Source organism: Bacteroides faecalis, assembly GCF_003865075.1.
GTDB classification, from domain to species: Bacteria; Bacteroidota; Bacteroidia; order Bacteroidales; family Bacteroidaceae; genus Bacteroides; species Bacteroides faecalis.
Window position 1 is genome coordinate 57,672 of record NZ_BHWB01000007.1, and the last position, 115,343, is coordinate 173,014.

Annotated in this window: 81 protein-coding genes, 1 tRNA gene, 2 pseudogenes and 1 riboswitch (2 of these 85 cut by a window edge); of the genes and pseudogenes, 36 read left to right on the top strand and 48 right to left on the bottom strand. The window is 37.9% G+C overall.

Annotated elements, in window-relative coordinates; translation table 11 throughout:
- The 9 genes from EJF25_RS25705 to EJF25_RS13040 all read right to left on the bottom strand — a co-directional run.
- Window positions 1-225, bottom strand: the 5' end (the start) of a protein-coding gene (locus EJF25_RS25705; RefSeq protein WP_235016810.1) for a hypothetical protein. Its footprint begins 336 nt before the window's first position; the window shows 225 of its 561 coding nt (coding positions 1-225); it begins with the start codon at window positions 223-225; its stop codon lies beyond the left edge, outside the window.
- Window positions 171-2,780 carry an Ig-like domain-containing protein gene (locus tag EJF25_RS25710; protein WP_235016811.1) on the bottom strand — a complete coding sequence of 870 codons (2,610 nt, stop codon included), beginning with the start codon at window positions 2,778-2,780 and terminating at the stop codon, window positions 171-173. Before EJF25_RS25710 ends, EJF25_RS25705 begins: the two co-directional genes overlap by 55 nt.
- Window positions 2,781-2,792: 12 nt before the next feature.
- Window positions 2,793-3,488 (bottom strand): hypothetical protein, encoded by a 696-nt coding sequence (locus EJF25_RS13010; protein ID WP_125041511.1) that lies wholly within the window; start codon window positions 3,486-3,488, stop codon window positions 2,793-2,795.
- Entirely contained in the window at window positions 3,485-3,805 is a 321-nt protein-coding gene (locus EJF25_RS13015; protein WP_125041512.1) for a hypothetical protein, read from the bottom strand. The genes EJF25_RS13010 and EJF25_RS13015 overlap by 4 nt, the downstream gene beginning before the upstream one ends.
- 691 nt (window positions 3,806-4,496) lie before the next feature.
- Window positions 4,497-6,989, bottom strand: coding sequence for a glycosyl hydrolase family 95 catalytic domain-containing protein (locus EJF25_RS13020; protein WP_125041513.1), 2,493 nt, complete (start codon window positions 6,987-6,989; stop codon window positions 4,497-4,499).
- 340 nt (window positions 6,990-7,329) lie between these two features.
- Window positions 7,330-8,181 carry a sugar phosphate isomerase/epimerase family protein gene (locus EJF25_RS13025; protein ID WP_125041514.1) on the bottom strand — a complete coding sequence of 284 codons (852 nt, stop codon included), beginning with the start codon at window positions 8,179-8,181 and terminating at the stop codon, window positions 7,330-7,332.
- A gap of 454 nt (window positions 8,182-8,635) precedes the next feature.
- Window positions 8,636-9,265 carry a thiamine diphosphokinase gene (locus EJF25_RS13030; protein WP_125041655.1) on the bottom strand — a complete coding sequence of 210 codons (630 nt, stop codon included), beginning with the start codon at window positions 9,263-9,265 and terminating at the stop codon, window positions 8,636-8,638.
- Window positions 9,262-9,855: a nicotinamide riboside transporter PnuC gene (gene pnuC, locus EJF25_RS13035; protein ID WP_125041515.1), complete on the bottom strand. Its 594-nt coding sequence runs from the start codon at window positions 9,853-9,855 to the stop codon at window positions 9,262-9,264. The genes EJF25_RS13030 and pnuC overlap by 4 nt, the downstream gene beginning before the upstream one ends.
- A gap of 9 nt (window positions 9,856-9,864) precedes the next feature.
- Window positions 9,865-12,102, bottom strand: coding sequence for a TonB-dependent receptor (locus EJF25_RS13040; protein WP_125041516.1), 2,238 nt, complete (start codon window positions 12,100-12,102; stop codon window positions 9,865-9,867).
- A riboswitch (TPP riboswitch) is annotated at window positions 12,103-12,199 on the bottom strand.
- Window positions 12,200-12,329: 130 nt separating this feature from the next.
- Between EJF25_RS13040 and EJF25_RS13045 the strand changes: the two genes are divergently transcribed.
- Window positions 12,330-13,232: a mechanosensitive ion channel family protein gene (locus tag EJF25_RS13045; protein WP_125041517.1), complete on the top strand. Its 903-nt coding sequence runs from the start codon at window positions 12,330-12,332 to the stop codon at window positions 13,230-13,232.
- A gap of 184 nt (window positions 13,233-13,416) precedes the next feature.
- On the opposite strand, the gene EJF25_RS13050 is transcribed toward EJF25_RS13045, so the two are convergent.
- The gene (locus EJF25_RS13050) at window positions 13,417-13,656 is read right to left on the bottom strand and encodes a hypothetical protein (RefSeq protein ID WP_125041518.1); all 240 of its coding nucleotides are present in this window, start codon (window positions 13,654-13,656) and stop codon (window positions 13,417-13,419) included.
- A 123-nt stretch (window positions 13,657-13,779) separates the two neighbouring features.
- Here EJF25_RS13050 and EJF25_RS13055 point away from each other — a divergent pair.
- Window positions 13,780-14,215, top strand: a pseudogene (locus EJF25_RS13055) (arginase family protein); the annotation flags it as partial.
- Between the two features lie 223 nt (window positions 14,216-14,438).
- On the opposite strand, the gene EJF25_RS13060 reads toward EJF25_RS13055, so the two are convergent.
- From EJF25_RS13060 to EJF25_RS13070, 3 genes and pseudogenes are all read right to left on the bottom strand, one after another.
- Window positions 14,439-15,275 (bottom strand): hypothetical protein, encoded by an 837-nt coding sequence (locus EJF25_RS13060; RefSeq protein ID WP_125041519.1) that lies wholly within the window; start codon window positions 15,273-15,275, stop codon window positions 14,439-14,441.
- 664 nt (window positions 15,276-15,939) lie between these two features.
- Window positions 15,940-17,186: pseudogene (locus EJF25_RS13065) on the bottom strand (aminotransferase-like domain-containing protein).
- Window positions 17,187-17,383: 197 nt separating this feature from the next.
- Window positions 17,384-18,520 carry a DUF4934 domain-containing protein gene (locus EJF25_RS13070; RefSeq protein ID WP_125041520.1) on the bottom strand — a complete coding sequence of 379 codons (1,137 nt, stop codon included), beginning with the start codon at window positions 18,518-18,520 and terminating at the stop codon, window positions 17,384-17,386.
- 391 nt (window positions 18,521-18,911) lie between these two features.
- Here EJF25_RS13070 and EJF25_RS13075 point away from each other — a divergent pair, with 391 nt between their 5' ends.
- Window positions 18,912-19,286, top strand: a complete 375-nt coding sequence (locus EJF25_RS13075; RefSeq protein ID WP_125041656.1) for an MmcQ/YjbR family DNA-binding protein — start codon at window positions 18,912-18,914, stop codon at window positions 19,284-19,286.
- Between the two features lie 595 nt (window positions 19,287-19,881).
- On the opposite strand, the gene EJF25_RS13090 is transcribed toward EJF25_RS13075, so the two are convergent.
- From EJF25_RS13090 to EJF25_RS13145, 11 genes are all read right to left on the bottom strand, one after another.
- Entirely contained in the window at window positions 19,882-21,495 is a 1,614-nt protein-coding gene (locus tag EJF25_RS13090; protein WP_005678155.1) for an IS66-like element ISBvu3 family transposase, read from the bottom strand.
- 75 nt (window positions 21,496-21,570) lie between these two features.
- The gene (gene tnpB / locus EJF25_RS13095) at window positions 21,571-21,939 is read right to left on the bottom strand and encodes an IS66 family insertion sequence element accessory protein TnpB (RefSeq protein WP_005678154.1); all 369 of its coding nucleotides are present in this window, start codon (window positions 21,937-21,939) and stop codon (window positions 21,571-21,573) included.
- Window positions 21,923-22,279, bottom strand: a complete 357-nt coding sequence (tnpA, locus tag EJF25_RS13100) for an IS66 family insertion sequence element accessory protein TnpA (RefSeq protein WP_125041521.1) — start codon at window positions 22,277-22,279, stop codon at window positions 21,923-21,925. The genes tnpB and tnpA overlap by 17 nt, the downstream gene beginning before the upstream one ends.
- 342 nt (window positions 22,280-22,621) lie before the next feature.
- On the bottom strand, window positions 22,622-26,353 hold the full coding sequence (locus EJF25_RS13105; RefSeq protein WP_125041522.1) for an nSTAND3 domain-containing NTPase: 3,732 nt from the start codon (window positions 26,351-26,353) through the stop codon (window positions 22,622-22,624).
- 334 nt (window positions 26,354-26,687) lie between these two features.
- Window positions 26,688-27,602, bottom strand: a complete 915-nt coding sequence (locus EJF25_RS13110; RefSeq protein WP_125041523.1) for a DUF5712 family protein — start codon at window positions 27,600-27,602, stop codon at window positions 26,688-26,690.
- Window positions 27,603-27,606: 4 nt separating this feature from the next.
- A complete protein-coding gene (locus tag EJF25_RS13115) occupies window positions 27,607-28,191 on the bottom strand; it encodes a BfmA/BtgA family mobilization protein (RefSeq protein ID WP_125041524.1) in 585 nt (194 codons plus the stop codon).
- Window positions 28,192-28,475: 284 nt separating this feature from the next.
- Window positions 28,476-28,808: a helix-turn-helix domain-containing protein gene (locus EJF25_RS13125; RefSeq protein ID WP_005679707.1), complete on the bottom strand. Its 333-nt coding sequence runs from the start codon at window positions 28,806-28,808 to the stop codon at window positions 28,476-28,478.
- A 129-nt stretch (window positions 28,809-28,937) separates the two neighbouring features.
- Window positions 28,938-29,558, bottom strand: a complete 621-nt coding sequence (locus tag EJF25_RS13130; RefSeq protein WP_235016812.1) for an RteC domain-containing protein — start codon at window positions 29,556-29,558, stop codon at window positions 28,938-28,940.
- A 19-nt stretch (window positions 29,559-29,577) separates the two neighbouring features.
- Window positions 29,578-30,897 carry an MATE family efflux transporter gene (locus EJF25_RS13135; RefSeq protein ID WP_125041525.1) on the bottom strand — a complete coding sequence of 440 codons (1,320 nt, stop codon included), beginning with the start codon at window positions 30,895-30,897 and terminating at the stop codon, window positions 29,578-29,580.
- Between the two features lie 298 nt (window positions 30,898-31,195).
- The gene (locus EJF25_RS13140) at window positions 31,196-31,549 is read right to left on the bottom strand and encodes a cupin domain-containing protein (RefSeq protein WP_125041659.1); all 354 of its coding nucleotides are present in this window, start codon (window positions 31,547-31,549) and stop codon (window positions 31,196-31,198) included.
- A 100-nt stretch (window positions 31,550-31,649) separates the two neighbouring features.
- The gene (locus EJF25_RS13145; protein ID WP_122287282.1) at window positions 31,650-32,219 is read right to left on the bottom strand and encodes a Crp/Fnr family transcriptional regulator; all 570 of its coding nucleotides are present in this window, start codon (window positions 32,217-32,219) and stop codon (window positions 31,650-31,652) included.
- A 216-nt stretch (window positions 32,220-32,435) separates the two neighbouring features.
- On the opposite strand from EJF25_RS13145, the gene EJF25_RS13150 reads away from it, so the two are divergent.
- The 3 genes from EJF25_RS13150 to EJF25_RS13160 all read left to right on the top strand — a co-directional run bounded on the left by EJF25_RS13150 (window position 32,436) and on the right by EJF25_RS13160 (window position 33,405).
- Window positions 32,436-32,750, top strand: a complete 315-nt coding sequence (locus EJF25_RS13150; RefSeq protein WP_125041526.1) for a helix-turn-helix domain-containing protein — start codon at window positions 32,436-32,438, stop codon at window positions 32,748-32,750.
- Complete coding sequence (locus EJF25_RS13155; RefSeq protein WP_125041527.1) at window positions 32,737-33,030, top strand: DUF3876 domain-containing protein; 294 nt, start codon at window positions 32,737-32,739, stop codon at window positions 33,028-33,030. The genes EJF25_RS13150 and EJF25_RS13155 overlap by 14 nt, the downstream gene beginning before the upstream one ends.
- Window positions 33,031-33,111: 81 nt before the next feature.
- The gene (locus tag EJF25_RS13160) at window positions 33,112-33,405 is read left to right on the top strand and encodes a helix-turn-helix domain-containing protein (protein ID WP_002560566.1); all 294 of its coding nucleotides are present in this window, start codon (window positions 33,112-33,114) and stop codon (window positions 33,403-33,405) included.
- Window positions 33,406-33,690: 285 nt separating this feature from the next.
- Here EJF25_RS13160 and EJF25_RS13165 read toward each other — a convergent pair whose 3' ends face one another.
- The 4 genes from EJF25_RS13165 to EJF25_RS13180 all read right to left on the bottom strand — a co-directional run bounded on the left by EJF25_RS13165 (window position 33,691) and on the right by EJF25_RS13180 (window position 37,068).
- The gene (locus EJF25_RS13165) at window positions 33,691-34,911 is read right to left on the bottom strand and encodes a site-specific integrase (protein ID WP_125041528.1); all 1,221 of its coding nucleotides are present in this window, start codon (window positions 34,909-34,911) and stop codon (window positions 33,691-33,693) included.
- 242 nt (window positions 34,912-35,153) lie between these two features.
- Window positions 35,154-35,226 (bottom strand) — tRNA-Lys (locus EJF25_RS13170).
- 94 nt (window positions 35,227-35,320) lie between these two features.
- Window positions 35,321-36,454, bottom strand: a complete 1,134-nt coding sequence (locus EJF25_RS13175) for an AI-2E family transporter (protein WP_125041529.1) — start codon at window positions 36,452-36,454, stop codon at window positions 35,321-35,323.
- 17 nt (window positions 36,455-36,471) lie between these two features.
- Entirely contained in the window at window positions 36,472-37,068 is a 597-nt protein-coding gene (locus EJF25_RS13180; protein WP_025074126.1) for a thymidine kinase, read from the bottom strand.
- A gap of 303 nt (window positions 37,069-37,371) precedes the next feature.
- Here EJF25_RS13180 and EJF25_RS25715 point away from each other — a divergent pair, with 303 nt between their 5' ends.
- The 11 genes from EJF25_RS25715 (at window position 37,372) to EJF25_RS13235 (ending at window position 51,186) form a co-directional block, all read left to right on the top strand.
- Window positions 37,372-38,352, top strand: coding sequence for a DUF8457 domain-containing protein (locus tag EJF25_RS25715; RefSeq protein ID WP_235016813.1), 981 nt, complete (start codon window positions 37,372-37,374; stop codon window positions 38,350-38,352).
- Between the two features lie 5 nt (window positions 38,353-38,357).
- The gene (gene rsmI / locus EJF25_RS13190) at window positions 38,358-39,032 is read left to right on the top strand and encodes a 16S rRNA (cytidine(1402)-2'-O)-methyltransferase (RefSeq protein WP_125041530.1); all 675 of its coding nucleotides are present in this window, start codon (window positions 38,358-38,360) and stop codon (window positions 39,030-39,032) included.
- A gap of 34 nt (window positions 39,033-39,066) precedes the next feature.
- Window positions 39,067-39,924: a Cbp1 family collagen-binding glycoprotein adhesin gene (locus EJF25_RS13195; protein WP_125041531.1), complete on the top strand. Its 858-nt coding sequence runs from the start codon at window positions 39,067-39,069 to the stop codon at window positions 39,922-39,924.
- 100 nt (window positions 39,925-40,024) lie between these two features.
- The gene (locus tag EJF25_RS13200; protein WP_125041532.1) at window positions 40,025-40,717 is read left to right on the top strand and encodes a YjjG family noncanonical pyrimidine nucleotidase; all 693 of its coding nucleotides are present in this window, start codon (window positions 40,025-40,027) and stop codon (window positions 40,715-40,717) included.
- A 62-nt stretch (window positions 40,718-40,779) separates the two neighbouring features.
- Window positions 40,780-41,439, top strand: coding sequence for a MarC family protein (locus tag EJF25_RS13205; protein ID WP_125041533.1), 660 nt, complete (start codon window positions 40,780-40,782; stop codon window positions 41,437-41,439).
- A 90-nt stretch (window positions 41,440-41,529) separates the two neighbouring features.
- Window positions 41,530-42,708: a site-specific integrase gene (locus tag EJF25_RS13210; protein WP_125041534.1), complete on the top strand. Its 1,179-nt coding sequence runs from the start codon at window positions 41,530-41,532 to the stop codon at window positions 42,706-42,708.
- Between the two features lie 102 nt (window positions 42,709-42,810).
- Window positions 42,811-44,070, top strand: a complete 1,260-nt coding sequence (hflX, locus tag EJF25_RS13215; RefSeq protein WP_125041535.1) for a GTPase HflX — start codon at window positions 42,811-42,813, stop codon at window positions 44,068-44,070.
- A gap of 56 nt (window positions 44,071-44,126) precedes the next feature.
- Window positions 44,127-46,118, top strand: coding sequence for a DUF4954 family protein (locus tag EJF25_RS13220; RefSeq protein ID WP_125041536.1), 1,992 nt, complete (start codon window positions 44,127-44,129; stop codon window positions 46,116-46,118).
- Between the two features lie 835 nt (window positions 46,119-46,953).
- Window positions 46,954-48,600 carry a fumarate hydratase gene (locus EJF25_RS13225; RefSeq protein WP_125041537.1) on the top strand — a complete coding sequence of 549 codons (1,647 nt, stop codon included), beginning with the start codon at window positions 46,954-46,956 and terminating at the stop codon, window positions 48,598-48,600.
- 111 nt (window positions 48,601-48,711) lie between these two features.
- Window positions 48,712-49,857, top strand: a complete 1,146-nt coding sequence (locus EJF25_RS13230) for an acyltransferase (protein WP_370685721.1) — start codon at window positions 48,712-48,714, stop codon at window positions 49,855-49,857.
- A 168-nt stretch (window positions 49,858-50,025) separates the two neighbouring features.
- Window positions 50,026-51,186, top strand: a complete 1,161-nt coding sequence (locus EJF25_RS13235; RefSeq protein WP_125041539.1) for a hypothetical protein — start codon at window positions 50,026-50,028, stop codon at window positions 51,184-51,186.
- A gap of 6 nt (window positions 51,187-51,192) precedes the next feature.
- Here the strand turns inward: EJF25_RS13235 and EJF25_RS13240 are convergent, their stop codons facing one another.
- Genes EJF25_RS13240 through EJF25_RS13250 form a run of 3 tightly spaced genes read right to left on the bottom strand, consistent with a single transcriptional unit; the run spans window position 51,193 to window position 56,675 of the window.
- Window positions 51,193-52,548 (bottom strand): TolC family protein, encoded by a 1,356-nt coding sequence (locus EJF25_RS13240; protein WP_125041540.1) that lies wholly within the window; start codon window positions 52,546-52,548, stop codon window positions 51,193-51,195.
- Complete coding sequence (locus EJF25_RS13245; protein WP_125041541.1) at window positions 52,545-55,577, bottom strand: efflux RND transporter permease subunit; 3,033 nt, start codon at window positions 55,575-55,577, stop codon at window positions 52,545-52,547. Before EJF25_RS13245 ends, EJF25_RS13240 begins: the two co-directional genes overlap by 4 nt.
- Window positions 55,578-55,589: 12 nt before the next feature.
- Window positions 55,590-56,675, bottom strand: a complete 1,086-nt coding sequence (locus EJF25_RS13250; protein WP_125041542.1) for an efflux RND transporter periplasmic adaptor subunit — start codon at window positions 56,673-56,675, stop codon at window positions 55,590-55,592.
- 551 nt (window positions 56,676-57,226) lie between these two features.
- Here EJF25_RS13250 and EJF25_RS13255 point away from each other — a divergent pair.
- From EJF25_RS13255 to EJF25_RS13290, 8 genes are read left to right on the top strand one after another with little or no spacing between them, the layout of a single operon-like run.
- Complete coding sequence (locus tag EJF25_RS13255) at window positions 57,227-58,165, top strand: ABC transporter ATP-binding protein (protein ID WP_125041543.1); 939 nt, start codon at window positions 57,227-57,229, stop codon at window positions 58,163-58,165.
- A 21-nt stretch (window positions 58,166-58,186) separates the two neighbouring features.
- Complete coding sequence (locus EJF25_RS13260; RefSeq protein WP_125041544.1) at window positions 58,187-60,481, top strand: Gldg family protein; 2,295 nt, start codon at window positions 58,187-58,189, stop codon at window positions 60,479-60,481.
- A 33-nt stretch (window positions 60,482-60,514) separates the two neighbouring features.
- Window positions 60,515-61,438 carry an ABC transporter ATP-binding protein gene (locus EJF25_RS13265; protein WP_125041545.1) on the top strand — a complete coding sequence of 308 codons (924 nt, stop codon included), beginning with the start codon at window positions 60,515-60,517 and terminating at the stop codon, window positions 61,436-61,438.
- A gap of 27 nt (window positions 61,439-61,465) precedes the next feature.
- A complete protein-coding gene (locus EJF25_RS13270; protein WP_125041546.1) occupies window positions 61,466-63,787 on the top strand; it encodes a Gldg family protein in 2,322 nt (773 codons plus the stop codon).
- 48 nt (window positions 63,788-63,835) lie between these two features.
- Entirely contained in the window at window positions 63,836-66,979 is a 3,144-nt protein-coding gene (locus EJF25_RS13275; protein ID WP_125041547.1) for a SusC/RagA family TonB-linked outer membrane protein, read from the top strand.
- Window positions 66,980-66,997: 18 nt separating this feature from the next.
- Window positions 66,998-68,488, top strand: a complete 1,491-nt coding sequence (locus EJF25_RS13280; RefSeq protein WP_125041548.1) for a RagB/SusD family nutrient uptake outer membrane protein — start codon at window positions 66,998-67,000, stop codon at window positions 68,486-68,488.
- Window positions 68,489-68,509: 21 nt separating this feature from the next.
- Complete coding sequence (locus EJF25_RS13285; protein WP_125041549.1) at window positions 68,510-69,250, top strand: DUF4843 domain-containing protein; 741 nt, start codon at window positions 68,510-68,512, stop codon at window positions 69,248-69,250.
- Between the two features lie 12 nt (window positions 69,251-69,262).
- Entirely contained in the window at window positions 69,263-70,981 is a 1,719-nt protein-coding gene (locus EJF25_RS13290; RefSeq protein WP_125041550.1) for a PKD-like family lipoprotein, read from the top strand.
- A gap of 483 nt (window positions 70,982-71,464) precedes the next feature.
- Here the strand turns inward: EJF25_RS13290 and rsgA are convergent, their stop codons facing one another.
- The 4 genes from rsgA to EJF25_RS13310 form a co-directional block, all read right to left on the bottom strand.
- Complete coding sequence (rsgA, locus tag EJF25_RS13295; protein WP_125041551.1) at window positions 71,465-72,397, bottom strand: ribosome small subunit-dependent GTPase A; 933 nt, start codon at window positions 72,395-72,397, stop codon at window positions 71,465-71,467.
- A gap of 85 nt (window positions 72,398-72,482) precedes the next feature.
- Window positions 72,483-73,043 (bottom strand): ribosome recycling factor, encoded by a 561-nt coding sequence (frr, locus tag EJF25_RS13300; RefSeq protein WP_125041552.1) that lies wholly within the window; start codon window positions 73,041-73,043, stop codon window positions 72,483-72,485.
- A 51-nt stretch (window positions 73,044-73,094) separates the two neighbouring features.
- On the bottom strand, window positions 73,095-74,006 hold the full coding sequence (locus EJF25_RS13305; RefSeq protein ID WP_125041553.1) for a DMT family transporter: 912 nt from the start codon (window positions 74,004-74,006) through the stop codon (window positions 73,095-73,097).
- Between the two features lie 587 nt (window positions 74,007-74,593).
- Window positions 74,594-75,688 carry a GntR family transcriptional regulator gene (locus EJF25_RS13310; protein ID WP_125041554.1) on the bottom strand — a complete coding sequence of 365 codons (1,095 nt, stop codon included), beginning with the start codon at window positions 75,686-75,688 and terminating at the stop codon, window positions 74,594-74,596.
- 260 nt (window positions 75,689-75,948) lie between these two features.
- On the opposite strand from EJF25_RS13310, the gene EJF25_RS13315 reads away from it, so the two are divergent.
- The 10 genes from EJF25_RS13315 to EJF25_RS13360 all read left to right on the top strand — a co-directional run bounded on the left by EJF25_RS13315 (window position 75,949) and on the right by EJF25_RS13360 (window position 92,758).
- The gene (locus EJF25_RS13315; protein ID WP_125041555.1) at window positions 75,949-77,439 is read left to right on the top strand and encodes a family 43 glycosylhydrolase; all 1,491 of its coding nucleotides are present in this window, start codon (window positions 75,949-75,951) and stop codon (window positions 77,437-77,439) included.
- A 360-nt stretch (window positions 77,440-77,799) separates the two neighbouring features.
- Window positions 77,800-80,934, top strand: a complete 3,135-nt coding sequence (locus EJF25_RS13320) for a SusC/RagA family TonB-linked outer membrane protein (RefSeq protein WP_125041556.1) — start codon at window positions 77,800-77,802, stop codon at window positions 80,932-80,934.
- A gap of 12 nt (window positions 80,935-80,946) precedes the next feature.
- Window positions 80,947-82,929 (top strand): RagB/SusD family nutrient uptake outer membrane protein, encoded by a 1,983-nt coding sequence (locus EJF25_RS13325; protein ID WP_125041557.1) that lies wholly within the window; start codon window positions 80,947-80,949, stop codon window positions 82,927-82,929.
- 25 nt (window positions 82,930-82,954) lie between these two features.
- A complete protein-coding gene (locus EJF25_RS13330; protein WP_160119414.1) occupies window positions 82,955-84,232 on the top strand; it encodes a DUF4959 domain-containing protein in 1,278 nt (425 codons plus the stop codon).
- 25 nt (window positions 84,233-84,257) lie between these two features.
- Window positions 84,258-84,986 carry a DUF4998 domain-containing protein gene (locus EJF25_RS13335; protein ID WP_125041559.1) on the top strand — a complete coding sequence of 243 codons (729 nt, stop codon included), beginning with the start codon at window positions 84,258-84,260 and terminating at the stop codon, window positions 84,984-84,986.
- Between the two features lie 480 nt (window positions 84,987-85,466).
- On the top strand, window positions 85,467-87,089 hold the full coding sequence (locus tag EJF25_RS13340; RefSeq protein WP_125041560.1) for a glycoside hydrolase family 172 protein: 1,623 nt from the start codon (window positions 85,467-85,469) through the stop codon (window positions 87,087-87,089).
- A 20-nt stretch (window positions 87,090-87,109) separates the two neighbouring features.
- Entirely contained in the window at window positions 87,110-88,426 is a 1,317-nt protein-coding gene (locus EJF25_RS13345; RefSeq protein ID WP_125041561.1) for a sedoheptulokinase, read from the top strand.
- 96 nt (window positions 88,427-88,522) lie between these two features.
- Entirely contained in the window at window positions 88,523-90,085 is a 1,563-nt protein-coding gene (locus EJF25_RS13350) for a glycoside hydrolase family 172 protein (RefSeq protein WP_235016814.1), read from the top strand.
- A gap of 133 nt (window positions 90,086-90,218) precedes the next feature.
- Window positions 90,219-92,285 carry a glycoside hydrolase family protein gene (locus tag EJF25_RS13355; protein WP_125041562.1) on the top strand — a complete coding sequence of 689 codons (2,067 nt, stop codon included), beginning with the start codon at window positions 90,219-90,221 and terminating at the stop codon, window positions 92,283-92,285.
- 170 nt (window positions 92,286-92,455) lie between these two features.
- On the top strand, window positions 92,456-92,758 hold the full coding sequence (locus tag EJF25_RS13360; RefSeq protein WP_125041563.1) for a RyR domain-containing protein: 303 nt from the start codon (window positions 92,456-92,458) through the stop codon (window positions 92,756-92,758).
- An 84-nt stretch (window positions 92,759-92,842) separates the two neighbouring features.
- Here the strand turns inward: EJF25_RS13360 and pyrH are convergent, their stop codons facing one another.
- The 13 genes from pyrH to EJF25_RS13425 all read right to left on the bottom strand — a co-directional run bounded on the left by pyrH (window position 92,843) and on the right by EJF25_RS13425 (window position 114,815).
- Window positions 92,843-93,553 (bottom strand): UMP kinase, encoded by a 711-nt coding sequence (pyrH, locus tag EJF25_RS13365; RefSeq protein WP_125041564.1) that lies wholly within the window; start codon window positions 93,551-93,553, stop codon window positions 92,843-92,845.
- A 159-nt stretch (window positions 93,554-93,712) separates the two neighbouring features.
- Window positions 93,713-96,229, bottom strand: coding sequence for an alpha-N-acetylglucosaminidase TIM-barrel domain-containing protein (locus EJF25_RS13370; RefSeq protein ID WP_125041565.1), 2,517 nt, complete (start codon window positions 96,227-96,229; stop codon window positions 93,713-93,715).
- A gap of 6 nt (window positions 96,230-96,235) precedes the next feature.
- Window positions 96,236-97,720 carry a calcineurin-like phosphoesterase C-terminal domain-containing protein gene (locus EJF25_RS13375; protein ID WP_125041566.1) on the bottom strand — a complete coding sequence of 495 codons (1,485 nt, stop codon included), beginning with the start codon at window positions 97,718-97,720 and terminating at the stop codon, window positions 96,236-96,238.
- Window positions 97,721-97,772: 52 nt separating this feature from the next.
- Window positions 97,773-99,485: a RagB/SusD family nutrient uptake outer membrane protein gene (locus tag EJF25_RS13380; protein WP_125041567.1), complete on the bottom strand. Its 1,713-nt coding sequence runs from the start codon at window positions 99,483-99,485 to the stop codon at window positions 97,773-97,775.
- A gap of 12 nt (window positions 99,486-99,497) precedes the next feature.
- Window positions 99,498-102,485: a SusC/RagA family TonB-linked outer membrane protein gene (locus tag EJF25_RS13385; RefSeq protein WP_235016815.1), complete on the bottom strand. Its 2,988-nt coding sequence runs from the start codon at window positions 102,483-102,485 to the stop codon at window positions 99,498-99,500.
- Window positions 102,486-102,510: 25 nt separating this feature from the next.
- Complete coding sequence (locus EJF25_RS13390) at window positions 102,511-104,040, bottom strand: BACON domain-containing protein (protein ID WP_160119415.1); 1,530 nt, start codon at window positions 104,038-104,040, stop codon at window positions 102,511-102,513.
- A gap of 28 nt (window positions 104,041-104,068) precedes the next feature.
- Window positions 104,069-105,094, bottom strand: a complete 1,026-nt coding sequence (locus EJF25_RS13395; RefSeq protein WP_125041569.1) for a BACON domain-containing protein — start codon at window positions 105,092-105,094, stop codon at window positions 104,069-104,071.
- A gap of 35 nt (window positions 105,095-105,129) precedes the next feature.
- On the bottom strand, window positions 105,130-107,391 hold the full coding sequence (locus tag EJF25_RS13400; RefSeq protein ID WP_125041570.1) for a TIM-barrel domain-containing protein: 2,262 nt from the start codon (window positions 107,389-107,391) through the stop codon (window positions 105,130-105,132).
- A gap of 371 nt (window positions 107,392-107,762) precedes the next feature.
- Window positions 107,763-109,325: a SusR family glycan utilization regulator gene (susR, locus tag EJF25_RS13405; protein ID WP_125041571.1), complete on the bottom strand. Its 1,563-nt coding sequence runs from the start codon at window positions 109,323-109,325 to the stop codon at window positions 107,763-107,765.
- A 191-nt stretch (window positions 109,326-109,516) separates the two neighbouring features.
- Entirely contained in the window at window positions 109,517-110,848 is a 1,332-nt protein-coding gene (locus EJF25_RS13410) for an MATE family efflux transporter (RefSeq protein WP_125041572.1), read from the bottom strand.
- Between the two features lie 81 nt (window positions 110,849-110,929).
- Window positions 110,930-111,691 carry a glycerophosphodiester phosphodiesterase family protein gene (locus EJF25_RS13415; RefSeq protein ID WP_125041573.1) on the bottom strand — a complete coding sequence of 254 codons (762 nt, stop codon included), beginning with the start codon at window positions 111,689-111,691 and terminating at the stop codon, window positions 110,930-110,932.
- A 28-nt stretch (window positions 111,692-111,719) separates the two neighbouring features.
- Entirely contained in the window at window positions 111,720-113,006 is a 1,287-nt protein-coding gene (locus tag EJF25_RS13420; RefSeq protein ID WP_125041574.1) for an MFS transporter, read from the bottom strand.
- 366 nt (window positions 113,007-113,372) lie between these two features.
- Window positions 113,373-114,815: a sn-glycerol-1-phosphate dehydrogenase gene (locus EJF25_RS13425; RefSeq protein WP_235016816.1), complete on the bottom strand. Its 1,443-nt coding sequence runs from the start codon at window positions 114,813-114,815 to the stop codon at window positions 113,373-113,375.
- A 343-nt stretch (window positions 114,816-115,158) separates the two neighbouring features.
- On the opposite strand from EJF25_RS13425, the gene glpA reads away from it, so the two are divergent.
- Window positions 115,159-115,343: the 5' end (the start) of an anaerobic glycerol-3-phosphate dehydrogenase subunit A gene (gene glpA / locus EJF25_RS13430; RefSeq protein ID WP_125041575.1), read on the top strand. The gene runs 1,438 nt beyond the window's last position; only the first 185 of its 1,623 coding nucleotides appear in the window; the start codon lies at window positions 115,159-115,161; its stop codon lies off the right edge, out of view.

The following is a 115,343-nucleotide window of genomic DNA, read 5'->3' on the forward strand; positions in this document are numbered from 1 at the left end:
AGAACTTGTACCGTAAACATAGTATACGCCCGACGGCTCAAATACTATTGGTGTTGTAGCATCTATACTTAAATAGATCGGATCGTCTTTTATTCCCTCCGCATTAATTACTCTCATATATACTGTCATTTTATTCGACTTTTCTAAAGGAGCAATGTTGAATGTTGAATTTAAAGATTGGCTCCAATCAGTACTACTTGTTCCTGTATCTTTTTTAATTTCCATTCAAATAGTAAATACTTCAAGAAAGATTTTGCGTCAGGGTTTATGCATCTAGCACTCACAGTATAAGCCATATCAAGAGAACATTCTAGTACAAATGGGGGAAATCCTACCATTATTTTTTTGTAGAATTTAGTTGTGATATTATTAATAACACAACTAGCTGTTATTGTAATGACACCATGTTTTTTCATCGTTAAGGTTCCCGAATTATCAATTGTGGCTACGGATTCATCAGAACTGCTCCAATTTATTTGGTAATTTTTAGTATTGTTTCGTATTCCATACTTGCTTCCGTTCATTGCTACATGTGGTCCATCTATCGTTACTTTCATTTGTTCCATTAACCAATCGAGCATGGTTGGTTCAAATGATGTATGATATGTCGAACCATCCGTAATATAAAAGGCATCAAACGGAGTGTGTTTCGGAGCCTGTGGCGGAAAATCCATCAGGTATTTTTTTTCATAATCACTTTGCATAAGATCAATTTTACCTTCACCAATATCTAGCGAACTAACTGTGGGAATAAACATCATCTTGTTATTAAATGAAGTTTTCAAGTTGTATTTTCCAAAGATCTCCATAATATCGCCACTATCATCTTTGGTCCCAGAATCCTGACCCGGTACTGCGTAGTATGAGCCTGGCATATAATCATAACGCATCATGTTAGAAGGATAGGATTTTTGATATGAAAAAATAGTCCTTCCTATTTTTATAATCCACAAAAATTTCTTAACATAACGGAGACGCATATAACAGATAGGGTTCGTTCCAGAAGGAGAATTTGCTTCAAAATGTACATCAAGAGTGGAGCTTCCCGGAAGCCCTCCTAAAACAAATATTCTCCAATCATCAAAAATCAAGCCTGGCATTAGCATGAAAGGCGTGAAAGCCTTAAGCAAAAACTCACCTAAAAATGATGTAGACGCATTACCGTCCACATAAATGTAAGACTTAGGATTACTAACTGTTACAACGGGAGTCTGTCCATTACTAATACTTACAATCCTCATTTTATAACCATTGTCTCCTTGCGGATATCCTATCTGAGATAGCTCGCGCTGCCACGCATTGTGGACTGAATTATCAACATCGCCATTGCTATTTACAAAATTGATAAGCATTTGTTTGGCGGCATCACTATAAAGAATCGGAGCTAACTTCGACTTAACATCACCAAAATCCAATCTCCCAAAGATTTTATTCTCATAATAAAAACTTAAAAGGCCATTCATTCCTTGCAATATACCTATGGGAATATGAGCACCAAGATGCGGAGTATCCTGGAAAAACAAGAGAGAGGTATCGTGAATTTTGCCTTGGTTCTCCATCTCCTTTAATCCATATCTAGCAATTAGGCCTCCCATACTTTGAGCAAAAACGATGTTCTTCTCCGTACAACCTTCTTGAATTTTCCTCTCATTTATTATTTCCATAGCACGTTCAAACAATCTTGCATTTGCCTGAATACTACATTTACAGTCAAATAAATCAATATAAATAATGTCGTATTCACTTGTAAGTTTATAGTATGCAGAATATCTATCTTGCATATATGTTACAAATGTTTTTAAATTGGTAGTCCCATATTTTATATCTCCGCGGTATGCTTCTTCCTTTTTCACAAGTTCGATAGGGTCAAATCCTTCCATAATAATAAAAGGTTTCTTTATCTTTTTTTCGGTGTTTGCAGCAAATAAATAGGAGATTCGTCCTTTGGTTATTATACCATTATAGGGTAAGGTTACCTCAAAATCTTTCGTTTCATCAGGTTCTATCACACCATCTTTTATTGCTCTCGTTGAAATTTCTGCATCAGAAATGATTTTCGCCAAGCTGTGGCTATATAAACAGTAACCATTCGAAAGTTTTGCTCTCATTTTCAAATGTTTGACTCCACCACTACTATAAGTTACAGAATGACTTCCTCCTTTTGTTATAAGTATATAACCTCTACCGTCATCTGCATCAAACTCAACACTACTTGCTGTAATATTGCTCTTCCAAATAGTAGCAGGGAAAGAATAGGTAATGGTACTACCATATAATGTGCTATCTTGAACAGAAAATCCTAATGTATATCCTGTAGCATAAGGATTTTGCCAAACGCCATTGATTACATTATCGAATACCTGCTCATTTTCATATCTAATAAGGTTATTGGTTAAAGCATCTTCCTTAATATATGAATATTGATACAGAACAATTCCCATAACACCTTTACCTTTTTCATTAAGGGCATATTGTGCTGCTAATACTTCTTCAGCATCAAAAGGTTTTATTCCTACAGCAGAAGAACGGATAGTTCTCAATAGATTCTCATAACCGACTTTATTTACATAATTGCTATCATTAAGTTCTTTACCATTATATATATCCAGATCAGCCAATTCGAAAGCATAATCACGCAATAAACCATGGGGAACTTTAGTCTTATCAAGATGTTGGAACATTTTATCTAACCAGCTTCTTACTTCTGGATTATCCTCTACCGATTGCGCCCATATCGGAAAAGATACGAGGCAGCATATAAAAAATATAATATTTCTCATAAGTGTGGTAATTTAATATATAATGTCAGTATCAAATAAGAATTCCTTTCCGTAATAAGTCCTATCTTTTTCTACTAATAGAGCTTCAAATTTGCCATTAGTTACTGATGCCTTATATGTAGCTTCGGGTACATCCTTGCTTACACCTGATGCCTCAAACTCAAACAAACCCGCCAGTTCGTTTTTCTTGACGTCTATTTTAGTAAATTCAATATAGCCACTAGTTGTAGTATTCGTTCTTAACGTTATCCTTTTTTTTCTAATTTCTTTAGGTATCAAAGAAGTGTCTGCACATTGATAGAGATAAGGATCAACTCCAACTGTTGCAACGTAAAAATCATCTTCAAAACCATAGATCTTTGTATTATCAACTTCTTTTCTGAAGTAATACTTTTCTCCTATTATTGGTAAATTTTTCTGAGCAAAAGATATTTTGAGATCAAATCGTTTACCATCTTTGGAATCCATATATTTACTAATATTAAAAGTAAAAATATCATCTTTAGAACTATATGAATAATTCATGTGAAATGTCGGCGGAACTTCAAAAGCTTTACTCAATCCTTCACTTCTTACAAATTCACCATTAATATAGCATTCCACGAAACTTTTATTTTTAAACACCGCATCATAGACTTCTTTTTCACACTTGCTAAACGTCGTAGTAAAAAAGATAATCAGAATAAATATAGAATATTTGATTTTCATTGTAGTGTATTTAATTCATTTACTAATTGAGTATAGACATTATATAAGCTATCCGGAATATTCAGATCCACAGCTTCTTCCGCACTTAGATTCAGTATATAAACCGAGTCTTGATAAATGATCTGGTCCATTAGCATATTTTCAACATTAGATTGATTTTGATGTTTGTATTCATCAGAAGTAGTGTCAACTGCCCTAGTTGTAGATACCGTAGGTGTAACTTTGGGTTGTTCCTCTATTATTTCAACGTCTTTGCAAGAAAATAAGATCAATAGAAAAAATGCAGGGAATAGTTTTAATTTGGTTTTTGTTTTCATAAAGCATTGTTTTTTATATGGTTAAACAATATTTGAAAGACAAAACATAAGATCTTATAGTTAAGTTTTCTTTGAAAAAATGAATATATAATAAAGGTAAACTATATTTTTTATATAAACAAGCTATTGCCAATATTTTTTTGTGTGTATAATTAAATAATATGATTTTATAAGAATAGTATCTTGTTTATTTATATTGTGCAAATTTTATATTTGATTCAATATCTAAAAAGTACAAATAGTTTTGATCGTTTGGTTTTAGTATTATCTTTTTAGTTATTTCTTTTGGATTAGAATAGATATAGGTAGTGCAAACTTTTTTAATTTATACATTATTCCTGTTTATAAATGGATAAAATAGCATATTGCGAATGAACTAAATATAATCTAGCAACAATTAATTGTTTTCGATATTATATTTAACTCTTTCCTCTGCATGAATTATTTTTCTTGTTACCTAATTATTTTTCGTTCCACTATAGTGGAACTAGCGCCCTACTATAATAGAACTATCGTTCCACTATAGTGGAACGGAAAATGGTCAGGCAATGAAGTACTTACGGAGTGCAAAACGACGATTTAAAAGTAACGATGCGGCTCCTTAATTGTTACAACTCATTTTTACTTAGTGTGTAATGTGTTGAAAATAAGATATTAATGATAAAAAGCTTAATGCTCTTTATTAATCTTATTAAATTCTGAACAACCCTTTTATTTCATCATATTTAAGTTGATAACTGCGTCCTTTGGTTGTTTTCCAGGACAGCGTTTTACCTGCATACTTTATTGTACAGTTCTCTCCGGCTTTTGATAGAATAGTAGCTTCTTTCAATTTTCCATTTTCCCATACCATAGCTATCTCAAAATTACCTTTTGCACACAGACCGCTAATAGAACCATCTTTCCAGGCATCTGGTAAAGCAGGTAAAAGCTGAATAAATCCTATATGGCTTTGCAGTAACATTTCAGTTATTCCCGCCGTTCCTCCAAAATTTCCATCAATTTGGAAAGGAGGGTGGGTATCCCATAAATTATCCAATGTTCCGTTTTTTAGCAGGTTACCAAATAGAGTATAAGCATGGTTACCATCTTGTAAACGTGCCCATTGATTCAGTTTCCATCCCATACTCCAACCTGTAGCACCATCACCACGATGTACCAGAACTACTTTAGCAGCTTTTGCCAGTTCCGGAGTGGTAATTGGTGAAATAGTATGTCCCGGATGTAGTCCAAACAAATGATTTACATGACGATGGTCATCTTTCGGATCGTCGATATCCACCGACCATTCCATTAATTGCCCATAACGTCCGATTTTGTAAGGTACCAGATTCGCAAGTATATGTTCCCACTGTTTACGTTCCTTTTTGTCTACTCCCAGCACTTTACTTGCTTCGATAGCATCCAATAAAATTTCACGTATCACAGCATGTACAAAGGTAGCTCCTTGATCAATGGGACCATGTTCAGGAGAAGTAGACGGAGCAGCCGTATAAGTACCATCGGGTTTGTGCCACAAGTAATCGACAGCAAAATCCGCACTGCTTTTTATCAGTTCATATCCTGTCTCTTTCAGAAATTTCAGGTCCCTCGTATAGTCATAATATTCCCAGATATGAGTAGCCAGCCAGGGACCTGCCATCGGATTGAAGTTCCACGACATATTCTGACTTTCCAGTGGAGTGGTGAATCCAAAGATGTTGGCAGAGATAGAAGCTGTCCATCCTCTTGCTCCGAAATATGCTTGTGCAGTTTTTTCACCCGGTTTCACTAGCGTACGGATGAAATCAACCAAAGGTAGCATACACTCATTTAGATTGGTGGAACAGGCAGGCCAGTAATTCATCTGTATATTGATATTATTATGATAATCCACAGACCAGGGACCGCCTACATTATTATGCCAGATTCCTTGTAGATTGGCAGGCATATTGCCTGGACGGGAACTGGAAATAAGCAAGTAACGTCCAAACTGATAATACAGTGCTTCCAAATAATAATCCGGCTGTCCCTGTCGATAGTTCTTTAAGCGCTGTTCGGTAGGTAAATTATTCGTTTTGACAGTAGGGTTCAGGCTAAGTTTCACCCGGTTGAATAATGCTGCATAATCATCATAGTGTTGCTTAAATAAAGTTGTGTATCCTTGATTTAAAGCATTGTCCATCCATTGGCGTGTTGTTTCGGCCGGATTGCCCCCTACATAAGTCTTCGGATCTTTAAAGTCCGGATTAAAATTAGCCTTGTAGTCAGTATCCGCTGTGATATAGAACACGACTTCATCCGCTCCTTTAGCAATCAACTTTCCATTCTTATTCGTCAATTCTCCGCCCTTAGCTTTTGCTTGAATACGTACTACGTATTTCATTCCATTATTATTTAAAGAAGCAGTATACACTAAACCGTTTTGACCGTCCATCTTCATTTCTCCTTTAGACACAGGATTAGGAGCATAACTGAATACTAAGTTCTGCATTCCCGGATGATCTGCGCTGAAACGCATTACCATTACGTTGGCTGGATAAGAGATAAAGTAACTGCGTAGATAAGCTACATTATCTTTTTTAAACTGCACTACTGCCATAGCAGAATCCAAAGATAAGATACGCTTATATCCGTTCATATTAAGAGTACTCAATCCTGTTTCTACATAAAATTCTCCCATGGTTGTAAAACTTCCAAAGCGATAAGGCTTTTCTCCATTAGGTTCGTAAGCTACTTCACTGTTGAAATTGAGTTGAGTAAGCCTCTCTGCTTTCTGTTGGTCTCCTTCTGTGAATGCTTTTCGTATTTCATCTAAAACATGAGCTGATTGTTTATTGATATTCCAGTAATAATCTGCTCCTTTCGATGTATTGGGACCTCCTCTCCAAAGTGTTTTTTCATTAAAAGTAATACGTTCCGCTTCAACGGACCCCAAGATATTCGCTCCGATACTGCCATTTCCGATGGGGAGTGATTTTGATTCCCAATTGGTGTCCTGGTTATAATTGGTACTCCCGGCCGCTTCCAGTTCATCTTGCGTTCTCGGTATGTCCGGTCTTCCATTATACCAAATGGCATATCCTTGCAAGGGGGTAGGAGCGTCAAACCAGATAGAAAGTCCCTTTGTGTAGTCGGTTTCTCCTGCCTGAAGTCCGGAGAAAGATAGACAAGCATTGATAAGAAGCAAGTAGAGTTTTTTCATTTTCATAGTATTAGAAGTATGCTTTATTTTATATAACTGCACAAATTTAGCTAAATGCCTTGATTTTTATGCTAGTGATAATAGAAAAATCACTCGTAGTTCTCTCTTTTCGGTGTCCAAATCTCAATGGGCAGAACTCGAAATATATGTTATATCTTAATTTCAAACTAATAAATCAGTTGAATTGTATGTTGAGAATAAGTGTGTTATTGGCAGGTTACGTAGAGCAATATTCTCATTTATGCAATTCATGAATTATAAATAATAATTCCGAGGTTTGTATTCGAACTGTTCGAACGCAAACCCCGGAATTTGTGATTTATTGTATTATAGTCTTTTCTCAAACTATATCTGATACAGCTTTGAAATAACCGATTGATTCGGCTATACCCATAAATGGATCACTCATATCCTTTTCATATTCCAGACTGCACATTCCTGTATATTTTACTTTCCGCATCATCTTAATCAATGCAGGAAAATCTATTTTACCACGTCCGAGTTCAATGGCATGTCCGGCCTTTGTCGAACCCGTCACATCTTTAATATGCATATCAAAGACGCGAGTATGATACTTCTTTAAGTCTGCAACCGGATCACAACCGTTACGCAAATCGTGGCCTATATCCAAACACATGCCAATACGCGGATCTAAGTCTTTTGTATGTTCCCAAACATCTGTAGCATCAGGATATATTTTAATATCGGGACCATGCAGATGGATAGCATAATTAAAATCATATTCTTTAACCTTTTTATCGACATAAGGAAGTAATTCATAATTAGGTACTCCCACAATTGTTTTTACACCAACACGTTTGGCATATTCGAACCCACGATCTATTTCTGCTTCACTTTTCATGTAGATAGGCCCTACAGCATATCCTGTAACCTTATGAGTCGCACATTTTTCGTGAAAAGCTTTAATTTGTTCATCGGTACTATTGAATGGCAAATGGAAATCTTTGATGCATAGATAATGCACGTCCAGACGTTCCAAAGTCTTTAAGGTAGTATCCAAGTCAAATTTAGCAAACGTAAAACCTGCCATTCCTAAATGGAATGGATTAACAGACTTCGGAGCCTTTGATTTTGTCGGTTCCGGTAATTCTGCATGAGCCATGCCGCCTGTTCCCAAAAGGATAGCGCCGGCAAGGCTCTTCTTAAGAAATGTTCTTCTTGATTTCTCCATGATATTAGTAATATAAGTTGTCTTTTAAATGTGTCGAAATAAGTTGTTTTTAATGGTAGCAAATATAGTGTTTTTTCTTCGTGTGCGATAACGTTAAGCGTTAATTTATATTGGGACATTAAAAAACTACAATAAATAATTCCATAATAATGGTCTGAAAAGCCTGGATAATTAAGGAAATTTCAGGGAATACAGTAATCATCCTTTTCTTCTCTTTCCGCGATTTTAAGCCACTTGTAACTCTTCGGTGATAATGAAAGGTATTGATAGATGTAATAAACGAAGTGAAGAAATGAGTCTATCTTAAATATATGCACAAAAGCACAATAAGGAATGAAGTATAAAGAGAGTTTAAGTCACCTCCTAATAATATTTTCTTTTGTCTAAAAAGATTAGCTCATGTCTATAGTATAGTTCTTTAAAACTACTGTAGATGGAAAGTCTATTTTCTCTTTCAAAATTGATAGGCGAGAAAAACAAGATAATCTCCATTGCAATGTATCGTAAATTCATTAGTTAGGGCCTCATTCAAAGTGCCTTGCCACCAATTTGTGAAGTCGCTTAATGGATAAACTAAACCTTCTCCCTTTAAGTTTTTGGCACTGAAATTAAGAATAGAAACTTGCTGACCTGGTTGTGAGGTGAAAGTCTGTGTATGCTGTGCCGGAATAAACATGCCATAATCCGTGATTGTCCGGACCTCCAGATCACTTTTCATATAATCAATAAGCAGACTAATATTCCCAAGAGTATGGTCTTCTCGCTTTCCAGTAGCTCCTAGAATGGCAATCTTATGAAATCCTTTTTCTTTAAGAAAATAGACAGCTTTTGTCTGGTCATTTGTTTCTTGATCGGAGATATGATGTATGATAGAGGAAAAACGCTCTTTATTGGCAGGTGAAAGAGAATCACCATCTCCAATGATAATATCAGGAATATGTCCCTGAGCTATATATTCGTTGGCAGCACCATCGCAACAAATTACAAACTTAGCTTCCTTCAATATCTTTATGGGAAGGGGACTCGTTGGATATTCACCATTGGCAAGTACCACAGCTTCTGGTATAAATTGGTCATTTATCATTGCAGTTGTTTCATCAGTTTTTTCCATTTGAAGTAGCCAAAGATAGCAATAATGGAGTAAATTCCGTATAATGCAGAGGTGAAATAAAGATCTTTATAAATATAAAGTCCACAGCAAACGATATCAACAAGAATCCAGGCAAACCATTGCTCAATGTATTTACGTGCCAGCATCCACATCCCTACTATACTTAACGCAGTGGTGAAACTATCCAGCCATGGGACATTGCTATCCGTATATTTAATTAGTATCCAGGCAATGCCGAAAAAAGAAATAATGAAAGCCAATGTCAGTGGGAGATAATATTTCCATGGAGCGTGTACGATGGGTAATTCTGTGGATTTGTTAGCTGTTTCTGTTTTTTCTTTTCGGTGTCCCCACATCCAGAAAAACCAGCCATAAATAGCGGCAATCAAATAGTATATATTTATACCAAAATCGGCATAAAGTCCTGCTTTGTAGTAAATAAAGATATAAATAGCAGGCATGATAATACCTGCAATCCACAGATAGATACTTGCCCGGTATTCTAACCATAGGTAGACCAGGCCAACGATTGTTCCGAATATTTCGAGATAATTTAGTTCCATATAATATAATTAAAAATGGAAGGAAAGATTTGCCATAACATTGGTTCCTGCTTGTGCAGCATAACCGGCAACATCTATTCTATGATTCACATCATTCTCGTAAGAGCTGGAGGCCCAGCCGTTGTTCTCATATTCCTCATTGAAGAGATTATATATAGTAACTCCGAAAGTAATGTCTTTTACTAATTTCTTTGGTTTGAATGTATAGGCAAGATTCAGGTTACTAACAAAGTATTTGTCCAATGTTAGTGCTTCCACTTCCGCATTCGTCATATATTGTTTTCCCACAAATTGAGATTGTAATGCTGCTTCGAATCCTTTGAAATGGAACGAAAAACGATTGTTGAGCAAAAAATCGGGGGAAAATGCAATACAGGTACTCTTATGTTGAGTACTAACAACATCCGATAAATACCCTTTCGTGTTGTATATAGGAATGGTTTCTATAAAATTCTTAATCCGATTCTTACTCCATGTAGCATTGATATCCCATTGAAGCCATTCACATGGTTTGATACTTAGCATCAGCTCTAATCCCATTCGGTAACTGTTCGGAACGTTTTCTGTCAATGGTTCGCCTATCTCATTTAATGCTCCAGTCAGGACAAGTTGGTCGGTATAATCCATATAATAGAAGTTGGCTCCTCCAGTTAGCCAAGGATTTGAAAAACTATATCCTACTTCGTAATCAAGTAATTTTTCTGCTTTAGGATAAGAATCGGCATTACCTTCTGTATAGTTGTTTCGTGTTGGTTCTTTCTGTGCAACAGAAAAAGAGGCATAAGCACGATGATTGGGAGTAATATTCCAGTTTAATCCGACTTTTGGGTTAAAGAATTTGAATTTCTTATCTACTATTAACGACTGAGGAGTATTTTTGTTCCAGTCGTATTTGTCGTTTGTTCCGTCAATCGTATAATCAATATAGCGATATTGTAAATCAGCATAAGCACTCAACCCGCTAATCAGATCATAAGTGGCTTTCAGGTAAATATTTCCATCCGTTTTTTTCGATTTGTTTCTGTAGTATTCATGATTTGGAGAAAGTTCACTTATATAATTTTCTACCCAAGTTACCTTTCCGAAGTTGTTTCCCCGATATTGGCTGAACCCACCACCGAAAGAAGCAATCAGACGATTGGCTACATAGTTGAGAGAAAATACTCCGCCACCGAATTTATTATCCATTTTTTTCTGACGTACAAGGTCGCTTTCTTCTACTTCTTTCTCATTATATATAAAAGGTTTCAAACCATATTCCAGGTATGATCTGTCTTCTTTATACTCTTCATAATAACCATCTCCTTTAGTATAATGCAAGGCTACATTCAGATTCCATGCACTAGAGACGGTATGGTTGAAAAGTAGTTGGTAGTTTTTTTGTAGGTAGTTGTCCGTTTGATCGTCATAATAATGAACTGTTTTATCCTTATCTGTGTACTTTCCACAAGGATTATAATGTCTTCCGAATTCCTTCATCTCATCTTTAGTGGCATATCCCCAGGCATGATATGTTTTTTCTTTTCCGGCAAATGTGATCAACTTTATCGATGTGTTTCCGGCAAAATATCCTCCTTGCAGGTAATATGAATTGAGATTAACGGAGGCACGGTCAATGTATCCGTCCGTACCGATATTTGAGAGGCGTGCGTCGAAAGTCCAATGATTGTCTAGTAATCCTGTACCTATTTTTACAGTTTCTTTATGTGTATTGAACGAGCCATAAGAGCCGTTGAACTCTGCATACGGTTTCATGGAAGCACCTTCAGTTTGCATATTCACACTGGCACCAAAAGCACCTGCGCCATTGGTGGATGTTCCTGCTCCACGTTGTACTTGTATGTCTTTTACGGAAGAAGAAAAGTCCGGCATGTTTACCCAGAATAAGTTATGGCTTTCGGCATCATTCATAGGTATTCCGTTTACAGTAATGTTGATGCGCGTACCGTCCGTACCACGAACACGAAGTGTAGTATAACCAATACCTGCTCCGGCATCTGAGGTCGTTAAAGTAGAAGGTGCCATACTTAACAAGTAAGGAATATCTTGTCCGAAGTTTATTTTTTTTAGTTCGTCTTTACCGATATTGGTAAAAGCTACAGGAATTTTTGAGGTGGCACGTGTAGATACCACCTGCACTTCTTGCAGATTTATTACTTTCAGACTGTCTGAAGTCACACTCGTTTGTGCATGGACAGCGATGCCTGTGCCTAAGAAGGCAGTGGTCATCATAATCATTTTTTTCATTGCGCTTATTTATTAATTCTCTACGCCGGCATTACCCGGTTCAGATTCTATGGGTATGTTCTCAGCCCGTCATATTAAGGCACCCCCTCTTCGGTGAATCGACTGCGAAATTACAGCTTTTGCAGGAGTAAAACAAAAATAACTTTTAAATTTGATACAAACAATGTAACTTTGTAATTTGTTGAAAGATGTAAATGAACAAGTATTTATTTTAATTTATGTAGGTTATGTTATTATTTCAAGCAACTTTGGCGGCAGACTCTACACAGGTAGCTGCTGATGAATTAATGAAACAAGCGATTGCTGATGCAGACGGATTGGACAAACTGTCGCTTATTACCCAACAACTGATTGACTTTGGAATACGTGCCGGTGAACGTATTTTAATTGCGGTCGTTGTTTTTATTGTAGGTCGTTTCCTTATCTCGTTGCTCAACAAATTTGTTGCGCGGTTGATGGAGAAGAGAAAAGTTGATATAAGTATCAAGACCTTCGTTAGAAGTCTGGTGAATATTCTGCTGACCATCTTATTGATTATTTCTGTTGTTGGTGCATTAGGAGTCGAAACCACTTCATTTGCAGCTTTGCTGGCGTCTGCCGGTGTCGCTGTCGGTATGGCTTTGTCTGGTAACTTACAGAACTTTGCCGGAGGATTGATTGTCTTATTGTTTAAACCTTATAAGGTTGGTGATCTGATTGAAAGTCAGAATGTAATCGGTACAGTGAGAGAGATTCAGATCTTCCATACTATTTTAACTACCGCAGATAATAAAGTAATTTATGTTCCGAATGGAGCTATGAGTAGCGGAGTAGTGACTAATTATAGTAATCAGACAACTCGTCGTGTAGAATGGATCGTAGGTATTGATTACGGTGAGGATTATGAAAAAGTGGAACGAATTGTAAGCGATATTCTAACAGCTGATAAACGTATCTTGGCTGATCCTGCTCCGTTTGTTGCTCTTCATGCACTGAGTGATAGCAGTGTGAATGTAGTAGCTCGCGTATGGGTAAAAAGCGAAGATTATTGGGGAGTTTATTTTGATATCAACAAGACGATTTACGAGACTTTCAATGAGAAAGGTATCGATTTCCCATTCCCGCAACTTACGGTACATAAGGGTAACTGATAAACTTTATTGAAGTTGGCAAACTTATAAAGTATAACAAAAAGCTTTCACCACAGATTACGCAAATATTCAAAGAATAGGAAATATAATAATCAAATGTTTTGAATTTTATCTGTATGAATGTGTAATCTGTGGTGATTTTTGATATAAATGTTATGTCTGGTGTGATTCGTTATTCAAGCTTTTATTGTATGCCGAAATCTTCAACCAATTCATACTTGTCTTCTTTAATCCCTAGTAGGTGATTAATCTTCTTTCTCTTTTCCAGATCCGTAAAGTACTTTTCCACGACTTGATAGAGATCAAAATTACTGGTTGATCCTGCGGCCATATCAAGTGATTCTACCATTTTTTCTACTGCCTGATGGATTTTTTCAGTTTCTATCAGATGTAGTTCGTTACTGTGTATTAAATATTTTTCCATAACTGCAATGTTTTAAGTTACATAGTTATAACGTTCCGTAAGGATGGAAAGTTCAGGGGAGAGGATTTACTTTTGGAACCTTCAAAACTGATATTGTTGATTATAAAAATATAACTATTATAAGATGATGTTGCTATTGTTTGGATTGACGCATATCCTGATTTGGATTTGTCATACAATGAATATAAAGGTTATCATGCAATGGCTTCGAAAGCGTTGATAGTTTGTGATGAAGGGATGAAAGAACGTCAAAAGGAATTAGGCATTGTGGGGGTGTCATCAGCGGAAGTTGCCGATAATAGCTCAATAATATTGGAATGGTTGAAAAATACTGGTGTGTCTAAAGTCGTTATTCATTTTGATCTGGATGTATTGGCCCCTGCTGAAATTATAGCGGGAGTGGGGGGACCAAATGGAACGAAAATGAAAGAAGTAGTGAGAGCTATTAACGAGATTGCTGAAACATACGATTTGGTTGGACTTACTATTGCAGAGCCAATGCCACGTATTGCCATTAAATTTTAGGAATATGTTAAATCGCTTACCTTTATTAAAATAATGAAAGTGATTGAACAGATATAATGCTGAGAATGGTATAATTTACTTTTGATATGATAGGAAAGTGATAGATAATAAACAATGTTATCAACAGGTTAATTAATTGTTTAATAGTGGTCTATGTATTTTTAGTTACTATTTATAAACAACTTGAAAATATTGATCTGTTGATAACATTACTAATATTTGTCTGAATTAGCTACTCTTCCGCTTAATAAAGTTATTTATTGCCTTTTTCCAACAACTTCCTGTATGATATATGCGTGTTCTAGAGCCGGATATTGAGTTATGTATTCTTTTGTTACATCTTTGATATAGCAATAGGTTGGGGCAGGAGTAAAGTTGGCTCTTGCACTCCGTTGTCCAATGAGTGAGAAGAAATCTCGTGTAATATAGAAAACACTATTATCATCTTTGACTGTTACACGCCAATAATCACGAAGTTTGGTATTTCCTGCAATGGTGATAGCATTTTCTTCATCTAAAATAATATATTCTTTCTCAAAATCTGCTTCTTTTTGCTGATCATTCTGATAATATATCCGTATTATTCCTCCAACTTCAGCAGGTTCTTTATAGGTAAATATATATCCTTTTTCCGTATCAGACTGTTCCATTTCCTTTTCTAGTTTGGTCTTATCGCCTACCGTTAAGTTATTTCCTTGAATGATATATATTCTTTGATAGACAGTATTATTCTCTTCCCTGTATTTTACTGTAATAGTTAATATGTATACATTGTTAGATTTATCTTCAATTTTTATCGATGCAATTCCTAATCCAACAGGCTTGAAGGTTATTTTTTCACCATCAAAGTTGGCTTGGATAGCTTCTTTATTACTATTGGTCACTGTATAATTGCCGTCACCACCTTTAATATATAGAGCTGTAGTTTCTCCACTGAAGGGTGTTAAGGTTATAGAACAATCTTCGTTGTTGAAAATAATATGTGGATCTTCGTATGCAAGCGTGATAGGTGATTGATCATCATCGCTACAACCTGCAAAGTTGATAGTGCAGAGAAGTAACAGGAATATCCCGAATAAATGTTTAGTTCTCATGTTTTTAAGTTTTGGTTTATAGTCCTATTTAGTTTTTTCCCCCGATTATGGTTTGTTTAATGTTTTACTCGAAACGAATATAGATATATCATTCCTTGTATGTTGGCAAATATACGGAATTAGTATGAAAGGTGAAACGAATGCAGCTCTTTATATTTATATGAGATGGGAATTTGTTTGTCCTAACTTAACTTTATAAAGAAACGAGTATCTATATAATCATTTGCAATTGATTATTAGATGCCCGCTTTAGAAATATTATGTTGTTTTTTTGTTGGTTGTTATTTTATAAACCGATTGGTAAATTTAGATAAAGACATGATCCATACGATTAGATAGCATACGGCAAAGGTTATACATGCCATACCGAGAATACGGATGATATAAGGAGCGTCGAAATATTGAAAAAGATCATAGGTGATAGATCAGAATGTGTAATGGCATAAAAAATGCCAAAAGATAGGCTTGCCATATGTGAAAGCTAGGTTAATGACGGTTAATTTCCTGTATGATTACAAAGAGAGGGAGAGTCATCATATATACATTCATACAATCTCCAGATAAGCATAGTTTCCCGAAAAATAATTCTGAGTGAGTACATGACCACAGGAGGTGATGAGATATCTAATCATAAATATTGGGATTGTGATTAACCAAGTTTTTTTCAACTCCAGTTTAATGGGTATTTTACCAGATAATAGGCGAGGAGCAGATAACCAATAAATCCGGAGAAATAATAAAATCTACCATAAATATTCCAGTCACAATTCCCTAAATCTATTCTATCTTCCGGCATATTAGAATAATTTATTCTGAATGTGTTTTCTCTATTTCTATTAGGGAAAAAAGAACCACATGGAACAAATGTAATCTTTCTTTCAAGGCATTTACTTAAAATCTCCCGTGCTGAAATTTCTTCGGGAAGTTCTATCCAAGTAAATAATCCACCTTCAGGACGGGTGAATTCTATATTGTCGGGGAAATAATGTTCCATACACTTAATAGTAATATCTCTACGCTTTTTGTACACTTTGACTATTTTCCTAATATGCTTATCAATATCGTATCGTTTCAAATATTCGGCAATAGTCATTTGAGCTATTGTATTACATTGTAAATCCGTTCCCTGTTTAACTAGAACATACTTACGGATAATATCTTTATCTCCGGTGATCCAGCCAATTTGGAAACCTGGACAGAATATTAAAAAACTGCCTGTACACAAAATATTACCTGCAGTATCAAAAGATTTAATTGACGGCAAAGTTTCTCTTTCAAATCTGAATTCATTATATGGATTGTCTTCTACTACCGCAACATTATATTTTGCAGATAATTCAGTCAGTTTCTTAGGTCTTTCCAGATTCCATGTTTTCCCAGTCGGATTTTGGAAGGTGGGAATTACATAGATCAGTTTTACGTTTTCAGTACTATTTAGAACTTCTTCCAAAGCTTCCATATTCATACCATTCTCGTCAGTAGGAATTTCAATAAAACTACATCCATATGATTTAAATGCGCTGATTGCTGCAAGATATGTTGGGCTTTCGCACGGAACAATATCTCCATCGTCCAAAAACACCTTTCCAGACAGGTCTAATCCCTGTTGCGAACCGTGAGTAACCAAAATATTATCTTTATTAAATGTAGTGCCCAAACGTTCATTCATTCGATTGGCAATCCATTCTCTCAGAGGAGCATACCCTTCCGTAGTCTGTATTGAAGTGCTTTTGTTCCCGCTTCTTTTAAAACAATCTGATTTATTTCATTAATTTCTTCAATAGGGAAAAGCTCAAGGGCCGGTAAACCATCTGCAAATGAAATTACATCTTCTTGTTCTGTGACCTTAAGTATCTCTCTTATTTCTGAAGCTTTTATATAAGACATCCTTTTAGCGAACTTCAACTTCATATCCATTCAATTTATTAACGATTGATAATGTTGCAAAGTAAAGCAAAAAAGTAAGATGGCGACAGATTTGTCAATGAAAAATCCATTAAAGGGTATTGTTTGTAATGAGGTGATATATGTCGAATGATTATAAAAATCCCGTTCCGTCTATTAATTATGGCAGGCGGAACGGGATATCTACAAATAAAAAAGAATTTTTATTTTTTCAACTTGCCTACAAACATTACATTGTTATCATCTTCGTTCAGAGAACCTAATAATTCTTTCAATACTTTTTTATCATTTTCCGTGCAACTGCTTTCCGATAAACGTTTTTCAATAGCATTCATTAAGTGGATAGGTTCGTACATTGCAAAGAAATAACCGTTTGTGAAACAAAGGGGAGCACCTATTCCTCCAAATTTGTCGTTTTTCAGTCGGATATAATGTGTATCTTGTGTCTTTTTATCTACCGCAATCGCACCTTTTCTTCCAAGATTTATAATATATTTTTGTGGAAGATCAAAATAGATTTTGAAGAAATCCTCTTTTTCAGGCAGATTACTTAATGCAAATAGGGGCTTGGAAGCTCCGGCTTGCGCATCATATACATATAAAGTATCATTACCAGTAATCATATAAGTTAAGTCTGAGGTATTTCCATATGACCAGATTTCATTGTTAAAACCTGAGAAATTACCTTTTTTGTCCAATGGGTTGGTTATATCTCCCGCTTTTCCAAGATATGTAGTTACTTGGTCGTTGGCATCAATAACTGCTGAAAATATTCCTTCTTTATCAAAGCAAAGATTGACTAAAGAAATACCTCCATCACTATTTAATGCAATCTTAGGTTTGTTTAGGTCACTTTTAAGATCAATTGTTTTCTCAAAAGTACCGTCTATATTATACTTATACAACTTAGAACTGTTAGAGAAAGGTGCCAAGTAAATAGCTTTACCTGCTTCGTCAATTACTTCACTGTAGAGAGAGCCACTATACTCACCCGGGCCCTGTCCTATTTTTCCGATGTCATATAGATATTTACCTTCTCGGTCAAACAGTTTGTAGACTCCTCCATGCTGACGGATACCGATATAGTGATCGGTAATTGTTGGCCACCAGTATTTAAATAATGCGGATTCACTGTTGTCGAAATGAACAAGCTGACAGTCTTCTACCCATTCACTCAGAGGTACATCAATTGTGTCAGTCACTTTACTGTAATCACACAAGGTGAGTGTGTTTTCACTACTGTTATTAGCGGTAGCCGCATTGTTTTTATCCTTGGATGTACACGAGAATATACCTCCAGCCAATAAAAAACACAAACTTAATAGTTTTACCTTTTCCATAATGTATTTTATTTAAAGTTACAAATTCGTTGGTTCTTACAGACTACCGCTATTTGCTGAAATACAAACTAACAAAAAAGATTTGCATTTCCAACTATTTTACTATTAATTTTAATCTAAAGTGTCTTTCTATCAATTTGTTATATTTAATTGTTGTCTATGTAAAATGTATTGATTTGTTACCTTTTTGTAATTGAAAGAAGAAATCATATTGAAGTAACTTCCACTAATGTTACTTACCTATTTACTTTAATAAATATTGTAGTTTGCAAGACGAGATTGTGAAAATTATCATGTACATTTGCAGTATTCGGATGTTTTTAATGAAGCGTGATTTATAAAAGGCTTTCGGGAAAATAGATGTAAATACGGAATTTTAGAACTTGGAATGATGAATATAGAAGAATTTAGAGATTATTGCCAGTCTTTTAAAGGGGTACAGGAAAAGATGCCTTTTTCGGATGTTTCGGATAAATACAGTCGTGATGTTCTTTGTTTTTATATCGGGAGTAAATGGTTTTGTTTTGTAAATATTGAAATATTCGATTTTTGTTGTTTGAAATGTGCACCGAATAGAAATTTAGAACTTCAAGCTTCCTATATGGGTATAAAACCGGGATGGCATATGAATAAGCATCACTGGATAAGTGTTTACTTTAATCAAGATGTTCCGGATCGCACAATTAAAGGACTTGTACAACAGTCTTACGATATTGTCTATAAATCTCTTTCTAAAAAGGAAAAAGAATTAATACAGGGTATATAAGATTATATTTGTAGTTATGATAGAAATTTAGAGTGCAGTTTACAGGGCTGTCTATACAAAGACGGTAACCGACATTTTGGGGATAAAGAATATAGTCTTCCGCATGTTTTTTGCTCTCAGTCTTTATAATCACTTAAATGTTCTTTATGTTGACTCTGAAGCTGTTTGCCATCCATACAATAATGTTTAGTTATGCTTTGGCAGCTAACGGCATGATTGTCTAAGTAATTCTTTTAAAAAAGCTTCGAACTCTGCTGTGATGTGAGTGCCGGAGGCTACTAAAGTCCAATCACGAATATAGGTCTGTGTTGTAGGAGCTTCCCAACGTCGACTTTGATACGCAAATAAACCGCTTTTCCACGTATAAGGAAATTTTGTATTTCAATCTCGGGAAAGAAGCTTTTGGAATAAAGTGAAGGTGGAAATACTCATCAGGGATAACGACTTTTTCTTCCAAATAAAGGATAAGCTATCTTGAGAAATATTATGTAAGCATCCGATAAAGTACACATTGTATTTTCATAAAATAGAAAACTCGATATCAACTTTAGTCAAAAGCTAATATCGAGTTTTTTTTATTCTTCAACATAAATATTTAAACTCCAATTGGATTCGTGTTGGATTTCTCTAACTTCCAAACATCCGGAAGAAGTTCACGAACATTTTTCCCGGAGTCCTTTTCCAGATAGTATGGAAGTTTGGCTATGACATCATTCAGCCATTCCCTTGGGTTAATTTCCTGTGCTTTACAGGTAGCTAATAGTGAGCATATGATTGCTGTATTTTCAGCAGCCTCGTGGTTACCACAAAAGAGGAAGTTCTTTCTGGACAAAGTAAGTGGTCTAATCGCATTTTCCGCCAGATTATTATCGATTTTCAGATTTCCATCTTTCAGGTAATTCTTCATTCTTGGCCAAAGAGGATAAGTATAGGTAATAGCTTGTCCCATGCGACTTCTTGGTGGTACTTTGCCATAAGTCTGTTCCACCCATTTTTCAAAGGAGTCAAGTATGGGAGTTGCCAAACGCTGGCGGAGTGCACATCGTCCCTGCGCATCGAGTTTCCGGGCATCTGCTATCTGCTCAATATGATATAGTTCCTGTATTTGTTTAAGAGCATATTCAGCAAGTGATCTATTTTCATCCAGTGCCAGCTCCATATGTCTTCTGATATGGGCCAGACAGGCAATAAGGCACACGTCCTTAGTGCCATCAAACGCATTGTAGGCACTGTATCCGTCACTTTGAAGATATCCTTTGAAGTCCTTTAATAAATTTCTGATTGTCTGTCCGGATCGGGAACCGTCATCATAATGGAAGATGACCTGTTTTTCCATAACTGCCCTGACCATCCATAAATACTCCTTATCGGTTTTTCCCTTTCCTTTGTTGATGACCCGTACTGTGGTTTCGTCGACCTGAACATATCCGCTGCCCGTTACGAGCTTTACTAATTCCGAATAAAGAGGACTTAATAACTCACATACCGGCTTAAACCACCCGCTTAAAGTACTTTCCGGCAGTCGTACACCCAAATGTCTGTATTCCTTTACCTGACGATAAAAGGGAACATGATATTCATATTTCTGCAGAAGTATTTCGGCTAGCAAGGAAGGTCCTGCCAGACATTTGTATATAGGGGAAGGTGGAAGCGGTGCTATTATGACACCGCTTTCACCCTCTTTGGGAAGACTTAAATTATTTTTGAGTCCGTATTTGGGACGTACTGTCTCTTTGACATATAGCTTTCCCGGTTCAAATTCAAGCGTACGTGTGCGCTCTTCACCTATACGACGATATCGATTCAGATCCACATTATCAGGTTCGACAATGACTTCCACAACGGGCAGCCCCTCTAACAGTTCCCGATTACGGCGGGATTCTTTTTTCTTTCCGTCCGGTTTACATGTCCTAGTGCCTACGCCAGTCTCCACAAGATCCGTTTCCTCTTGCCTGGGATTAGCCAAGGTATCAAACAAGGCAAGCTGGTTGGGATCCAAGGATGCCAGCTTTTCACTCTTTCTGCCGAAAAGCTGTCTGTTTAACCAGGCTACTTGCGACAGGAGTTCCTGTACTTTTTGCTGCAGTTCTCCCGTCTGTTCCATAAGTTTCTGATTTGATTCTACAAGGGTACGATTTGTCTCCAGAAGCCCTTTTATTTGCTCCTGTTGATTCTTGATTATTAGTTCCATCGTATCTGTATGAATCATTCTTTTTAGTATCTTATTATAATGTAAAGATACTGAAAATCGTACAGCTATACAAGTTTAGGAAGCTCTTTTTAATCAATAAAATCCTTCTTTTCGACCGGCTTTAAGACGTTTGAGTCTATCACTCGGATTATCGGTTATGCCTTCCACCATCAGTACTAAATCACGCCATTCCATGGGATAGGAACGGCTTTCACTATCATAGGAAGGAAGTCTGAAGGTACCTTCCTCAAGGCGTTTTATGTATAAAACCATACCTCCGTCTTCGGCATGCAGAAGTTTCATGGTTGTTCTGCTTCGGTTGACAAAGATAAACACATCGCCAAGTCGAACGTCATATCCCATTTTATCATGAACAAGCCCACAAAGGGAATTTATTCCTTTGCGCATATCTGTCTTCCCGGGACACAGGAAGTAGCGCATCGTATCATTCAGGCAGAACATGGCTACATAATTTACTGATCAGGCCATAAATAATCTCCGGATTACTTAGGATGTTGAGGTGGATCTTTATGTCGGATGGAAGTTCTATGGTTACATGCCTGTCACCACATGATGAAGTGGGAATGGCAGGAGTATGATTAATATTAAGAGGGATAAACGAATCACCTGTAGGTTCGGTGTGTTTGGTATATGGGTGACTCAATCCATATTTCTTCTTCCAATAATGAAAACAGGAAGCAGGATACGATTCATTATCACAGAAATCCTTTATGGTTAGTCCGCTGGACTGTTGGCGCTGATATAGCGCTAAAAACTCTTCTTTACTCATTGATCGTTTCATAACTACGTTTTTGAACGCAAAGTAATAGAAGAGTTTTTAGGTCTACAATGTGTACTTTATCGGATGCTTACAATATTATGGACAAGTGTAAAAATGTAGTGTTTTAAACGAAAAAAGCAGCTATCTGAATTAGACAACTGCTTGATTTTTCAGTGATCCGCCTGGGATTCTCCTGTGGAAGTTACCATGCTGATATTTAAAACTTTATATTTTTAGCTTCAAGCATATCCCATGAATTATCCCACTAATTTACTATATGCTTTTGCGGTAGTTTGCTCATGGAGAATATTAGAAACAAAGATAAACCTTTTCTTCTGATTTACAAAATCTATAATTCTAAACTTAATCATCTTCAATGAATTTTCTCTTTCTTTCCCAATCTGCATATCTTAATGCGTTTTCAATTTGAGAATTAAGATACTTTTTTATTGGTATTAGTTTTATTCCCAAATCTGATTTTTCCACAATAGAAAGAATATTCCGCCAATCAGAAGCCTCTAAATCGCCGAGATTGACATCACCGCAAACAACTGTTCCGCCATTTCCTCGCCACCATATTTTAGAAAATAAATCAATTTCTTGTGTTAATGATATAAACAGCAATAACACATCTTCGAATAACTCTTTCATTGAGTGTCTTGCTATATCTACAATAAGATTCATTTTTTTATAACTGTCATAATTCTCTTTGCAATAATTCAACAGGAAGTTTTTGGCACGTATACTTGCTTCTTGTGACAAATTCCAAAAAAAAGAATTGTAGAAATGCTCGCCAATTCCTAAATATACTTCTTTTTTATCGTGAAAATCAAAAATATTTTTCAGTATTGGCTCGATTTTAGTGGATTCCCAAATGACATTTAAATATCTGTCTTCATGCAAATAATGTTGATTTTCATTTTTTAAATACAAATTATCAAGATACTCTATAAGAAAATTTTCATCTCGTTGTATAATCTTAGAAAATCCTTTTCTAGTTAGATCAAAATGATTGTCTATTGAATCTTGTTGCAAGTAGAGTTTCTTTATTAAATCAATGTCATTTCCTAATTCCTCAAAGTAGTCTTCTATAATATTGAATTGTACAAAAATTGTTTCGTTTTGTTTTTCGTTTTTATCAATGATTATTTGTAATAATTCTACAAATAAATTTGGTTCAATACTTAAGTATCGCTTTAACCCTCCAAACCATATTGAAGCTTTATCCGGCAATCTTTTTATAGTGTCTTTAATTTGTTCAATATATTTCTCATTAATTAAATTATCTGCCAAGTTGTCATAAAAAGATAACTCCCAAGAATATCTATACTTAAAATCGTTTCCTTGTATAATGTTCCAAATATATTGAGATTTTTCTTGTGTTGTTAGTTGATTCTTGAAGATAGTTCTTGGCACATAACCAGTCTGATTATCTGCATTTATCACTTCGGTCAAAAACTGACAACCTAATTCGAAATTTCTCGAACAATTTTCATCAACAATTAAATCAAATGAATTATTATAGCCCCAATCATTTTTTGCAATGCTTTTTAAGTAAATAAAAGTGTTGTAAAATAATTCAATTTCTTTAATGTCATTGAAAATAAAAGATTTCCTAATCTCTTCTTCTTTCAATTTTTCATATTCTTGGTGATTTTCAAAATCATAGCTTTCCTTGTCTCTGAATCTATCCCAATCTAAAATAAGATACTTTTCATAAGTTGGGTTTGTGAATTTTTGAGATAAAGAAACAAATTCAGAATGTTCTATTCCGTTTCTTTTGCACCATCTAATCTGTTCTTGAACGTAATGACAATGTACAAATGAGTCAGGGATTAAATAATTTTCAATAATAGGTATTAAGAATTGAATGTCATATTCCATTATCTCTTTTATAACATCAGGGCTAACATTTGCATAACTCTGTAATAATCCGAGAGATTCCTCAGGAAATACGCTAAAGTAGTCATTTACATTATTCCAAATATTCTTTCGAAATAACCTAATCCATTGGTTATTGGGAATGGGATACTGATAAAAAGATATTGCATAATGTCTTTCGCTTTTTGTTTGTTGGTATTTAAAAGCAAGAAATGTTTTTGACAATTCATAGAATGCTGTTGAATACAAAACATCCTTTTTTGCTAAACCTTCAATTAAAATTTGAAAAAGTATGTTTTGCCTTTCAAAACCAAAGCGTTCATCTGTCCAGTCAAAAGTTAATACTTCTCTTATTTTATGTATTAGTTCGGGCAGGTGTTCTGGTTTCTTTCTGATAAACTCAAAAGTCAATTCAATAGCATCTTTGAGCTTATTTTGAAATCGAAAAAAGTTACCAAGTAATTCAATAACAGAATTTTGACTATAAGCAAAATCGTTTGTTTCATATTTTACTTCATAATTAATGCCACGAGGTAAAGGCAGTTGGTTTATTTCATTGTAAACATACAACAATGTTTCTTCTTGCAGATAAAACCAAAATGTTTCTAAAAATTCAAATGCTCTTTCTTCTTTATTTTCAATTGATTTTAAATAGTTTCGAAGAATAGGTTGAAGTTTTTGCATCACATTTTCAAAACCGAATGTATTGTTTGCAGGAATAACACAATCTTTAAACCGATTTTTATTTTCATTAAAATACTTCTTTAAAAGTGTTTCAAATGAAAGCAAATTATCTTTTATAAATGCTTTATAGAAAAAGAAAATTGCTAGATTTTGTTCGGGAATTTTCACATAATCATATCGAATTTCCACTAGTTCCAATCTGTCTAATTTTTCTATTGCATCAATGAATGATGAATAATCAATATGGAAATTTAGTAAAATTAGTTCAATTGTATTTTTGTCTTTATAAGGCACTGCATTGAAAAAAGCAATAATCCCCAAGCATTTGATATTAAACTGATTGGAGAACTCTCCATCATCATTTATAAATGTTGAGAAATATTTTTCAAATAAATCGGATACGTCTGCTAAAGCATAAATATTTTGCTCCTGTTTTGCAAGCAATGCTGTCATAATTGCAAGTCGAGGATTACCATCTGCGATACGAATAATTTCTTTATGAAACTGCCAATTTGAGATATTAAAAGGCTCTGCCTTAATAATATCAGTAATTTGTTCGTCTGAGAACTTTTTTAAAGTGTATTTGACAGGTGCAAATCCAAAACAATAACTTTCAACAATTGGCAAAGCATAGTCTCTTGCAGTAATAACAATCTTCAAATTCCCCTGCCGTTGCGACTTGTAAAAACCGGTAATTTGATTAAAAGCATCTATTCTGTTAGCATCATCAACGAAAAGTATATAATCTTTCTTGTCATCAAAATGTTGATATAAATCACTTAACAATTCACAATTTTTATACGAAAGACAAAAAGCATTATAAGATAAGTTTTCCGCTAAAAAACTATTAATTGCTTCAATAGCTATTTTAGTTTTTCCAACTCCTGCAATACCAGTAATTATTAAAAAATCTTTTTGTTTGATTACTTGTTTAATGTTCTCCAATTCTTCCTCTCTGTGCAGAAACGTATTATTCAAAGGTGTTGCTATACCTTTAGATGCTTTATTGTATTCATCAACAAAAGTTCTAATAGAAACAATTTGTCCTGTATCCAAAGGTAATCCTAGATACTTGTGAACTATATCTCTATGCTGTAAATGTAGTTCTAGTGATAGAGAATCAAGTGTATAAATTGTTAATGCAATTTTAGTCTTTCCCAGTAAATTTTTCAAAGATTGAATTTCATCTACATTTAAGTTGAAGTTTATACAAAGTATTATTTCTACAATCTGATTTATCGGAATTTTTGTTTTTGTAGTATCAAGACATTTTTCTATATCTTCTCGCAATTTTGATACACCTTTTGTAATATTGGTTGAGTATTCTACAAATACATATTTACCATTAGGCAACAACAAAAAAGTGTCAGGTGTTCCTTTTATTGTTTTTTGTTTTCCGCTCTGACTTCCAACTCTCGAAAAAGCACGATAATTCTCGTTTTTAAGAATTAAAAAGCTATCGCATAATTCTTGAAAAACAGTTTCGTTTATACTTGCAAGGGCATTTTCTATGGTTTGTAATCTACTCATTTGTTATCATTTTAACTTTACATTATTATTACATTGCATTAGGAAAACTGACTTAATGCAGAAAAAGGAAAATTTTGTCCTAAAGTGATTCCCTTCTTGCTTGTAAAATTAGTAAATATTTGAAAAACAGCCATAATTACATCTAAAATATTTTTTAATAGTCTAGCAAAACTGCTGATGAACACTAATTATAGATTTACTTTCTTTTACTTCGTTCTGTAACCTCATGGTATTAGGCGTTTTTTCCATGAGTTTTCGCCCTCTAAACGGACAAGGAAGCATGAGTGGGGAATAACTGACATAGGTACAAGAAATAACTTCGGTAACAACAGGGCTATCGCCTGAATCCTCGCTTAGACTTCTTCTTTTTTCTTTTCATCGGGATTTGTTGTTCTTCATTGCTGTTGTTTGGCTGAGGAGTGGGCAAGCCCAACAAAGAAGATAATACTAAATCTGGTACATTAATATTAATCTGCATATTATCAGCCTGTTGTAGCGTTTGTATATCCGGCTGTATCGCTGTCCCAACATTTTGCTGATTAATTGGTTGTATCTCCGTATTTGCAATCTGTCCTTGCTGCATTTTAAGTTGCTCGGCAATGCTGCCGTTCTTCATCGTGTTGTTATACTCAAAAGATTCGGTTAACTGTCTTTCGTAGCCGAACAGTTTATCAAATCTCTGTTCCACTTGTTTAATTAGATTCACCCGATCAAAACCTCCTTTGATTATCCCGTTCTTGCTATTTTTATGATTGGTAAGCGGTGATAGCTTCTTTTTATTGGTTTGGTCTTTCCTGCTCATAATCAAATGACAGTGCATATTCAATTCATTATCTGAACGATTGCGATCAAAATGAATTTTGCCATAGAACTTTATATTCGATGCAGATAGTTCTTTGTTGAAGTTCTTGGCATATTCAGGAATAAACACTTCACGGATATATCGCTTCATTGCTTCGGCTTGTTCCTGTTCCGTATTACCCATCGCTCGGAGTTCTTTTTCCGATGGACTGACATGAATAGCATAAAACTTAGCATCCGTTTTTAGGAGTTGCCCGATATTACTATCTATATCTTTTATAACCATTGATTTATAGATGTTATCATCTGTCAGATTGAAAAAGCCTTCTGTATAGATACCCTTTTCCATTCGTTCTAAATCCTCATGTTCTAAATAATTGGCTAACAGCCGGCTACTGCCTGCATTATTATATGTACCCTTCGATGGTGGGGCAAAGTCTATGTGCATAATCCTAGGTATTTATCAGATTGTTGATTGCTGCTTTTAGGTTATCTTTTCTTTTACTATCCATCACCCCACAAGCAGAAAGTTCTGAATAGAGTTGTATTAAGTGAAACAACTTTTTATAATCCCGCTGGTGTATTTGGTAAAGTGCGTTAATTTGTTTGGACTGACTGTTTATCACATCGGCATGATTGCAGAACTGTTCACTCAATTTTTTGAGTACGGCTGTTTGCCTTTCCTGACTAGCTTCCAGTTGAGAGAGAATAAGAGTTTCCAAAGTTTTGCCGATAGTATCGAAACGCAAAGCGATAGAATTTGTAGTCCGTATCATGGGATTTAGCTGTTCTTCTTCATAGTGGCGGATGAAGCGGATAATGTCGTCCTGTCGTTTGTTTATTTTCGCCAGTTCTGATTTTACGGATTCGGGTGCTTCGGATGGGTTGATATGCGCCTTATCTATATACCCGAACGCCAACTTTACAACTTCACTCTTTTTCAGTGAACAGCGTTTGCATATCTTCTCTACCAAAGCTGCCGTTTCCTTGTCTATGGAAATGGTAGTGAATATCGTTTTTCGACTGCTGTTTGGCATGATAATTACTTTTTTATAGAAATTTGAATAGATAAATACCTGATAATAAGCATTTCAAAGAAAATACTTATTACAGGTGTCATTACAGCGTGTTCTTGTAACACGCTAAAGCCAAAGGCTTTGCCCCGCAGGGCAAGAGGGAAGAACAGGACTTGTCCGGTTCCCTCTTGCTCGATTTAGCGAAACGGGCTGAACCGATAGGTGAGGCAGTTTGTGCTAAATCGGGGTGGTGGCACAGAGGAATAGCCTGAACACAGGCTTCTTTCCTTTGCTACTTTTTGCTATCAGGGCTGGTTTGCTAACTGATTGGCTTTTTCAAACTGTTTGTAGGTTTGAGAATCAGCATATTCACGGACAAAAGCCCGAATATCGCTGGCTCTATAATATGTTTTCCGTCCAATGGTAAAGTAGGGAAGTACACCTTTTGCCCGATAGCGTTGTAGGGTTCTGAAAGATGCTTTCAACAGAAAGGCTAAATCTTGATTATCCAACAGCCTTTCGTTTTCATCAAATACAGTATCGGTATTGATAAGAGATTTCAAGTCTTGTCCGATTTCGGTGAGTTTCTTGGATAGCTTCTCCATCCACTTCTCGAAGTTTTCGTTGTCTATATACATTTTGCTTCAATTTTAAGTTCAACATTATTATTTTCAATCGATTGATGAAGCAAAGTTCGGTAAACGGATGAAATTAAATTAGGGGAGTAGATATACTACACCCCCAATAATTGTTCATAAGTGGCTGATTTATAGATATCCTTTCTTTTTACTTTCTTCGGAAATAGCTTTCCGAAGTATATCCAAAAACTCGGTGCGTTTATTGGCTTTTCGAGAAATTACATTTTCATGCTTTTTGTGAATGTCCCCTAGTTTAATATTGAATAGATATTCAAAGGCTCGTCCGATTTCTGTCAGTGGTGATTCTGTTCCGTTGTGAGTAACCACTCTTTTAGATAGAAACAATCCGCTAACCATCTCCATAACTTCAATGAGATTAGTTTTATCAGTTAGGTAAAGCGGTGATTGCCATGCGGCTTCTATCCTAATAAAGTATTTTGGAAACTCCATTTGTTTATGGATTAGCTCTAACTCTTTTTGAACGAAAGACAAGACTTTATCACAATAGATAAGTTTCAATACATCTTGTTTCGTTCCATACGAAACCTCTAAAGATTTAACCGTCTCAATCTCTATATGAATCAAATTGAGGGTACGAATACGTTTCATATTATCTGTCTCTGAATCTAAATAGAAGATTAACCTTTCCACAAACTCTCTATATGCCTCTTTGATTTGCGGTTCAGGATCACTTTCTGTATTAGAAACTGACAAGAGCTTGAATAGCTTTGTTTCCAGAATATCCCACATAGATAAATCGTTGTTAGGATTAAATATTCTTATTGAACCACCTGCCTTTTTTCATATAAACATAAGACATCAGTAATAACACTAACACATATATTTGCTCGGAAGTCCAATATGCTGCAAGCGGAATATTCGGAAATTGGGACAAAGCAAATAGATATGACAGGTAGATAATAATATTAATCATCTGGAATACAAAAACTACTTTCGTATTGCCTGTGCCTATTACTGTATTGCAATATGTATAAGCTGGCACAGAGATGATAAACGTAGAAAGCATTACACAGAATGGGTAAAATGCTTTCTGAACAACTATCTCATCATTAGTGAACAGCCCTAAAAGAGTTCCTGACAAAGCAAAAGATAACAGAATCAATGGAATACCCATTCCATAAGTTAGTAATATGATACGACGGGAAAGTGGCATAACTTCTGGAATTTTATTTGCTCCAATAAGGTTACTAACCAATGAAATAGCAGTAGTCGCAAATGAATTGACAATCACGAAAAAGAGCATTGAGATACTTCTTACTACGTTTGCTGCTGCAAGTTCGCATTCACCTAAATGTTCAATTGCTACAAAGAATAAAAACCAAGGGGCAATGCAAAAAAATGAACGTACCATCGTCCAAACAGAAATATTTAAGAGGTGGAGCGATAATCCTAAATCAAAACTTGCACGCAATCTATACCGTTTCTTATCTATACGCTTCCACATATATAGAATCAAAAACAATAATCCGACAAGCTCCGCAAGTGATGATCCCATAGCAGCCCCACTAATACCCAATTTCGGAAAACCTGCATTCCCGAATATTAGCAAGTAGTTAAATATAATATTGCAGATTACCATAACAATAGAGTTAGCTGTAAGTATTTTGGTATTGGTTGTTCCAACGAAGAAAGCCCGAATTGCCAATAAAGGAAATGCGAACAAATAACTGTAATCACGCCATCCCATGTACTTCATGGTGGCTTGATAGACACTATCAGACGAAATTGTCATGCGAAGTAATACAGGAGAAAACAGTTTGGATAATATGAAAACGATAATGGCAAAAACAGATAAGAAAATCAATCCCTGATAAAATACTCTGCCAACATCCATATATCGCCCTTCACCGTTTCGCCTTGCGATAACAACTTGTGCTCCAAGACTGAATCCAAAGCCGAGCATATAAATGGCAGTGTAATACATTGTAGCCAGTGCCGATGCTCCTAAATCTATCTGACTGACATGACCAAGAAAAATGGAATCTGTGAAATTAATCAATTGTTCCATGAGTAGGCTCACCATGATAGGCAAGTTGATGAGCCATATTTGTTTATATGTATAATTCATTATTCAACTTAATATAACATGACCGTTAAGCACTACTTTTGCAGTGCCATAAATCATAATCAGAAACGTAATTGAGAAAACTCTGTGTTTTGAATAGGGTATAAAAATATAGGTCGAAGACTTATTAGTTCTCCGACCGCCCTGAAGCATTTAAGCTATATACAGAGTTGCCATTTCATAAGTTGAACAATATATTAACTTGTTGAATACATACAAAGGTATACATTTTCAGGGAAATAGAACTATGTAATTGGTTTTTTATTACCTGATATATGCTTCTGTTGCAATAATGGCTCTCTTATTCATTTTTATGTGGTAGCAGTGTTATTAAATCTTCATCGCCTTCCAATAGATAATAAGCTATAAATATTAGAGGACTTGAATCTGATATATTGTCGAAATGTAAAATGGGTTGGTTCTTTGGTTCGTAAAAAGCCTCACCTGCTTTTATCAGATATGAACGTTGCCCTTCCACTTGAAATAATAGAGTTCCTGAAACGACATAACCCACGACTGAGCAGTGATGAAGATGATAATCCGCTTTCCCATTTTGAGGAATCATAATCTTTTTAATTTCTACTTTTGATAAACTTTGTTTATCATGTAAATGAACTGTTAGAAGATCAGTTTTTGTTACTGTATTCTTTTTCATACAAATGCAGCTACTTAGTGATAAAAATAAGGTGAATATCAATACTTTATTCATGATTTCTTTGTTTTGCTGCAAAATTAGGATGAAAGAGATAGTTATTTCATTGACCTATGTTAAGAGATTTAAGCCTACTCAAAGATTCAGGCTTAATACCAAGATAAGATGCAATATGATATTGTGATACATGTTGCTCTATATGCGGAAATGTTTGTAAAAGCAATTTGTATCTATCTAATGCACTATCCATTAGTAGTGATGACTCTTTACGACACTTTCTGATAAATAGTGTGTCTGCAATATACTTTCCTAGTTTATACCATTCATAAGATTCTTGTAATAAGAGTTCATAATTAGATTTGGATAAACTAAGCATAAGAGAATCCTCTAATGCCTGTATGCTTCCTATGCTCGGTTCTTTTGTTAGGAAACTTCTATAGGATGTTGTAAAAGAACCATCTGTGTAAAAATCACTTATATATTCTTCACCGTCTTTTTCTATATAAGAGCGAAGTGTTCCCTTTTCAACGAAGCCAATAAAAGTGCATACTTTACCCTGTTGCAAAAGGAAATCTTTCTTTTTTAACGATATTCTTTCTGTTATGTCTATTAATCTCTCATAAGAGCTATTTGGTAACCCAACCTTTTCTATTATCAATTCCTTTATATCTATGATTTTTTTTTGAACAACAAAAATAGGTATAATATTGCACTGGTGGAATATTATACCTATTTAAATCATATTCAGGAAGTTCTATAGTATGCAATATGCCTAATCATGCCTTGTGGGGACACTTCCAGACAGTTTTGAAAACGGCTCTTGATTCTTCTTTCATTTGCTGGTGAAAATAGAATCAACACGTTTTATAAACCATTAAAAATTAAATGTATGGAAGTAGTAACCATCGAAAAAAGAACATTCTCGTATGTCTGCGAACGGTTCACCGAGTTTGCCAAACGAATAGACAGTTTGTGCAGCACTCATACACAGAAAGTAGAAAAATGGCTTGATAGTCAGGATGTGTGCCTGTTGTTAGGCTTTAGTAAACGAACGCTGCAATATTACCGAAGTAGTGGACGACTGGCTTATTCTCAAATCGGGAGCAAGATTTATTATAAGTCTTCTGATATTGAAAGAATTATTGTAGAGAGTGAAACACAAAATCAATCACCCAAACAAATCATGCCTTATGAAAAGAACTAAAGAAGATTATCCGACCTTTAACCTATTTTCCGTTGTTGGCACATGGGAAAGCGTCAATCTGAATCCTACGGTTATCATCTACCGGAACGACAAAGATTATCTTCTCTCTATTATCTATGTATCAGAAACCACCAAACAGGCTTCACCCGCCACTTATGAAATACAGAAAGAAGGTAGTCTATATTTTATTGATCCTGCTCCTAAACGGATCTACATAGATTATGATCCAGTAAAAGATGTACTTAACCTTTCATCATTGGGTGACTATCTGCGTAATTAATCTATAAACCAGCTAATCATCTAACTGATTAGCCATCCAGCAATTTTGAAATCAATATTTCAATAAAACAATCTTTCAATCATGGAATTAATAAATAAAGATACACCCCAAGTCAAAGAATTTATTTCTTCGCTCGATTCAATGCTGAACGGTATTGAATCAATTGTTAAACACTATAAGCCCCACCTGAACGGAGAACGTTTTCTTTCCAATCATGAGGTTTCTAAAAAGCTCAATGTCAGTTTGCGAACTCTACAAGAATGGCGAGATACGGGATTAATCCCCTTCATCCAGATAAAAGGTAAAATCATATATCGTCAAAGTGATATTGACAAACTACTGCAAAAGCACTACTTTGAAAGCTGGAAAGAATAACCTGCTACCCTCAAAAACATTGTTTTTCGGAATTTAATTTGAATCATTGACTTTTCCAGTGAAGTATTTAGTCTGTGCAAGTCTTTAGATAAAAAATACGCTCGAAATGCAATGAGAGGAAGATTTTTATCTAAACCGAAGGCTTGGACTTGAACAGGCTAAATATGGAACTTACCTTTGTCGATGCTTCATATTGAGTTCTGGAAAACTTACTTCAAAAGAAAAGGATTGAGAAAATGAAATTCATTCTTCCCAATCCTTTTTCAGTATTGGCTACTACCTTTATTATATAGCCAACTCTGACAAGCAGCTATTTACTTTCTGCATATCCTTTAGAATATTCTGATCCAGTACCCGTGCATAGTGTTTCGTTACGTTGGTATCGGCATGACCTAACATCTTGGCTACATTTTCCATACTCACGCCATTCGCTAGGCATATAGAGGTGGCATAGGAGTGCCGGGCTGAATGTGTGCACAGATTTTTCTGCAATCCGCATACATCTGCAATTTCTTTGAGATAGCTATTCATGCGCTGATTACATAATACAGGTAATAGTTTTCCGGTACACTCTGCCACATTTTTATACTTTTCAAGTATAGAAGCTGCCACAGGTAACACAGGAATATTGCACATGATTTTTGTCTTTTGGCGGTTCTTCCTTATCCAAAGTTCCCCTTTGTTGTCTCTTACTAAGTGTTCAGGAGATAAATCTTTTACATCGCTGAATGCCAAGCCAGTAAAAATGCAAAAAACAAAAATATCCCGTACTTGCTCTACTCGCTTAATCGTGAACTCTTTAGAGAGAATGATTTTGATTTCGTCCATTGTCAGGAATTCAGGATCGGTTTCTTCCAACTTGAAGCGGTAGTAAGCGAATGGATCTTTCTTAATCCAATCGTTTTCCAAAGCAATGCGGATAATCTTCTTCAAGTTCTTCAATCGGGTGATAGCCGAATTCTGCGCACAACCTTTTTCAATCTTCAAAAAAGCATCGAACTTAGAAATGAAGTTAGCTTCCAAGTTGTTTAGGGCAATATCCGATAATTGATATTCTTTCTTGATAAATTCCTCCAAATATCGGGTAGTCGTTTCATACCGTTGAACAGTTTTACTAACAAAGTCTCTGCCGATCAGCTTACGACTTTGTTCGTTATGCTCTCTGAATACCTGCAATAGCGTTTTGTTTTCTTCATCCACGCCATAAAACAACTTTCTTACCAGATCGACATTGATAACCTTGTCGGAAGTTTCCAGTTCCCTATAAATTTGGTGTATGCGTGAACGTGTGATTTCTAAGTAGTGGTTCAGTTCCACCGACATACGGTCTTTACCTTTTGAATTTTCTTTTGCTTGATTCCATAAGTTTACAGGGCAGCTTCTTTTGATAGAAATATCTACCATACAGCCGTTTACGGTAATTCTCATGCACACAGGTGCTTCTCCGTTCTTTAATAATTTGCCTTTCTTGATGAAGAACAATACAGAAAATGATTTACGAGCCATTTTTACATCGTTTTTAGAGTTACAAAACTATGTATTCTCTTCCAAAGTAGTACTATGCAAAACACTATGAATCAGTGAGAAAGATGCAAATTTGTGGGACTTTTTTGAACTAAATTTTAGTCCCACGATTTATCCACCAATAATATGCTTGAAACGGCTATTTTCTGCCACCTGCTAGAAAAAAGAAATCCCCGATAATGTTTGATTATCAGGGATTTGCTTGATTTTTCTTTTGTTTTCAGTGATCCGCCTGGGGCTCGAACCCAGGACCCCAACATTAAAAGTGTTGTGCTCTACCTGCTGAGCTAGCGAATCAATCCTTATTTGCTAATCAGTTATTTCCTGATTGCGGGTGCAAAGGTAGTGACTTTTATTTAATCTGCAAGTGTTTTGTAGAAAAAAGTGCTAATTATTTTTCTTCTTTATTGCTTGTTTCTTGATTATCAGTAACTTCTACCTCGTCATATTTTATTTGTTCTTTGTTGATAATAAAGCGTTGATAGTAGGAAAGCATTAAAGTTGTAAGTGGTAAAGCGATGATCATACCTAGCATTCCCATTAATGATCCCCAAATAGAGAGTGACAAAAGGATAATTGCAGGATTTAACCCTGTAATTTTTCCCATGATCTTAGGAACAAGGAGAGTATCTTGTATGGCTTGAACGATGACAAAGACTGCTAATGCACATGCTATGATAATCCAGAAATTCTGTCCCGTATCGGCAGCTTTGAGGATAGCCAATATAATTGTAGGGAAAAAACCTATTATTTGCAGGTAAGGAACCATGTTTAGAGCACCGATGAAAAGTCCCAGGGCGATGGCCATTGGGAAATCGATAATTAGAAAACCAATACTGAAAAGGATTCCAACACAGAATGCTACAAAAGCCTGGCCCCGAAAATACTTGTTCATGCCGTTCTGTACATCGTAAACCAAATTAGAGGCAAACTTACGATATTTGTTGGGGAGCAGGTGCAACCATCCTTCGGCTATAACTTCATAATCCAATAATATGAAAATAACATATAATAGTATGATGAAAGAAGCGAAAATGCTGAAAATAATATTGAGGGACTCTGCCACTAAAGCCCACATCTTAGGAACCGTATCTTTGATAGCTGCAAGAATGTTCTCTTCACTCAATAGACGGTTTAATGCTTGTAAGTCAATGTTTTCATGGATAAATTCAGAAAGCGTCTTGGGGACATTATTTCCTGCTCCATTAGTGAGGTAAGTAACTAAAAGATCATTCATCCTACCCATTTCTGTGATCATTGGTGGTACTAACAGATAGAATAAAGCAACTCCGACAACTGTAATCAAAAACAGAGCACAGAAAATGGATAAAATCCGGCTCTTTAAACGTAATTTGTATTGGAAGAATTTTACTAAAGGATAAATCATGTAGGCGATTAACCAAGCAATAAAGAAAGGTAATAGCACTCCGCTTAAACGCTGTACCAACATTAATATTCCTATTGCTAAAGCCAATCCGATGGAACCACGTATAAAACTGTCAAATGTAATTTTCTTCCTTTCCATATCTGTTTTTATTGAAACTATACTTGTTTATCTTTCTCTAATGCCTGAAGATAGCATTCTCTGCATAAAGGTTCATATTCTGCGGTCTCACCTAAAAGAAATTGTTTGTCATTTTTCACTGTACGGTGAGAAAAGGAGGCTAGCTGACCACATTTTACACAGATTGCATGTACTTTAGAAACCTCATCGGCAATAGCGCATAATTGGGGCATCGGACCGAATGGATTTCCTTTAAAGTCCATATCCAATCCTGCGATGATTACACGAATACCGTTGTTGGCAAGTTGATTACATACATCAATTAGCCCATTATCAAAGAATTGTGCTTCGTCAATGCCGACAACATCTATTTCGGAAGTGAACAATAGAATACTAGCCGATGAGTCGATGGGAGTAGATGCAATAGAATGACTGTCGTGAGAAACAACTTCTTCTTCAGAGTAGCGTGTGTCAATGGCCGGTTTAAATATCTCTACACGTTGCCGGGCAAATTGCGCTCTCTTCATTCTTCGAATCAGCTCTTCCGTTTTCCCTGAAAACATAGAACCGCAAATTACTTCTATTCTACCTCTTCTTCTAGTTTCTAGTATGTGATCTTCTGAAAATAAAACCATGTGATTTTGTGTTATCTTTATTAAATGAATATGTGTACAAAGGTAATATAACCTTGGAAATTTCATTGTTAATGGAGAATTTTTTATTTTTCATATCCCTTTATTAATCTGGTGGTAAGAAATAAGATTCGTATATCTACTGTAAAATATCTCTGATATTTTACTGGAAAATCTCCATATATATGTTTAAGTGAAGCTTTTAAAGCAGAATCTCTTATATATAAGAACTGTTAAATTATTCTTTATTTTAAGTTATTGCGCAATTTATTTCTAAATTCGCATAATAAATAACGATAAAGGGACATGAAACAGAAACTATTGGCAGATATAGAGTTGGATGTTCAGGAGTTGAAATGCCTTATGAAGTCATTTTCTCAGGAACCAAACTTGACTTTAAAAGAACTGTTGAAGCGTAATATCTTGCAGATGCAAGGGCGCTTGGAACAACTGCTACAAGAATTAGATTCTGACCGGGAAATTCCCTTGACTTCTATAGCTACCGAAAAGACTGAAAAAAGTTTTATTCCTGTTATAGAGAATTCCGATGTTAAAGAAGAAGTCTCTATCATAAAGAATGCTTTGGTTGAAGAACCTCTTGTTGTTAAAGAAAAAGTGGAGGAAATTACAACAACTTTGACAGAAGAAGTTATAGTAACAGAGACGAGAAACGAAGAACTTCCTGCTGTGAAGGAATTTTTTGTTGTTGAAAGACCCCAGATAAAAGAACAGCCGCAAATGCAAGTGACAGGGACTGGACAATCTCAAATAACAGATCGATCTCAAACAGCAGAACAATCATATGTGGAAGAGCAACCTCAAATAGCTAAAGAACTTCCAAAAACAGAAGAACCTCATAAATTAGAAGAAAAGAATATAGAAACAGAACCTCTGATTGAGGAAGAACTGTCTGTGCAAGAAGCTCCTGTTACAGAGAGTGTTCTTATCTGCGAAAAAGCAGAAGAAAGAGCACAAATTATCGTGGAAGAACAAAGTAACATACCCATTCTGAAAGATGAAGTTAAAACTTCGGTTTTGGGAGAAAGCATAAAAATATCGAAAGGTTTACGTTCTTCCATAAGTCTGAATGACTCTTTCCGCTTTTCGCGTGAACTGTTTGACGGAGACAGTAGCTTGATGAATCGTGTCATTGAACAAATATCGGTAATGAGTTCTTATAAAGCAGCCATGGCTTTTCTTTCTTCGAAGGTCAATATCAATGAAGAAAATGAAGCTCACAATGACTTTCTGGAGCTATTAAAGAAATATTTTAATCAATCAGCATAAGATATATGGGAAAGTTATACGTAGTGCCTACACCGGTAGGAAATTTGGAAGATATGACTTTTCGCGCTATTAAAGTGTTGAAAGAGGCCGATCTGATATTAGCGGAAGACACACGTACTTCCGGAATTTTGTTGAAACACTTTGAAATAAAGAATGCAATGCAATCTCATCATAAGTTTAATGAACATAAAACGGTGGAGAGCGTTGTTAATAGAATAAAGGGCGGTGAAACAGTTGCACTGATTTCGGATGCCGGTACGCCGGGTATTTCGGACCCCGGATTTCTGGTTGTTCGTGAATGTGTTCGTAACGGTATCGAAGTACAATGTCTTCCGGGAGCAACCGCTTTTGTTCCGGCGTTGGTAGCTTCGGGCTTGCCGAATGAAAAGTTCTGTTTCGAGGGTTTTCTTCCTCAGAAGAAAGGACGACAGACACGATTGAAAGCATTGGTTGAAGAACATCGGACGATGGTATTCTATGAATCCCCTCATCGGTTGTTGAAAACACTGACTCAGTTTGTAGAGTATTTCGGTGCGGAACGTCAGGCAACTGTATCGCGTGAAATATCCAAAATCCATGAAGAAACAGTGCGTGGAAGTTTGGCTGAATTGGTGGAGCACTTTACCGCTACCGAACCACGTGGCGAGATTGTGATAGTACTTGCAGGAATAGACATTTAAAATAACTTCATTTAAAAACGTAAAATGTAAACGTATGAAAAAGTTAGCAATTTTATTTGTATGCGCAGCCATATTGGCTTCGTGTGATGGCTTAAAGGGGGGAAGTAAAGACCTGAAAGCTGAAAATGACTCTCTATTGATGGAATTAACACAGCGCAATGCTGAATTGGATGATATGATGGGAACTTTCAATGAAATCCAGGAAGGCTTCCGTAAGATCAATGCAGCTGAAAGTCGTGTAGATTTGCAGCGCGGTACTGTTACTGAAAATGCAATTAGTGCTAAACAACAGATTGCTTCTGATATCGAATTTATCACTAAGCAGATGGATGAAAACAGAAATCAGATTGAAAAATTACAAGCACAGTTGAAAAGCAGCAAATCTAACTCTGCTCAGTTGAAAAAAGCAGTAGAAGCTTTAACAGCAGAATTGAATGCTAAACAACAACGCATTGAAGAACTTCAAACTGAATTAGCTTCCAAGAATATCCGTATTCAGGAATTGGATGCAGCAGTTAGTGATTTAGCTGCTACTAAAGAAACTCTGACAGCAGAAAATGAGGCAAAAGCTAAGACCGTTGCTGAACAGGAAAAGAGTCTGAACGCTGCATGGTTTGTGTTTGGTACCAAATCCGAATTGAAAGCCCAGAAGATTCTGGAAAGCGGAGATGTACTAAAGAGTGCAGACTTCAATAAAGACTACTTTACTCAGATCGACATTCGTACAACCAAAGAAATCAAACTGTATTCTAAACGTGCTGAGTTATTGACTACTCATCCTGCAGGTTCTTACGAACTTGTTAAGGACGATAAAGGTCAGCTGACTTTGAAGATTACCAATCCTACTGATTTCTGGAGCGTATCAAAATACTTGGTTATCCTGGTGAAATAAGATAGATAACCCTTATTTAATAGCCAATGTGCTGATACCTAGATGTCTGAGTAATTAGCACATTGGCTTTTTTATTTTCTATATCGATATAAAACTACTAATGAACTATAAGAATTTATTTTTTGATCTTGATGATACAATCTGGGCCTTCTCTCAGAACGCTCGTGAAACATTTGAAGAAGTGTACCATAACTATTCGTTGGATCGTTACTTTGATTCATTCGACCATTACTATATGCTTTATCAGCAACGGAACACCGAACTTTGGGTTGAATACGGTGATGGAAAGATAACGAAAGACGAGCTGAACCATCAGCGCTTTTTGTTTCCTCTCCAATCGGTTGGAGTGAATGATGAGGTTTTAGCCGAACAATTCTCAAAAGACTTTTTTGCAATTATTCCTACCAAGAGCGGTTTGATGCCTTATGCACATGAAGTATTGGAGTATTTATCTCCTCGTTATAATATGTATATCCTCTCTAATGGTTTTCGTGAACTGCAATCACATAAAATGCGTTCGGCAGGAGTCGGTCATTATTTTAAAAAGGTGATTCTATCGGAAGATATAGGTGTGTTGAAGCCCAAGCCGGAAATCTTCAATTTTGCTTTATCAGCTACTCAATCCGATTTGTGTACTTCACTAATGATAGGGGATAGTTGGGAAGCCGATATAACTGGTGCATACGGAGTTGGAATGTCTCAGGTTTATTATAATGTGGCAGAGCGGAATTCTTTCCCATTCTATCCTACTTATCAGATTCATTCTTTGAAAGATTTAATGGATTTATTATAGTTTTAATGGATTAAGTCGTATTTTTGCTGCGTTTAATAAATGCATAAAAATGCGATAAAGTTATGGATAGTACGCTTCTTCCGTTCTCTTTGCTCTGTTTTACTTCGTTTTTCACGTTGACTAATCCTCTGGGAACCATGCCTGTATTTCTCACCATGACACATGGAATGACAGATCAAGAACGTCGGGCAATTGTACGTCGGGCGACTATTGTGTCGTTTATAACAATTATGGTATTTGTTTTTGCAGGGCAGTTCCTCTTTAAATTCTTTGGTATATCAACCAATGGTTTTCGTATCGCCGGAGGCGTTATTATCTTTAAAATAGGTTTTGACATGCTGCAAGCCCGTTATACACCGATGAAACTGAAGGACGAAGAAATCAAAACTTACGCTGACGATATCTCCATTACCCCTTTAGGGATACCAATGCTGTGTGGACCGGGTGCGATAGCCAATGCAATCGTATTGATGCAAGACGCGAATTCTTTTGAAATGAAAGGTGTTCTAATTGGAATAATTGCTTTGATTTATCTCATTACTTATTTCATTCTTCGCGCTTCTACACGTTTGGTGAAAGTGTTGGGAGAAACCGGCAATAATGTAATGATGCGTTTGATGGGATTGATCCTGATGGTAATTGCGGTAGAATGTTTTGTGAGCGGAGCAAAGCCAATATTAACGGATATTGTGAAAGAGGGGATGTCAGGAATGATTCACTAACGTTTTTGCAGATAGTAAGGCTTATTCTTTTTTATTAATTATACATAGCTACATCTAATTTGTTCATAATGTTAATTTAAAATTAAAAGTATGGGAAAGATTAGCTATAGTCTTGTATATAACCGGAAAAAGAAACTGAACAAGAAGGGTAATGCACTTGTACAAGTGGAAGCTTATCTGAATAGACGGAAGATTTATTTCTCAACCAGAGTTTATCTCCGGCCTGAACAATGGGACACTAAACGGAGAATGGTGAAAGATCATCCTAATGAAGAAGCTTTGAATCGTATGCTTTATGGAGTTGTAGCTACCCTCGAACAAAAAGAACTGGAACTTTGGCAACAGGGAAAAACAATTTCGCTGGAATTACTAAAGGATACGGTAATCAGACCAACAACAGACAGGCGAATTTCATTTCTGACGTTTGTCAAAGAAGAAATAAAAAACTCCTTATTAAAAGAATGTACCAAACAGAACCATCTTTCTACTCTTCATCTGTTGCAGGAATTTAAAAAAGAGATTCTCTTTGCTGATTTAACCTTTGAATTCGTTTCTTCATTTGATACTTTTCTCCAATCGAAAGGATATCATATTAATACAATAGCCAAACATATGAAACATGTGAAACGCTACGTGAATGTGGCTATCAATAAAGAATACATGGATATCCGGAAATATGCTTTCAGAAAATATAAAATAAAAAATGTGGAAGGAAAGCATACACATTTATCTCCGGAAGAACTTCGTAAAATAGAAGACCTGGAGCTGGAAGGACGGTTTGCAAAGTTACAGCATTCCAAAGACGCTTTCTTATTCTGCTGTTATGCCGGATTGCGATATTCCGACTTTGTGAATCTGACAGCTGCTAATATTGTAGAACTTTATCAGGAGACTTGGTTGATTTATAAATCCGTTAAAACCAAGATTGAAGTACGTCTTCCGTTATATCTGTTATTTGGCGGGAAAGGACTTCTGGTTTTAGAACGTTACAAGGATACCCTCAATGACTTTTTCCGGTTGGAAGATAATTCAAATGTGAATAAAGAATTGAATGCGTTGGCTAAACTGGCAGGAGTAGATAAGCATATTTCTTTTCACACCGCCCGTCATACCAATGCCACTTTGCTTATTTATAACGGAATAAATATAACAACTGTACAGAAATTACTCGGACATAAAAGTGTGAAAACGACTCAGATTTACACGAATATAATGGATATTACCATTGTGCGTGATTTGGAGCGGACCACTCTTTCGGGAGGCGAGTGATATGAAAAACAAGATCGGAGTAATATGAAAATAGGAGGAATACAACAATGTCCTCTTTTTTTTGCTATATTTGCCGCCATATTTTTATATAGAACAGAAGAAATGAAAGAATTTGTAATCTCCGAAGCTCAGGTTGAAACAGCTGTACTGGTGGGAATCATCACTCAAACGCAGGATGAACGTAAGACCACTGAGTATCTGGACGAACTGGCTTTCCTTGCCGAGACGGCTGGGGCGGAAGTAGTGAAACGATTTACGCAGAAGTTGCCGACCGCTAATTCGGTGACCTATGTTGGAACAGGTAAACTGAATGAGATAAAAGAATATATTCAGAATGAAGCCGAAGAAGAACGTGAAGTGGGAATGGTGATCTTTGATGATGAGCTTTCCGCTAAACAGATTCGTAATATTGAGGCTGAACTGAAAGTAAAGATACTCGACCGTACCTCTCTGATTCTTGATATATTTGCAATGCGTGCGCAGACGGCTAATGCTAAAACGCAGGTAGAGCTTGCCCAATACAAATATATGTTGCCCCGTTTGCAACGATTGTGGACGCACTTGGAACGCCAGGGAGGTGGTTCCGGAGGCGGAAGTGGTAAAGGTGGTTCTGTAGGTCTTCGCGGACCGGGTGAAACACAGCTCGAGATGGACCGCCGTATCATCTTAAACCGTATGTCATTGTTGAAAGAACGTCTGGCTGAGATAGATAAGCAGAAATCAACTCAACGGAAAAATCGGGGACGAATGATTCGTGTTGCCTTGGTAGGTTATACCAATGTAGGAAAATCGACCATCATGAATTTGTTGTCAAAAAGTGAGGTGTTTGCAGAGAATAAACTGTTTGCAACACTGGACACGACTGTCCGTAAAGTCATCATTGATAACCTGCCGTTCTTATTGTCCGATACAGTCGGATTTATTCGTAAATTGCCGACGGATCTGGTAGATTCTTTTAAATCGACACTTGATGAAGTGCGCGAGGCTGACTTGTTGCTACATGTTGTCGATATTTCTCATCCGGGATTTGAAGAACAGATAGAAGTGGTGAATAAAACACTAGCCGATATCGGTGGTTCCGGAAAACCTATGATTCTTATATTTAATAAAATAGACGCCTATACCTACGTGGAGAAAGCGTCGGACGACCTTACCCCCAGAACAAAGGAAAACTTAACACTCGAAGAACTGATGAAGACGTGGATGGCTAAGATGGAGGATAATTGCCTCTTTATTTCCGCCCGCGAGCGAATCAATATAGACGAACTGAAAAGTGTTGTATATCAACGAGTGAAAGAATTGCACGTTCAGAAATACCCCTATAACGATTTTCTTTATCAGATCTACGAAGAGGAAGAGTAATTAATCTAATGTACCGCTTTGCAAATTGGGGAAGGCGGTACATAATTTATATCTATATGAAAGATTATCGTAGACTGACTGAAGACGAGGTGCTTCAGCTGAAGAGCCAGTCGTGTCTGGCTGATGATTGGGGGAATGTGCTGGTTGCCGAAGGTTTTAATAGTGAATACGTTCATCACACTCGATTCTCGGGCGAAGTGAAGCTAGGCGTGTTCGACGCCGAATTTACCTTGCCGGGCGGAATCAAAAAACACTCGGGTTTACGGCATGTTACTTTGCATAATGTAGTAGTAGGGGATAACTGCTGCATTGAGAACATCCAAAACTACATTGCAAACTATGAGATTGGGAATGATACTTTTATTGAAAATGTAGATATCATTCTGGTAGACGGGTTGAGCACTTTTGGTAATGGGGTAGAAGTTGCCGTCCTCAATGAAACCGGTGGTCGGGAAGTGTTGATAAACGATAAGTTGTCAGCTCATCAGGCGTATATAATGGCTTTGTATCGCCATCGCCCGGAACTGATCAATCGAATGAAATCGATAACGGATTATTATTCCAACAAGCACGCTGCTACTGTGGGAAGTATAGGAGATCATGTAATGATTCTTAATACAGGCTCCATTAAAAACGTTCGTATCGGTGATTATTCGCATATTTGCGGAACCTGTCGTCTGACCAATGGAAGTATCAACAGTAATGTGACAGCTCCTGTACGGATCGGTCATGGAGTGATTTGTGATGACTTTATCATTTCTTCCGGTTCCCATGTGGATGATGGATCAATGCTGACCCGCTGTTTTGTTGGGCAGTCTTGTAAGTTAGGACATAATTATTCTGCTTCCGAATCTTTGTTTTTCAGCAATTGTCAGGGGGAGAATGGTGAAGCATGTGCCATCTTTGCAGGTCCTTTTACGGTGACGCATCATAAGTCTACCTTGCTGATTGCCGGAATGTTTTCGTTTATGAATGCAGGTTCGGGTTCTAATCAGAGTAATCATATGTATAAGTTGGGACCTATCCATCAGGGAACGATGGAAAGAGGTGCTAAGACAACTTCTGATTCATACATTTTGTGGCCGGCACGTGTCGGAGCTTTTTCTTTGGTGATGGGACGTCATGTGAATCATGCGGATACTTCAAATCTTCCTTTCTCTTACCTGATTGAGCAACGGAATACTACTTATCTGGTTCCGGGAGTGAACCTGCGAAGTGTCGGAACCATTCGTGACGCCCAGAAGTGGCCGAAGCGTGATAAACGAAAAGATCCGAATCGTCTGGATTATATAAATTATAATCTTTTGAGTCCGTATACTATTCAGAAGATGTTCAAAGGGCGTTCTATTTTAAAGGATCTTAGACGGGTATCCGGTGAAACGTCTGAAACATATTCTTTCCAGAGTGCAAAAATAAAGAACTCTTCTCTGAATAATGGGATACGTTTCTATGAGATCGCCATTCATAAATTCCTGGGTAACTCTATTATTAAACGTCTGGAAGGTATCAACTTCCAGAGTAACCAGGAAATACGCCAGAGGTTGAAGCCGGATACCGAAATAGGTAAGGGTGAATGGGTGGATATTTCCGGATTGATAGCTCCTAAAAGTGAGATCGACAGACTGTTGGACGGTATTGAGAGTGGATCGATTAATCGTTTAAAGTCAATAAATGCTTGTTTCTCTGAAATGCATGAGAACTATTATACATATGAGTGGAGTTGGGCATATGATAAGATTCAGGAATTTTATGGGCTGAATCCGGAAACTATTACTGCCCAAGACGTGATTCGTATTGTGAAATCTTGGAAAGAAGCAGTAGTCGGTCTGGATAAGATGGTGTATGAAGACGCCAAGAAAGAATTCTCTCTTTCTTCCATGACCGGATTCGGTGCTGACGGTTCGCATGATGAAATGAAACAGGATTTTGAACAAGTTCGCGGGGATTTCGAAAGTAATACGTTTGTGACGGCAGTACTGAAACATATTGAAGATAAAACTGCCTTGGGAGATGAACTTATCAAAAGGATTGAGCATATTGAAGAGTAACTCTTAGATTCTTTGAAGAAACATATTCATTGAATAATGTATATTCATATTGGGCTGAAAGTCTATGTGTAAATTAGGCTTTCAGCCCATGTTTTATCAATCGGATTTCCATCGGGATTATATATTGAATGATTTTTAATCATCCGGTTTTTATACTACATAGAGTTTTAAAAGTGATTTTTATCTGCAACTTGCACCAAATCGTATGTATTTATTTGATATATAGAATTTTAATGGTGTGCAAGATACTGTGACAGATCGGTTGCAGATAAAGTATCTGCAACAGTCGTTTTTCCTTTGTCTGTATACTGGTAATCTGTTGTATATCAGTTGTTAATATCCAGTTTGATAACTGTTGATCCTCTGCATGATAGCTATTAATAGTCTATATTTCGACTATTAATAGTCTGTTTCGGGACTAAATATGATCTAGCTTAATCACATCCCCTGTATGGGATTATATTTCTCAATCACTTATTTGGCAACTAACTCTTTTTTATTTCAGAATATTGAACCTATCAAAGTAGTCACTTTGTCCTTTCAAACCAACTATTTCAACCGCTTGAATCAACTGTTTAAAGCGCCTAAACACTTTGTTCGGAGCCTCTAAACAAAGTGTTTTGTTATTTGAAACACTTTGTTTCAGTACTTGGAACACCTTGTTTCAAGTAATAGAACAGTTTGTTTCAACTAACTGAAACAAACTAGAACACCAGGGCTCTCCGTTATTCATTCTTAATTCTTCATTTTTCCTTCTACATTCTTCATTCATATTTATTACCTTTTTATTACCTTTGCCTCACTAACTAATATTACGTAATAAAATAAGAAACTTATGGCAACACCTCCGTTTAAGTATCAGCCCATGTTTGAAAAGGGGAAAGATACAACTGAGTATTATCTGCTTACAAAAGACTATGTATCAGTAAGCGAGTTTGAAGGCAATCCTATCCTGAAAGTTGAGAAAGAAGGTTTGACTGCGATGGCTAATGCGGCTTTTCGTGATGTGTCATTTATGCTTCGTCGTTCGCATAACGAACAAGTTGCTAAGATTCTTAGTGATCCGGAAGCTAGTGAAAACGATAAATATGTGGCACTGACTTTTCTGCGTAATGCAGAAGTGGCTGCTAAAGGAGTATTACCTTTTTGTCAGGATACGGGTACGGCAATTATTCATGGTGAAAAAGGACAGCAGGTATGGACAGGTTTCTGCGATGAAGAAGCTCTTTCATTAGGTGTTTATAAAACTTATACGGAAGAAAATCTTCGTTATTCGCAAAACGCGCCTCTTAATATGTATGATGAGGTAAATACAAAATGTAACCTTCCTGCACAAATTGATATCGAAGCTACTGAGGGCATGGAATATGAATTCCTTTGTGTAACGAAGGGCGGTGGCTCTGCAAATAAAACTTATCTGTATCAGGAGACAAAAGCAATTTTGAATCCGAACACATTGGTGCCTTTTTTGGTAGAGAAGATGAAGACATTGGGTACTGCGGCTTGTCCTCCTTACCACATCGCTTTTGTTATTGGTGGGACTTCGGCTGAAAAGAACTTGCTGACTGTAAAATTGGCTTCTACTCATTTCTATGATAACTTGCCGACTACAGGAAATGAATTCGGTCGCGCTTTCCGTGATGTTGAATTGGAAAAACAGGTGTTGGAAGAAGCTCATAAGATTGGTTTAGGTGCGCAATTCGGTGGTAAATATCTTGCTCACGATGTTCGCATCATCCGTTTACCTCGTCATGGTGCTTCTTGTCCGGTAGGTTTAGGCGTATCTTGCTCTGCTGACCGTAATATTAAGTGTAAGATTAATAAAGAAGGTATCTGGATCGAAAAACTTGACTCCAATCCGGGTAGTCTGATACCTGCGGAACTGCGTCAGGCCGGCGAAGGTGATGCTGTGAAGATCGATTTGAATCGTCCGATGCCGGAGATTCTGAAAGAACTTACTAAATATCCGGTAGCTACCCGTCTGTCATTGAATGGAACTATTATCGTAGGTCGTGACATTGCCCATGCTAAACTGAAAGAACGTTTGGATCGTGGCGAAGATTTGCCTCAATATATCAAAGATCATCCTATCTACTACGCAGGTCCGGCAAAAACTCCGGAAGGTATGGCTTGTGGTTCAATGGGACCGACTACAGCCGGACGTATGGACTCATATGTTGATTTGTTCCAGAGTCATGGCGGTAGCTTGATTATGCTTGCAAAGGGTAATCGCAGCCAACAAGTGACGGACGCTTGTAAAAATCATGGTGGTTTCTACTTAGGTTCTATCGGTGGCCCGGCTGCTATTCTGGCTCAAAACAATATCAAGAGCATAGAATGTGTGGAATATCCTGAATTGGGTATGGAAGCTATCTGGAAAATTGAGGTGGAAAATTTCCCGGCATTTATCTTGGTTGATGACAAGGGTAATGACTTCTTCAAACAAATTAAACCTCGTTGTACTTTAAGCGGTAGTAAGTAATTACTGTAACTTAATTAAAGAATTTAAGGGATACTTGTCATTGTTCGTATAGGTATCCCTTTTTTACTAACTTTCTTTTCTAATACTTGTAATCTGATGAACCAATCCACGATGAAACTACCTAATCAGAACAATCAGCATATCGTTTGGCTGGATGTAGTACGTCTAATTGCAATGTTTACAGTAGTCTGTTGTCATTGCACCGATCCTTTTAACTTTTATCCCGGTACCGCTCCCAATATTGGAGAAATAAAATTCTGGGGAGCAATTTATGGTGCGGCATTGCGTCCGTGTGTACCTCTATTTGTGATGATTACAGGAGCGTTATTGCTGCCTGTTAGAGGAGATGCATCTACTTTTTATAAGAAACGTATTCCTCGTGTGTTTTTTCCGTTTCTGATCTGGTCCGTACTCTATAATCTTTTCCCTTGGATAACGGGGCTGTTAGGATTGAGTCCTCGGATTATTCTTGATTTCTTTCCCTATGCAGGTGAGGATGTGATGCGTCAGTCTTTCTCTGTCGCTATGAAATATATAGCGTCGATTCCGTTTAACTTCTCTATTCTGGCAGTACATATGTGGTATATTTATCTGCTGATCGGACTTTATCTTTATCTGCCTGTTTTCTCCGCATGGGTTGAAAAAGCTTCGGAACGTGCTAAACTAATATTTCTGGTGGCTTGGGGAGTGACGTTACTTCTTCCTTATTATTATCAATTTGTTTCCGGATATCTGTGGGGTACCTGTTCATGGAACTCATTTGGTATGCTTTATGCTTTTGCCGGATTTAATGGATATTTATTGCTGGGACATTATTTGCGTAATATTGAATGGAGTATGCGTAAAACACTGCTTATCGGTATTCCGATGTTTGCGGTTGGTTACTGTGTGACTTTTTTGGGTTTCCGCCATATGACAGCTTTGCCGGAGTTTACAGATGAAATGCTTGAACTATTCTTTACTTACTGCTCTATCAACGTAGTAATGATGACCATACCCGTCTTTATGCTGGCAAAAAAGGCCAAAGTACGTTCGGAAAAGGTGAGAAAAGCCTTGGCAAATCTTACTGTTTGTGGTTTCGGAGTTTATATGATTCACTATTTCTTTACCGGACCTTCGGTAGAATTAGTGAGAGCCATTCATGTACCAATTCCTTTGCAGATACCTGTAGCTGCCGTAGTTGCTTTTATCGTTTCGTGGATGTTGGTGCGACTCATTTATCGTACAGGAAGGATTGCTAAATACATCGTGGGATAACCTTCGGTCTGTGCTCAAAAATGAATGGCTTATTGAGCACTTTTTCCTGTGATATCATTATAATAGTGTGAAATGAAAGTATAATCCAAACGATTTAACTATAAAAAGAAAATTTGTGGTTTACGTATCTTTTCGTATATTTGCGGAAATAATCTAGAATCAATTAATATGAAACGCTTTTTTATTTTTGCAGTAGCGGCTTTACTAGCTGTTTCGAATACACTTTTCGTCTCAGCACAAAGCAAGATTACAGAGTTACAAAACTTACCTACCACTATCAAATCAGGACCCTATAAGGCCGGTCACATACAAGGTATCGCGGTAGATGCCGAGAGAAAATATATCTATCTTTCGTATACCACTATGCTTATTAAGGCGGACCTTAACGGAAACGTAGTAGGATCGGTGAAAGGTCTTTTGGGACATCTTGGTTGTTTGGATTTTAATGCGAAAGATGGTCGTGTATATGGTTCACTGGAATATAAAGATGATGGCATTGGCAAGGGCATCTTGAAGATGGAGAAGAGTGCCCGTAAATTGGACAATGCCTTCTATATAGCTATCTTTGATGTGAAACGTATCACGCATATGGATATGGACGCCGAAAAGGATGGTATTATGACTACGGTTTATCTACCTACTGTATTAGACGACTATCTGGCTAAAGTTACTACGAATGAGGGTGAGAAACAACATCGCTTTGGTTGTAGTGGCATAGATGGTGTGAGCTTCGGACCTCGCTTTGGAAAGAAGGATGGCAAGGAGTACCTCACAGTAGCTTATGGTATTTATGGTGAAGTAGACCGTTCTGACAACGACTATCAAGTATTGTTGCAATATGATACGAGTAAGTGGCACAAATATGAGGCGCCACTTTCACAGGAAAATATGCATACTAATGGTCCTGCTCAACCTGACAGAGAGTATTTTGTCATGACAGGTAATACCACTTATGGCGTGCAAAACTTGGAGTACGACCCTCATACTAGTAACTGGTTTATGTGTGTATACAGTGGTAAGAAGAAGCATTTTCCAAACTATTCTCTTTACGCTATAGATGGTGCGGAACGTCCAGTGAAGCAGCCTCTCAAAGGTATACCTTATCTCAAGAAAGGTTTTGTTGTACCTCTCAAAGCAGAAGGATTGAAGGATGAATCAACAGGTATCCGAGGCTGGAACTTTACTATCGGATCGACGGGAATCTGCTCATTGGGAGAAGGTTACTTCTACATTTCTCAGAATTATCGTTCTGCAGAAGGACAGGGGAGTAATATACGCCTCTACCGTTATACAGGTGAGGCGCAAAATCCGTTTGAATTGGTAAAATAGTAAAACTTAATTTCCTGATTCAAGATAGTGCATAACCTTACCACTGATCTGCAATAATGAAATCTCGCAAAGTTTAGTGTTGTATTCAGCCGTAAGGATGCGTTCCTCTGCATCCAGTAAGCTCTTTTGTGCTTCACGAACTTCGAAACCGGAAATGTCTCCTTGTATATAACGTTCCATAGCAATCTCATGATTGTCTTTAGCGGTTATAACATTTTGTCGTTCCAGGTTTAATAATTGAAGATTATTGCGATAGGCTTGCCATAGGTTGCTAAGATCCGAGCGAAGTGCCAGTTCAAGTTCCTGGCGCTCCAGACGGCTGTTCTTAATGGCAAGACTTGCATTCCGTTTTTCACGACGTCGATTACCGTCAAATATATTGAAGCCGATAGTGACTCCTGCATTAAAGCCTAAATCACCTCTTCTGGTATTTGCATTGATGTCATATTTATTGAAAGTATATCCATATCCGGTATTTAATTTAAGATATGGATAATTGCGTGAATTTATCTTTTTATAATCTAATTGAGAGAGAGTCGTATTTTGATCAGCTCTCAGTAAAGAGGCATTAATAGTCAATGTCGATTTCCATAATTCTTCGAATTGCAGACTGCTGTCTATATTGATCGTGGAATCTTTGATTACAATAAACTGATCTACATTCTTATTAGCCATTAACTCATTTAATTGGATACAGGAAGAACGAAGTAACTCCTGTTGCTTTATATATTGTGCGCTGTCTGCATTAAAGTCCACCTTTGCCTGTTGATAATCCAAACCGGAAAACTTGCCGACAAGATGACTTATTTCTGCAATACGCAGGCGCTCTTTAGATAGTGACATGGCATATCGGAAATTTTCCAGACGAATCTTCTGTTGGATAAAATTGTAATATTCGGATGTCAGAGTAGCTATAAAATCTTCGATGGCAATCCGAGTGTTGGTTTCACCTTGGCGTTCCAATATTTTTAATTGTTGATAGGTGGTACTGATGTTGAATCCGTCAAAGATAGTCCAATTCAGGTTAAGTCCTACATTAACAGTCTGATCGTACACACCGTTGTTGCTGGTAATCTCTCCGGTTGCTCGTGATTTCGTTTCAATATTATCCAGATTACCTTTATATCCGGCTGAAAAGTCCAGTGTCGGCAAGTATCCGGCATTTCCTAATGTTGCATTATTCTTGCTGATTTGTTCTTCATTGTGGATAATACTCAGCGAATAATTATTTTGTAATCCCTCTTCCAAGCAGTCTTTTAATGTGCGAACCTGTGACTGAGCCTTTGCATAAGAAGCCGGCATAAAGACACAGGCTGTAATGATATATATAATGCGTTTCATGCAAATTACTTTTAGATTCATTCTTTTAATGTTTTTATTCGGTTAGTTGAAATGTAACTATAAATAGCAGGAACAATATACATCGTAAGCACGGTAGAAACCACCATACCACCAACTACTGCAGTACCCATGGCAATACGCTGATTACAACCTTCACCAGTGGCAAATGCCAATGGAATTAGTCCCAATACTGTAGAAGTACTTGTCATCAAAATCGGACGAAGACGTTGTAAGGCTGCGTCTTTAATAGCTGATATCTTGTCAATTCCGGTTTCCTGCTTTTGATTGGCAAATTCTACAATTAAGATACCGTTCTTTGCTACCAGACCAATTAACATGATAATGCCGATCTGGCTGAAAATATTCATCGTGATTCCACTAAAGTGCATAAATACTAAAGCCCCGGCAATAGCCAAAGGTACTGTCAGCATGATTACCAATGGGTCTTTGAAACTTTCAAATTGAGCAGCCAGAATCAAATAAATCAGCAGGATAGCCAAAATGAAAGCAAACATAAGGCTGGAAGAACTTTCACGATACTCTTTGGAGTCACCGGCCAGTGCTGTACGGAAAGAATCATCCAACGTCTCTTTCGCAATCTTATCCATCTCTTCCAATCCCTGGCCAATGGTCTTTCCATCAGCAAGTCCGGCGGATATAGTGGCAGATACAAAACGATTGTAGCGGTATAACTTCGGCGGAGCGATACCATTGACTAACTCTATCAAGTTATCTAATTGTATCATTTCTCCATTATTGCTTCGGATATAAATCGCTTTCAAATCGGACGGCTTATTACGTTGCTGACGATTAATTTCGCCAAGAATCTCATATTGCTTTCCGTTCATGTAGAAATATCCCATTCGCTGACCACTCAAACCGTATTGTAATGTTTGCGCTATATTTTTAGTACTTACACCCATAACGCTCGCTTTATCACGGTTTATCTGAATACGTGCTTCCGGTTTACTGAACTTCAAGTCCACATCCGCCATCTGAAAGATCGGATTCTCATATACCTTAGCCATAAATTTAGGCAGAACTTCCTCCAATTTCTCCAGATTTGTTGCTTGTAGCACATATTGAACAGGCATGCTTCCTCGTCTTCCCCCAAAAGAAGACTGCTGTTGCACGAACGAACGTGCCATTGTTTTACTTTGTACGGCTTTAGATATCTTCTCGGCAACTTCCATCTGGGTATAGTTACGGTCTTGCATATCTTTCAAGGTAATGCGGACATTTCCACTACCACTCGATACCCGGGCTGTAATCGCTTCTGCATCCGGCAGAATAGAATCCACAAGTTGGTTGATATCTTCCGTATAATCGCGGATATATTCATAAGTGATACCTTCAGCACCACGTGTATTGATTGTGATTTGTGACCGGTCTTCTAATGGTGCCATTTCTGCTGGAATTGTGTTCCATAAATATCCAATTACACAAATCGTGATGAGGGTGAAAGGAATAGCAATCCAGCGTTTGCTTAGGAAAGCTGCCAGTGAGCGACTATACGCATTGTTCATCCCATTAAAGAATGGTTCGGTCTTACGATAAAACCAATTCTTCTGATCTCTTTTTACGAGTAGTTTGGTTGCCAGCATTGGAGTAAAAGTCAATGCAGCAAATGATGAGATGATTACCGAACCGGAGATTACAATACTAAATTCTCGGAATAATCGTCCGGTAGTACCTTCCATGAAAACAATTGGGAAAAACACAGCTACTAACGTAATAGTAGTTGAAATGACGGCAAAGAAGATTTCCTTAGCTCCCTCGATACCTGCCTCTTTCGGACTCATCCCACGTTCAATACGTATGTAAATATTTTCCGTCATGACGATTGCATCGTCTACCACAAGTCCTACAGAGAGTACAATGGCTAGCATGGAAAGTACATTGATGGAGAATCCAGCCAAATACATTACAAAGAATGCACCGATCAGTGATACTGGAATCACAATACAAGGTACCAATGTTACACGCCAGTCGCGTAAAAAAAGGAAAATAATGATAATAACTAATATGAATGCCTCATATACCGTTGACTTAACCTCATTGATAGAGGCACGAATAAATTGAGTATTATCGAACCCATAATTGTAATGTACATCCTCCGGCAAATCTTTCTTCATCTGCTCCATACGCTGATAGACAGCATCGGCAATTTCGATATGGTTAGCACCAGGTTGTGGAATTACTACAACTCCCACCATCGGTACTCCATTCATTTTCATGTAGCTTTTGATATCTGCCGGACCTAGTTCCGCCCGCCCTATATCACTGAAACGGACAATCTGATTGTTAGATTCCTTAATGATCAAATTATTGAACTCTTCTGCTGTGTGCATCAGTCCTAATGTACGAATCGTCAATTCTGTAGTGTTTCCCTCGATACTACCGGAAGGAAGTTCTACGTTTTCATTATCTACCGCATTTTTTATGTCAATAGGTGTAATGCCATAGCCTGCCATTTTTGTTGGATCCAGCCAAAGACGCATTGAATAACGTTTCTCCCCCCAAATAGACACACTACTTACATCAGAAATGGTTTGTAATTGTTCTTTTACAGTCAAATCAGCAATTTCACTTAACTCAAGTAGTGAACGTTTATCGCTTTGAAGTGCTACCATTAAGATAGGCATGGCATCTGCATCAGCTTTTGAAACTGTAGGCGGGTCACAGTCACGAGGAAGATAACGTTGGGCACGAGACACTTTGTCGCGAACATCATTCGCTGCTGTTTCAAGATCTACCGATAATTCAAACTCCACTGTAATGCGGGATTGTCCTTGCTGACTGACACTGGATAGAGAACGAATTCCCGGAATACCGTTAATGTTTTGTTCCAATGGTTCGGTAATTTGATTTTCGATTACATCAGCATTAGCACCGGGATAGGAACAACTGACTGAAATAATTGGATTATCTACCGATGGATATTCACGAACACCCAAGTAGTTGTATCCGATGAATCCAAAAAGAAGAATAATGATAGTGAGTACCGTGGCTAATACCGGACGGCGTATACTTAATTCAGATATATTCATACTGGGAAGATTTTAGTCAATGTTATCCAAAGTGACGGGCAAGCCCAGACGAAGTTGCAAGATTCCAGAAGTAATGATGGTGTCTCCAACTTGTAATCCCCGGATGATTTGTACTTCGGATTCATTACGGATTCCTGTCGTTACTTCCACTGGTTCAACTTTGCCGGATTTATATAAGAACACTTTATCCTTACCCATTTCCGGTTGGATGGCTTCTGTCGGGATAGCAATGGCATTAGGTATTTCTTCTTTTTTTAATAAGATGTTAGCATAACGACCGGGAAGTAATGCGCGATTAGTGTTCGGATAAAGTGCACGTGCGGTAAACTGATGCAGATCAGGATCAATGGCAGATTCCACAGCATAAACTTGTGCATTGAATGCATCGAGCTTTCCTTCAACTTTAAAACTAAGATTGGTGCCTTTTTTAATTTGCGTAGCGTAACGTTCCGGTACGGAAAATTCAACTTTTAGTGGAGCTATTTTAGTTAGCTTAGCAACCACTGTGGTTGGCGAAGCGTATGATCCGACACTGATTTGTCGAAGACCAATTATTCCGTCGAAAGGGGCATGCAGTTCTGTTAATGCAATGTTTGCTTTCACTATTTCTATATCTGCATTGAGGGTGGCTAAGTCTGTTTTTACTTGTTCATAAGCCTCTTTACTGACAGCATCCCGCTTTAATAAGGCATCTTGGCGAAACACACGATCTTCTGCCAATTTTAATTGAGCAAGTAATCTTTGTAATTGTGCTTGCAATGGACGATCATTAACTTTAGCAAGAAGCTGTCCTTTTTTTACTGCAGTTCCTTCTTCAAAGTTTATTTCAATTACTTTTCCAGATGTTTCAAAAGATAAATCTACCTCTTCGTCAGGCTTGAGTAAACCAATAGTTGGAAATCCGTCAGTTAATAGTTGTGGTTTTATGACCTTAGCATTAACATTCAGAATTTTCTTTCCATTCTTTTTGTTATTGTTCAGTACTTTGTCGGCAGCAGCCAGTTCGTCGTTTGTTTTCGGTAATTGGGAGTAAATTCCTCCACCGATGATTCCGGCACTTACTAAGATAATGATGCCCCATTTTGTCTTTTTATTCATGGTTTAGTATCGTAATAGATATGTTTTTATTCTTTTCAATTAGACAAGAACAGGTACCAAAGGTTTAATGGGGAAGGAAGATATAATTTAGTTAAGTAATTTAAGAAAAAGACGAAATATGTTTAAAGGATAGCATCTCTCTTTTTGTTCATTATGAGTTTACCTTTTTTATTAAATTTACTAAAAAAGACAAATTCAAACTTAAGAATTAATAAAAGTTAAAGCTTTAGATGCGGCTTTTTGACTTTTAGAAATTAAATATTTGGAGAATTAGGCTTATTTGATGTGTATTCTGGTAAATATTGCCTGTTTATTAAATATATTGCTGACTATATGTTACTTATTAAGTTTCTGAAAAAAAAGTGCATATAAAACTAAAACCTGAAAAATTTGCGTATAATTATAAAGGTTTATAATTTCGCAGAGTTTTTAGGAATTTATAAACGAGAACGACACAAAGTTAAAATACACATTCTTTATTTATAATAGCCTAATATATTCAATTTTGAGTTTAATGTATTTATAAGATATTTAACTTATCAACAAGTGTTATGAATGAATCTATTGTGAGGGTAGAGCATCTTTCACATCGTTACAGTGTGCAATGGGCTATTCGGGACATTAATCTTGAAATCAAGAAAAAAGGTGTTTTCGGTCTGTTGGGCTCCAATGGTGCGGGGAAGTCGACTACTATGAACATCATGTGTGGAGTATTGAATCAGACAGAGGGTGAAGTCTTTATAAACGGCGTCAGCTTGAGAGAAAATCCGGTAGAAGCTAAGAAATACATCGGTTTCCTTCCTCAAAAACCGCCTTTGTATTCTGATTTTACGGTAGACGAATATTTGGTTTATTGTGCGCAACTTCGCCGAATGGAACCAAAAAGTATCAGAACCGCTGTAGACTTTGCGAAAGAAAAGTGTGGTATCATGCACTTTAGTAAACGTCTTATTAGTAATTTGTCTGGAGGATATCAACAGCGTGTAGGTATAGCTCAGGCAATTGTACACAATCCGTTGTTTGTCGTATTGGATGAGCCGACTAACGGACTTGATCCGAATCAGATTGTAGAAATTCGCAATTTGATTAAGGAAATTGCCGTTGATCGTGCCGTCATGTTGTCCACTCATATTCTTTCTGAAGTACAAGCTTCATGTGATGAGATTAAAATGATTGAACATGGAAATGTTGTGTTTTCAGGTACGATTCGTGATTTCAACAACTATATGGCTCCCAGTACTTTTGTTGCTATTCTTGAGAATCCTCCTTTGGCAGATGAATTAGAGAAAATCGAAGGTATTCTCAAAGTAGAGAAACTGACAACAACTCGTTTCCGTTTCCATTTTGACGGAAACGATCATTCCATGACCAAACGCATCACAGAAATGGCTGTGGAAAAAGGATGGCGTCCCAGTGAAATAATCCTAGAACGGGATTCTTTGGATACAGTTTTTGCACAATTGTCTGGAAAAGGAATCAAAATTGATTAATCATATAATTCAAACATTTACATGAAAACTACATATCGAGTAGCTATTGCCGAATTACGTTCGTTGTTTTGTTCTCCGGTGGCATGGCTCATTTTAGTTATTTTTGCTGTACAGGTAGGTGTGGCATTTGGAAATGCCTTTGACCGTCAGGTATTGGGGCAAGCATTGGGAAGCGGACTTTGGGATGTGACGGCAAACCTCTTTACCGGTTGGTTAGGTATTTTCCCCGGATTCCTGCGTAATCTTTATTTGTATATTCCTTTATTGACTATGGGATTGATGAGTCGCGAATATAGCAGTGGTTCTATCAAACTGCTTTTCTCCTCTCCGGTCACGGATAGTCAAATTATATTTGGAAAGTATGTATCTGTACTTATTTATAACTTGGTGCTGATCCTTCCATTATTTCTGATCGCTCTTTTTTGTAGTATCTTTATTAAAGAAGCTGATCTCGGATTGCTGTTTACAGGTATTTTAGGAATTTACTTATTGATTTGTGCCTATGGTGCAATTGGCTTGTTTATGTCCAGTATCACTTCTTATCAGGTAGTTGCAGCAATGGGTACACTGGCTGTATTGGCTGCATTGAATTATATTGGAGATGTAGGACAGAACTATGCTTTTGTACGTGATATAACCTATTGGCTTTCTATTTCCGGACGTGCTGACCAATTTATTAACGGAATGATTTGTAGTGAAGATCTGCTTTATTTCTTCCTGATTATAGCGTTGTTCTTGACTCTTTCCATCTTAAAACTCCGTGCTGGACGTAGTAAAGTATCTCCCGCTAAAACTTGGGGAACCTACAGTGCTGTAGTTGTGGTTGCTTTGTTGATTGGTTATGTTTCGACTTTGCCTTCAATGAAGTTATATTATGATGCTACCGCTACCGAACGCAATACATTAACGCAAGTGAGCCGAGACATTATGAAACAAATGGATGGGAAGCTGAAAATTACCAGCTATGTCAATTTGTTGGATGATAATTATGCTATTGGTTTACCGAGTCAATTGAAATATGATCGTGAAAGGTTTGAACGGTATATTCGTTTCAAACCGGATTTGGAGATGGATTACGTTTATTACTATGATGAAGCTAATTCACAATTGGATTTCCGTTTGGAAGGTTGTAATACGATTGAAGAGAGAGCAGAAAAAATGTCAAATATCCTCGATTTGGATCTTAAGATGTTCCTTACGCCAGACGAGATTAAAGAGAGAATCGATTTATCTGCAGAAGGTAACCGTTTCATACGTGTAGTGGAACGTGGTAATGGTCAGAAAAGTATCTTACGTTTATTTGATGATAACGAAAAACATCCGTCAGAAACAGAAATCTCTGCTGCTTTTAAACGTTTTGTCGTGAAATCACCGAAGGTTGTTTTCCTTGAAGGTCACGATATGCGTGATATCTATAAAGTGGGGGATCGTGATTATAATCGTGTTGCGAAACGTCAGACTTTCCGTCATTCATTACTTACGCAAGGTTTCGATGTTGAAACTTTGAATTTGGCAGAAAAAGAAATGCCGGAAGATGTGGATATCGTTGTGATTAGTGATGTGAAGACTCCATTCGATGAGGTTGAACAAGAACGCCTGCGTAAGTATGTAGATCGAGGAGGTAATCTTTTTATTTTAGGAGATGCCCGTCGGCAGGAAGTAATGAATCCACTTTTAGAGCAGTTTGGAGTGACTTGTATGCCTGGAACATTGGTTGAAATCAAAGAAAATGATTCACCGTCCTTAATTATTGGTCAGATTACTAAAGATGCGGCTGAACATTTTAAACCCTATGCTCGTCCTTATGAATTTGGTTATACAGTGACAATGCCGGATGCAGTCGGTTTGTCTTTCGATCCTTCCAAAGGTTTTAGTGCCATTCCGGTTATTGTAACCGATTCATTGTCTTGGAATGAATTGCAAACAACTGATTTCTTGGATGGTACTCCTGAATATAATCCGGAAACAGGTGAAAAGCAGGGAGTGATACCTACTGTGCTTGCTTTGAGTCGTAAGCTAGGAGATAAAGAACAGCGTATTGTTGTTTCGGGGGATGCAGACTGTATAAGTGATGGTGAAATGAGTAAAAGTCGTAATGGATATTCATCTACTAATTTTACAATTGTAACCGGAACTTTCAGATGGCTTTCTTATGATGAATATCCACTGGATACGGAACGTCCTCGTCCGTTGGATGATGAGGTGTATGTCGGTCGTGATGCACGTAAGTTGGTAAGATACGGGTGGTATGGTGTAATGCCAATTATATTGGCTGCCATCGGCATTACTATTTTGGTCCGCAGAAAGAGAAGATAATAGAATGTGTATCCTATAAAATACGAATGTATCATGGAAGAAGTAATTGTTAAAGTAGAACATTTGTCTCATCGTTACAGTGTTGACTGGGCGATTCGCGATATAAATTTTGAAGTAAAAAGTAAGGGAGTTTTTGGACTGTTGGGTTCCAATGGTGCCGGGAAGTCTACTACGATGAATATCATATGCGGTGTTTTGAACCAGACAGAAGGAAATGTTTGGATCAATAACATCAGTTTGCGTGAGAATCCTGTAGAAGCGAAAAAGTTCATAGGGTTCTTGCCACAGCGTCCTCCTTTGTATTCTGATATGACTGTCGAGGAATATTTGACTTATTGTGCCAACTTGCATTTGATGCAACCGGAGGAGATCGGAAAAGCAGTAGAGCGCGCCATGGATCGTTGTGGTGTAACTCATTTCCGTTCCCGTTTGCTGCGTAACCTGTCAGGTGGTTATCAACAGCGTATTGGTATTGCACAAGCTATTGTTCACCGTCCTAAGTTTGTGGTATTGGATGAACCTACTAATGGTTTGGACCCGAACCAGATTGTCGAAATCCGTAATCTGATTAAAGAACTCGCTACTGACCATGCCGTAATGCTTTCTACGCATATCCTTCCTGAAGTTCAGGCAACTTGTGATGAAATTCGCATGATTGAACAAGGCAAGGTAGTTTTCTCAGGGACCATCGATGACTTTGATAACTATGTAGCTCCAACTTCTTTTGTAGCAACGTTGCGCAAAGCTCCTGCTGTGGATGATTTGAACAAATTAGAGGGAATTACCGCTGTAGATGATTTGGGCGATTGTCATTATCGTTTCCATTTTGTAGACCCAAAGGATATTACTGAGAAAATGATTGCTACTAGTGTCGCCAAAGGTTGGCAGTTAGAAGAGATTCAGTTAGAACGTCTTTCATTGGATGAGATTTTTGCTCGTCTTTCGGGAAAGAGGTAATCATAAACTTTGAAAATAGAAATAAGTATGAAAACTATATGGAAAATAGCAAAGGCTGAACTGAATACACTCTTTTGTTCACCTATTGCATGGTTAATCCTTATCATATTCGCATTTCAGGCCGGACTTACCTTTTCCGATCTGATTAGTGATCAATTACGTTATCTGGCATTAAATTATCGTCCTTATAACTTAACATCGAGCTTGTTGGCGGGGTATAGAGGTGTCTATTCTGATATGCAGAATAACTTATATCTTTATATACCATTGCTTACTATGGGACTTATGAGCAAGGAATATAGTAGTGGCTCTATCAAACTATTATATTCTTCACCTATTACGAATGTACAGATTATCATAGGTAAATATATATCTATGTTGGTTTATGCTTTGATTTTGGTGGCTATCTTATTTGCTTATTTTATTTATACAGCTTGTATTGTAGAGAACTTTGATTATCCGTTTGCATTAACTGCAGTTTTGGGTATTTTTTTGTTGGTATGTGCTTATGCTGCTATTGGTTTGTTCATGTCTACTCTGACTGCTTATCAGGTAGTGGCAGCAGTGGGTACTTTGACTGTTCTTGCTATCTTGAACTTCATGAACTCAGTTGGACAGGATATCGATTTTGTTCGTGATTTGACCTATTGGTTAGCTTTGTCAGGACGTTCAGCTAAATTTTTGAGTGGAATGATTTGTAGTGAAGATGTATTCTATTTCATAATTGTTGTTCTCTTTTTCCTTTCTCTCTCTATCTTGAGACTGAAATTTGAGCGTACTAGCACAAGTAAGATCAGTAAGACACTTCAGTATACAGGTGCGGTTTGTGTTACACTGTTACTCGGCTATGCCACTTCACGTCCTCAATTGATGGGTTATTATGATGCCACTGCTACCAAAGCAAATACATTGACCCCTCCCAGTCAGGAAGTAGTAAGCAAACTGGATGGGGGACTTACCCTGACTACGTTTGTCAATCTGCTGGATGACAACTTTAGTCGTGGTATGCCTAGCAGTAGAAACTGGGAAATGCGTAAGTTTGAAGACTACATTCGTTTCAAACCGGAGATGAAGATGAAGTATGTCTACTATTACGATCATGTGGATAATCCCCGACTTTATGCCCGGTATCCGGGATTGACGGATAAGGAAATCGCACAACGTTTATGTGATACTTACGATTTCGACTTCGATATGTTTCTTTCTCCGGAAGAAATTAAAGAACTGGCCCAATCCAAAGGTATTAATCTGGAAGAGGAAGGTAATCGTTTCGTTTATTTGTTCGAACGTGAAAACGGACAGAAAGCTTTCTTACGTCTCTATGATGATACCCAGCGTGATCCTCAGGAATCTCAGATTTCTTCTGCTTTAAAAACAATGGTTGTGAAAGCTCCTATGGTTGCTTTTGTAACCGGACATGGAGAACGTGATATCTATAAAGGTGGAGAACGAGATTACAGTGCTTTTGCCAAGAACCTGACTTTCCGTTATTCTTTGATTAATCAGGGATTTAGAATTAGTACGCTCGACTTAAAAGCAGATACGGCTACTGTTGATATAGCAGAAGATATTGATGTACTTGTTATTGCAGATGTACGTGAAGCTTATACTCCGGAAGAGGTAGCGAAGGTGCAACGCTTTTTGGCTCGTGGCGGTGATTTGATTATCGCTTGTGAACCTCGCCGTCAGTCATTAATGAATCCGTTAGTAGAGAAAGTAGGTATTACCTTTATGCCGGGAACGGTAGTAGAAGAGACCCAAGGATATGCAGCCAACCAGTTGTTTCTTGACCCAACGGCAGCTGCTATGAAAGCCAATTCTGGATTCTATCGTATGTCGAGATATGGTTCTAAGCTTTCGATGCCGGGTGCGGTAGAATATCAGGTTAGTGATAGTTGCGGATTCCAATCTACTGTGTTATTTGCTACTACTTCAAAAGCATGGAATGAATTACAAACAACAGATTTTGTAGACGATATCCCATCCCTTAATCCGGAAACTAGTGAGAGAATGGATTCTATTCCTTTGGTAACACGTTTGGTTCGTCAGGTGGGGGACAAACAACAACGCATTTATGTCTGTGGAGATGCAGACTGCATGGCCAATAGTGAATTGACTACTAACAGAGATAATATGCCTACTTCCAATTTTACGTTGATCAGCGAAGTCTTCCGCGAATTGTCGAATGATGAATTCCCTGTCAATGACAGCCGCCCGCATCCGGCTGACGATAAGATGTACATCGGGCAAGGAGCTTTGATCTGGGTACAGATTGTCTTTATGGGACTCATACCTGTTGGTTTGTTGGCTGGTTACGTCATTACTTGGTGGCGCCGTCGTAAGAAGTAATTAGAATATAAGATTTGTTGGATAACTGTTTTTAATTAAACATTTTTTATGAGAGATAAGCGAAGTTTTGTAATTGGTTGTTGTTTAGCAGCCTCCTTGTTGGTGTGTACTTCTCCTTTGAGTGCACAGACAACAACGGTTACTGTTAAGGTGGAACATGAAAGTAACCGTATCATAAAGGGTAAGGTTACTGATCTAGAAGGGCACTCTTTGCCAGGAGTGAATGTGGTTGTAAAAGGATTTAAAGGTGGTGCTGTCTGTGACATTGATGGTAATTTTAAGATCAGTGCTCCACAAAAGGATGTTACTCTGACGTTCTCATATATTGGTATGAAACCTCAAGAAGTAAAAGTGAAAGCTGGTCAAAAGAAAGATCTTCAAATTCGTATGGAAGAAGATGCGAATGAGCTCAATGAAGTGGTTATTACCGGTATGGCTGATATACGTAAAGAAAGTTTTACGGGTAATACCATAACGATAAAAAAAGACGAACTTCTTAAAGTGAATAAGACAAATGTTATTGCGGCTCTTCAAGCTTTTGATCCTTCTTTTCGTATTGCGGAGAATGTAACTTGGGGATCTGACCCGAATGCATTACCTGAAGTGTATGTACGTGGTAAGTCTGCTTTTGGTCAAAAGGAACTGGATATGAATGTTACGGATAAATCTTCATTGAAGAATAATCCGAACCTTCCGACATTTATTATGGATGGATTCGAGATTAGTGTAACGAAGCTTTATGACTTTGACCCTTCTCGTATTGAAAGTGTGACCATTCTACGTGATGCGGCGGCTACCGCGATGTACGGTTCACGTGCAGCTAATGGTGTTGTAGTTATCAAAACAGTAGCGCCTAAACCTGGAAAGTTGAATGTTTCTTATAGTTTAACAGGACAGATTGAAGCACCTGACCTGAGTGATTATGATTTGATGAATGCAGCTGAACATTTGGAAGCGGAAAGATTGTCTGGGCAATATGATATGAAAGCTGGCATGAATTTAAGTGACTGGTCACGTTTACAAAGAGAATACGCTCGTAAGCTGTATAATGTAAAAAATGGAGTCGATACTTACTGGTTGGATAAACCTTTGCGTACATCTTTCAACACAGTACATAGTTTATATATAGATGGGGGTACGGAGCAAGTTCGCTTTGGTGTTGAGGTGAATATAAATAAGAATGATGGTGTTATGAAAGGTTCTCATCGTAATGTGTGGGGAACAGGTGCCTATATTGATTATCGGATCGGTAGATTGCAGGTACGTAATCATACAACGTATAATGTTACCAATTCTATGGAATCTCCTTATGGCTCTTTCTCTGATTATACTAGTCAATTGCCTTATAATATCTATGAGGATGAGAATGGCAAACCGTTACAAATGCTGGAACAATGGCATGGTAGTGTAATACCATATAACCCGTTGTATGAAATTACCTTGAAGAATCGGAATGAATCTTCTTATGAGGAATTGATCAATAATTTGAGTATCCAATGGAATATCATTGATTATTTGCAGTTTAAGAGTACATTAGGGCTTACAAGACAATTCAATTCGAGTGAGAATTTTCTAGATCCTAATTCGAAAAGAAATTCAAATCCTTTGAGTTCTATAAATTTGTCATCGGGTGAATTGACTACCGGCAGTGGAAACCTGTTCACTTGGGATTGGCAGGCATCTTTGATTTATAATCGTTTTATCAAAGAACACAATATTAACGTGGCGTTGAACTGGAATATGATAGAAGATCGTTCTACTAACACTTCTGCTTTTTATAGAGGCTTTCCTTCAGGGTCTTTGAACTCTCCCAATTATGCACAGGAAATTGTCAATAAACCGACAGTGAGTGAGTCTCACTCACGTTTGATGGGTGTAACGGGACTTGTGAATTACAGTTTCCAGGATATTTATTTGTTCGATACGAGTTTGCGTATGGATGGTTCATCTAAATTTGGAACGAATAGCCGATATGCTCCTTTTTGGAGTTTAGGAGGTGGTTTGAACTTGCACAATTATCCAATTCTGAAGAATTTAGGGTTTGTTGATTTGTTGAAAATACGTGCTAGCTATGGTCAGTTGGGTAAAGTAAGCTTTAGCTCTTATGAATCACGGACTACTTATAATATTCTTACTGATGAATGGTATAAAACCGGTTATGGTGCTGTGTTAGCTGCATTGGGAAATAGAGATTTGACTTGGGAGACTACCAATACTTTGGATATTGGTGGAGAACTTCGTCTTTTTAACGGGCTGATTTATATTCGTGGTTCCTATTATAACAAGCGTACTGTCGATTTGATAAATGATGTAACGATTCCTAGTCATACTGGTTTTACAACCTACAAAAACAATGTAGGCGAGATTGAAAATAAAGGTTTTGAGTTGGATGTACGTTCCGAGCTTCTTAATACAAAAGATTGGTTTGTGTCTGTTTATGCAAATTTGGCACATAACAAAAATACTATCTTAAAAGTTTCTGAGAGTTTGAAAGCTTATAACGACCGGGTAGATAATTTCTTGAATAATTTAAGTCAGCGTCAAGCTCGTAATGCTACGGGATCCAAGAGCTATAAGAAGTATGTAGAGGGTGGTTCGGAAAGTTCTATTTGGGCCATGCGTTCTTTGGGTATTAACCCAGCGAATGGTGAGGAACTTTTCCTGACTCCTGATGGGAAAATAACGAATACTTGGAATTCTGCCGACCAAGTTGTGGTAGGTAGTACAGAGCCTGCAGCTCAAGGTAGTTTCGGTGTTAATGCCCGTTGGAAGAACTTTAGTTTATATGCCACCTTTATGTATGAATGGGGAGGACAACGGTATAATCAGACCTTGGCTGACCGAGTAGAAAATGTGAATATTTATGAGGTGAATGCAGATAGACGTGTCTTTACCGAACGTTGGCAAAAACCGGGTGATAATGCACAATTTAAGAAACTGGAAACTGGTGATAATATCCATACAACACAAGCTACTTCACGTTTCGTACAGGATTATAATTGGCTTTCTTTAAACTCATTAAATTTGGGGTATGATTTTGATCAAAAATTGATTGCTCCGTTGAGCCTTACTATGTTGCGTTTTGAGATTGGTGCAAATGACTTGTTTCGCATCTCTTCTGTGAAACAGGAACGTGGATTAAGTTATCCTTATTCCCGGACTTTTAATTTCTCTATTAAGGCAAGTTTTTAATCATCTAGATTTATTCGTATGAAAATATATAAATATTTAATAGGACTGATCTCGCTTTCTATGTTGTCTGCTTGTAGTGATTGGTTGGATATACAACCCCAAGACACCACTGAGGATGATCAACTTTTTGAGACTGGTGAAGGTTTCCGAAATGCCTTGAATGGTGTCTACAGACAAATGGCCGGTTCGAGTATGTATGGAAAAGAACTCACGTGGGGGGCTTTGGATGCGATGGCAAAGTATTATACTCCATCGACTGGAACTAATGAGTATTATTTTTCAAGGTATGAGTATACAGGTACCAATGCTTATCCTGTGGTTCAAAATTTTTGGTCGACAGCTTATAACTGTATTGCTAATTGTAACAATCTCATTCAGCGGACTCAAAAAGAACCGGTGACTACTTTCATGAAAGGTGCTGACGAGAAGAATGTGATTTTGGGAGAAGCTTTGGCTCTTCGTGCGATTTTACATTTTGATATAATGCGCTTGTTTGCATCGGCACAAATGAATGATCCGATGAAGCAAATTCCTTTTGTAGATGTGTATCCATGTACTTTTAAAGAGTATGGGACGAATGAAGAAGTGTCGGATCTGATTATAAAAGATCTGAAACAGGCGAAAGAATTGTTGGCGAAGTTTGATGTTCCGCGGATTTCATGGATGATGTCGGAGGTGCGCTGGAAGAATGATTATCAAAGATTAATATCTTCAGCAGAAGAAGTACCGGAAGATTTGTTCTTTGCTTATCGTAGTTATCGTTTGAATTATTATGCCATTTGTGGTATGTTGGCACGGGTTTATTTGTATAAAGGAATGTATGAAGAGGCTTTTCGTGAAACAGAGATTGTTGTGAATGCTGTAGCGGAAAAGTATCAGGAATATATCTTCAATTTTACCAATAGTCGTGATATGGCTGCTGGAAACAGTAAGTTGTATGACGAAATAATTTTTGCTCTTTCCAATCAGAGACTGGAAGAAGACTATCGCACTTATCGTTCCGGTAATGAGAAATTGTATCTCTCAAATTGGTCACCACTTAGTGGATGGTTTGCAGGAGATGCCAATGATATTCGTTATAAGTTGCTTGTTGAGGAAGGATGGGATTATTATAGTAGTAAATATTTACCAGCTGAAGGTACACTTAAAAAGTATGCGATGGATATTATTCCTATGCTTCGATTGGGCGAAATGTATTATATTCGGGCAGAGTATTATAATCACTTGAGTTTGGCAGATAATCTGGAACCGGATGCAAAAGAGGCATTACAGAAACAGGCTTTAGAGGAGTTTGCCAAAGTGAGACGTGGACATGGTTGTAATCAAGAGTATGTTAGTACTTCAGGTGGTGATGCGTGGTTCAACAGAGAATTGTTGAATGAAGCTAGACGCGAATTTATAGGTGAAGGACAGTTGTTCTTCTATTATAAGCGTTTAGGTGAGAAGATCCCGGGCATGGGAGATACGAAGAATTTTGTGTTGCCTTATCCACAAAATGAAGCTTTATAATTATTTAAAATAGTGATTATTATGATAAAGAAATATATCTGGTGTATGAGTCTGTTTTTGATAGTTTTAGGCTCATGTTCGCAAGAAGATTTATTGAACTATGACCAATCGACCCGGTCGCTTTATATACCAACTGAGATGGAAAGTGAAATGGGGGAAACGATTAAGGGGATTGATTCTACTTATTTCTCTTTCAGGCAATATGCAGATGTAACGGATTATGAGATTCGTTTTTCTGTGATATTGAATGGTCAGCAATTAGAGGAGGACCAAACTTATCGCTTGGAGATTATTAAAGAAAGAACAACAGCCCTTCCCGAAGACTATACTGTGGAGTTGGAACAGACTTTTCATGCTGGTGTGTGGTCTGACTATCTTAGTATTAAGTTACATCGGACAGCGCATCTTGCTAATGAAAAAGTTCGTTTAGCAGTTCGTTTAGTTCCTAATGAAAATTTCGGAGTCGGTTCTTATATCGGAGATCCTTACTGGCCTACTGTGCGGGAATCAATTTCTTGTTCAGTCACTTTCTGTGATATGTTAAGTAAGCCGGATTGGTGGGATGACACTATCACCAGTCGTTTTCTAGGAAAATACTCGGATGCGAAATATGCGCGTTTCATCGAAAGTTCAGGAATAACGGATATAACGGGCTATACATCTACGGAACTCAGGCTGATCGTTCAGCAATTTAGTAGAGATATTCAAGAAAACGGATGGACAGAAGAAGATGGTTCTTTGATAGAAGTTGTTATGAATTAAATTGTATTAGCTATGAAATTAATAAAATTATTGTTTATAGGCGTTAGCTTGACGGTTACTTTGTCCGGTTGTTTTGAGGATAAGGGTAATTATGATTATAAAGATTTGACGAGAATCGATATGGCTCCGACGGGGGGGACATATACAGTTCCCATACGAGGAACATTGAAGATTACTCCTGATTATACCTTCTCAAAGGAAGATTCTAACATGGACTTATCATATTCGTGGACACTGGAAGGAGAGGTTATTAGTACGGAGCCGGTGTTGGAATGGGTGGCAGATCGTTACACAGAGGGGAGTACATATAATTTGCTGCTTGAAATAACCGATAATAAAATTGATATGGTTTATCGTTGCGTTTATGGGGTGTCTGTGTTGGAACCATATGATGGCATTGGTTTCTTTGTGTTGTCACAAAAAGACGGCAAGAAATGTGCTCATATGATAAAGGAAGAATATGATGAAGAGGGTCACAGGTATTACAATGCTTTGACAAATATCTATTCGTTGGAGAATGAGGGTGCTACTTTGCCTTCGAATGCTTTTAAATTGTATGAACATTATGCGTTGGAGAAAACAATGGGTAGCTCTAGTACGAAGGCTGTTAACCAATTGATGTTTGTTTCTCCTGACCAAGTGACGGAAGTAAAACCAGGTAGTTTTAAGGATGTAAATACTAAACCGACCGATTTGTTTGGTGGTGGATATCCGGGAGGTCTGAAGATTGCAGATGTTCATTTTATGCAATTCCTGAACATGATTACGGATGAAGAAGGACGTTTGTATACGCGTATTAAAACGACTAATGAGTTTTTCCATGTAGATGAGTTTCTTCCGACACCGACTTCGTTTGAAGGAGAAGAATTACGTGGTATTGAACTTATTCCATCGGCATTGCCTGCTCAGCATTGTTTGTTATATGATAAAAATAAAAAGCGGTTATTGATTATCTGGGATTTTAAAGATTATTATGGGAAATATTCTGTCGGAAAGATTGAGAATGTAAATTCGAGTTTAAAAACAGCAAATGTAAGTTGGCCGCAAAATGTTCCGACTATCGAAGATGCGTTTGCTAATTATGAGGTAATTCATCTTGCATCTTTTCGGACTGAATTTTCTATGTGGGGGGAAGGTGCAAAAACTTATTATTTCTCGGTGTTGAAAGATCCGGAAACAGGTAAATTATATCATTATCAATTCGTTTTGGAACAGGAGTATGGCTCAGCTATTATGCACTTGGCTACGACCAGTGATGGAAAAATGGTAGATATTGAATTCGTTGAACTGAATCCAGAAGCGACTGCTTTGTTTGATAATCCGCAAAATGTTATTTTTACTTTACCTACAAATTATTTAGGGTATGGATATAATGGATATTTGACTCTGATTGGTCAAGGAAATTCATTGTATGTATATAATCGTATAGCGGCAACTACAAATGCCAAAACTTCTGTTGCTGCCGATGACGATCCTTCCCAAAAGGAGCTTACAGTAAGATTACTGTGTACTTTTGATTCGGAAATTGCTTGTATGGCATCTACATACGCTTCTAACTATTGGGGTGAAATCTTGGGCGTTGCTTTAAAGAATGGAACCGTTGAAGTATTATCAGTAAAGAATGCTCAATATACTATCTGGAACGGACGTATTTGGAAATCTGAGGGAGTTGATCTCGGAGAGCCAGTAAGTCTTATTTATAGTGTTGGAGAACCAGGTCTGGACTGGTAAATGATTGAACTTGAACTATAGGAAGTTCGTAGCGTATTTATAATAAATTCCCTTATTTTGTTTCATTTTATAGAATGAACAAGATAAGGGATTTTTTAAGGATATTCCTCAAATGAACGACATGAGATAACTAGTTCATTATTAATTAGTTGGGTTTGTGTTCTTCTATGGTAGTTTGGGCATACGTAATCAACATGATTTTCTCACCAAGACCAAGATCAGAAATCATAAGATGAAAATACTTTGGATTTTTTTGGAATACATACAATGCAGTTTTGATGATTAAAAAAAACAATAAAAAGTAAACAGGATTGCCTGATATTATCACTACCAATCATCCGTAACTTTATGCCCTTATAATTCATTTTTATCGTCGCGAAATATAAGAAAAAAGATAGTATGTCAAATGAAGATACGAGAAGCATTTACATAAGCCATCTTAGGCTTTCAGGACATTTATTAGGATATCATTTTTATTATTCCTTAGTACGCTGCCCTATACTTTCCCTCCTCCTTGTCCTCCAACATATTCAGATAAGAAGCATATCGTGACTCACTGATAAGATGTTCTTCCACCGCCTTACGTACAGCACATCCCGGTTCATGCCGATGCGTACAATTTCCATATTTACAGTCCGCGGAAACTTTAAAAATCTCAAGGAAGTAATGACTCACTTCTTCTTCTTCCATATCGAAAGTTCCGAATCCTTTGATTCCCGGCGTATCGATGATATATCCATTTTCCGGAACAGGAAACATTTCAGAGAAGGTAGTAGTATGCATCCCTTTATTATGATAGGTTGAGATTTCTCCGGTTTTTGTTTCTATACCTGGTAGGATAGCATTGATCAAAGTTGATTTACCAACTCCGGAATGTCCTGAGAAAAGAGTAATCTTACCTTCCAACTCCTTTTTAATCGCGTCTATTCCGGTTCCATCTTTTGCAGAAACTTTAAAGCAAGGATATCCGATATTAGTATACAAGTTGATAAGTGCATCCAAATAACGTAATTCATTCTCATCGTAAACGTCTACTTTATTAAATATCAACTTGACAGGTACACGATATGCTTCAGCGGATGCAAGAAAACGGTCAATGAAAATAGTAGAGGTTTCAGGATAATTGACCGTTACTATCAGCATACATTGATCAAGGTTGGCGGCAAGAATATGAGACTGTTTGGAAAGGTTGGAGGAACGGCGGATAATATAGTTTTTTCTATCCTCTATTTCACTAATAAAAGCAGTTCCTTCTTGGTTTAGTATAATTTGAACACGGTCGCCTACCGCTACAGGATTAGTGCTGCGGATACCTTTTAACCGGAAATTCCCTTTGATTTTACATTCGATAAATTGTCCGTCGTCGGTCTTTACTTGGTACCAACTACCTGTATTCTTGATTACTAATCCTTTCATTTATTTAATGGATAGTGGAAAATAGAAAATGACTATACAGGCATTATTTCTCTGCATAGTCATTTCTATGTATCCGTTATTTATATTAGACAGTCATAATTTCTTTGTCTTTTTCTGCCAACATCTCGTCAATCTGCTTGATATACTTATCATGTATCTTTTGCAGTTTCTCTTCGGCATTCTTTTGTTCATCTTCAGCCAAGCCGTCTTTAACAGCTTTCTTCAAAGCGTCAATACCATCACGACGAGCATTACGAACACTGATCTTGGCAGTTTCGCCCTCACCTTTACATTGTTTCGCTAGTTGTTTACGACGTTCCTCTGTCAAAGGAGGGATGCCAATACGAATGATTTCACCGTTATTTTCCGGCATGATACCTAGTTCGGAGTCGATAATTGCTTTTTCGATGATACGGAACATACTTTTGTCCCAAGGCTTGATGATGATACTACGTGCGTCAGGAGTAGTAACTGCAGCCACATTACTGATGGGCACCATGCTTCCGTAAGAATCTACACGGATACCGTCCAACAATCGGGTACTCGCTTTTCCGGCGCGGATATGTGCCAACGCTTCTTCTAGATACATTATAGCCATATCCATTTTTTCTTGTGCATTGCCAAGACAAGTCTTTACATCTACCATATTTTTGATAATTAAAAGTTGCTATTGGGTTGATTGATTAGCAAAAGTATACTATTTTTTATTTATCTGCAACAGCATACTCATCTTTTTTATAAGCGTCTTTCCTAAGATAATCAAGGTGACAGCGGTAATAATCATTAAAACACCAGTCATTAAGCGCGGAGTTAGTTGCTCATGGAATAAAAGTACTCCGAAGAATAAAGCTGTTACTGGCTCCAAAGCACCAAGAATAGCAGTAGGAGTAGAACCTATATAATGAATTGCTAGTGCAGTGCAAACCAATGATATCGCAGTTGGCAATATAGCTAATGCTATAACGTCTGCCCAAAGCCATCCGCTAGGTATCATTTGTAGCTCCGTACAGAAATGCAAACGTATGATATAGATTGACAATCCAAATAGAATTGCGTAAAAGGTTAGTTTGGTCGTAGGTAGGTTTTTCAAAGACGATCGGTTTACTCCTACGATATAAATCGCATAAGAAAGAGAAGAAAGTAATACTAAGATAATACCAATTGTTGATAATGGCTTATTTCCATCACCTTGATAAAGCAAAGTAATTCCTGATAATACCAACAAAATGGAAAAAATGGTAATTGCGGAAATTTTTTCTTTAAAGAATGCCCCCATAATAATTGCCACCATTACCGGATAGACAAATAGAATGGTAGAAGCAATTCCTGCGTCCATGTAATTATAACTCATAAACAGGAGTAGCGAAGAGAAAGAAAACAATAATCCCATGATGAATAAAGGGAGAATGTTCTTTTTCTGAAGGGCGAAAGACTCTCCCTGTACCTTTATCAGAATGCCGAGGACTATGGCTGCAAGCAGGTAACGATAGAATAATACGGTATCGACACTCATGCCCGCCCCATATAGAGGGAGTGCGAAAAGAGGATTCATACCATAGCTGGCAGCTGCAATCGCTCCGTAGATAAAACCTTTGGTTTTGTTATTCATTAATTGCACCTTCTAAAATAGCGTGCAAAAGTAAAGAGTTTGCGGATGAAAAACAAGCGTTTATGTCGCTGATAGTATAATTTAATCTTTTGATTGCAATAAATACTAGGGGATCCGGAATAAGTACTAAAGTTATTCAAATATGATGCACAAGATTTACTCAAGAGAGGTGTATTAGGTTTAGTTGAAAGAAGACTAGGGGTAATTAACTGAAGTACTTGAGTTGAAGGACAGGAATAGTGCTTTATCAAGTTGTTGCATTCGGGTTATTGCTTCACTGAAATCGGTTGCTTGTTTTGAGCGAATTGAATGCTTTATTGTTCGTCCCAATATATAGGAAGTTTATTTCACTTTTCCCAATACTTTTTTCAATCATTGAGAAGTTTGTTTTCAAACATCTCAATCTTCCTCTCTAAAAGTTAGCTTATTCGATAAAATGAAATCATCTTTTCGTTTTGTCATATTTCTCTATATTTTGCTGTCGTTCAGGAGAATAAAATGAAGCATCTTTTTTCTCTTTGAAAAACGGGTAATCACTTGTTCCCAAAATGGGGAAGAGGTAACACGCTTTTCTTTGAATAGTTCTTTTATTCCATAAACTTACTTGAATCGCGAATTACAATTTCACCAGCAAGGTTTACCGTTACGGGATATGCGGATTTGTCATTGATTCTTCTGAACATTAGTTCAACACTGACATTTGCGATCTCTTCGCAAGGTTGTTTAAAAGAGGTCAGTGAATGTTTCAAATGCATAGAATATTTCATATTGTCATAAGCACAAATAAGAAGATCTGAAGAAATCTTCCAACCGATGTCTGTTAAAGATGACATCAATACAGCTGCGGTAGAGTCATTTGCACAAATAATACCTGTTCTCCCTGGAATTATTTGCATTTGTTTGACAAAGTTTGTGTCTTCGGGGTTTCCACAATGAACATCTGATAAATTGAACGGCAGTTTATTTTGCAGCATAACTTCTTTAATACCTATTAAACGCATATCAACGGAATAGGCGGAATCGGGTCTATGGAAAAAATGAATATTCGTACATCCCTGGTTTATAAGGTGCTGGGCCATAATGCAACCTGCGCTGAAATTATCTAAGCAAACAATATCAAAATTACTTCTTTTAGGGAACTTGAATATATCTCTATCAATTAGAATGAGTGGAATTCCCGCTTCTTCCATCCTTTCACAAATACGAATGTTTATCTCATTAGCGTCAGCTACTCTTTCCAAAGGAGAAAAGAATACCCCATCTACTTTTTTGCTTATGTAATTATCGCAGCAACTGTCAATTAACTCTCTTCTGATATTTGCATTACTTGCCGTTGCACCTTCCCATAAACATTTAAAATTGCGTATTTCCGATTGTTTAAGCAGCTGATCGTTGATAATGGAAAATATCTCAGACTCACCTGCTCCGGGAAGCAATAATCCGAAAGTTAATGTTTTGGAAGTCTGTTTATAATTTACAATAGTACCTAATCCTTTTTTTTTCGTAATGTAACCTTCTGTTTGCAATTGATTGTAAACTTTTGCAATAGTTGGTCTTGAAACTGAGTATTGGTCAGCCAATGTAAGTTCTGTAGGTAATAAAGAACCTGTTGGGAATGTGCCGTTTAAGATATCCTTTTTTACTATGCTATATATTGATTTGTAGCTTGATTTTGTTTCCATTGCTCTAATTCTTTCTTTGATATATTTTGCAAATATAATAAGATTTTGTGGATTTGTGAGTCCTATATCTGAATAAATGCAAAAATGATATCGAATCTATATTTAATAAAAAAGAATATATGTAATTTTATTGTTTTCATATATGTCATTAAAATGAATGCTGTTTTTATTTTAAAATATTACATATGTGTTTGCTTATTATAAAAATATACTTTATATTTGCTGCCGTAAAACTTACAAACGCTTAAAATAATAATATTATGAGAATCAAACTGCTGTTGTCACTGACCTTATTTGCAATGAATATATCTGCGCAAGTAGTGAAAGATTATAATCCTGATATTCAACGAACTACCAATCTTCAGTATTTCAAGCCTGTGGAAAAACGTTTATTCACAGGTGATTGTATGCCCTATTATCATGAGGGTACATTCTATATCTATTGGTTACTGGATGAAGGACATCATGCCGGACTCGGTGGTTTGGGAGGGCATCAGTGGGCGTTGAGTACTTCCAAAGATCTTGTGGAGTGGAAACATTATCCGGTAGCTGTTGGTATTGATGAAGACTGGGAGAAATCAATTTGTACAGGCTCAGTGATTGCTGACAAAGGTAAATTCTACGCTTTTTACTCAACCCGGGTACAAGATAATGATGGAAAAGTACATGAGCAATTGAGCTATGCGATGAGTGAAGACGGAGGAGTTTCTTTTGTAAAGCAAGAACCCAATCCTTTTTATTATGCTCCTGAAGAATGCGTAAGCCGGGATTTTCGTGATCCCAAAGTTTTCAAAGATGATAAAGGTGTGTACCATCTTTTTATTTCGGGATATAAAAAGGAGCCTGAATTAGAGGGGTTCGGAGGATATCTGGTTCATCTTGTATCAACCAATCTGAAAGATTGGAAGGAAGTAGCTTCGCCATTGACAGGGCAAGTGGCTACTCCTGAGTGTTCCGACTATTTTAGGTGGAATGGCTGGTATTATTTATTATATAGTATAGGTGGAGATACTTATTACGTTAAGTCAAGAAAACCCTATGGACCGTGGGAATATCCTACAACGCAAGCTTTCGTGGAATCGTGGGCAAGTGTGTATAAGACAGCGGAATATAAAGATAATCGAAGGATAGCAGTGGCGTACATGCCTTGTAGGAGTAATAATAAGGATTTTGATGGACCTATCTGGGGTGGAAATATGCTTCTGAGAGAAGTAGTGCAAGAGCCGGATGGTACATTGAATACAAAGTTCTTATCAGAGTCTCTTCCTTCCATGACTCCTATCAGGATGCCGGAAGTTGAAATTCCTGCCGACAGTAAAACGGTTTCATATTCGAACGGTAAATTGACTTTGAATTCTCCCAATGGGACCAGTGTCGCTTCTCTTTCCGAACTACCGGTGAACTATAGGATCACAATGAAAATAAAGCCACTAACCAATTATGATGAGATCGGTTTGTTTGTCAGAGCTACTGACTCAAGAGACAGAGGATATAAGGTTGAATTGAACGCTAATAAGGAGAGTGCTTTCATTTATAACACCGGAATAAATACGGTAAAAGATTTAAGGGGAGAAATTACATTGGATCTGATACTGAAAGATGAATTTATTGATATGAATATTAATGGTAAAAGGTCAATAATCAATCGTTTGCCGGAGAAAAAAGGGCATAAACTTTTCTTTTTCCTTAAAAATGGAAGCGTGGAAATTAAAGACATAAAGATTAGTCAATGGAGTAACGAGATTTGGTGAGATTGAGGTAAGGATTGTTTTTAGGATAACTTGATTTGTAAATGTGTTCTGCTTGTAATATTTACATATGTGTAATAAATAATAGGTAAATGCTAGTGTAAAGTATCAAATTTGATAGCATTTGAAATAAATTTTATATTTCTCAGCTAATCAAATTCATAGATTTGTGCCAAAATTATACTTAATATGTAAACTACAAAAAACACTATTATTATGAATACTACTTAAATTTTATTTCTGTTTTGATCTGTAAAATCAGGTATTGATAGATTTTACATCGAGGAACAATGACCTTTTGATGTGAAATAGATTGTAAAATTTGAATTTATAAACATATCGTTAATCATTAAATGTAGAATTATGGAACATTCTAAAAACACAAAAAAAGAACCGGTCGGTATTCTTAAACTGTTTTTACTGTTGCTATGTATTGCGGGGACTTCCGTTTTTAATCAGGTGCTGGCGGCAGCTGATCAAGAACCGTTGAAAGTAACAGGAGTTGTGTTTGATGAATTGGATACTCCTCTTCCGGGAGCTACAGTTCAGGTAGACAAATCCACTAAAGGTGTTATTACTGATTTGGATGGAAAATTTGAAATTGAAGTATTGCCGACAGACAAACTACTTATTTCTTATGTGGGATATGAAACAAAGTTAGTAGCTATCGGCGATAAGAAGTCTTTAGTTGTAAAACTTGAAACGAAGGCCAATGAATTGCAGGATGTGACAGTTGTTGCCTTTGGTAAACAAAAAAAGGAGAGTATGACTTCGGCTATCGAAACCATTAATCCTAAAGAACTTAAGCTACCGACAGGAAACTTAACAGCTGCTTTGGCGGGACGATTGGCAGGAGTGATCTCTTATCAAAAAAGTGGAGAACCGGGTAAAGATAATGCAGAGTTTTTTGTACGTGGTGTGACCACTTTCGGGTATTCATCTTCTCCTTTGATTTTATTGGATGGTTTTGAAATCTCAGCGAATGATTTGGCTCGCATACAACCAGATAATATCGAACAGTTTTCAATATTGAAAGATGCGACTGCTGCCGCACTTTATGGATCGAAAGGTGCAAATGGTGTTATTATGGTGACAACTAAAAAAGGAAAGGAAGGAAAGCCGCGGGTGTCTTTCCGTCATGAATCACGTTTTTCTACACCTACTAAGATTCCTGAAACTGTAGATGGGGTGACTTATATGAAATTGTATAATGAGGCACAGTTCAATGACAATCCATTGTTACCTCCTTATTATGAAGCACAAAAGATTCAAAATACGATTAACGGAGTCAATCCATACGCTTATCCTAATGTAGACTGGTATGATGAGTTATTTAAGAACTTTACATATAATCAATATTATTATTTGAATGTAAGTGGGGGTAGCAAAGATATTCAATACTATTTGGCGGCTGCTTATACCAATGAAACCGGTATCTTGAAGAATGAAAAAAAGAATAATTTTCAGAATAATATTAATATCGGTACTTATGATGTAACGGCGAAAGTCAATCTGCAATTGACAAAAACGACTTCTTTTGAGGTTAATATGAATTCTCGTTTTCAGAATTATACAGGTCCCTCGGTTGAGGCGAATGATATCTTTAACAGAGTGATGGATGCCAATCCGGTCGAATTTCCTAAATATTATTTGACGGATGAAGAACACCGTTATGATGAGCATGTACTTTTCGGGATGAATCCCCGTAATAGCATGGCCAATCCGTATGCTGATATGGTGAAGGGGTATAAGGATGGATTCTCAAGTAACATCTTGTCGCAATTTTCTCTTAACCAGAAGTTGGACTTTTTAACTAATGGACTTGCTTTTCATGCCAAAGTCTCTATCAAGACGGATAGTTCACACGATAGCAATCGTTCATATAATCCGTATTTCTATAATATCAAAGATTACGACGAACTGTCTAATATCTATTCTTTGTCTCAAATAGCAGAAGGTACTAGGGTACTGGGTGATCCTGCTAATACTCGTACAGCTAACAGTCATTTTTATTTTGAAACAGGCTTGAGTTATGCCAATGTATTTAATAAAGATCATGAATTGGGAGCAGTTTTGGTGTATACACAGGAAGAAAATAAAAATACGGCGGCAGAAGGAAGTATTCAGGTTACATTGCCACAACGTAACCAGGCCATTCGCGCTCGTGCGAATTATGCTTATAAGTCTAAATATATGGCAGAGGCCAGTGTAACTTATAATGGTTCTGAAAAATTTGATGCAGATCATCGTTGGGGTGTTTTTCCTGCCATGGGCGTAGGTTATATGATTTCGAATGAGGATTTCTGGCAACCTTTGTCAGAGGTTATGGAAAAATTCAAGATCCGTTACTCATACGGATTGGTAGGAAATGATAATATTTCGGACCCGAGAGATCGTTTCTATTTCTTATCGGATATAAAGAGAGAAGGCGGATATACATGGGGAAAAGATTTTCTGACATCTTATAGTGGATTGAAAGTGAATCGTTATGCTAATCCGGAAATCACATGGGAAATCGCTCGTAAACAGAATCTGGGTGTGGAAGTTAATCTATGGAGAGTGTTGGATATTCAACTGGATTATTTCATGGAAAAACGTGAGAAAGTGTATGAGAAACGAGCACATATCCCGGCAACGATGGGAATTATAAATGATATTTGGGGAAATGTCGGAGAAGTAAAATCATGGGGATGGGACGGATCAGCCGATCTGAATTATGTGATCAATAAGGATTCTTGGGTTACAGGTCGTTTCAATTTTACTTATGCAAAAAATAAGGTTACAGAGAGAGAAGAACCCGCTTATCGTGATGAATATCTGAGAACTGTAGGATGGCCGGTGAGACAGCAATGGGGATTAATAGCCGAACGTTTGTTTATTGATGAATATGACGTAGCTAATTCTCCGGTTCAGAATTTAGGAACAAAAGCTCAGGCGGGAGATATTAAATACAAGGATATTAATAATGATGGAATAATCAATGACAATGATAAAGTTCCTATCGGTTATCCGTCAGTACCTGAGTTGAGCTATGGTTTCGGTTTATCGGCAGGATATAAAAACTGGGATATTTCTTTCTTCTTCCAGGGACAAGGACATTCTTCTTTCTTTATAGATCCTTATAAAATATCTCCGTTCAGGAATTACCGGAATGTAGTATCTTATATTGCTGACGATCATTGGAGTCAGAATAATCCGGTCAGCCACGCATTTTGGCCTCGTTTGAGTACACAGGATAATTCGAATAACTATAAAAAAGAATCAACCTGGTGGTTGCGTGACGGGCGTTATCTCCGTCTGAAAACCGTAGAGCTTGGCTATTCTTTACCTAAACACGCTTTGCGTAAGGTGGGATTGGGTAATGTACGTTTTTATTTCACAGGCTTGAATTTACTTTGTTTCAGTTCGTTTGATTTATGGGATCCGGAAATGGGAGACAACGGACTGGGATATCCTTTGCAGCGAGTGTATAATGTAGGTGTTCAATTTGATTTTTAAAAAGTAGTAGCAATGAGATTTTCATTAAAACATATTATAGGAGCGATGGCTGTCGTCCTCGGGATGGGCAGTTGCGATTATCTGAATATTGTTCCAGATAATACCATTGAGTTGGAAAGTATGTTCGAGACGCAGCAACAAGCTTATGGAGCATTGGCAGCTTGCTATGAGTATATGCCTAATTACGGGTGGCTTAATAATTCTATGAACCTTGCAGGAGATGAATTTATTGTTCGTCTGGACGGAGGTGAATCAGGAAATCGTGACCGTATGCCCGGCGAGAAATTAATGAAGGGATGGAACAGTGCTCAGGATCCTTTTTTGAGTTATTGGAACGGAAATAAAAATGCGGCCTCTTTGTATGTCGGTATCCGTTATTGTAATCTTTTCTTAGAGAATATTCATCTGGTGAAAGACATTAAAGAGGAAGATCGAAAAGATTGGATTGCGCAGGTAAAGGTACTGAAAGCTTTTTACCATTTCTATCTGACTCGTCTGTATGGTCCTATTTGTATTGTAGACAAGAATCTGACGCCTTCCACTTCACCGAGCGAGGTACGTTTGAAGCGTCAGCCTGTGGATGTTTGTTTCAAATATGCGGTCGATTTGATTGATGAGGTATTATATGATGAGAACGGGAATGAGAAAACAGACCTGAAAGACGATCGTCCCAATGAATTTTTGGGAATGGTGGACCGTACGATCGCTAAAGCGATTAAGGCTGTTATATTAGTGACTCAAGCCAGTCCGTTGTTCAATGGGAATGCTGAGTATTATAGTAATTTTAAAAACGTAGATGGTGAGTTGTTTTTCCCGATGGAAAAAGATAACGAGAAGTGGAAGAAAGCGTTGGATGCCATAAAGATTGCTATCGATGCGGCTCATGCAAGAAACAAAAAACTGTATAGATATAATGCTGAAGGTGGAGCGAATATAGAGTTTTTTGATAAAGACATTTGGGGAAAATCGGAGATTATAGAATATTGTTATAATAATCGTTATTCCATTGTCGATCCTTGGAATGATGAATTAATATGGGGATACTCAAATGTTGGTGGCTTCGATCAAGGAACTTTCCAACATGCTTCTCAATGCCGTCGTATGGACAATCAAGGAATGTCGGAATATAGTTGGCAATGGCTGTGTGCCTCTTACCGGATGGGTGAGTTGTATTATACAAAAAATGGAGTACCCATCAATGAAGATCAGACCTTTGATTATGACAACCGTCTGGATATAGTCACTATTCCGGATGATACTTATCATATGGGTTATATGCAGGCAAATGAGAAAACTGTTAAATTATACTTGAATCGCGAACCACGTTTCTACAGTTGGATTGCCGTTGATAATTGTTATTGGCGTAATCATCAGAATAAATTGGAGATGCATATGAAGTACGATGAATATCCCGGTGGACGTTACGGTACGAAACAGGATGACTTTTATTGGTCGGGTATTGCTATCAAGAAACTGGTGCATCCGGAATCGTTGAATGAATATGCAGTTCGTATGGTTCGCTATCCGAATCCGATTATCCGTCTGGCGGATCTTTACTTGCTGTATGCAGAAGCTTCTAACGAGTATTACGGACCGGGTGAAGACGCTTATCATTATTTGAACGAAGTGCGGAAAAGAGCCGGACTACCAAAAGTAGAAACAGTTTGGAGCGATGCGTCTATTGTGAAGAATGTAAACAAACACCAGACACAAGAAGGACTGCGAGAAATCATACAGACAGAACGGTTGATTGAACTTTCATTTGAAGGACACCGTTATTTTGACCTTTGTCGTTGGAAACGTGCTAATGAGTTTTTTGTATCGTCGGTGAAAGGGTGGAATGCCCGTACCGGTCGTACCTATGAAGACTTCTATCAGGTGACCGAGTTGCAAGCGCGCGTATGGGAAACTCCTAAGAATTATTTGTTCCCGATTCCGCTGGATGATATTAACAAAAATCCTAATCTGGTGCAGAATCCGGGATGGGGAAAGTAAGTATTCACAAAATATAAATAGGAACATGAAAAAGATATATTATGGCTTAATGTTGCTTTTAAGCGGAATGTTTATGATCACTGTAAGTTGTTCGGACGATGACGAAGGGGGGAATGATAAGGCAGCCCCGGGACAAATCTCTAATGTACGTTTTGTTCCCAATTATGGTGGAGGATATTTCTTGTATGATATCCCGGACGACCCGGACTTCTTATATGTACGTGCCGATTATACGGTAGATTCCGGTGAGAAAATATCTAAGACGAGCAGTACATATACCGACACATTGTTTATCGAAGGATTCGGACAGGTGAAAGAATATGAAGTAAAACTTTACTCTGTAGACCGCAACGACAACGTATCTGCACCGGTAATTGAAACGATCACTCCGATGGAAGCCAATACGAATATGGTAGCTTCCACATTGAAGATACGTCCGGGCTTCTCTGCATTGATTGCCGAATGGACCAATGAATTGAAGCAAACGGTAGACGTATATGTACGTCTAAGTGACGGGGAAGTAGTTGCTGAAAAAGTACTCTCATCCAACTCAAAAGACGGTTTCTTTTTGGTAGAAAACTTGCAGAATAAGGATTATACGGTTTCTACCTATGTGAAAGACCAGTACGGAAATGTCTCTGGAGTACAGGATTGCGGAGTCCTGAAACCGTTGGCAGATGCTCCTTTGAGTAAATCAAGTTGGACTTTTCTTGCTAATCAAAAGTTGTATGGAAATCGTTGGAACTATGATATTGATCCGAACCCGGATAACCAGCAACCTTATGATGAGTATTTAGGGGCCTTTACAAAAGATAGTTTGCGAAACGCACCACCGGCTGCTTATGAAGGACGTATCGAGAAGTTCTGGGATGATGTAACTTATAAGATGAACCCGGAAAATTATAACATTTTTAATACTGGGGAATGGGGATATCCATATTCTTATTTCATTGATTTGGGACGAACGGTCAGAGGAAGTCGTGTACGCTACTGGCAACGCTTATCCGATAAATATGGTAATGAGAATGTACAAACATTCCAACTATATATCAGTGATGACAAGGATCCGACGGATGGTATAACAGACTGGGAATTCGTAGGAACATATAAAATCATTAAACCGGCGGATTCTTATGAAGCAGATCAGGAGGCAATAGCCGGACATGAGTTTATCTTATATCCGAAAGAAACCAAATACACTAAACCATTCCGTTATTTGAGATTCAAAGCTATTAAAGGATTCTCGGAAAGAATGGTGTCTGTAGGTTCTGAGATCACGTTATATGGTTTGGAAGGTGAATGATTAATCTAAATAAAAACGGATAATTATGAAACGTAAATATATTTATATAGTAGGAAGTTTGTTGTTATTTACCGGGCTGATCGGCTGTGAAGATATGGATAATAACTATAAACAGTATTTGCAGGAATATAACTATTCCGGTAAGGTTGAGGCTTTGCGGAGTTACATCGGATTTGAACGTATAGCGTTAGCTTGGGATATTCCGAAAGATCAAAAGTCAAAACAAATTTTGGTTGAGTACGGAGCAGATAAACAGCAGAAATTATTTGACCATATGGTGGATTCTGTTGTAATTGACGGGTTGGATGCTGCTACGGGATATGATTTTGCTGTATATACTTTGGATAATGCCGGTAATCGTTCTGTGCCTGCTACTATTACAGCTTTACCTATTTCTCAGACGGTGGTGGATAATTTGGTTCCACCTACCTGTTCTTATGTTGAAGTAGATGGGGTACCAAACGTATATTGGGCCGGACTTTCGGCTGTCAGTATGGCATTCTGTAAGTATAGTTATATTGATTATAAAATAATATCGGAAGATGAAAGTGAAGTTGTTACAAAGGGATGTCTGAAAAATACAGATGTAACGAGTTTGAATCGTGTGAGTGAATTGAAACTGCCTGCTCCGCAGTTGAGCAAAGGGGAGACTTATTATGTTGATTTTACAGCCTATGTATATCCTATTTCAAGCGATATTGTTACCATGGATTCGGTTCCGGTCAATAAAAGGACTAGAATTATAGTAGAATAATGCAGTTTTCAAAGCGGGGTTGACTAAAGAGTCGAATAGGTTATCTCAATCCATCCAGATATACCATAAGGAATTTGAGGCAGCCCATAGTATGAAGCACTTGATTTCAAAGGATGAGACTATTAGGTAAAAATCATATAACACTCTGTTTCATAGTACAAAACACTTTGTTTCAAGACATGGAACACTTTGTTTCAAGGCATGGAACACTTTGTTTTCCCTATAAGAAGCAATAAGTAAATCGGTGATAGGTGATAGAGAAGGTGATAGGTAATAAAAATAACCTATCACCTCTTAAATCCCGATGAATAAAGGAATACAGCGTCTTGGTGATAGGTTGATAGAGGAAATGATGTTTTTATCTGGGTAGAGGTGAAATCTACAATGAGTATCAACTATAAATTAATTGTAATGATGCACTTGTGGAAAAATAATGTACTTTTGTAATACTCATCTCCGGATATTTAATAAACTAAAATTATGAATAGAATTAAAGGGTTATGTTTAACGGCTTTACTGATTATTATAGGAGGTCGTTCTATAGCATCTGATAAAGTGACAATAAGTACTTTGTTGGATGAAATGATTTCATTCGAAAAGGCGGCGGAGTTTCCGGATCCTTATTATACGTGTAAAATGATTAGTAGTTATGACCGCCGTACGGTATCTCCTGATAAAGACTGGTGGTATGCCAATGACGATGGTTTCGGCTGCATGAGACTGGATACGATTCAAGGTCGCGTAGAAAAAGTCATGTTCGATTATGAAGGACCGGGAGTAGTTACACGTATCTGGCTGACTACAAATGTAAAGAATGGTACCCTTCGTTTTTATTTTGATGGCGAAGAAAATCCACGACTGGTAATTCCCGCTTACGACATGACACGTGTTCCTTTCAGGGTAGGTGATGCACTTTCTTTAATTCATACCAATTACACACCTGAAGGTGCAGGAGGAAATACATTTATGTTTCCACTTCCTTATCAAAAAAGCTGTCGGATTACTTTTGAAGAGCCCAATAAAGATAGAAACACTTGGTCACCGCGATATCATGAAATTGAATACCGCACGTATGCCCCAGGAACAGAAGTCGAAACATTTCATCCGGGGCAGGTACATTCCCACAGCATGCAAGAAAAGATACAGGATGTAAATAAGGCACTTTGGAATCCTCAGACTTTTAAAGGTGGCGAACGTCGTGAGTTTGCTATGGATATTGCTCCTAATCAGAAAAGCTCATTGGAACTTCCTGCCGGAAGTCATGCAGTTCGTTCATTGATTATTGATGTGCATTGTCGGAAAGGAGATTATGCGAAGATGATGCGACAGTTGATTCTCAAAATTTCTTTTGATGGAAAAGAAACAGTCTGGGCACCGTTAGGAGATTTCTCAGGAGCAGGATTGGGAGCTCCGAAGGTAGATAGCTGGTATATGGATGCAGACGGTCGTGGACATATCACATCACGCTGGGTAATGCCTTATAAAGAAAATGCCAAAATAGAAGTGGAGAACTTATTTGAATTCCCCGTCTGGATGAATGTCAGAGCACATGTCTCAGACTGGAAATGGAACAAGAATACACTTTATTTTCATACGACTTGGAAGCAGGAACGAGGTATTGAACTGTCAAACCGATATGATGACCATAAGGGTGATCATATGTGGAACTATATCACCATTAATGGTAGAGGAGTTTTTAAAGGTGATTTGCTTTCATTGTTTAACTATGCTCCCGATTGGTACGGTGAAGGAGATGAAAAAATATGGGTGGATAATGATGTCTTCCCTTCCCATCATGGGACGGGTACGGAAGATCATTACAACTGTTCTTGGGCACCGGTAGTTCCTTTCTACACTCCCTATGGAGGTGCACCGCGAGCAGACAATCCTTCTTCACATGGTTTTAATGCTTTTGTACGTACCCGTAATTTGGATGGCATTCCATTTCAGAAATTATATCGGTTTGATATTGAAATGTTGAGCTGGAATCCGGGTAAAGTGGATTATGCAGTGACAAACTATTGGTATGGAGATTTGGATGCCAAGATAAATGAAAGTTCAGGTAAAGAAGAAGTAGTAAGTCCTTTACCTTATCTCATGTAGTTGAAACTAAACTGATAAATATGTATTGCGTAGGAATTGATATAGGTACGAGTTCTGTTTGTGGTGTCGCTTATCATCTATCGACAGAAGACTGCATCACTATTGTAAAGGATAATAATACAAGTATTATATCTGACAATCAATGGGAGAAAACACAGGATGCGGATGCTATCTTTCATATTGTAGAAGAAATACTGTCGGAATTCAGACTGCAATGTACTGATATAAAAGGAATCGGATTCTCCGGACAGATGCATGGTATGCTCTATGTGGATAAATGCGGTGAAGCTGTCAGTCCGTTATATACGTGGCAGGATGGCAGAGGAAATCAGATTTATAAAGAAGAGCAAAGCTATGCAAGTTTTCTGACTCAGGAAACAGGATATCCGATGGCTACGGGGTATGGATTGGTGACTCACTTTTATAATGAGCAAAACAACCTGGTTCCTTCGTCTGCCAATAAGCTGTGCACCATTATGGATTATGTAGCTATGAAGTTATGCCGTCGAAATGAACCGCTTATCGATTATTCCAATGCTGCCGGATTAGGACTTTTCGATAAAAGACGTTTGTTGTTCGATGTATCGGCTTGCGACGCCATACATTTAGACAGAATCCTATTGCCGGAAGTTATACCGTCCGGTTCATTGGTGGGGTATTGTGAAAATATTCCTGTATACGTTGCGATTGGTGATAATCAAGCTGCATTTTTAGGATCAGTGAAAGATATTGAGCATTCCATACATATAACGATAGGTACTAGCAGTCAAATATCTGTTTACACAGATCGGTATGTGGAAATTGAAGGGTTGGATATCCGTCCATTGCCCGGAGGAGGATATATTCTGGTTGGTGCTCCTTTATGTGGTGGTACTTCATTTGCTATGCTAAAGGATTTTTTTGCTGATACGGTGAAGCTCTTTGCAGGAATAGAGAAAAGTGGTGATGAACTGTATGAACGTATGATTTCTATTTCCTATCAAACGAATACTAATGACAGTATCGTAGTGGAAACTTTATTTAGCGGAACACGATTGGAACCGGGCAAAAGAGGGAAAATAGATCATATATCTCTTTCTAATTTTACTCCTGAGAATTTGATACGGGGATTTGTCAAAGGTATCAGTCAGAGCTTATATGATTACTTCCGGCTAATTCCTGATTCAGTCAGACGGAATAAAACAATATTGGTTGGATCGGGAAATGGTATAAAAAAGAATCCGTTAATGCGTCAGGCGCTTGAAGAACGCTTTGGTTATTCCTTGTATTTATCCAATGTACAGGAAGAAGCAGCTTTTGGTGCATGTGTTTGCAATATGGTATCAGACAAGAATTAACAAGAAATAATAAGTAAAAGTATGAGTATAGTGGTAATAAGAAATTTGTATGTGAAAGCATTATGCTTCTTATGGATAGTATTATGTTCTTGCTTAATGGCATTAAGTTCATGTAGTTCGGGAAATGATAAGACTAATTGTATAGCTTTAGAGAATTTGTTGGATGAAATGGTATCTGTAGAGGCTGACGTTTCTTTTCCGGTACCGACTTTTACTACCAAGCATGTCTCTAGCTATGATAGGCGATCTATACTTCCGGGCACTTCTTCGTGGCACGCAAATCGGGATAACACAGGTTTTGTTCGTTATGAGTCTAATAACGGTCGGGTAGAAAAGGTATTGTTTGACGAAGAAGGTCCGGGAGTCATTACCCGTATGATTACAACGGGTGGTGCGGACGGAGCGAATTTGCGTATCTACTTTGATGGAGCGAAAGAAGCTGCTATTTTAATTCCCGCTTATGACATCGCTAAATTTCCATTGGCAATTCCTGAAGGATTACTCTATCGTCACGAACATTATGACACGACACAAGGCAGCAGTTTTTATTATCCGCTTCCTTATGCGAAAAGCTGCAAGATTACGGTAGACAACGTAGATCGTGATTATTTCTTCCATGCTTCGTGCCGTACCTATCCAAAGAATACGGAAGTCAGGAGTTTTACTTTGGAAGAAGCGAATGAGTTGCAGGCGAAAGCGCAACAAGTGAGCAATCAGTTGATGTACCCTCGTACTTATGGAGATAATCCGATCGGTCGGAAGGAGTCTATCGCTACCGGAGCATCTATCCTTATGGAATTACCAAAAGGAGGAAAAGCCATCCGTAGTCTTCTATTCCAAGTTTCAGAATTTGATTCCATTCATTATGCTTCATTGATGAGGGGACTGATCGTGAATATTTCTTTTGATGGCAAAAGAACGGTTCGTGTACCATTAAGCGATCTTGTTGGTGCCGGTATGGGTGCTCCTGCTGTGGACAGTTATTATTTGGAAGCAGATGGCAAAGGTAAAGTGCTTTTACGATTTGCGATGCCTTATCAGGAACAAGCGAGGATTGAAGTCAATAATATTTCCGACTATCCGGTTACTTTGGAAGTAAAAGCATGTCTTTCCGATTGGAAATGGAAGAATAATACACTCTATTTTCATGCTGACTGGCGACAGGAAAATGGCTTGCCTACGAATTGTGGAATAGACTATAATATGGGAACTTTGAAAGGAAGAGGTGTCTTTAAAGGCGATATGTTGTCTCTTTATAATTATTCTTCACGCTGGTATGGCGAGGGTGACGAGCATATTTGGGTAGATAACGACACTTTCCCTTCTCATTTCGGATGTGGTACGGAGGATTATTATAACACGACTTTCGCCCCTATTCATGTCTATTTTAATCCGTTTGGAGGAGCTCCGAGAGAAGATGATGAGGCATCCCGGGGATATAATACTTTTGTCCGTACCCGTAATCTGGATAATGTACCGTTTAATGAACATTTGAAGTTTGAATTTGAACTGATCAGTTGGGATGGGGGTAAGGTAGATTATGCTTCAACTTTATTTTGGTATGGTGATTTGGACACGCACATGACAAATCCTTCGGATGATCAGGCTGCATTATATGATTTTCCGCCTGCTATTTTTACGGATACAGAACATAAATAATGCTATTGTTAGAATAATAGGAAATAATGAAAGCTACTCTAGAAGCTATGTAAACTGTTCCCAATTGGCTAATAAGTGTATAGAATTAACATTTGGATAATTAATTTATTTATATAGAAACACAATTGAAAGTATGAAGAAATATGTATGGATAATTGGTCTTTGTACCCTAATGACGGGAGGAATGACCTCTTGCGAACAACCCGGGGATAATCAGGAAGGAGCACGAATACATTTACTGAATAATAACTGGAATTTAAATGTGCCTACCGTAGCGCAAGCGGAATTAAATGGAGATTCGGTTGAAGGTACGCTACCTATTCCTACGGATATAGAGAAAGGTTTTACGATTAAATGTAAGGTAAACTTGTGTACACCGACTTTTGATCGTCATCTTATAGAAATACCGGGAGTGCTGGATGTTTGCCTTAAGCAATATAATCCTTTCGACCGTAATAAGCAGAATTATCCGGCATATAAAATGCAGGATGGCACTGTTCCGGTTCTGGAAGCCGGCTTGGAATTAAAGTCTCCGGTAGATGGACATATGGAACGAATGACCGTTGGTATTCCGTTGGCTATGCTGGAACAACCGTGGGGAGAACACGAAGTAGTCTTAAACTTTTCCGGTGTTCGTTGGAGTATGTATGTAGATGGGCAATTGTTGGATAATGATTTCCCTTTAGGGTATCCTTTAGCAGAGAAAATGGAACGTTGGAAGATAGACACAGCATTTGTTTCACAAGCTGAGTTGTTTTATCCGGCTATACAACCCGAACGAATGGACGGAGCAGAAACAGGATTACAGCCCCAAGTACAATTCTGGACTCCTACCGGACATAATGCGTGGGTAGGAGATGTTGTCAGTCTGTATCATGACGGAACTTATCATCTTTTCTATTTATATGATCGTCGCGGACATCAAAGTAAGTTCGGACGAGGCGGACATTATTTCGAACATCTTTCAACGAAGGATTTCCGGCATTGGACAGAGCACGAGGCAGCCGTGCCTATTGAAGAACAATGGGAAACCTTTGGTACAGGTACTCCTTTTGTTTTCAATAACCAGCTTTGCATTAGCTATGGTTATCATACCACCCGTATTTATCCTCGTGAACAAACTACACTTCCCGAGCTGTATAAATACTTGGAGGACAATGGACATACAGGTAACTTTGATCGCCATCAGATGTCGGGCGTTGCAGCAGGATCTTCTTATTCGATAAGTGATGATGGTATTCATTTCCGTAAGACAGGTGTCTTGTTTCACCCTTGTGAAAATCCAAGTATCTATGTTGATCCGAAAGGAGATTTGAAGATGCTGGCCAATTATGGTGCTCGTGGCACGTGGGCTTCTGATTCTGTGAGTGGTGGTTGGCGTTGTTTGGACGAGAACTTCCCTTTAGGAGGTGACTGTACTTTCTTCTTCCATTGGGGAGATTATGATTACATCATCGGAGGTTTCACCCGTCTATGGTCTAAGCAAACTGCGCAACCGGATTCTGCTTATCAGGATGTTGTAGCAACAGGTCGGGATTTTTATAATGGTTCGTGTGTACCGACTATTACGGAAATATTCGACAACCGTTTTGTGATGGCAGGATGGATGTGGATGAAAGCCTGGGGTGGACCGCTGGTAATTCATGAATTGGTACAATTGCCTGACGGACGTATTGGTACGAAATGGATGGATGAACTGCTACCTGTTACCTCAACGGAAGTTACAACGATTCCGGAGAATTCGACGAAGATAGAAACTTTGCCTTCTAATTCTTTCTTATTGACTTTTGATGTCACTCCGGTTACTTCTGACGGAAAACTGTCAGTCAGTTTGTTGCCCGCTACTGATAAAGGTATGCAGGATGCCTGTGAATGGAAACTGGATGGTACTGAAAAGCGAGCACAATACTCTTTTGTCGGTGATTGGACCGCTCGTGAAAGTTCTTTACGTGAAGGGGGGGCTCCACAGCAAGGACGTAATTATGCCATTGAGAATTTATTAGATACAGATCAAACATTTACAGTACGTATGGTTGTCAAAGCCTCTGAAAAATTCGACGGTTCTCTTGTGGATACGGAGATTGCCGGCAAGCGTACCATGGTTTCTTATCGTGAAAAACTGACAGCAGAACGTCTGCAATTCCGTACAGAAAATATGGATATTAAGAATATACGTATTACTCCTTTGGTGGCTGATTAAGGAATGCTACTGAATATATAAATCGGATAAGATTAGGTCGGGAAGCCTGAACTTATCCGATTTTTTATTTTTTTATCTGTTCGGATTGAATTTATTCTAATGAGTAAGTGTTATCTTTGTGAGTTATCATTCTATATATTACAAAAAGACGCTATAAATATACAGTAAATATGAAAGAGAGTAAACAGACTTATATTCCTTCTCCGATGGACCTTTCATCAGTAGAGTTACCCGAATCTCTTATTGAGTTATCGGAAATGATTGCGAAAAATGTACATGAGGTATGGTCTAAATCCCGAATGGATGAAGGATGGACTTATGGCCCGGAACGTGATGATATACATAAAAAACATCCTTGCCTGGTTCCTTATGAGGACTTGCCGGAAGGGGAGAAAGAATATGATCGGAATACAGCTTTGAATACAATAAAGCTGGTAAAGCATTTGGGATATAAAATAGAGAAGGGGAAATAATAAGGACCACGAATAACGTGACTTTTCGTTGATTACTGATTATAAAAATCATGTTTATTCGTGGTGATAAACCAATGTTAGGGATTAGTTGTGTACAATCGTACCTATTTCTTCTCCACTGATCACTTTCTTCAGATTCCCTACTGTGTCCATATCGAATACAACAATCGGCAGGTTATTTTCTTTGCACATGCAGGTGGCAGTTAAGTCCATCACTTTCAGACCACGCTTTAAAACTTCGTCATAAGTAATATCGTGGAATTTGGTGGCAGTTGGGTCTTTCTCAGGGTCGGCCGTATAAATGCCGTCCACACGAGTTCCTTTCAGCATAACGTCTGCTTCGATTTCGATGCCTCTCAAAGAAGAACCTGTGTCTGTAGTGAAGAAAGGATTACCCGTTCCACCGGACATAATAACGATTTCACCATTTTCCATGCATTCGATAGCTTTCCATTTACTGTAAAATTCACCTATAGGCTCCATACGTACGGCAGTCAATACACGGGCTTTTACTCCGGCGGCTACTAGGGCGGAGCTTAGAGCAAGGCTATTAATAACAGTAGCCAGCATACCCATCTGATCACCTTTCACACGGTCAAAACCCTTATTGGCTCCACTCAATCCGCGAAAGATATTACCTCCGCCAATTACAATACCGATTTGCACTCCTTGTTCGTGGATACCCTTTATCTGCGAGGCATATTCAGCTAATCTTTTTTCGTCGATGCCGTATTGTTTTTCGCCCATCAGGCTTTCCCCACTTAGTTTTAACAAGATTCTTTTATACTTTGCCATATTGTTTTCTATTAGTTTACCGCAAAGATAAAGATAATTCTTAGAATGAGAATGAGCTGATATCATAAAATGATAGAGGCATGGATTATATGAATTATACAATTGCTGTGAAGAGCAAAATATCTAATTCACTTGATCCATGCCTCAAGCTACCCTGAATTACAAAATTTCTACCGAGCCGAAGGAATCGGCTGTAGGTTTGCTTCGGAAGTAAATGGTGACAGTTACTTCTTTGGCTAGTGGAGACTCTGTGATGTTTTTCTTATCTAATTTTATTTCAAGCATACGATTCTTTGAATCCAGCGTTTCCTGTGGCTTCATTTCAGCCCATGTGTAATGGTTGGAACGGAAAGTAATCCGGTCTACCTCCAATGGATCCATTCCTCTCGACATAATCAGACGTATGGAGTTCATCTGTTCATAATCCTGATATCCGATAGTGAAGCTATAAGACGTTTTAGCATTTCTGAAATCCATTGGAGTCCAGTAGCTGACTGAACCGGGCGGAGCTGCAATGATACGTGGAGTCAGATTACTTGCTTCATAGACTAGTCGTTTCGCTTCTTTCAAAGGATCGGAAAAAGGAACTACGGGAGATACTTTGCGTTTAGTATAGAATTCCGCATCCCATTTGACGAAATCGAATGAGCGTCTACCGTGTAATGCAGTGAAATAGTTCTCCCAACGAGGTATATAGAAATCACGAATTAAACCTGACCAAACACGTGCCGCATAGTCGTTCAGTGATAATCCGGTTCCCCAGATGGTCATTAGTCGGCGGAGCTCACCAATTTGGCGGTCTTTCTCTTCATCAGTACAACCGGCTTTCGAGGCTTGGTCAGTCCAATAATCCAGACGAAATATCGGATGGGAAGCCAACAAACGATCAGCGTTTTTCAACAGACTAAAGAATCGTTGTTCCAATTGACGTGCTTCTTTGTCACGATTTTGCAGACAAGCCCAATGAATAGCCTCTAATACCATGTCAGCTTTGGCGGCAAGATATAATGCTCCGTATTGAATGGCATCTGTGCGGTACAGTTCACTATCTTTCAATTCATCGGTACAAGCAAAGAAATGTTCGATAGCCCGGTAATAATGGTCATTAATGCCCATTGTCGGCATTCGGTGATATCCCGGGCGGACCTGCCAGCGAAAACGGGCATTATTGGTAAACTCACCATAGGACGCTTGTTTCATTTCTTTCCAGAACCGATCCATATCGGCAGGGGCTTTTCCGTAGCGGGCTTGTGAAAACCTGTGTAAGAATTGGGGTACATCGATTTCCCGGTCGCTCCAACCTGCTGCTGCAATTATCTCATAGACCACATCATTGTTTTCTACTCCCTCAGGTGAAGTACCATAACCAACCAGTTGTCCGCGGTTAGGAGAACGGAGTGCTTTCAGATGTCCGTTGGCATAGAAATCAATAGCTCCTGTCAGGGCTGTACGTCCTCCGAAATTTGGAACTGTACTGTAAATCCAGTTACGGTTGAATAATCCCGAAAGGTAATCCCAACTTTTCTCTGTGCGCCATACGTAATGGTTGAAATCTACGGCAAGGTCCAAAATTAACATCTTTCCTTCTGGTGCTCCTGAGAGCAAAGCACGTGCACTTTCCGGGTCCCAGATATCGCGTTGATATCCGAACATCCACCCTTGCATTACCCATACAGCATCCGAGTTGGCTCCGCTTAACGAATGATAAATCGTTTTTCCGTATTTCTGCAATGTGTTGAATCGTTCTTTACTACCTTTCTCTCCGAACGGAACATCCATTTCGTTGAAGCTATCAATCAGGTAATAATCGCATTTACCAAACTCTTTTTCCCATGCACGGATGTAGCGATTACCGATTTCCACAAAAAGATCGTCCATAGGAGAAAGCATCCAGTTTTTCATCCCCGACCATTTCGTTTCGGTCAGGTTTATATTCGGAAAATGCTTCTTCATTGCCGGGGGAACGAATCCTGCAAATCCCTGGCAAACCGGTTTCATTCCCAAGTTACGCATACGTTTTAGTATTTGGTGCTGAAGTGCGATCTGGCTTTTGTGCCAAGCTTCAGTAGGAGCACCGTCTACTCCACTCATATTTCCCATACGCATCCAGGGTAAATGGGCGGGACCGCTGAAGAGTACATTAATCTCTGGATCGGTCAGTCCCATTTCATGCCAGATACGGGTGAATATCGCTTCGTTCGCTATCGGGGCTAGCGGCATGTCGAAGCCATGAAGAGCCATCCAGTCTATCTCTTTTTCCCAGCGTTTCCAATCCCAAAAAGGAGAAGTATAGCCAAATGTACATACGTTCATGTATAAACGGTGTTTAAATGGGGAGCGTACTTCCCGGCGCTTGGAATCAGGAAACTGTTGGGGGAAATCGAAACGGCTACCCGACCAGTTGTAGACACCATACCCGTTTTGTGATACATATTCATAGAAGCCCCGGCAAATAGCTACAGCCGATGAACCTTCCACGTATAAAATTCCTTTGCGGGTATAAGTGGCATAACGGTCAGTATCTCCGTCACGTGAGATAGAAGTCAGTACCACATTCTTTGGAAAGTAGCCGACAGCACGTAGAATAACTCCGCGTGCTTCTTGAACATTATTAGCATGAATCAAGCTACAAGTTGCCAAAACCGCTATGACAGATAGAATAATGACTTTTTTCATGAACCGTTATTTGGTGATTTTTCCTTCGTATTTATTACCATACGGATCTTCTGCTTTTACTTCGATGGTAGACCAACTACTTGTCGGAGTATATTTAAACATGTGGTCATTGTTCGTTTCTATTCGGGTCATGTCTCCGTCGAGAGCTGTATATGCAGTAGGATCAACCACTTTGATGTTTTTGGTCAGCGACTGTTTCAGTGTGCCATTCTCATAAAGCTCGACACTCTTCCAGTTAGTATGCCAGGTGAATATATTGACAAGTACATCGTTGGGATAACTTCCGGATTTGTCTTCTCCCGGTTTGTAAAGTATCATTTGATAATCCTTAGGAGTTGAGTTACCTTTGTAATACCAGTTTTTGATAGTATTGCCTTCAATTTCGTAGATAGCATAGCCACTGGGACTACCGTCGTTGCAAATTTCAGTTTCTTTGTACCAAAGAGAACCGCAGACAGCTCCTAAAGTGTTTTCTTCGATACGCGGAGCTTCTTTATGAGTGGTAGTATAATTGTTATGTGAATGTCCGGATAGAACTCTGACATGGTTGAATCCATCCAATATCTCATATAATTTATCTTTATTAGTCAGCTGATTGTTTCTGTTTCTTCTTTCGATAGGAATATGTACTCCGACAATGATTAATTTGTTTTTATCCACATAAGATAAATCCTTTTGCAACCAGTTGAGTTGATTGGTGGTAAGAGTGGCATCATACTCTTTCCGGTTTTTGTAGAGCACATCATCCATGACTACAAAATGGCAGTCACCGATGTTGTATGAGTAGTAAGTGGGACCAAAAGCTTCTTTAAATTCAGCGTCTGCATCTGCATCTTGGTCCACCATCAATTGATTATGGTCATGATTGCCGATAACCGAGAAGATTGGGATATTGAGTTGATTGACATATTTCTTGTAAGTAGGGTAGATGTTCATATTATCCCATCCCAAATCTCCCAAAGAGATACCATAGACCGGTTGATCGTTGAGTGATTTCACATATTCCACAATTTTAGGCATTTCTTTTTCCAAACGTGTCACATGAGTTTCCGTATCTATCTGTACATCCGCCAGAGCCAACAAACGAAAGTTCTTCTTCACTCCGGTTCTTTTTAAAGTGAAGTCTTTGTATAATACCTTGTTGGTCTGGAGTTTTATCGGTTGATAATGTGCCGGGCAACCGTCGCTTCCCATAGGAATCTCACAATCGGCTGGGACAGATATATATACGAATTCTGCTTTTCGGCTGGCACGTATTTGGTAAACTCCGTCCGCATCGGTAGCTACAACGGAATAACCGTCGGTAACTACCACCCCTTCCATAGGGGTGGTGCCATCTGTAATTCTACCTACTACGTTCATACCCGGTTGGACATCAATTCCTCCGGCTCCATTTATTTTGCCATCGTTATCGTCACTACAAGCAAATGTTGTGGTACATAATATAGCGAGGACAAAAAACTTTATAAAAAATGAATAGGTCTTTTTCATTATATGTAGTGTTATGTAATTAATACTTTGTCAGAAACTTAACTCACTGTTTTTATTCTGTGATTCCGCTGTAACCCGGATTCTGTTTCAACAGGTTGTTGGCAGAAATAGCTTTGTTAGGAAGCGGGTAACGATTCAGGTTCTTATTATTGGAAGCTTTATGATCCCACCAATCTTCAGTAACGAACATATTCCAACGAACTAAATCAGTGCGTCTGCGTCCGGCACCTTCTGCCAGGAATTCTGTCATCCACTCGTCCAACATCCGGTATTTATCCAGATTATTTTCTGTCGCTGGATCCGGATCAATATTGTTTTCAAAATTTCTCTTGCGTACGTCATTGATGAGAGTTGCCGCTCCTTTTGTATCACCTGCGCGAAGTTTGCATTCTGCCAGCATGAAATAGATTTCGGATAAACGAATCATCGGACAGTCCGGATTGTATCGTAATGTCTTATCCGCCATATTAGGCTGAGGTGATTTGACAACTCTGAATCCTGAATTCTCTTCTCCGTCATAAACAGTGGAAGTCAGTTCACTTGCAGGTTTTCCACCGGTTTTTAGTAAAGCAACCTGATCTACAAGGTTGATAACTTGTCCTTTATGGCTCTTGCTTCCCATACATTTTAAATTAGGATTATCAGGATTAATCTGTTCGCCCATTAAGAACATACCTTCATATTTCTTATTGCCCAAATAGTGATACGGTTTTTTACGTAAATCATTATCATGGAATTTGGCAAATGTGCTACCTAGTTTCCAAGACTTGGTTTGGGTAAACAGTTTGCCTGTCGGATCGAGAGAAGGAGTCAGCATATATCCGTTGTATCCGGCAGTTTCTATATCGAAGTACTTGTAAGCTTCGTAATGATAGAAATATTTATAATACCAGTTCCACTCCATTTTAGCATTTTCCGAAGGCATATTCCAAATCATTTCAGGAGATTTGTCGTTGTCGAATCCGTGAGGTCCCCACCATGTTTTGTCCAGTTGGTAGGTTCCATACTCTCCATCGATGATGTCCTGGCAGATGGTGGCACATTTGTCAAAACGAGGGGTGCCGGTGTAGGCTTCCGAATTGAAGTAGAGCTGAGCAAGCATAGCTGCGGCTGCCGCTTGCTTAATATAGCCATCTTCAGAAGCACCCAAAGTCGTTTTCTTTTTCAGGTTTGGAATTGCTGTTTTCAGTAAGTCCTCAATATGATTAAATGTTTCTACATCTGTGCTGCGACTTTTTAGCTCATCATTGTTAGATGTATAAATAGGCATTCCTCCGAAATAGTCCAGTGCCTTCATATAGTAATAGGCAATGATAGCTTCCAACTGCTGTATCTGGTCTGCTTTTTGTTCCGGAGTCATCCCAATCTTTTCATAATCAACTCCTTCGAGGTCAGCTTTAGCTTCCAGCGCACGGGCAATTCCTTCGGTCGTTCCAATGTATGTTTCTTCGATAGCCCGGTCTTCTGCCGTCCATGTATGGTAGTGCAAACGGTGATACATTCCGTCATTAGAAAAGTCACTTCCGCGTTGCGGACAGCACATTGCATCTGCCGTCAGTTCCTGAAGCCACCATCTTTCACTTCCTGCATACCATTTACAGTGAGTAAACGGGCGTGCCATTACTGCGTAAGTATTTTCGGGAGTAGTGATAAATGTATCGGGAGTCACTTCGGAAAAGAATTTCTCGTCCAGTTCACAACTGCTCACAGCAATTGAAAGCATTGCACTGAGCCCTATATAATATGTAAAGTTTTTCTTTTTCATCTTAGTTAGAATTTAGAATGTTATTTGAGCACCGAGCGTGAAACGCATTGTTTGCGGGTACATAGAATCCGTTTCTTTGATGTATTCAAATCCCGGATTCAATCCGTTGATGTTTACTTCCGGATTAGGACCGCTGTACTTAGTGAATACCGCTAAATCACGTGCAGTAAGGTATAAGCGGATATTATCTACATATTTGTTATATTTCTTCATATTGAGTCTATAGCCTAAAGTAACAGCGTCTATTTTTAGGAAAGTACCGTCTTCCAGGAAGTAGTCGGACAAGATTTTTTCATCATGGATATTTTTATTTTTACCATAAGCTGATTTCAGTACATTGTTCTGAGTGTTTGTTTGCAATCCGTAGTACATATGAATCTGGCTATAGATATCGAAATCAATCCAGCTACGTAGAGAAATACCTAAATCCCAATTCTTATATCGGAAATTATGATCCCATGCAATAGTCAGTTTAGGGATAGCATTACCCATAAAACGTTTGTTTTCTGTAACTAGGGTTTCATTTGTTGCAGGAACCACATTGTTATCTTTGTCGTAGATTAGCCATTTACCATTGTCGTCTATACCGGCATGTTTGTAAACAAAGAATTGTCCGATTTCCATATTGTTCTGCATACGAGCGCCATATCCCGGTTGTCCCGGTGAAGGGAATTTTACTTGATCGATGAATTCTTTATCTCCTAAACCGATGTTTTTCAGTTTTGTTTTGTTTTTGGAGAAACGCATGCTAGAGGTATAGTTGAAGTCTTTGGTACGGACGATATCTCCTCCTATTTCAAATTCCCATCCCTTGTTTTGCAGGTTACCGATATTTTTCATGATGGTTTCGTGTACCATGGGTGGTTGTGGTGCATTGACGCTATAGAGCATATCGCTGACATTACGCACATACCAGTCGAACTTACCATAAAGCCGGTTGTCTAAGACTGAGAAGTCGAGACCAACATTGAATTCAGCTTTTTGCTCCCACTTTAAGTCTGGGTTGATATTGCGGATAGAGCCATATGTATAACTCCATGAACCGTTGGTAGGCCACATAGAGGCATCTGCTTTGTACATACGAGTCGTATATCCGTTTCCAAAACCATTGTTACCGGTCACACCATAACCTAGACGAAGTTTTAAGTCATTGATGAATTTAAGATCTTTCAGAAACTCTTCTTCCGAGATACGCCATCCTGCTGATATTGCCCAGAAGTCTCCCCAACGATTGTTTGTACCGAATTTGGAAGAACCTTCACGACGGAAACTAGCTGTAGCCATATAACGGTCAAGATAAGAATAGTTGATACGTCCGAAGAAAGATAAAAGGCGTTCACGAGGGTCTTTTGCAGAATCCATGGCTCCTTTGCCTATAGTTATATAAGTGCCCGAGGACATATCCCATGGTCCGACTCCGTTCACAGGGAAATCGTAATTAGTCATGTTGAATGATTCGCCATCTGCCTGCCAGAAACTATAACCAGCAACGGCATTGATATGATGGTCGTCATTGATCATGGTATTATAGGTAGCGTAAGCCTCTGCTGATAAACGTTCGTCTTTACTGAATTTATGGTGGGCAGAACCACGATATCCTCCGGATAAAGATTCTTTGTGCTTGGCATCTACATACTTATATAATTGCCATTGTGATTTTTGATAGCCAATTGTTCCCTGCACACTCAACTCATCGGTTAAGTTGATTTTCAATGTGGCATTAGACAATAACCAAGTATCTTTTCCGTTATTGGTGCGTAGCATGACATCGGCAACCGGATTAAAGTCAGTACCTGCAATACCATATCCATTCACATTATATTCTGACGGAATTTCCGGGTTATAAAGAGGAATGGTCGGATTCAGCCATAAAGCCATATTGAATAGTCCGGCTGAGTTGCGTTGGTCTCTTTCTGCTTCACGATATTCTGCATTCGTGATAATCTGTGCCTTTCCGTCGAAGAGGTTAAAGGTACCATTGATACGTCCAGAGTAGTCTTTACGATTATCCCCGATAACAATACCTTTCTGGTTTTGCGTACTTAGCGTTGCATATAAGCGTACATCTTTATTTCCTCCGGATATATTTACCACATGGCGGTTTGAAACCGCGTTGTTATTCACCAGTTCAGAGTACCAGTCCGTATCTGATCCGAAATCCTGTCCTAAACCATATTCGATAAATTCATCAGAAGTCAGCACTTCCGGACGCTTACGAACTGATTCCATTGAAACTTCACCCGTATAAGTGACTGTGATTTTTCCTTCTTTAGCTTGTTTGGTAGTAATCAAGATTACACCGCCTGCTGCGCGTGTACCATAAATAGCACCGGCAGAAGCATCTTTCAATACATCGATAGACTCGATATCTTCCTGATTCAGGGCACGGATATCGCCTCCGGGGATACCGTCAATGACTATTAACGGGCCTTTGCTGGCGTTTACTGAAGCTACACCACGCAGCTGGAAACCATTTGAACTGTTAGGACTGGAAGTGCCGGAAATAACTAGTCCGGGAACTTTTCCCTGTAAAGCGGTTGCAATAGTAGCACCACCCACACCAATGTTCAGTTCGTCTCCCTTGATGGAAGCAACAGAACTAGTAACTGCCCGTTTTTCCATGCTACCATAACCGATAACAACTACTTCTTTCAGCAATTCTGAATTTTCTTTCATTACCACATTTAGTTGCTTGCGTCCCTTGACAGCCTCTTCTTTATTAGTATAACCAATATAAGTGAATTTTAAAGTAGCGGTAGGAGCAGCTTTTATCGAGAACTTTCCATCCAAGTCAGTGACTGCAAAAACTTGTTCTCCGTTTACAACAATATTTACACCCACTAATGGTTCGCCTTGCTCATCTGTGACCGTACCGGTAATTGTGCCTGTTTGTGCAAACAGAGTTCCGGGCAGTAATGTAGCCAAAAAGATGATGGCATACAGAATCATCCCTCTATGAAGTTGATTCATGTTTATACTTATATATGTGTCTTTTTTCATCTTCAGTTATTTAATTTTGTTCTGATTAATTGGATGGTTGAATGATTTTTATGTTATCTACGAACCAACGGAATTGGTCAGCGCCTGCGTCCGTCATGCCTTGTTGAGTAGAACGGATCGTGATTCTTGTATTTGCGTTAATGCCATATAGGTTCACTGTTCTTTCGTTCCATTTGTAACCATCGCTTGTGTCGATATTATCTATCTTTTTCACGATTTCATTTCTGCTTAAGCTTCCTTCGCCAGTGATTTCTACAGTTATTTTTGTTTTATCAGGAACTAGACTTCCCGTACAACAGGTTGAGACATCGAAAGTCATAACGGCATCAGTTGCTGTTTGTAATGAAGTGATAGCCGGTAATGTTATTCCAGTTTGTACTTTAGTTTTGCCGAACTTCAGGTAGCCCAGGGCAATGTAGATAGAAGTTTCACTGTTGCTGCAAGTGAGTCCTGCTGCCTCGAACGCCTCTTTCGCTCCGGTATATTTCTTATCAAATAAATTAAAGGTTGTTCCTTGTTTCCCGTTGGTACCTACCGGATCTTGGATGTCCGCACTTCCCGGTTTATTGATGTCATTGGTACACCAATCAAAAGGTTCATAATATAAAATGGTTGCAGGTGTCCGAAGAGTTTGCGTCACAATAACCTCGTCTTCCAATCCGCTGGTCGTTATGACCTTTAAACTACCGGTACGTACTGCTCCCGTTCCATTTTTAGAAATAGATAATGTTATGATAGTATTACCAGCATCACCATTTGTGACTGATGGAGTTATCCAAGAAGTCGCACTGTTATCAATAGTCCAGGATTCGGCTGCATCAATATCAAATTTAACAGCATCTTCTCCTTCTATTTCTCCTTCAATATTTACTTCTATGGTTCTGGGGTTTACTTTCAGTCCTTCAAGATTCTGTGTAAGAGTTACCTCTGTTTTTTTACTGCCACTTACTACTATGAATTTACCAGTACGAACATTACCGGTTTTGTTCTGTTCAACATCCAGATTAACGGCAGTATATCCGGTCTTTCCGGTCATCTTATCCGGCTTAATCCAACTATCACATTCAGTGATTTCCCAATTGCTATTTGTCTCAATATCAATGGAAGCTTGTTCACCGGATTCTAGTTTACCGGACTTGGTGACAGTGATGCTGGTTGGTCTTACTGTTAGCTCTTCTGATTTCAACGTTTGGTAGATATCGATGAATTGATATAAACCGTTTCCTTCAATGATGATAAGACCTTCACGATCTTCTCCTGTCAGATTCTCTTCAGCTGTAATAAAAATGGTTGTACGTCCTCGTTTCCCTTCCATGTGGTTGAGTGTGATCCATTCATTGACAGAAGTAACTTTCCAGGAAACATTCGCTCCTAATTCAAAGCTGGCATTTTCGTTGCTACCTTCCCACAAACCTTGATAATCAAGATTAATCAAGTCTGTAGATGCTTCCAGATATGCATCTGTTTTCTCATCGTCAGAGCAAGCACCGAACGACAGACCTGCTATCAGGAGCATCCAAAAGAAATATATAGTATTTGGTTTTCTATTATTCATATGACTCATTTTTAAGTTCTTTAATTAATTACTCTCTGGAAGCTTTTACCATTTTGATATTGTCCAGGAACCAACGGAATTGATTGTTTCCACTGGTGGTCATCCCCTGCTGGAGCGAACGGATAACGATACGGGTTTTGGATGTGACTCCGTATAACGGAACTGTGAAATGTGCCCATTGTCCGTAAGACTGGATGTTGGATAATGATAATTCCTGACTGATGGTAGATGTAGGAGTACCGACATTACCGGGACCTTCCATTTTTTCTACTACAATAATGGTTGGGTCAGAACCTGTGACTGTCTTGTCTGTCTTATTCACTTTGAGTAACGGGGCAACATCGAATGTTAATGTGATATTTGTAGATTTTCCGGTTTGTATTTTTCCGTTTAGTGACATTGACAACCCACATTGTTCGTTGGTTTTGCCTAACTTGAAGTAATTTCTTGCAATGTATACGCTTTGGATATCGTCACTGTTATAGAAACTGTATCCTCTTTTGCTGAATTCATTGATTAAATCTTTGAAATCTCTCATTGCAATGGTGTTTTCTTCGAAAGGATTGGCTACGGGGTCTGTTGCTACTCCATTTGCATTTGTGTATTTGTCACTGTCGAATAAAGAGAAATCTTCTTCCAGATAAATTGTTCCTATCTCTAAGCCGTCATCTGTGTCAGGATCTAAAGTTTGTGTAACTTTGATTGTTTCTGACAGCCCATGGCTCGTTATAGTCAAGTGCCCTATACGCAAATCTGTTGTCGTGTTTTCTTTGATGTTCAGTGTTATGTCGGTGATGCCTTTTCCGGTTGGTTTGTCCGGAGTAATCCACTCTACGTCACTGCTTGCTTCATACCCAAGGTTAGCCGTGACATTTACACTTGGTTTGGTTCCGGTACTCAGTCGTCCGGTTTGGATGACTGTGATATTAGTCTTATCTACTTTCAGGCGCGGAGAAGCATCTTCTGCGGTGTTTTCCATGCAGGATACCAAAGCTCCGGCGAGCAACAAAGTAAAGAAGGCTAAAGAGAAATAGCTCTTTTTGAATTTTTTCATAACTGCTCTGTTTTTATAAGTTTAACAATAAGGATTTATTTCATACTATATTTGATAATTACCTCTTTTTGAATCGGCTGTTTCTTTATATAGATCCGGCAGATACCACTTTCAGAATCTTTTTGGGTTATGACGGATCCGCAGTTGGTCTTTATTTTTCCATTAATTTCTGTTACTGGTAATTCCAGTGTGTAACTTCTGTGTTGCACTTGTCCGTCATAAGTCCCTTGCGCGGCTCTGATAGTGATAGTAACTTGTTTGCCTTCTTGCTTGTAGTTCAGCTTTGTAAGTGCCTGTTTACCCTGCTCATATTCTTGGCTGATACCATCATCTTCATATAGATAGTAAGTATTATCGCAACCATCCAACCCCGGATAACAACGTAAGATCAGTTCCTCAAGCGGGGTGGTAGCCGGACGTTGGGTATAAGGCTGCATTGGCAATAGATAACCGCCTTTCACGAAAAGAGGAAATTCATCGATGTCCTTTTCAATAAAGGTTTCTGTTCCTCCTGTGTAGGCTTTGCCATTAAAGTAATCATACCAGATGTTATGTTCTGGAAACCATACTTTCTGACCGGCTATTTTCTGTTCCCCTTTTCCGGCATTTGTGATCGGGGCTGCTAACAGAAGATCGCCAAACATAAATTCTTGCGGATTTTGATAAGAGTGTTCATCGGTGTTGTAATCAATATACATGGCTCTGTTTAACGGTACCATTGTTTGATGAGTCTGCCATACACTTGAATAAATGTAAGGCATCAACTGAGAGCGGAAGTGGTAGGACTTCTTCATGGATTGCAAGGCCATCTCTCCCCAAAGCCAGGGACGGCGATCTAGTTTCGGATCTTTTACGGAATGAATTCTTAATGCTGCTGATAATGCACCGAATTGTGTCCAGCGTGCATACATTTCCGGATCTTCACCGCCATAGAAACCACCAATATCATGTGCCCAATAATAACATCCCGCATTTCCGCTAGTTGCTGTCAGCTTTACTTCAAATGCAAGCATTTCCCAATTGGCTACAGCATCGCCGGAAAATTGTATTGGGTATCGTTGGTCGCCAAATCCTGCCCAGCGGCTGTATCCTGCACCGCGTTTGCCATTACGTTTTGATTGATCAAAATAGAGTTTGTTAATCCATGCCAGACTTGGTGTGTGTGTACCGCGAACATAATTATATAAGTAGTTTTGCTGCCAATCCAGCCACCAGAAATCTACTCCCATCTTTTCGCTTTCTCCATGGGCTGCCTTGAAGAATTTACTCATGTAGACGGAGTCTTTTAGATTAAAAAGGATATTTTTACCTGATGATATCTCCTGAGGAGTGGCACCCATGCTTTCCATAAACTCTTTGTACATACTTTCATGGGGACGAATTCCGTCGTGCGGATGGTCATTCAATGAAATGGTGATATTTTCATTATGAAATGTTTTGATGAGTGCTGCCGGGTCCGGGATTAGTTTATTATTCCAGGTGTATCCGGTCCAACCGCGATTGCTGGCATGACCTGTTCCTGTGACAGCCTCTTTTTGGGTATGCCAACCCATGTCGAATACCATATTGTCAAGAGGAAAATCATTTTCTTTGTATTCGTTTAGCAAATCGATGTAGTCTTGGGAAGTATAATTCCAATAACGGCAGTACCATACTCCATGAATATATTTACGTGTCATTGGAGTATTGCCACTTACAGCTCCCAAAGAAGATAAGGCAGCCCGGTAGTCATTGCCGTAAACGAAACAGTATTGATCTTGAACATGGCTATCCGGGCGTTGTGATAGCCATCCGTTAATAATCAAATCTTTGCCTTCATCGTCGATGATATACCAACCGTCACGACTTAACAGCCCTTCGTCTAACGGAATCTCTTTGCTTACACGGTCAAGCGTTGAAATAGCACCACCCAGGTTTTGTTTCTGTATATTGCGATTGGTGAACTTTTTTTCTTTCCCATCTATTGTATAATATACATTAAAATTGTGTAGCCCAAAAGGAAAATCGTCGTGATGATAAACCATTCGTAAGGTAGAAGTGGTAATCTCATAATGATTGTTTCCTAAATCCTTTACTTTAAAATCTTGTAGAAGATGTTCGTCCCGATCATTATAGGCGAACATCGTGGGAGAATCAATGAATTTTGCATTTTCAGCATACTCCAAACGGAATAGGGTAGGAGTGATTAACGTGATACGGTTATTGCCGAATACAAGTGGATTCTTATATTTATTGGAAGTATAAGCAGCTATACAATTTCCCAGAACTATAAGAAATACAAGTGTGTGTTTTAACATAAGTCTGTTAATTTATAGTGTGAATAATGTTTTACGTATTTGGTTCGTTTTTAAATCTGATAAAGATGAAACTGCATTTGCTGAATCACTACGGAGCAAAAATAGACAAAAGTAGATGAGGATGTTGTAAATGTGAATTAAATCAAGATGAAATATAACTACTTGTAATGATAATATATTTATTATTAATATGTTATGTTTTTGGAATATGAGTTGGATATAGAATTATATTATATTGTTATAATGCTTTTTTGTTGTTTGTTTGCCTTTTGTATTTGGTTTGTAATAGAATAGAAACAGGTTTGTTATATGCAGATCGGGTAGAATTTATATAAAGTAAAATTGGTATACTATATTCTTGTCGTTGCGGATTATGGTTTACCGATTTTTAATATTTGTGATTCAAATCCTTCTCTATGGATTGCTTTATTTTTTACTTTGTTTCTATAAGTATAAATGGTGTTTACAGAATAGTGTAGGAAACTGGCTATCTTGGAACTATCATTAATTCCTAAACGGATTAATGCAAAGATTCGTAATTCATTGTTTAATAATTCATCATGTTTTAATATAAAACGTTCGTTCGGTTGAAGCAGTGTGTTAAAGTCTTCTACGAAATCAGGATATAGATGCAAAAATGCAAGATCAAAATTACTGTAGAACTCTTTTTGTTCACTTTCAGCCATATCTGAGGACTTTGTCATTTTTAGTAATTCATCTATTTGTCCAGCTGTGATTTTTCTATTAACGGTTCGTCGGAAATTGTGTAGTTTGCCGATATAGGCTGAACATAAATAAAGGAAATGCTTGATATATTCTTCCTTGACCAAGTTTGCGTTATTTAGTTTTTCTTTTGCCATGGAATATTTCTTCATTTGTTTGTAAGTCATGAATATTGCAATGATGAGAAATAAAGAAAGAATACTTGTTGCTATCATGAAAGTGAAAATCATTTTTTTATGTTGAGTCTCTTGCAACTTATATGCATCGCTGATAACCGGTAGTATTTGTGAAATTCTTGTTGTTCGCAATTTAGCATTACACAAAACCGCATCTTCCAATGAATACATGATATATTTATATGCTCTCTTAATATCTTTTTCTTTATAAAGATGTATTGCAAGTGAATATAGAGCTGCATTTTCTTTCGTTACAGTTCGGATATCGGCGATTGCTGCCAAAGCAAGATATTCTTGATATTTATCTTTTTCATTCTGTTTACGGTACACATCTGCTAACGTAAAAAAGATCGGAGCACGCAAATCTGATAAATTAGGAATTTGTTTTAATAATGAGTGAAGTATGTCCTCTGCCTTCTTATATTCTTTATCTACAATGAGTCCTTTGGCTTTATTATATTGGGATATAGTTGAACTGGGCGGATAAGTGGCCTGCAAAGAATCCCCGTAATTATGGTCTAGTTTAGTATATTGTTGAGTATAAGGAGATGGGTAGGTGTAAAGAGCAAGGGCGTGATTGAGCTGTTGCTGACAATGATACCAGAGAGTTAATAGACTGTCCGAAAGCGTATTCCTGTCTATTTTCTGTTGAACTTCAATTGCTTCCTTATACATTCCCCTTGTTATAAGGGCAAACATTGTATTTATGTTAGATTCGTCTTTCCAAATTTTATTGTTTAGTTGCCGGGCAATTTTATTGCTTCTCATTGCATATACAAGAGACGAATCAGAAATATATGATTTATATTCTTTACAAATATCCTTAAGTAATATGTATTGCTGGTCTAAAGATAAATTTGGAATACCTAATTGTTTTTTCAGGCTATCTATTCGAGATTCTTTTTGCTTAACATAAGAATCTTGTTTCTCTAATATCTTATCCAGACGAGTAAGTGTGGTTGTAGCCTCTTTTTTGCTATATGCTAAAAATGAGTTTCCAAATAATAGTAATAGATATAATAAGACGATTTTCATTAGAAAAGGGAATTAGTATTTGCAAAGATATGTAATTCGAAATGAAAGGCAAACTTTTTATATAAAAAAGAAATAAAACGAAAAAATATATTCGTGCTGATTACAGAAATATTACAAGTTTATTAAGTTGGCTTGAAAAATAGGATATATAAGAGCTGATATTTGCTTTGGGAAGATAAGGAACTACCGAATTAGATTGTTTTTATTGGTTTTGGAGATATTATTTGTTTTCCCAGATAGGTTTGTATCACTCCACGCATCGATAAATATACCAGAAAGGCTAGCCATAATGCATGATTACCAAGCGCGTGGTGGAATATATAATAAACTCCGAAGAAACAGGCAGAGGCTATTAACATGGAAGATAGCATTTGACGGGTAGCAGTGGCACCAATAAAGATTCCATCCCATAAAAAAGCCGAAAAACCTGTAAATGGAATGGCGAGAACCCAATAAAAGTAATTATTTGCTTCGTTGATAACAGAGGTTTCATTGGTTAATATTCTAAGAAAGGCTTTTCCTCCTAGCCAATAAAGGATTGTGAAAGCTAACGAGAGGCCGATTCCCCAAAGAAATAGTTGTCGGACAGTCTGGCGGAGAGCAAGTTGGTTTCTGGCACCGATGTATCGTCCGGCTAATGCTTCTCCGGCATACGCGAAACCATCCATGATGTAAGAAAATAAAGTAAATAATTGCATGAGTAGAGTGTTTACAGCCAATACAATTTCGCCTTGGACTGCCCCCGCAGAGGTGAAATATATGGTTACAACTACTAGGCAAAGTGTACGGAAGAAAATGTCTCTATTAACTTGGAAGAAACGGTTCATTGCTTTCTTTTGCAGAATCTCTTTCCAGATAATGTGCTGCTTATGAGGATTATAGTATCGGAAGTATAATAAGATTGCCATTAAAAAGCCTGCATACTGTGCTATTAAAGTTCCGGTGGCTACACCTGCTACTTTCATATCCAGCAAGTAAACCAAACAAAGACTTACAACAATATTCACAATGTTTTGAGTGATGGCAATGTACATCGGAAAACGGGAATTCTGCATGCCGATGAACCAGCCGGCAAAACCATATAGACCCAACATAGCGGGAGCTCCCCAGATGCAAATGTAAAAGTAGAGGGTGGCTAGCTCTTTAACTTCGTCAGTAGTATGTATAAGCATAAAGGCTATCTTGCAAATGGGGTATTGGAGTAAAAGTAAGCAGAAAGCTAAAAATAATCCGATCCCTACAGATCGGATTAATAATCGTGTTACCTCGTTTGAGTCGTGCTTACCGAAAGCCTGCGAAGTCATTCCACTGGTTCCCATACGCAGGAAACCGAAAATCCAATAAATGATATTGAAAAGCATACCACCCACTGCAATGGCGCCAATGTAGGAAGGTGCTCCCAAATGACCGACAATTGTTACGTCGATAAGCCCCAATAACGGTACGGTAATATTGGAGATGATGGATGGAATAGCTATCTGAAGAATACGCTTATTTACGGTATTTTGCTTTATCTTAATCATTCCCGGGTAATATTTATCTGGTTCTTTTGTTAAAACAACAGCAAAAGTACTCTTTTGTTAGCTATTCCTAAAGCAATCTCTTTATTTAGACAATAATTTCTGTAATAGTTCCGGTTGATTGGTGGTGATATAGTCTACACCTAAATTTATGAAATATTTCATATCATCTTCTTTATCTACAGTCCATACATTTACTTCCAGACCGAGTTTATGAGATTCTTTTACCCATTCAGGATGTTGCTTTATGGCTCCTATTGAATAATCGATACCTGCAAAGCCTAATCTTTTAATCTTTTTCGGTTCCATATCTCCCTCTAAGTAATAAATCTTAGTGTCGGGAAGTAATTTTTTAAAAGCCAGGCAAGCATTAATAGAGAAAGCGATAATGTCCGTTCGGTCCAGTACCTTATATTTCTTTAAAGCTTTCACGATTTTAGCTGCGGCTTCATCTTCTCTTTTGATATCTGTTAATGATTTCATTTCCAGCACAAGACGGGTTTTTGTGTTGGTTGCTGCATGTTTTAAGTATTCATCTAATGTCGGTAACTGTTCTCCATTATCCAGATATACTTTGCGTATTTCTGCAAATGGAGTCGTTTCCATGTTTACGCCCTTAAAGTTTTTGTCGTGATTGACTACCAGTTTACCATCTGTAGTCATCCATACGTCGAATTCAGAACCAAATGCACCGATAGCGTCAGCTTTTGTGATGGAGGCTATAGAATTCTGAGCGGAACCCGGAGCAGTCCAATAGCCTCGGTGGGCTACCACTTTGACTTGTGCACATACCATTGTACACATTGCAAATGTAAATGCTGTAAAAAATACAAATTTTTTCATCATATTATTTGATATTAAAAATAAAACTATTCTATTTCTTTCCGTCCTCTTCGTAGCCATTAGCTTTAGCTTTCCAGGCGAACATAAAGACAATTGCTCCCATGGAGCCGAAAATAATTAAAGCACCGATGGCATAGTTCCAACCCATTGTTTGAGCTAGTAGTCCCAGCCCCCAACCGGAGATTAATGTACTTGCGTAACCAAACAGTCCGGTGAATCCTGCTGCACTTGCGGCAGCCTCTTGTGTTGCGATATTGGCTGCGGCAATTCCTACCAAAGCTTGTGGTCCGTAAATAAAGAAACCTGCACAACCTAGAATCAAAGCTGCCATCCACATGGGCGGATGATTTAATCCCCAAAATAGAGTGATAAATACGGTAGACATAATCATACAGATAACACATACGCGTGGTCCGCGTCCACCAAAGAAACGATCGGTTGCCCATCCCGCTACCAACATTCCGATAATACCGGATATCTCAAAACCTGCTACCATCCAACTGGCGTGTTCAATGGAAATACCTTTCCATTCTCCCAATAAGGTCGGTCCCCAGTCGAGCACAGCGTAACGAACGGTATATACAAAGAAGTTGGCAAAAGCTAATACCCAGATATAAGGATTGCAAAATACTCGTTTGCGAATGATTTGCTTGAACTCTTTCGAGCCTTCATCCTTCTTTTCTTTTTTGGTAATGTTTAGTTCGGGGAGTCCTACTGAACTAGGAGTATCCCGTAGGGCGAACCATAAAAATATTGCACCTAACAAAGCAACTATGGAAGGAAAGAAAAAGCACCAACGCCATCCCAGGTTAACTACATAACCGCAGATGATAACAACCAAACCTGCCCCGATTGAGTGCGATGTGTTCCAGATAGACATCTTGGTGGCCAGTTGTTTAGGGGGAATCCAATGCGTCAGCAATCGTACGCAAGGAGGAAATCCCATGCCTTGGAACCATCCGTTTAGTACCCACATAGTACCTAACATTAATACAGTGGAAGAAAAACCGAAGAGAATATTACAAAATGCGCAGAGAATCAGACCTGTAACCATAAAATAGCGGGAGTTTACTCGGTCTCCTAAGATACCGTTTGCAAAGCGGGATACGCCATAGAGCAATCCATGTAAGGTTAGAAATAAGCCTAGGTCTGTTTTGGTGATACCTAGTTCGAGTTGCATGGCTGGCATGGCGATGCTCAAGTTCTTACGAACAAAGTAGAACATTGCATATCCTATCATTGTAGCTACAATCGTCCGGGTTTGCCAATATTGGAATTTTTTAGCAACGTCTTGAGGCGTAGTTGTAAGTTGTCTCATTTTCCTGTTTTATTTTAAAGGTGTATTTTCATCATAGTAACAGATGCCTTTTTAGTCTGCCAGATTAAACCGTTTTGAAGTATTAGTGTTTCGAATACTTTCGATTAAACGGTTTGATTTGTTTTATATGTCGCAAATATATGGAAAAAGAAATGTTTGCCAATGGAAAAAGATGTTTTTTTTCTTATAAAATGGATTTGTATGTGGATTTTAAATATAAAAAGAAAGTAAATGCTTCGATTCTGTTACTTTTCGATTACAAGAGTAAATTGGGAATTTAATGAATAAAATAGCCTGAGTTTACTGATAAGAGATAAACTCAGGCTAGCGTTTTCAATGTCTATACCTTATATAATATGTGTGAAATCAAATTTCCCAGATTTTTCCTTTGCCGAATAAACCATTCAGCCAGGTATTCATATATCCGGTGCGAAGTGCCAGGTCGAGTACAGTGAAACGACGGTTCATATATTGAGTACATAAAAATGTCTGTCGTAAATGGCTTCTTGAGATACCGACTTCTTCAGGATTGGTGGGTAGACCTATTTGTTTCATCTTTGCTTTCATTTCTTTGTAAGGAATGAGTTGTTGTGACAAACGTTCACGGATCTCCGGCCAGTATTCTTTTAATTGTTGAAGCTGTATACCAAGTTGCTCGCGAGAGATGTATTTTGCTTTTGCTTCCTGAATGCAAACATTTAAACCGATTTCGGAAATGGCTTCTTTAGCTTGGCGTTCATATGCTTCTGCATCCGGCCAGTTGGCACAACATTTCTGTATATCCAAATCTTCAAGCGGGGCGTTTACTACCCATTCATAAAATGCTGTAATGGCAAGAATGCCAATGCTGAGAAGATCCCCATGACTGACTGCTTTTGTCTTTTTGATCCGGCGTTCCAACTCCCAAAAATTGCTAAGCAAATGTTCGGCACCTGAAGCGGGACGGTTTGTTTTTACTAGTTGCATAGCAAATCCGCCTAGCATAAGACCCTCCATTAATTTAGCTATCGTGGTGTGTTCATCCTGGACAGAAGCCTTCTCGGTCAGTAGTAAAGCTTCATGGAAACCACTTTGGGTGATTTTCCATGCTTTTTCATCTATTGGCTCTACTCCCAGCCAGTCCGCAATAATCCAGTCGGCACCGGCAGTCATTTTTGCGAGTAAGTCGGCATAGCCTGAAGTAGTCATCTTTGTCGGTGACTGCAAAATGACGTCTGTGTCTACTAGAACGGCTTGCGGGGCGACACATGGAAATAATTGTTTGATATCGTTTGTACGAATAGAAGCTCCGTAAGCTGTGTATCCGTCCATCGATGCAGCAGTAGCTACACACATATATCTTTTCCCTACCAGATGAGAGGCAAGTTTTGTCAGATCATTAATTGTGCCGGAACCGACTGCGATAGGTATTGCTTCACATTTCTTAAAGCATTCCACTAATTCGGTCACGCAACTATATTCTGCATGTAAGGTTGATGATTCGAAAATGAATGGAGATTCTTGTTCGATGCCCGCTTTACGAAGAGCTTCCTCTACTCGTTTGCCGGCAGCAGCGTATGTATTGGTATCGGCTACAATGATTGCTTTTCTTCGTGGGAATTGTTTGGCGAACAAGTCTGCGACTTCTTCTAGTATTCCATCTCCCAGACGGAGTGCTCTGGTGTCACTGGTAGCTTCCAAGGCTTGTTCTATTCTTAACATGCCTCGTCTATATGGTTTCGGTTTATAGTCCGGATCTTCTTTTATGATGGAATAAATCCGTTGGATGATTTCAGGGTTAAATTCAATTGAGATTTCAATATTCTCCATAATTCCTTTATATAATCAGGTTAAACATTTCATTTGACTAACTAAATTTCGTTTTCTACTTTCATTCATTCGCTTATTAGTTCTTATGAAGGCTACAAATATACATAGAAAGATAATTAGTTTGATAAAATAACCCTTCTTTTTTCGTAAAAGAAAGTTTTTTTGTTTTTTTCTGAGAAATCAGGTTTTCTTTGGGGATGAAAAGTATGCAGATAATGGCAAAAAGAAAATATAAATGTTTCGTAATATCGAAAATAATATCTATTTTTGCATCGAAACGAAATGATAGATATGTGAATCGAAATATATAAGGGCTATTTCATGCCTAAAAACATAAATATTGATGGATAATAGAGTGAATAAAGAGCAATTTGATGTAATTGTCATTGGGGGAGGCGCGACAGGAGCCGGCACAGCTCGCGATTGTGCGATGCGTGGATTGCGTGTGTTGCTGTTGGAACGCTTTGATTACACGAATGGGGCAACCAGTCGTAACCATGGATTGCTGCACAGTGGCGCCCGGTATGC

What these genes read in the sequence shown, in the direction of transcription:
- EJF25_RS13060 (WP_125041519.1), bottom strand. Translation starts at nt 15,275, where the DNA reads ATGAGAACTAAACATTTATTCGGGATATTCCTGTTACTTCTCTGCACT.
- hflX (WP_125041535.1), top strand. Translation starts at nt 42,811, where the DNA reads ATGAAAGAATTTGTAATCTCCGAAGCTCAGGTTGAAACAGCTGTACTG.
- EJF25_RS13235 (WP_125041539.1), top strand. Translation starts at nt 50,026, where the DNA reads ATGAAACGCTTTTTTATTTTTGCAGTAGCGGCTTTACTAGCTGTTTCG.
- EJF25_RS13225 (WP_125041537.1), top strand. Translation starts at nt 46,954, where the DNA reads ATGGCAACACCTCCGTTTAAGTATCAGCCCATGTTTGAAAAGGGGAAA.
- frr (WP_125041552.1), bottom strand. Translation starts at nt 73,043, where the DNA reads ATGGTAGATGTAAAGACTTGTCTTGGCAATGCACAAGAAAAAATGGAT.
- pyrH (WP_125041564.1), bottom strand. Translation starts at nt 93,553, where the DNA reads ATGGCAAAGTATAAAAGAATCTTGTTAAAACTAAGTGGGGAAAGCCTG.
- EJF25_RS13315 (WP_125041555.1), top strand. Translation starts at nt 75,949, where the DNA reads ATGAGAATCAAACTGCTGTTGTCACTGACCTTATTTGCAATGAATATA.
- tnpA (WP_125041521.1), bottom strand. Translation starts at nt 22,279, where the DNA reads ATGAAACGATCAATGAGTAAAGAAGAGTTTTTAGCGCTATATCAGCGC.
- EJF25_RS13230 (WP_370685721.1), top strand. Translation starts at nt 48,712, where the DNA reads ATGAAACTACCTAATCAGAACAATCAGCATATCGTTTGGCTGGATGTA.
- EJF25_RS13280 (WP_125041548.1), top strand. Translation starts at nt 66,998, where the DNA reads ATGAAAATATATAAATATTTAATAGGACTGATCTCGCTTTCTATGTTG.
- EJF25_RS13045 (WP_125041517.1), top strand. Translation starts at nt 12,330, where the DNA reads ATGTTATTATTTCAAGCAACTTTGGCGGCAGACTCTACACAGGTAGCT.
- pnuC (WP_125041515.1), bottom strand. Translation starts at nt 9,855, where the DNA reads ATGGAACTAAATTATCTCGAAATATTCGGAACAATCGTTGGCCTGGTC.
- EJF25_RS13015 (WP_125041512.1), bottom strand. Translation starts at nt 3,805, where the DNA reads ATGAAAACAAAAACCAAATTAAAACTATTCCCTGCATTTTTTCTATTG.
- EJF25_RS13245 (WP_125041541.1), bottom strand. Translation starts at nt 55,577, where the DNA reads ATGAATATATCTGAATTAAGTATACGCCGTCCGGTATTAGCCACGGTA.
- EJF25_RS13040 (WP_125041516.1), bottom strand. Translation starts at nt 12,102, where the DNA reads ATGAAAAAAATGATTATGATGACCACTGCCTTCTTAGGCACAGGCATC.
- EJF25_RS13130 (WP_235016812.1), bottom strand. Translation starts at nt 29,558, where the DNA reads ATGTGGGATATTCTGGAAACAAAGCTATTCAAGCTCTTGTCAGTTTCT.
- EJF25_RS13395 (WP_125041569.1), bottom strand. Translation starts at nt 105,094, where the DNA reads ATGAAAAAATTCAAAAAGAGCTATTTCTCTTTAGCCTTCTTTACTTTG.
- EJF25_RS13340 (WP_125041560.1), top strand. Translation starts at nt 85,467, where the DNA reads ATGAATAGAATTAAAGGGTTATGTTTAACGGCTTTACTGATTATTATA.
- EJF25_RS13320 (WP_125041556.1), top strand. Translation starts at nt 77,800, where the DNA reads ATGGAACATTCTAAAAACACAAAAAAAGAACCGGTCGGTATTCTTAAA.
- EJF25_RS13050 (WP_125041518.1), bottom strand. Translation starts at nt 13,656, where the DNA reads ATGGAAAAATATTTAATACACAGTAACGAACTACATCTGATAGAAACT.
- EJF25_RS13380 (WP_125041567.1), bottom strand. Translation starts at nt 99,485, where the DNA reads ATGAAAAAGAAAAACTTTACATATTATATAGGGCTCAGTGCAATGCTT.
- EJF25_RS13020 (WP_125041513.1), bottom strand. Translation starts at nt 6,989, where the DNA reads ATGAAAAAACTCTACTTGCTTCTTATCAATGCTTGTCTATCTTTCTCC.
- EJF25_RS13375 (WP_125041566.1), bottom strand. Translation starts at nt 97,720, where the DNA reads ATGAAAAAGACCTATTCATTTTTTATAAAGTTTTTTGTCCTCGCTATA.
- EJF25_RS13270 (WP_125041546.1), top strand. Translation starts at nt 61,466, where the DNA reads ATGAAAACTATATGGAAAATAGCAAAGGCTGAACTGAATACACTCTTT.
- EJF25_RS13195 (WP_125041531.1), top strand. Translation starts at nt 39,067, where the DNA reads ATGAAAAAGTTAGCAATTTTATTTGTATGCGCAGCCATATTGGCTTCG.
- EJF25_RS13070 (WP_125041520.1), bottom strand. Translation starts at nt 18,520, where the DNA reads ATGGAAAAGGTAAAACTATTAAGTTTGTGTTTTTTATTGGCTGGAGGT.
- EJF25_RS13345 (WP_125041561.1), top strand. Translation starts at nt 87,110, where the DNA reads ATGTATTGCGTAGGAATTGATATAGGTACGAGTTCTGTTTGTGGTGTC.
- EJF25_RS13160 (WP_002560566.1), top strand. Translation starts at nt 33,112, where the DNA reads ATGGAATTAATAAATAAAGATACACCCCAAGTCAAAGAATTTATTTCT.
- EJF25_RS13275 (WP_125041547.1), top strand. Translation starts at nt 63,836, where the DNA reads ATGAGAGATAAGCGAAGTTTTGTAATTGGTTGTTGTTTAGCAGCCTCC.
- EJF25_RS25715 (WP_235016813.1), top strand. Translation starts at nt 37,372, where the DNA reads ATGAAACAGAAACTATTGGCAGATATAGAGTTGGATGTTCAGGAGTTG.
- rsgA (WP_125041551.1), bottom strand. Translation starts at nt 72,397, where the DNA reads ATGAAAGGATTAGTAATCAAGAATACAGGTAGTTGGTACCAAGTAAAG.
- EJF25_RS13335 (WP_125041559.1), top strand. Translation starts at nt 84,258, where the DNA reads ATGAAACGTAAATATATTTATATAGTAGGAAGTTTGTTGTTATTTACC.
- EJF25_RS13415 (WP_125041573.1), bottom strand. Translation starts at nt 111,691, where the DNA reads ATGATGAAAAAATTTGTATTTTTTACAGCATTTACATTTGCAATGTGT.
- EJF25_RS13140 (WP_125041659.1), bottom strand. Translation starts at nt 31,549, where the DNA reads ATGAAAAAGAATACAGTAACAAAAACTGATCTTCTAACAGTTCATTTA.
- EJF25_RS13155 (WP_125041527.1), top strand. Translation starts at nt 32,737, where the DNA reads ATGAAAAGAACTAAAGAAGATTATCCGACCTTTAACCTATTTTCCGTT.
- EJF25_RS13110 (WP_125041523.1), bottom strand. Translation starts at nt 27,602, where the DNA reads ATGCACATAGACTTTGCCCCACCATCGAAGGGTACATATAATAATGCA.
- EJF25_RS13360 (WP_125041563.1), top strand. Translation starts at nt 92,456, where the DNA reads ATGAAAGAGAGTAAACAGACTTATATTCCTTCTCCGATGGACCTTTCA.
- EJF25_RS13090 (WP_005678155.1), bottom strand. Translation starts at nt 21,495, where the DNA reads ATGATTCATACAGATACGATGGAACTAATAATCAAGAATCAACAGGAG.
- EJF25_RS13105 (WP_125041522.1), bottom strand. Translation starts at nt 26,353, where the DNA reads ATGAGTAGATTACAAACCATAGAAAATGCCCTTGCAAGTATAAACGAA.
- tnpB (WP_005678154.1), bottom strand. Translation starts at nt 21,939, where the DNA reads ATGTTCTGCCTGAATGATACGATGCGCTACTTCCTGTGTCCCGGGAAG.
- EJF25_RS13115 (WP_125041524.1), bottom strand. Translation starts at nt 28,191, where the DNA reads ATGCCAAACAGCAGTCGAAAAACGATATTCACTACCATTTCCATAGAC.
- susR (WP_125041571.1), bottom strand. Translation starts at nt 109,325, where the DNA reads ATGAAAATCGTCTTATTATATCTATTACTATTATTTGGAAACTCATTT.
- EJF25_RS13305 (WP_125041553.1), bottom strand. Translation starts at nt 74,006, where the DNA reads ATGAATAACAAAACCAAAGGTTTTATCTACGGAGCGATTGCAGCTGCC.
- EJF25_RS13290 (WP_125041550.1), top strand. Translation starts at nt 69,263, where the DNA reads ATGAAATTAATAAAATTATTGTTTATAGGCGTTAGCTTGACGGTTACT.
- EJF25_RS13420 (WP_125041574.1), bottom strand. Translation starts at nt 113,006, where the DNA reads ATGAGACAACTTACAACTACGCCTCAAGACGTTGCTAAAAAATTCCAA.
- EJF25_RS13150 (WP_125041526.1), top strand. Translation starts at nt 32,436, where the DNA reads ATGGAAGTAGTAACCATCGAAAAAAGAACATTCTCGTATGTCTGCGAA.
- EJF25_RS13075 (WP_125041656.1), top strand. Translation starts at nt 18,912, where the DNA reads ATGAATATAGAAGAATTTAGAGATTATTGCCAGTCTTTTAAAGGGGTA.
- EJF25_RS13210 (WP_125041534.1), top strand. Translation starts at nt 41,530, where the DNA reads ATGGGAAAGATTAGCTATAGTCTTGTATATAACCGGAAAAAGAAACTG.
- EJF25_RS13325 (WP_125041557.1), top strand. Translation starts at nt 80,947, where the DNA reads ATGAGATTTTCATTAAAACATATTATAGGAGCGATGGCTGTCGTCCTC.
- EJF25_RS13250 (WP_125041542.1), bottom strand. Translation starts at nt 56,675, where the DNA reads ATGAATAAAAAGACAAAATGGGGCATCATTATCTTAGTAAGTGCCGGA.
- EJF25_RS13125 (WP_005679707.1), bottom strand. Translation starts at nt 28,808, where the DNA reads ATGTATATAGACAACGAAAACTTCGAGAAGTGGATGGAGAAGCTATCC.
- EJF25_RS13425 (WP_235016816.1), bottom strand. Translation starts at nt 114,815, where the DNA reads ATGGAGAATATTGAAATCTCAATTGAATTTAACCCTGAAATCATCCAA.
- EJF25_RS13030 (WP_125041655.1), bottom strand. Translation starts at nt 9,265, where the DNA reads ATGATAAATGACCAATTTATACCAGAAGCTGTGGTACTTGCCAATGGT.
- EJF25_RS13350 (WP_235016814.1), top strand. Translation starts at nt 88,523, where the DNA reads ATGGCATTAAGTTCATGTAGTTCGGGAAATGATAAGACTAATTGTATA.
- EJF25_RS13355 (WP_125041562.1), top strand. Translation starts at nt 90,219, where the DNA reads ATGAAGAAATATGTATGGATAATTGGTCTTTGTACCCTAATGACGGGA.
- EJF25_RS13260 (WP_125041544.1), top strand. Translation starts at nt 58,187, where the DNA reads ATGAAAACTACATATCGAGTAGCTATTGCCGAATTACGTTCGTTGTTT.
- EJF25_RS13265 (WP_125041545.1), top strand. Translation starts at nt 60,515, where the DNA reads ATGGAAGAAGTAATTGTTAAAGTAGAACATTTGTCTCATCGTTACAGT.
- EJF25_RS13135 (WP_125041525.1), bottom strand. Translation starts at nt 30,897, where the DNA reads ATGAATTATACATATAAACAAATATGGCTCATCAACTTGCCTATCATG.
- EJF25_RS13410 (WP_125041572.1), bottom strand. Translation starts at nt 110,848, where the DNA reads ATGATTAAGATAAAGCAAAATACCGTAAATAAGCGTATTCTTCAGATA.
- EJF25_RS13025 (WP_125041514.1), bottom strand. Translation starts at nt 8,181, where the DNA reads ATGGAGAAATCAAGAAGAACATTTCTTAAGAAGAGCCTTGCCGGCGCT.
- EJF25_RS13385 (WP_235016815.1), bottom strand. Translation starts at nt 102,485, where the DNA reads ATGAAAAAAGACACATATATAAGTATAAACATGAATCAACTTCATAGA.
- EJF25_RS13285 (WP_125041549.1), top strand. Translation starts at nt 68,510, where the DNA reads ATGATAAAGAAATATATCTGGTGTATGAGTCTGTTTTTGATAGTTTTA.
- EJF25_RS13180 (WP_025074126.1), bottom strand. Translation starts at nt 37,068, where the DNA reads ATGGTTTTATTTTCAGAAGATCACATACTAGAAACTAGAAGAAGAGGT.
- EJF25_RS13370 (WP_125041565.1), bottom strand. Translation starts at nt 96,229, where the DNA reads ATGAAAAAAGTCATTATTCTATCTGTCATAGCGGTTTTGGCAACTTGT.
- EJF25_RS13165 (WP_125041528.1), bottom strand. Translation starts at nt 34,911, where the DNA reads ATGGCTCGTAAATCATTTTCTGTATTGTTCTTCATCAAGAAAGGCAAA.
- EJF25_RS13220 (WP_125041536.1), top strand. Translation starts at nt 44,127, where the DNA reads ATGAAAGATTATCGTAGACTGACTGAAGACGAGGTGCTTCAGCTGAAG.
- EJF25_RS13255 (WP_125041543.1), top strand. Translation starts at nt 57,227, where the DNA reads ATGAATGAATCTATTGTGAGGGTAGAGCATCTTTCACATCGTTACAGT.
- EJF25_RS13200 (WP_125041532.1), top strand. Translation starts at nt 40,025, where the DNA reads ATGAACTATAAGAATTTATTTTTTGATCTTGATGATACAATCTGGGCC.
- EJF25_RS13175 (WP_125041529.1), bottom strand. Translation starts at nt 36,454, where the DNA reads ATGGAAAGGAAGAAAATTACATTTGACAGTTTTATACGTGGTTCCATC.
- EJF25_RS13205 (WP_125041533.1), top strand. Translation starts at nt 40,780, where the DNA reads ATGGATAGTACGCTTCTTCCGTTCTCTTTGCTCTGTTTTACTTCGTTT.
- EJF25_RS13010 (WP_125041511.1), bottom strand. Translation starts at nt 3,488, where the DNA reads ATGAAAATCAAATATTCTATATTTATTCTGATTATCTTTTTTACTACG.
- EJF25_RS13310 (WP_125041554.1), bottom strand. Translation starts at nt 75,688, where the DNA reads ATGGAAACAAAATCAAGCTACAAATCAATATATAGCATAGTAAAAAAG.
- rsmI (WP_125041530.1), top strand. Translation starts at nt 38,358, where the DNA reads ATGGGAAAGTTATACGTAGTGCCTACACCGGTAGGAAATTTGGAAGAT.
- EJF25_RS13240 (WP_125041540.1), bottom strand. Translation starts at nt 52,548, where the DNA reads ATGAATCTAAAAGTAATTTGCATGAAACGCATTATATATATCATTACA.
- EJF25_RS13330 (WP_160119414.1), top strand. Translation starts at nt 82,955, where the DNA reads ATGAAAAAGATATATTATGGCTTAATGTTGCTTTTAAGCGGAATGTTT.
- EJF25_RS13400 (WP_125041570.1), bottom strand. Translation starts at nt 107,391, where the DNA reads ATGTTAAAACACACACTTGTATTTCTTATAGTTCTGGGAAATTGTATA.
- EJF25_RS13390 (WP_160119415.1), bottom strand. Translation starts at nt 104,040, where the DNA reads ATGAATAATAGAAAACCAAATACTATATATTTCTTTTGGATGCTCCTG.
- EJF25_RS25710 (WP_235016811.1), bottom strand. Translation starts at nt 2,780, where the DNA reads ATGAGAAATATTATATTTTTTATATGCTGCCTCGTATCTTTTCCGATA.